113 protein-coding genes and 5 pseudogenes are annotated in these 115343 nt (G+C 38.0%); 77 read left to right on the top strand and 41 right to left on the bottom strand.

The genetic code is table 11. The features are described 5' to 3' along the window. The first annotated feature begins 302 nt into the window (after positions 1-302). The 5 genes from ACQKMR_RS02005 to ACQKMR_RS02025 all read left to right on the top strand — a co-directional run bounded on the left by ACQKMR_RS02005 (position 303) and on the right by ACQKMR_RS02025 (position 4218). Positions 303-638: a (2Fe-2S) ferredoxin domain-containing protein gene (locus tag ACQKMR_RS02005; RefSeq protein WP_427695788.1), complete on the top strand. Its 336-nt coding sequence runs from the start codon at positions 303-305 to the stop codon at positions 636-638. Between the two features lie 664 nt (positions 639-1302). Then, positions 1303-2127, top strand: a complete 825-nt coding sequence (locus ACQKMR_RS02010; RefSeq protein ID WP_427695789.1) for an ABC transporter ATP-binding protein — start codon at positions 1303-1305, stop codon at positions 2125-2127. Beyond that, positions 2120-2818 carry a (2Fe-2S)-binding protein gene (locus ACQKMR_RS02015; protein WP_427695790.1) on the top strand — a complete coding sequence of 233 codons (699 nt, stop codon included), beginning with the start codon at positions 2120-2122 and terminating at the stop codon, positions 2816-2818. The genes ACQKMR_RS02010 and ACQKMR_RS02015 overlap by 8 nt, the downstream gene beginning before the upstream one ends. A gap of 177 nt (positions 2819-2995) precedes the next feature. Further along, a complete protein-coding gene (gene yhaM / locus ACQKMR_RS02020) occupies positions 2996-3934 on the top strand; it encodes a 3'-5' exoribonuclease YhaM (RefSeq protein WP_427695791.1) in 939 nt (312 codons plus the stop codon). Between the two features lie 101 nt (positions 3935-4035). Beyond that, positions 4036-4218, top strand: a complete 183-nt coding sequence (locus ACQKMR_RS02025) for a sporulation YhaL family protein (RefSeq protein WP_370662518.1) — start codon at positions 4036-4038, stop codon at positions 4216-4218. 148 nt (positions 4219-4366) lie between these two features. Here the strand turns inward: ACQKMR_RS02025 and ACQKMR_RS02030 are convergent. Both ACQKMR_RS02030 and ACQKMR_RS02035 read right to left on the bottom strand, forming a co-directional pair. Further along, positions 4367-5327: pseudogene (locus tag ACQKMR_RS02030) on the bottom strand (transposase). Positions 5328-5434: 107 nt separating this feature from the next. Further along, the gene (locus ACQKMR_RS02035) at positions 5435-6298 is read right to left on the bottom strand and encodes a peptidylprolyl isomerase (protein ID WP_427695792.1); all 864 of its coding nucleotides are present in this window, start codon (positions 6296-6298) and stop codon (positions 5435-5437) included. Between the two features lie 200 nt (positions 6299-6498). Between ACQKMR_RS02035 and ACQKMR_RS02040 the strand changes: the two genes are divergently transcribed. Together ACQKMR_RS02040 and ACQKMR_RS02045 are read left to right on the top strand one after the other, a co-directional pair. Then, on the top strand, positions 6499-6582 hold the full coding sequence (locus tag ACQKMR_RS02040; RefSeq protein WP_427696081.1) for a YjcZ family sporulation protein: 84 nt from the start codon (positions 6499-6501) through the stop codon (positions 6580-6582). A gap of 165 nt (positions 6583-6747) precedes the next feature. Continuing rightward, complete coding sequence (locus tag ACQKMR_RS02045) at positions 6748-6831, top strand: YjcZ family sporulation protein (protein ID WP_061462016.1); 84 nt, start codon at positions 6748-6750, stop codon at positions 6829-6831. A 113-nt stretch (positions 6832-6944) separates the two neighbouring features. Here ACQKMR_RS02045 and ACQKMR_RS02050 read toward each other — a convergent pair whose 3' ends face one another. Together ACQKMR_RS02050 and ACQKMR_RS02055 are read right to left on the bottom strand one after the other, a co-directional pair. Beyond that, on the bottom strand, positions 6945-7127 hold the full coding sequence (locus ACQKMR_RS02050; RefSeq protein ID WP_034314696.1) for a hypothetical protein: 183 nt from the start codon (positions 7125-7127) through the stop codon (positions 6945-6947). Between the two features lie 112 nt (positions 7128-7239). Continuing rightward, positions 7240-7824: a DUF3267 domain-containing protein gene (locus ACQKMR_RS02055; protein ID WP_427695793.1), complete on the bottom strand. Its 585-nt coding sequence runs from the start codon at positions 7822-7824 to the stop codon at positions 7240-7242. Positions 7825-8010: 186 nt separating this feature from the next. Here ACQKMR_RS02055 and ACQKMR_RS02060 point away from each other — a divergent pair, with 186 nt between their 5' ends. Beyond that, a complete protein-coding gene (locus ACQKMR_RS02060; protein ID WP_427695794.1) occupies positions 8011-8337 on the top strand; it encodes a DUF1878 family protein in 327 nt (108 codons plus the stop codon). A gap of 2 nt (positions 8338-8339) precedes the next feature. Here the strand turns inward: ACQKMR_RS02060 and ACQKMR_RS02065 are convergent, their stop codons facing one another. From ACQKMR_RS02065 to ACQKMR_RS02085, 5 genes are all read right to left on the bottom strand, one after another. Further along, positions 8340-8918: an HTH-type transcriptional regulator Hpr gene (locus ACQKMR_RS02065; RefSeq protein ID WP_427695795.1), complete on the bottom strand. Its 579-nt coding sequence runs from the start codon at positions 8916-8918 to the stop codon at positions 8340-8342. A gap of 190 nt (positions 8919-9108) precedes the next feature. After that, on the bottom strand, positions 9109-9471 hold the full coding sequence (locus ACQKMR_RS02070; RefSeq protein ID WP_427695796.1) for a YtxH domain-containing protein: 363 nt from the start codon (positions 9469-9471) through the stop codon (positions 9109-9111). Positions 9472-10078: 607 nt separating this feature from the next. Next, positions 10079-10597 carry a tryptophan transporter gene (locus ACQKMR_RS02075; RefSeq protein WP_098174919.1) on the bottom strand — a complete coding sequence of 173 codons (519 nt, stop codon included), beginning with the start codon at positions 10595-10597 and terminating at the stop codon, positions 10079-10081. 131 nt (positions 10598-10728) lie between these two features. After that, the gene (serC, locus tag ACQKMR_RS02080; protein WP_427695797.1) at positions 10729-11832 is read right to left on the bottom strand and encodes a 3-phosphoserine/phosphohydroxythreonine transaminase; all 1104 of its coding nucleotides are present in this window, start codon (positions 11830-11832) and stop codon (positions 10729-10731) included. A 293-nt stretch (positions 11833-12125) separates the two neighbouring features. Then, a complete protein-coding gene (locus tag ACQKMR_RS02085; protein ID WP_427695798.1) occupies positions 12126-12548 on the bottom strand; it encodes an HIT family protein in 423 nt (140 codons plus the stop codon). A 654-nt stretch (positions 12549-13202) separates the two neighbouring features. Between ACQKMR_RS02085 and ACQKMR_RS02090 the strand changes: the two genes are divergently transcribed. The 3 genes from ACQKMR_RS02090 to ACQKMR_RS02100 all read left to right on the top strand — a co-directional run bounded on the left by ACQKMR_RS02090 (position 13203) and on the right by ACQKMR_RS02100 (position 16275). Further along, positions 13203-13946: an ABC transporter ATP-binding protein gene (locus tag ACQKMR_RS02090; RefSeq protein ID WP_427696082.1), complete on the top strand. Its 744-nt coding sequence runs from the start codon at positions 13203-13205 to the stop codon at positions 13944-13946. Next, positions 13939-15147, top strand: a complete 1209-nt coding sequence (locus ACQKMR_RS02095; RefSeq protein WP_427695799.1) for an ABC transporter permease — start codon at positions 13939-13941, stop codon at positions 15145-15147. Before ACQKMR_RS02090 ends, ACQKMR_RS02095 begins: the two co-directional genes overlap by 8 nt. A 423-nt stretch (positions 15148-15570) precedes the next feature. Then, on the top strand, positions 15571-16275 hold the full coding sequence (locus ACQKMR_RS02100; RefSeq protein WP_427695800.1) for an EcsC family protein: 705 nt from the start codon (positions 15571-15573) through the stop codon (positions 16273-16275). Positions 16276-16321: 46 nt separating this feature from the next. Here ACQKMR_RS02100 and ACQKMR_RS02105 read toward each other — a convergent pair whose 3' ends face one another. Next, complete coding sequence (locus tag ACQKMR_RS02105) at positions 16322-17515, bottom strand: M20 family metallopeptidase (protein ID WP_427695801.1); 1194 nt, start codon at positions 17513-17515, stop codon at positions 16322-16324. Between the two features lie 92 nt (positions 17516-17607). On the opposite strand from ACQKMR_RS02105, the gene ACQKMR_RS02110 reads away from it, so the two are divergent. Beyond that, entirely contained in the window at positions 17608-17901 is a 294-nt protein-coding gene (locus tag ACQKMR_RS02110) for a hypothetical protein (RefSeq protein ID WP_427695802.1), read from the top strand. Between the two features lie 477 nt (positions 17902-18378). Here ACQKMR_RS02110 and ACQKMR_RS02115 read toward each other — a convergent pair whose 3' ends face one another. Next, positions 18379-18894, bottom strand: a complete 516-nt coding sequence (locus tag ACQKMR_RS02115) for an antibiotic biosynthesis monooxygenase family protein (protein ID WP_427695803.1) — start codon at positions 18892-18894, stop codon at positions 18379-18381. 295 nt (positions 18895-19189) lie between these two features. On the opposite strand from ACQKMR_RS02115, the gene hemE reads away from it, so the two are divergent. From hemE to ACQKMR_RS02135, 4 genes are all read left to right on the top strand, one after another. After that, positions 19190-20233 (top strand): uroporphyrinogen decarboxylase, encoded by a 1044-nt coding sequence (hemE, locus tag ACQKMR_RS02120; RefSeq protein WP_427695804.1) that lies wholly within the window; start codon positions 19190-19192, stop codon positions 20231-20233. A gap of 78 nt (positions 20234-20311) precedes the next feature. Continuing rightward, positions 20312-21247 carry a ferrochelatase gene (gene hemH / locus ACQKMR_RS02125; protein WP_427695805.1) on the top strand — a complete coding sequence of 312 codons (936 nt, stop codon included), beginning with the start codon at positions 20312-20314 and terminating at the stop codon, positions 21245-21247. Between the two features lie 17 nt (positions 21248-21264). Continuing rightward, a complete protein-coding gene (locus ACQKMR_RS02130) occupies positions 21265-21504 on the top strand; it encodes an NAD(P)-binding protein (protein ID WP_427695806.1) in 240 nt (79 codons plus the stop codon). A gap of 211 nt (positions 21505-21715) precedes the next feature. Beyond that, positions 21716-22291: a TetR/AcrR family transcriptional regulator gene (locus tag ACQKMR_RS02135; protein ID WP_427695807.1), complete on the top strand. Its 576-nt coding sequence runs from the start codon at positions 21716-21718 to the stop codon at positions 22289-22291. 182 nt (positions 22292-22473) lie between these two features. Here ACQKMR_RS02135 and yhfH read toward each other — a convergent pair whose 3' ends face one another. Next, entirely contained in the window at positions 22474-22602 is a 129-nt protein-coding gene (yhfH, locus tag ACQKMR_RS02140; protein WP_427695808.1) for a protein YhfH, read from the bottom strand. A 172-nt stretch (positions 22603-22774) separates the two neighbouring features. Between yhfH and ACQKMR_RS02145 the strand changes: the two genes are divergently transcribed. The 4 genes from ACQKMR_RS02145 to ACQKMR_RS02160 all read left to right on the top strand — a co-directional run bounded on the left by ACQKMR_RS02145 (position 22775) and on the right by ACQKMR_RS02160 (position 26974). Next, positions 22775-23509, top strand: coding sequence for an MBL fold metallo-hydrolase (locus ACQKMR_RS02145; RefSeq protein WP_427695809.1), 735 nt, complete (start codon positions 22775-22777; stop codon positions 23507-23509). Positions 23510-23554: 45 nt separating this feature from the next. Beyond that, complete coding sequence (locus ACQKMR_RS02150) at positions 23555-24544, top strand: lipoate--protein ligase (protein ID WP_427695810.1); 990 nt, start codon at positions 23555-23557, stop codon at positions 24542-24544. A gap of 180 nt (positions 24545-24724) precedes the next feature. After that, positions 24725-26269 (top strand): fatty acid--CoA ligase family protein, encoded by a 1545-nt coding sequence (locus ACQKMR_RS02155; RefSeq protein ID WP_427695811.1) that lies wholly within the window; start codon positions 24725-24727, stop codon positions 26267-26269. Between the two features lie 177 nt (positions 26270-26446). Continuing rightward, the gene (locus ACQKMR_RS02160) at positions 26447-26974 is read left to right on the top strand and encodes an HD domain-containing protein (RefSeq protein ID WP_427695812.1); all 528 of its coding nucleotides are present in this window, start codon (positions 26447-26449) and stop codon (positions 26972-26974) included. A gap of 168 nt (positions 26975-27142) precedes the next feature. On the opposite strand, the gene ACQKMR_RS02165 is transcribed toward ACQKMR_RS02160, so the two are convergent. Then, positions 27143-27730, bottom strand: a complete 588-nt coding sequence (locus ACQKMR_RS02165; RefSeq protein ID WP_427695813.1) for an SCO family protein — start codon at positions 27728-27730, stop codon at positions 27143-27145. Positions 27731-27935: 205 nt separating this feature from the next. Between ACQKMR_RS02165 and ACQKMR_RS02170 the strand changes: the two genes are divergently transcribed. Together ACQKMR_RS02170 and ACQKMR_RS02175 are read left to right on the top strand one after the other, a co-directional pair. Continuing rightward, on the top strand, positions 27936-29201 hold the full coding sequence (locus tag ACQKMR_RS02170; RefSeq protein ID WP_427695814.1) for a M48 family metallopeptidase: 1266 nt from the start codon (positions 27936-27938) through the stop codon (positions 29199-29201). Between the two features lie 154 nt (positions 29202-29355). Next, positions 29356-30165: a YitT family protein gene (locus ACQKMR_RS02175; protein WP_427695815.1), complete on the top strand. Its 810-nt coding sequence runs from the start codon at positions 29356-29358 to the stop codon at positions 30163-30165. A 72-nt stretch (positions 30166-30237) separates the two neighbouring features. Here the strand turns inward: ACQKMR_RS02175 and ACQKMR_RS02180 are convergent, their stop codons facing one another. Next, a complete protein-coding gene (locus ACQKMR_RS02180; protein WP_427695816.1) occupies positions 30238-30474 on the bottom strand; it encodes an IDEAL domain-containing protein in 237 nt (78 codons plus the stop codon). 349 nt (positions 30475-30823) lie between these two features. Between ACQKMR_RS02180 and ACQKMR_RS02185 the strand changes: the two genes are divergently transcribed. Next, the gene (locus tag ACQKMR_RS02185; RefSeq protein WP_427695817.1) at positions 30824-31387 is read left to right on the top strand and encodes a competence protein ComK; all 564 of its coding nucleotides are present in this window, start codon (positions 30824-30826) and stop codon (positions 31385-31387) included. Between the two features lie 465 nt (positions 31388-31852). Here ACQKMR_RS02185 and ACQKMR_RS02190 read toward each other — a convergent pair whose 3' ends face one another. After that, on the bottom strand, positions 31853-32089 hold the full coding sequence (locus ACQKMR_RS02190; protein ID WP_427695818.1) for a hypothetical protein: 237 nt from the start codon (positions 32087-32089) through the stop codon (positions 31853-31855). Positions 32090-32173: 84 nt separating this feature from the next. Between ACQKMR_RS02190 and ACQKMR_RS02195 the strand changes: the two genes are divergently transcribed. Both ACQKMR_RS02195 and ACQKMR_RS02200 read left to right on the top strand, forming a co-directional pair. Then, entirely contained in the window at positions 32174-33004 is an 831-nt protein-coding gene (locus ACQKMR_RS02195; RefSeq protein WP_427695819.1) for a hypothetical protein, read from the top strand. 458 nt (positions 33005-33462) lie between these two features. Next, a pseudogene (locus tag ACQKMR_RS02200) lies at positions 33463-33825 on the top strand (competence protein ComK); the annotation flags it as partial. A gap of 176 nt (positions 33826-34001) precedes the next feature. On the opposite strand, the gene ACQKMR_RS02205 reads toward ACQKMR_RS02200, so the two are convergent. Beyond that, a complete protein-coding gene (locus ACQKMR_RS02205; protein WP_427695820.1) occupies positions 34002-34220 on the bottom strand; it encodes a DUF3006 domain-containing protein in 219 nt (72 codons plus the stop codon). Then, positions 34221-35061: pseudogene (locus ACQKMR_RS02210) on the bottom strand (ComEC/Rec2 family competence protein). Between the two features lie 263 nt (positions 35062-35324). Here ACQKMR_RS02210 and ACQKMR_RS02215 point away from each other — a divergent pair. After that, positions 35325-35660, top strand: a complete 336-nt coding sequence (locus tag ACQKMR_RS02215) for a hypothetical protein (protein WP_427695821.1) — start codon at positions 35325-35327, stop codon at positions 35658-35660. 948 nt (positions 35661-36608) lie between these two features. Here the strand turns inward: ACQKMR_RS02215 and ACQKMR_RS02220 are convergent. Next, a complete protein-coding gene (locus tag ACQKMR_RS02220; RefSeq protein ID WP_427695822.1) occupies positions 36609-36983 on the bottom strand; it encodes a hypothetical protein in 375 nt (124 codons plus the stop codon). Between the two features lie 291 nt (positions 36984-37274). Between ACQKMR_RS02220 and ACQKMR_RS02225 the strand changes: the two genes are divergently transcribed. From ACQKMR_RS02225 to trpB, 5 genes are all read left to right on the top strand, one after another. After that, positions 37275-37889 carry a TVP38/TMEM64 family protein gene (locus ACQKMR_RS02225; protein ID WP_427695823.1) on the top strand — a complete coding sequence of 205 codons (615 nt, stop codon included), beginning with the start codon at positions 37275-37277 and terminating at the stop codon, positions 37887-37889. Between the two features lie 35 nt (positions 37890-37924). Next, a complete protein-coding gene (gene lepB / locus ACQKMR_RS02230; protein WP_427695824.1) occupies positions 37925-38488 on the top strand; it encodes a signal peptidase I in 564 nt (187 codons plus the stop codon). Positions 38489-38678: 190 nt separating this feature from the next. Beyond that, positions 38679-42170, top strand: a complete 3492-nt coding sequence (gene addB, locus ACQKMR_RS02235; RefSeq protein WP_427695825.1) for a helicase-exonuclease AddAB subunit AddB — start codon at positions 38679-38681, stop codon at positions 42168-42170. Beyond that, positions 42167-45892 (top strand): helicase-exonuclease AddAB subunit AddA, encoded by a 3726-nt coding sequence (addA, locus tag ACQKMR_RS02240; protein WP_427695826.1) that lies wholly within the window; start codon positions 42167-42169, stop codon positions 45890-45892. The genes addB and addA overlap by 4 nt, the downstream gene beginning before the upstream one ends. Before the next feature lie 258 nt (positions 45893-46150). Continuing rightward, complete coding sequence (gene trpB, locus ACQKMR_RS02245) at positions 46151-47314, top strand: tryptophan synthase subunit beta (protein ID WP_427695827.1); 1164 nt, start codon at positions 46151-46153, stop codon at positions 47312-47314. 43 nt (positions 47315-47357) lie between these two features. Here trpB and ACQKMR_RS02250 read toward each other — a convergent pair whose 3' ends face one another. From ACQKMR_RS02250 to ACQKMR_RS02275, 6 genes are all read right to left on the bottom strand, one after another. After that, positions 47358-47576: a spore germination protein gene (locus ACQKMR_RS02250; RefSeq protein WP_427695828.1), complete on the bottom strand. Its 219-nt coding sequence runs from the start codon at positions 47574-47576 to the stop codon at positions 47358-47360. A gap of 21 nt (positions 47577-47597) precedes the next feature. Further along, complete coding sequence (locus tag ACQKMR_RS02255) at positions 47598-48008, bottom strand: spore germination protein GerPE (RefSeq protein WP_427695829.1); 411 nt, start codon at positions 48006-48008, stop codon at positions 47598-47600. A 6-nt stretch (positions 48009-48014) separates the two neighbouring features. After that, the gene (locus ACQKMR_RS02260) at positions 48015-48191 is read right to left on the bottom strand and encodes a spore gernimation protein GerPD (protein ID WP_427695830.1); all 177 of its coding nucleotides are present in this window, start codon (positions 48189-48191) and stop codon (positions 48015-48017) included. Beyond that, complete coding sequence (gene gerPC, locus ACQKMR_RS02265; RefSeq protein WP_427695831.1) at positions 48181-48792, bottom strand: spore germination protein GerPC; 612 nt, start codon at positions 48790-48792, stop codon at positions 48181-48183. The genes ACQKMR_RS02260 and gerPC overlap by 11 nt, the downstream gene beginning before the upstream one ends. Before the next feature lie 93 nt (positions 48793-48885). Then, positions 48886-49080: a spore germination protein GerPB gene (locus ACQKMR_RS02270; protein WP_427695832.1), complete on the bottom strand. Its 195-nt coding sequence runs from the start codon at positions 49078-49080 to the stop codon at positions 48886-48888. A gap of 27 nt (positions 49081-49107) precedes the next feature. Beyond that, a complete protein-coding gene (locus tag ACQKMR_RS02275) occupies positions 49108-49329 on the bottom strand; it encodes a spore germination protein (protein ID WP_427695833.1) in 222 nt (73 codons plus the stop codon). A 223-nt stretch (positions 49330-49552) separates the two neighbouring features. Here ACQKMR_RS02275 and ACQKMR_RS02280 point away from each other — a divergent pair, with 223 nt between their 5' ends. The 4 genes from ACQKMR_RS02280 (at position 49553) to ACQKMR_RS02295 (ending at position 54311) form a co-directional block, all read left to right on the top strand. Beyond that, a complete protein-coding gene (locus ACQKMR_RS02280; protein WP_427695834.1) occupies positions 49553-51145 on the top strand; it encodes a long-chain-fatty-acid--CoA ligase in 1593 nt (530 codons plus the stop codon). Positions 51146-51284: 139 nt separating this feature from the next. After that, positions 51285-52559: an MFS transporter gene (locus ACQKMR_RS02285; RefSeq protein WP_427695835.1), complete on the top strand. Its 1275-nt coding sequence runs from the start codon at positions 51285-51287 to the stop codon at positions 52557-52559. Positions 52560-52631: 72 nt separating this feature from the next. Further along, a complete protein-coding gene (locus ACQKMR_RS02290) occupies positions 52632-53873 on the top strand; it encodes a DUF418 domain-containing protein (RefSeq protein ID WP_427695836.1) in 1242 nt (413 codons plus the stop codon). Positions 53874-53969: 96 nt separating this feature from the next. Further along, positions 53970-54311, top strand: coding sequence for a YisL family protein (locus ACQKMR_RS02295; RefSeq protein ID WP_427695837.1), 342 nt, complete (start codon positions 53970-53972; stop codon positions 54309-54311). A gap of 84 nt (positions 54312-54395) precedes the next feature. On the opposite strand, the gene ACQKMR_RS02300 is transcribed toward ACQKMR_RS02295, so the two are convergent. After that, positions 54396-54962 carry a DUF2777 domain-containing protein gene (locus tag ACQKMR_RS02300; RefSeq protein WP_427695838.1) on the bottom strand — a complete coding sequence of 189 codons (567 nt, stop codon included), beginning with the start codon at positions 54960-54962 and terminating at the stop codon, positions 54396-54398. 318 nt (positions 54963-55280) lie between these two features. Between ACQKMR_RS02300 and asnB the strand changes: the two genes are divergently transcribed. Further along, positions 55281-57128, top strand: a complete 1848-nt coding sequence (gene asnB / locus ACQKMR_RS02305; RefSeq protein WP_427695839.1) for an asparagine synthase (glutamine-hydrolyzing) — start codon at positions 55281-55283, stop codon at positions 57126-57128. A 43-nt stretch (positions 57129-57171) separates the two neighbouring features. Here asnB and ACQKMR_RS02310 read toward each other — a convergent pair whose 3' ends face one another. Continuing rightward, positions 57172-58923, bottom strand: a complete 1752-nt coding sequence (locus ACQKMR_RS02310; protein WP_427695840.1) for a glycoside hydrolase family 13 protein — start codon at positions 58921-58923, stop codon at positions 57172-57174. Positions 58924-59322: 399 nt separating this feature from the next. Between ACQKMR_RS02310 and ACQKMR_RS02315 the strand changes: the two genes are divergently transcribed. The 4 genes from ACQKMR_RS02315 to ACQKMR_RS02330 all read left to right on the top strand — a co-directional run bounded on the left by ACQKMR_RS02315 (position 59323) and on the right by ACQKMR_RS02330 (position 65362). After that, the gene (locus tag ACQKMR_RS02315) at positions 59323-60567 is read left to right on the top strand and encodes an extracellular solute-binding protein (RefSeq protein ID WP_427695841.1); all 1245 of its coding nucleotides are present in this window, start codon (positions 59323-59325) and stop codon (positions 60565-60567) included. A gap of 150 nt (positions 60568-60717) precedes the next feature. Next, positions 60718-62253 (top strand): alpha-amylase family glycosyl hydrolase, encoded by a 1536-nt coding sequence (locus ACQKMR_RS02320; RefSeq protein WP_427695842.1) that lies wholly within the window; start codon positions 60718-60720, stop codon positions 62251-62253. A 79-nt stretch (positions 62254-62332) separates the two neighbouring features. Further along, positions 62333-63982, top strand: coding sequence for a glycoside hydrolase family 13 protein (locus tag ACQKMR_RS02325; protein ID WP_427695843.1), 1650 nt, complete (start codon positions 62333-62335; stop codon positions 63980-63982). A 336-nt stretch (positions 63983-64318) separates the two neighbouring features. Further along, on the top strand, positions 64319-65362 hold the full coding sequence (locus tag ACQKMR_RS02330; protein WP_427695844.1) for a LacI family DNA-binding transcriptional regulator: 1044 nt from the start codon (positions 64319-64321) through the stop codon (positions 65360-65362). A gap of 36 nt (positions 65363-65398) precedes the next feature. Here ACQKMR_RS02330 and ACQKMR_RS02335 read toward each other — a convergent pair whose 3' ends face one another. Together ACQKMR_RS02335 and ACQKMR_RS02340 are read right to left on the bottom strand one after the other, a co-directional pair. Next, entirely contained in the window at positions 65399-66187 is a 789-nt protein-coding gene (locus ACQKMR_RS02335) for an MBL fold metallo-hydrolase (RefSeq protein WP_427695845.1), read from the bottom strand. A gap of 117 nt (positions 66188-66304) precedes the next feature. Then, positions 66305-67174, bottom strand: coding sequence for an SDR family oxidoreductase (locus ACQKMR_RS02340; RefSeq protein WP_427695846.1), 870 nt, complete (start codon positions 67172-67174; stop codon positions 66305-66307). Between the two features lie 222 nt (positions 67175-67396). Here ACQKMR_RS02340 and ACQKMR_RS02345 point away from each other — a divergent pair, with 222 nt between their 5' ends. The 5 genes and pseudogenes from ACQKMR_RS02345 to ACQKMR_RS02365 form a co-directional block, all read left to right on the top strand. Then, a complete protein-coding gene (locus ACQKMR_RS02345) occupies positions 67397-67624 on the top strand; it encodes a hypothetical protein (RefSeq protein WP_427695847.1) in 228 nt (75 codons plus the stop codon). A gap of 101 nt (positions 67625-67725) precedes the next feature. Then, complete coding sequence (locus ACQKMR_RS02350) at positions 67726-68652, top strand: alpha/beta hydrolase family protein (RefSeq protein WP_427695848.1); 927 nt, start codon at positions 67726-67728, stop codon at positions 68650-68652. Between the two features lie 55 nt (positions 68653-68707). Beyond that, positions 68708-69028, top strand: coding sequence for a YbjQ family protein (locus tag ACQKMR_RS02355; RefSeq protein ID WP_427695849.1), 321 nt, complete (start codon positions 68708-68710; stop codon positions 69026-69028). Further along, complete coding sequence (locus ACQKMR_RS02360) at positions 69029-69256, top strand: hypothetical protein (RefSeq protein ID WP_427695850.1); 228 nt, start codon at positions 69029-69031, stop codon at positions 69254-69256. A gap of 303 nt (positions 69257-69559) precedes the next feature. Beyond that, positions 69560-69919 (top strand): annotated as a pseudogene (locus ACQKMR_RS02365) (transposase); the annotation flags it as partial. A 403-nt stretch (positions 69920-70322) separates the two neighbouring features. On the opposite strand, the gene ACQKMR_RS02370 reads toward ACQKMR_RS02365, so the two are convergent. From ACQKMR_RS02370 to ACQKMR_RS02380, 3 genes are all read right to left on the bottom strand, one after another. Then, positions 70323-70814, bottom strand: coding sequence for a YajQ family cyclic di-GMP-binding protein (locus ACQKMR_RS02370; RefSeq protein WP_427695851.1), 492 nt, complete (start codon positions 70812-70814; stop codon positions 70323-70325). A gap of 122 nt (positions 70815-70936) precedes the next feature. Continuing rightward, complete coding sequence (locus ACQKMR_RS02375; RefSeq protein WP_427695852.1) at positions 70937-71068, bottom strand: DUF3941 domain-containing protein; 132 nt, start codon at positions 71066-71068, stop codon at positions 70937-70939. A 68-nt stretch (positions 71069-71136) separates the two neighbouring features. Beyond that, entirely contained in the window at positions 71137-72003 is an 867-nt protein-coding gene (locus tag ACQKMR_RS02380) for a DegV family protein (RefSeq protein ID WP_427695853.1), read from the bottom strand. Positions 72004-72156: 153 nt separating this feature from the next. Here ACQKMR_RS02380 and ACQKMR_RS02385 point away from each other — a divergent pair, with 153 nt between their 5' ends. Together ACQKMR_RS02385 and ACQKMR_RS02390 are read left to right on the top strand one after the other, a co-directional pair. Further along, on the top strand, positions 72157-72999 hold the full coding sequence (locus ACQKMR_RS02385; RefSeq protein ID WP_427695854.1) for a YitT family protein: 843 nt from the start codon (positions 72157-72159) through the stop codon (positions 72997-72999). Between the two features lie 141 nt (positions 73000-73140). Beyond that, entirely contained in the window at positions 73141-73389 is a 249-nt protein-coding gene (locus ACQKMR_RS02390; RefSeq protein WP_427695855.1) for a KGG domain-containing protein, read from the top strand. A gap of 40 nt (positions 73390-73429) precedes the next feature. Here ACQKMR_RS02390 and ACQKMR_RS02395 read toward each other — a convergent pair whose 3' ends face one another. The 3 genes from ACQKMR_RS02395 to ACQKMR_RS02405 all read right to left on the bottom strand — a co-directional run bounded on the left by ACQKMR_RS02395 (position 73430) and on the right by ACQKMR_RS02405 (position 74704). After that, positions 73430-73621 (bottom strand): DUF3813 domain-containing protein, encoded by a 192-nt coding sequence (locus tag ACQKMR_RS02395; RefSeq protein ID WP_427695856.1) that lies wholly within the window; start codon positions 73619-73621, stop codon positions 73430-73432. After that, complete coding sequence (locus ACQKMR_RS02400; protein ID WP_427695857.1) at positions 73621-73773, bottom strand: hypothetical protein; 153 nt, start codon at positions 73771-73773, stop codon at positions 73621-73623. The genes ACQKMR_RS02395 and ACQKMR_RS02400 overlap by 1 nt, the downstream gene beginning before the upstream one ends. A 103-nt stretch (positions 73774-73876) precedes the next feature. Continuing rightward, the gene (locus ACQKMR_RS02405) at positions 73877-74704 is read right to left on the bottom strand and encodes a Cof-type HAD-IIB family hydrolase (protein ID WP_427695858.1); all 828 of its coding nucleotides are present in this window, start codon (positions 74702-74704) and stop codon (positions 73877-73879) included. Between the two features lie 257 nt (positions 74705-74961). Between ACQKMR_RS02405 and ACQKMR_RS02410 the strand changes: the two genes are divergently transcribed. The 3 genes from ACQKMR_RS02410 (at position 74962) to moaA (ending at position 77318) form a co-directional block, all read left to right on the top strand. After that, positions 74962-75750, top strand: a complete 789-nt coding sequence (locus ACQKMR_RS02410; RefSeq protein ID WP_427695859.1) for a prolyl oligopeptidase family serine peptidase — start codon at positions 74962-74964, stop codon at positions 75748-75750. 137 nt (positions 75751-75887) lie between these two features. Further along, positions 75888-76196, top strand: coding sequence for a metal-sulfur cluster assembly factor (locus tag ACQKMR_RS02415; RefSeq protein WP_427695860.1), 309 nt, complete (start codon positions 75888-75890; stop codon positions 76194-76196). A gap of 108 nt (positions 76197-76304) precedes the next feature. Then, positions 76305-77318 carry a GTP 3',8-cyclase MoaA gene (gene moaA / locus ACQKMR_RS02420; protein ID WP_427695861.1) on the top strand — a complete coding sequence of 338 codons (1014 nt, stop codon included), beginning with the start codon at positions 76305-76307 and terminating at the stop codon, positions 77316-77318. A gap of 379 nt (positions 77319-77697) precedes the next feature. Here moaA and ACQKMR_RS02425 read toward each other — a convergent pair whose 3' ends face one another. Then, positions 77698-78387: a Crp/Fnr family transcriptional regulator gene (locus ACQKMR_RS02425; protein ID WP_427695862.1), complete on the bottom strand. Its 690-nt coding sequence runs from the start codon at positions 78385-78387 to the stop codon at positions 77698-77700. A 236-nt stretch (positions 78388-78623) separates the two neighbouring features. Between ACQKMR_RS02425 and argC the strand changes: the two genes are divergently transcribed. The 8 genes from argC (at position 78624) to ACQKMR_RS02465 (ending at position 88407) form a co-directional block, all read left to right on the top strand. Then, positions 78624-79658, top strand: coding sequence for an N-acetyl-gamma-glutamyl-phosphate reductase (gene argC / locus ACQKMR_RS02430; RefSeq protein ID WP_427695863.1), 1035 nt, complete (start codon positions 78624-78626; stop codon positions 79656-79658). 18 nt (positions 79659-79676) lie between these two features. Next, positions 79677-80909 carry a bifunctional ornithine acetyltransferase/N-acetylglutamate synthase gene (gene argJ, locus ACQKMR_RS02435; protein WP_427695864.1) on the top strand — a complete coding sequence of 411 codons (1233 nt, stop codon included), beginning with the start codon at positions 79677-79679 and terminating at the stop codon, positions 80907-80909. A gap of 15 nt (positions 80910-80924) precedes the next feature. Next, complete coding sequence (gene argB / locus ACQKMR_RS02440) at positions 80925-81695, top strand: acetylglutamate kinase (RefSeq protein ID WP_427695865.1); 771 nt, start codon at positions 80925-80927, stop codon at positions 81693-81695. After that, entirely contained in the window at positions 81695-82846 is a 1152-nt protein-coding gene (locus ACQKMR_RS02445; protein WP_427695866.1) for an acetylornithine transaminase, read from the top strand. The genes argB and ACQKMR_RS02445 overlap by 1 nt, the downstream gene beginning before the upstream one ends. Before the next feature lie 81 nt (positions 82847-82927). Continuing rightward, positions 82928-84010, top strand: coding sequence for a carbamoyl phosphate synthase small subunit (locus ACQKMR_RS02450; protein ID WP_427695867.1), 1083 nt, complete (start codon positions 82928-82930; stop codon positions 84008-84010). Continuing rightward, positions 84003-87122 carry a carbamoyl phosphate synthase large subunit gene (locus ACQKMR_RS02455; protein WP_427695868.1) on the top strand — a complete coding sequence of 1040 codons (3120 nt, stop codon included), beginning with the start codon at positions 84003-84005 and terminating at the stop codon, positions 87120-87122. The genes ACQKMR_RS02450 and ACQKMR_RS02455 overlap by 8 nt, the downstream gene beginning before the upstream one ends. After that, positions 87119-88078, top strand: coding sequence for an ornithine carbamoyltransferase (argF, locus tag ACQKMR_RS02460; RefSeq protein WP_427695869.1), 960 nt, complete (start codon positions 87119-87121; stop codon positions 88076-88078). The genes ACQKMR_RS02455 and argF overlap by 4 nt, the downstream gene beginning before the upstream one ends. Positions 88079-88227: 149 nt before the next feature. After that, the gene (locus ACQKMR_RS02465) at positions 88228-88407 is read left to right on the top strand and encodes a YjzC family protein (protein WP_053344981.1); all 180 of its coding nucleotides are present in this window, start codon (positions 88228-88230) and stop codon (positions 88405-88407) included. A gap of 70 nt (positions 88408-88477) precedes the next feature. On the opposite strand, the gene ACQKMR_RS02470 is transcribed toward ACQKMR_RS02465, so the two are convergent. Then, positions 88478-89236, bottom strand: coding sequence for an IclR family transcriptional regulator (locus ACQKMR_RS02470; RefSeq protein ID WP_427695870.1), 759 nt, complete (start codon positions 89234-89236; stop codon positions 88478-88480). A 457-nt stretch (positions 89237-89693) separates the two neighbouring features. On the opposite strand from ACQKMR_RS02470, the gene ACQKMR_RS02475 reads away from it, so the two are divergent. From ACQKMR_RS02475 to clpB, 5 genes are all read left to right on the top strand, one after another. Beyond that, positions 89694-90641 (top strand): fumarylacetoacetate hydrolase family protein, encoded by a 948-nt coding sequence (locus tag ACQKMR_RS02475; RefSeq protein ID WP_427695871.1) that lies wholly within the window; start codon positions 89694-89696, stop codon positions 90639-90641. A gap of 2 nt (positions 90642-90643) precedes the next feature. Further along, the gene (locus tag ACQKMR_RS02480) at positions 90644-91135 is read left to right on the top strand and encodes a DinB family protein (RefSeq protein ID WP_427695872.1); all 492 of its coding nucleotides are present in this window, start codon (positions 90644-90646) and stop codon (positions 91133-91135) included. Between the two features lie 31 nt (positions 91136-91166). Next, positions 91167-92279, top strand: a complete 1113-nt coding sequence (locus tag ACQKMR_RS02485; protein WP_427695873.1) for a cupin domain-containing protein — start codon at positions 91167-91169, stop codon at positions 92277-92279. A 131-nt stretch (positions 92280-92410) separates the two neighbouring features. Continuing rightward, positions 92411-93610: an FAD-dependent monooxygenase gene (locus ACQKMR_RS02490; protein WP_427695874.1), complete on the top strand. Its 1200-nt coding sequence runs from the start codon at positions 92411-92413 to the stop codon at positions 93608-93610. A 241-nt stretch (positions 93611-93851) separates the two neighbouring features. Continuing rightward, a complete protein-coding gene (gene clpB, locus ACQKMR_RS02495) occupies positions 93852-96440 on the top strand; it encodes an ATP-dependent chaperone ClpB (protein ID WP_427695875.1) in 2589 nt (862 codons plus the stop codon). An 81-nt stretch (positions 96441-96521) separates the two neighbouring features. Here clpB and ACQKMR_RS02500 read toward each other — a convergent pair whose 3' ends face one another. Next, entirely contained in the window at positions 96522-96713 is a 192-nt protein-coding gene (locus ACQKMR_RS02500; RefSeq protein WP_053344988.1) for a YjzD family protein, read from the bottom strand. Between the two features lie 311 nt (positions 96714-97024). On the opposite strand from ACQKMR_RS02500, the gene ACQKMR_RS02505 reads away from it, so the two are divergent. From ACQKMR_RS02505 to ACQKMR_RS02515, 3 genes are all read left to right on the top strand, one after another. Then, the gene (locus ACQKMR_RS02505) at positions 97025-97753 is read left to right on the top strand and encodes a hydrolase (RefSeq protein WP_427695876.1); all 729 of its coding nucleotides are present in this window, start codon (positions 97025-97027) and stop codon (positions 97751-97753) included. A 102-nt stretch (positions 97754-97855) separates the two neighbouring features. Next, the gene (locus tag ACQKMR_RS02510) at positions 97856-98686 is read left to right on the top strand and encodes a hypothetical protein (RefSeq protein WP_427695877.1); all 831 of its coding nucleotides are present in this window, start codon (positions 97856-97858) and stop codon (positions 98684-98686) included. Positions 98687-99022: 336 nt separating this feature from the next. Further along, positions 99023-99205 carry a ComZ family protein gene (locus ACQKMR_RS02515; RefSeq protein ID WP_427695878.1) on the top strand — a complete coding sequence of 61 codons (183 nt, stop codon included), beginning with the start codon at positions 99023-99025 and terminating at the stop codon, positions 99203-99205. Between the two features lie 48 nt (positions 99206-99253). Here the strand turns inward: ACQKMR_RS02515 and ACQKMR_RS02520 are convergent, their stop codons facing one another. Beyond that, positions 99254-99475 carry a hypothetical protein gene (locus tag ACQKMR_RS02520; RefSeq protein WP_427695879.1) on the bottom strand — a complete coding sequence of 74 codons (222 nt, stop codon included), beginning with the start codon at positions 99473-99475 and terminating at the stop codon, positions 99254-99256. Between the two features lie 196 nt (positions 99476-99671). Between ACQKMR_RS02520 and ACQKMR_RS02525 the strand changes: the two genes are divergently transcribed. The 4 genes from ACQKMR_RS02525 to ACQKMR_RS02540 all read left to right on the top strand — a co-directional run bounded on the left by ACQKMR_RS02525 (position 99672) and on the right by ACQKMR_RS02540 (position 103719). After that, the gene (locus ACQKMR_RS02525) at positions 99672-100607 is read left to right on the top strand and encodes a beta-ketoacyl-ACP synthase III (RefSeq protein WP_427695880.1); all 936 of its coding nucleotides are present in this window, start codon (positions 99672-99674) and stop codon (positions 100605-100607) included. 55 nt (positions 100608-100662) lie between these two features. Further along, positions 100663-101901: a beta-ketoacyl-ACP synthase II gene (gene fabF, locus ACQKMR_RS02530; protein WP_427695881.1), complete on the top strand. Its 1239-nt coding sequence runs from the start codon at positions 100663-100665 to the stop codon at positions 101899-101901. Positions 101902-102083: 182 nt separating this feature from the next. After that, complete coding sequence (locus ACQKMR_RS02535; RefSeq protein ID WP_427695882.1) at positions 102084-102854, top strand: DUF2268 domain-containing protein; 771 nt, start codon at positions 102084-102086, stop codon at positions 102852-102854. A gap of 109 nt (positions 102855-102963) precedes the next feature. Next, positions 102964-103719 carry a YjbA family protein gene (locus ACQKMR_RS02540; RefSeq protein ID WP_053344996.1) on the top strand — a complete coding sequence of 252 codons (756 nt, stop codon included), beginning with the start codon at positions 102964-102966 and terminating at the stop codon, positions 103717-103719. A gap of 120 nt (positions 103720-103839) precedes the next feature. Here ACQKMR_RS02540 and ACQKMR_RS02545 read toward each other — a convergent pair. Both ACQKMR_RS02545 and trpS read right to left on the bottom strand, forming a co-directional pair. Beyond that, positions 103840-104055 (bottom strand): annotated as a pseudogene (locus ACQKMR_RS02545) (transposase); the annotation flags it as partial. A 312-nt stretch (positions 104056-104367) separates the two neighbouring features. Next, positions 104368-105354 (bottom strand): tryptophan--tRNA ligase, encoded by a 987-nt coding sequence (gene trpS / locus ACQKMR_RS02550; RefSeq protein WP_427695883.1) that lies wholly within the window; start codon positions 105352-105354, stop codon positions 104368-104370. Between the two features lie 603 nt (positions 105355-105957). Between trpS and ACQKMR_RS02555 the strand changes: the two genes are divergently transcribed. Next, positions 105958-107136, top strand: a complete 1179-nt coding sequence (locus ACQKMR_RS02555; RefSeq protein ID WP_427695884.1) for a putative glycoside hydrolase — start codon at positions 105958-105960, stop codon at positions 107134-107136. Between the two features lie 61 nt (positions 107137-107197). Here ACQKMR_RS02555 and ACQKMR_RS02560 read toward each other — a convergent pair whose 3' ends face one another. After that, complete coding sequence (locus tag ACQKMR_RS02560; protein WP_427695885.1) at positions 107198-107386, bottom strand: hypothetical protein; 189 nt, start codon at positions 107384-107386, stop codon at positions 107198-107200. A gap of 96 nt (positions 107387-107482) precedes the next feature. On the opposite strand from ACQKMR_RS02560, the gene ACQKMR_RS02565 reads away from it, so the two are divergent. The 6 genes from ACQKMR_RS02565 (at position 107483) to pepF (ending at position 115260) form a co-directional block, all read left to right on the top strand. Continuing rightward, complete coding sequence (locus ACQKMR_RS02565) at positions 107483-108064, top strand: GNAT family N-acetyltransferase (protein ID WP_427695886.1); 582 nt, start codon at positions 107483-107485, stop codon at positions 108062-108064. 743 nt (positions 108065-108807) lie between these two features. Next, positions 108808-109203, top strand: a complete 396-nt coding sequence (gene spxA / locus ACQKMR_RS02570) for a transcriptional regulator SpxA (RefSeq protein ID WP_034314502.1) — start codon at positions 108808-108810, stop codon at positions 109201-109203. A 453-nt stretch (positions 109204-109656) separates the two neighbouring features. Next, entirely contained in the window at positions 109657-110325 is a 669-nt protein-coding gene (gene mecA, locus ACQKMR_RS02575) for an adaptor protein MecA (protein ID WP_427695887.1), read from the top strand. Positions 110326-110447: 122 nt separating this feature from the next. Next, a complete protein-coding gene (gene cls / locus ACQKMR_RS02580) occupies positions 110448-111959 on the top strand; it encodes a cardiolipin synthase (protein WP_427695888.1) in 1512 nt (503 codons plus the stop codon). 83 nt (positions 111960-112042) lie between these two features. Then, complete coding sequence (locus tag ACQKMR_RS02585; protein ID WP_427695889.1) at positions 112043-113251, top strand: competence protein CoiA; 1209 nt, start codon at positions 112043-112045, stop codon at positions 113249-113251. Positions 113252-113442: 191 nt separating this feature from the next. Further along, positions 113443-115260, top strand: coding sequence for an oligoendopeptidase F (pepF, locus tag ACQKMR_RS02590; RefSeq protein WP_427695890.1), 1818 nt, complete (start codon positions 113443-113445; stop codon positions 115258-115260). The last annotated feature ends 83 nt before the right edge of the window (positions 115261-115343 follow it).

Genomic DNA, 115343 nt, shown 5'->3' on the forward strand with positions numbered 1-115343 from the left:
GAAGGTAAAATTAAAAGACCTGAGTCCGATAGAATACCGAACTCAGGTCTTAGAAGCTGCTTAAACTATATGTCTAACTTTATTGGGTCAGATCACTTTAGGCCATGTTGTTATTTTGGATGATAAGGGTGAGAAATTTGTTCATGTGCACCCTACATCAGAAGAAAAGACACAATTTGAAACAAAATTTGATAGGCTTGGGATCTACAAAGTGTGGGGAGAATTTAAATTTGATGGTAAAGTCAATAGCTATCCATTTGTTATAGAGGTCAAATAAAAAGGAAAAACAAAGGGGGGTTTTTATGAACTTAGATGGGATTAGCAAACATCTATTAATTTGCAACGGGAAAACATGCACAAAAAATGGAGCAGAAGAAGTAACAGAGACCATTAGGGGAGAATTGAAAAGCTTAGATCTGCAAAAGGAGATTCACACAACAAAAACATTATGTAATGGCCAATGCAAGCATGGTCCGATCGCTGTTCTATATCCACAAGGAACCTGGTATAAAGAAATGAATAAAACAAAAAGTGAAGAGCTTATTCGTCAATTGAAAGAAGAAAGAAGTGTTAATTTAGGCTCTGAACTTTACTACCATGATGGGAAAACATTTAAAAACCACGAAAGTGAACTGTAACATCTTATTTTTATATCGAAAAAGGCGTTTCTGTATAACAGGGCGCTTTTCTACTGTAATAAGTGTCAAGTGACAATTGCAACAAAGTCAAATCTATGGATATATTTTGAAGCTGTTGAATAACAATAAAAGTGTTACATTTACAAAGTAATTTAAAAACGCCAGTCATGTTCCCCCATTAATGGGCGCAATTGTTGAATACTGAGGGAACCGGGATTTTTAATACGGGAAAATCCATAACGTTGTAAATTTCAATTTCCTGACACTAGAGCAAGTTTTGATCCTCAAAACTTGCCCTTCTGTTTACTCATTTATTAAGTTATTAACCATTTAATTATCATACTTCTTTATATATCAATAGCTAAGCTTTTTTACGCAAAATAAATCCCAAAATCACGCAAAATAAAATTAAAATTGATATGTAATTTCAGAAAATTACCTTAGTCTGAAATAATAAACTCAGGTCTTTTTATTTTAGATGGGAGGATATTAATGTTTACTAAGGATTCTTCATATATTTAATCGAAGGATAACTTTAGTAAACGAATAATTATTTTTGTATTCATATATAGGACAGAAACTATGTTTTTATCTTTTTTAAAATTGACATTGATAATCATTTTCATTAAACTGTTATTATTAGACTAATAAGGGGAGTATTTTAATGCGACCAGCTATTAACACACAGTCTTTATCGCTAGGTTATGGTGAAAAATTAATTATAAATGAAATGAATATAGAAATACCTCATGGGGAAATCACCGTATTCATAGGTGCAAATGGATGTGGGAAATCAACGCTTCTTCGTTCGGTTGCCCGTTTGTTAAAGCCTCAATCTGGTTCAGTTTTACTTGAGGGAAAAGCTATTTCTTCCATGTCATCGAAGGATGTAGCTAGGAAGATGGCGATTCTTCCACAATCGCCTATTGCCCCTGAAGGACTTACAGTCTATCAACTTGTTAAACAAGGAAGATATCCGTATCAAAGCTGGTTGAAGCAGTGGAGCTCTTTGGATGAGGAAAAAGTTCAAAAGGCAATTGAAGCAACGAACCTAACAGAATTGAAGGATCGGGCGGTCGATGAATTATCAGGGGGTCAGAAGCAAAGGGCCTGGATAGCGATGACCCTAGCACAGGATACGGACATCATATTATTGGATGAACCGACTACATATCTTGATATGGCACATCAAATCGACATTTTGGACTTATTATTCGATTTGAATGAGTCAGAGAACCGAACAATTGTGATGGTGCTTCATGATTTGAATCTGGCTTGCCGCTATGCGGATAATCTAGTGGCTCTTAAAGATGGTGCGATATTTGATCAAGGACGGCCAGAGGACATCATCACTCCTGAAATGGTTCATCAAGTATTCGGAATGAAGTGTAAAATTTCGTTTGATCCGATTTTTGGCAGCCCAATGTGTATCCCGTTTGGAAAAGGGCGTTATGCCCAAAGTCAAGTAAAAGCGCTGGCCAATGCATAGCCTTTCTTCTTCAATAGAAAAAGAGCTGCAAACGTATCGGATTTCCTTCAAAGATGAAGCTCAAGTTTCCAAGACGTTTGATCATATTTATGGGCTGATTCAGTATGCACAAGACCGGACTGGAGCGGAGACGACAAGAGTAGCAGCTTCAATGTGGTTCAGACGTTATGCCTTTTTTGTTACGGCACAATTGTACATGATCAGCAAGCATCGGCTCACTTGGAATGGTACACTTCAGGACATTGGTGTCTTGGATAATCCCGAAGATAAAAATTGGCTGCCGAACTTTTGGCTGAAAAAAAACAGTTGGAGAGATGTTTCGGAAAAGGATAGCCCTTTAGCACTCAAGTCCATATTAAGCAGATTTGGTGCTGAAGCTATTCTTCCACTTTCTAAAACTACTAAAATATCGAAACTTGTACTATGGGAGAACATTTGGGGCTATACGGTATGGATGTATGCCGAGTTACTAAAACAGCCAGACATAAAAGCACGAGTTGAAGCGGACATTGAAAGGCTGCTTGAAGATGAGATATGGATGAATATAGAAAGGCATTCACCATTTAAACGATTCATTGGAGAAAAAACCATTCCTGAGTCCATGAATCCTTATAAACGAGTGACCTGCTGTTTATATTACCAGATTGACGGTCAGGAAAAATGCGCATACTGTCCGAATAAGAACTGTTGAATAGATAATCATAAGAAAGCCAGGCTTTGACTTCAAGCCTGGTTTTCTTATGGGGTGAAAAGTTTCATTTGTCCAGTCTTTTTCTTTCGGATTGTCCATCACTTATTATAGAAACTAAACGCACTACCCGGGTTGATATGTTATAATGTTGATATTTAATTGAACGGAGGCAGTCGCATGGGAAATGGGATTATTCACTATGGAATTGGTGAAGTAGTAGATATATATATGTATATTAAAACGAGTACAAAGGCGGTTGCGAGTAATGGAAAGCCGTTTTTGACACTAATTTTGTCTGATAAAACTGGGGAGATTGAGGCTAAGTTATGGGATGTCTCCGAGACTGATGAGAAAACATACAGTGCAGAAGCTACGGTGAAAGTGCAGGGGGAAGTCCAGAATTATCGAGGACGAAGCCAATTGAAAATCCGTAATCTTAGACTTACTGCGGAAGCTGATGGCATCTCAAAAGCGGATTTGATTCAAACGGCACCTTTAAGCCAGGATGAAATGATGGAAACGATTACTCAATTCATTTTCGAAATGAGGAACCCAAATATCCAAAGGGTGACTCGGCACCTTATCAAAAAATATCAGAATGAATTCTTGACGTTTCCTGCTGCTACTAAGAACCACCATGAGTATATGTCGGGACTCGCATATCACGTTGTGTCGATGCTGGGATTAGCTAAAGCCATTTCATCCCTATATCCTTCTCTCGATAAGGATCTTCTTTATGCAGGGGTCATTCTACATGACCTTGGAAAGGTACATGAACTATCTGGTCCTGTGTCGACTGTATATACGGTTGAAGGTAACCTTCTAGGCCATATCACCATCATGGTAAATGAAGTCGGTAAAGCTGCAGAGGAATTAGGGATTGATGCAGAAGAAATCATGATCCTCAAGCATTTAATATTAAGTCACCATGGTAAAGCTGAATGGGGCAGTCCTAAACCACCAATGGTAAGGGAAGCAGAAGTACTTCATTATATAGATAACATGGATGCCAAAATAAATATGATGGACCGGGCATTAGAAAAAGTGAAACCGGGTGAATTTACGGAAAGAGTCTTCGCACTTGATAATCGTTCATTCTATAAACCAACATTTTAATGAAATATGTTTCTTTCTCAATCGAGAAAGAAGCATATTTTTTTTGTTTGTGCATATTCTCTAGTAAATGACTAGGAGTCTTATTTGGGAGGGAAAAGGACATGCCAATATGGATCTGGTTTGTGTTTATTGGAATTATCGTTAGTGCAGTCATGGCAATTTGGACAGCTAGGCAAGAACGCCTTATAGATGATGCTTGGATTGAGAAGGAAGGTCAGAAGTATATTGAACGGATGGAAGAGGAAAGAGAGAGGCGTAAAAAGGATATAAACCAGGGAGCCTAGTCTGAAATAAAAAAGCGACAGGACAAAGTCCTGTCGCTTCAGTTTGTAGACAAAAGGGGTTCGGAATTAAAACATTCCGAACCCCTTTTGAAATTTCCTTTGAATTTTGCTCAATATTAAGGAATTAGGTCTCTACGAGCCCACTATGTTAGGCCATCTTTGGACCTTGCCATGTCCAATTGGCCATCTTCTTTAAATTCATGGCAGCGAAAGTGAGCATCGCCTGCATCGACAATTTTTTAAGTCCCCTTAAAGTAGTCCAACGCATGCCATGCTTTTCCTTTGCATCTGCGAAAACACGCTCAATCGTTTCTTTACGTTTCGCATAGATAGGTTTTACATCTTGATGATGACGCAGATGATCTGCTTCTTTCATATAATCTTGCCAAATATGACGTGTCACTACTTTTTGAGGGTCTTTACTTTCGGTACACTTTGATAAAAATGGACATGCCACACAAATGTGTTTTGGTGATTTGTACTCGCGATAGCCCTCTGTATTCGTTGTTGAGTACTTTAAAATGGCAAAGGTGACAATCAAAATGTTCATCGTAAATATAGTCATGTTTGCGAAAGAATCCTTCTTTTGTTCGAGGACGTGTATACGGTAAAGCGGGTGTTATTTTATTACCAAATAGATAGCTTGTAATCACCGGTATTTTATAAGCTGCATCTGCGGCAACAGCTTCTGGTTTCCCAACTTTTCAATTACTTGTCCAACAAGTGGCTCTAAGATGTGACTATCATGCGTATTTCCAGGTGTTACAATTGTCCCCAGTACAAAACCGTTGCGGTTGGCAGCCGCATGAAATGAATAGGCAAACTGTTTTGTTCGTTCATCTTTGACATAGTAGCCACTCTCACGGTCAGTTGTACTTTGTTTAATTTCTTTCTTCCTTATTAAGTTTATCTAATGTCAGTTTAACTAAAATAACTGGATCAATACTTGGGCGTCCCACCTCTGAATACATATCTTTCACCAAGTCATATATGAATGAGAAGTCAATGGCGGCCTCAATTTTTCGAACCAAATGGTTCGCTGACACCAGTTGATCTAGAGTAATCATTTCAAGTTGATCTCGCTGAATAGAATCATGTTTAGAAAGCATCCTCATCACCTCAAGTTTTAATTCTTCCATTTTAAAACAAAAAAAACTGTAGGCAAACTCGATTTTCATCGAGTTTGTCTACAGTCCTGTCGCTTTTACTATTCAAATTACTTTTCTTTAGTAGTGGCTCCAGATGTAATAGCATCTTTTAAATCTTTATCATTAATCTTTACATCTGCTTTTTTAACTTCTGAATCCAAAATATCTTGAACCTTAGTTTGGTCAATTTGTTTGACCTTCAAATCATATTCAAGATCTTTTTTCATATCTTTGTATGATTTTTTTTCTTTTGTATCAAGCAGTTGAATAATGTGGTAGCCATAATCAGATTTAATTGGTTTGCTGATTTCGTCTTTCTTCATCTTGTATGCTGCCTCTTCAAATGCAGGAACCATTTCACCTTGACCGAACCAGCCTAGCTCTCCACCTTTATCTTTTGTGCCTGCGTCAGTAGAATACTCTTTTGCAAGTTTAGCAAAGTCTTCGCCTTTGTCCAATTTGGCTTTAACTTCGTCTGCTGTTTTTTTGTCTTCTACAAGGATATGCCTAGCTTTGATTTGTGGTTTATAGTCTTCATAAGCTTTTTTTACGTCAGCTTCTTTCACGGTAATATCCGCAATGGCTGCTTTCTCTTGAAGCATGCCGATTTTAAGTGCACGTTTAAGATCATCTTCGCTCTTATATCCGGAAGAGGCTAGAGCTGTTTCGAAATTCTCACCCATTTGTTTTTTAAGCTCATCCGTTTTAGCTTTAACTTCTTTATCTGTTACCGTATATTTTTCAGAAAGAACTTTTTCATAAACAAGTTCTTGAAGAACTGTATCACCGTAACGGTCCTTCATGACATTGTAAAACTCTTCTTTAGATATATCTCCTGCTTTAGTTTCTACGACTGCTTCCTTGTCGCTGTTACATGCTGTAAGTCCGATCAGTCCTGCTGTAACAGCAATCGATAATGCCCATTTCTTCATTAAAAAACAACTCCTAGTTTTAAGTTTCTTGTTTGCTCTTCTTCGTATTTCCACAAAATTAACTATAACATATTCTGGTTACTTTACAAAAAATAATATATTGATGTATGAATAAGAATTTTACGAAAATTGGGTAAATGCCTAACCGGATCATAAACCTTAACATATGATAAATCGAGGACAACAAAGGGGGCAGAATAATGGGTAATGGATTTAGCGGAGGTTTCACTTTGTTAGTTGTGTTATTCATTTTATTAATAATTGTAGGGGCAGCCTTTTGCTAATTATACGCAAAATTAATTATGGATGGATAATGCCCACTCCTTTTGCAATGGAATTGAATAGGATAGGGTAGCCGCTCAACAGGAAATCAATAAAATGCTGATCAAACTAATGAAATAAGAGTGTGCATAATTGCTATTACTTAAGAATGGAAAGGAGGAAGATCAATGTCTGGAGGAATAGGTGGAGGCTTTGCTCTAATTGTCGTTCTTTTCATCCTGTTAATCATAATTGGAGCTTCTTGGTTATAAATTCATAAACTAAAAGGCGAAGCTGCTTACTTCGCCCTTTTTCTTTATGTGGATAAAGCCCCGGGTATCATCAATGTATGTAACAAATGATAATCAACATTTGTTGCTCATCTCTACGTATACAAAATTTCAATATAGGAGGATAATAACATAATAGTAATTAATACATTAATGGTCCTGAATACTTTAGGCTGCCGGTCTTCAGCAATTTCCTTTTGAATACATAAAGAGTTTGTCATTCTATTAATATTATAAAGGATCAGTATAGCAAAAATAATAAACCAGAACGAGATCAAAACCTAAAATCCCTCCTTACAAAACATCATGTATAAATACGATACCAAATTATAATGAAAAAAGATACCTAAAAATCTCGTCAGTCATCTTTATGAATAAAAAGACAATCCATTACTTTTGGATAAGGATGTCGTATCCTTCTCCATGTTCTTCAATAAAGGAATGTCCTGGGGAACCAACTAGATTTTTTATATAAATGAAATCCGATACACATATTCCGGTGTGCAGGGAAAATAAAATAGTGAAATAATGGATGTAATGTGGAAAACTAAGGGCACAGCCAATTAATATGACAGACATAATTAAAAAGGGCAGCACTAGCGTCAAGAGATATAGTTGCTTTCGAATCGGATAATACACATTTATTTTACATGTGAGCACGAGTCTCCACTTCAAAGACCAGGATGTTTTCACTTTTTTACATAGTAATCGTAGAGGTAAATAGTGTAATAGTTTGTGAACAGGATATAATAAGAGAAATAGGCTAAAAAATACCATTATTTGATCGTCATACAAAACGACATGAGTTGAAAAGACACTTAATAAGGTATAGATCATAACAAAAGACATCAATATAGTAAAAACTGAAAATATAATTAAACGGCAACTCCCATATTGTTTTGTTACGTCTATTGTTTTCCACGAATTCATTTTGAAATCAGCCCTCCATAGACCGTTGAATTTACTTACATACATTACGATGAATGAGTTAAAAAAGCAATAGAATTTTTGGATTTAGTTTGAAGATAAAAGATAGTGCAGAATTGAAGATGGCTACAATAAGATAAGACTGAATTCTAATTGTAGAATAATGTGGATTTTGGGCGGAATAATGGTTTGGAGTTTTATGCTAAATAATGATTGATTGGGGATTAATAATGTATGAGAAATATAAATGAAGAAATAGAAATACTCCGTTTTCATCAGCAACTATTATTAAACCTTATACGTAATCCGGAGGCACAGTTAGACTTTCTTTTTGTGGAAAAAAATTTCACGAAGAGGGAAGCGGAAGAGTTGCTGGAGACATGTGATATATTGAGCAAACGCTTTGAAATTGAAAAAGCGGAAGGGTACTTGAACTTTCGACCGCTTTTTAGTCAATTTGAAAAAAGGTTAAATCCTAAAATAACCATAAAAGAATGCATTAACGCATGCCTCTCACAAGGTTTATATGTATCATTCATGAAGGAAATGAATAGTGTGTGAGATTAAACTGGCTCAGTTTCTTTCTCTATCTTTTTTTTTGTGATTTTGCCTTCAACGTCAGTAAACTCCTGATCAATGTTATCGAATGACCGTTCAAAGATTTGCATGAAATCTTCCCCGTATATGTTACGGATGACAGCCATCATTTCAATCATATCCGGAAACTTACCATAAAGTTCACGAAGTGGAAGTGCACCTGAGAAAGCTGAGTTTTTACTTGGGTCATATGACTCCATTAATTCAAGTAGAACCTTTTCACCTTCTGGAGTTATCTCAATATACGTATTTCTTTTGTCATTCTCTTTCTTGGAGAATGTTAAAAATCCACGTTCCTCTAATTTTTTTGAAAAGTTAAATGCTGTTGAAACATGCATGACCCCAAATTTTGCAACGTCTGAAATGGAAGAGCCATTAAGATGATAAGCAATCCAAAGAATATGGTGCTCATTGATGTTTAAATCATAGGGCTTAATCCATTGCTGCCAATCTTTTTCAATCGATTTCCATAATGCTTTGCTTAATTGTGCAATTCGTTGACTAAAAATCATTGCTTCTTTCATAGAATAATTTTTATTCTGCATATTATGGGCTCACCTACTTATCAGATTCTGTATATTTATTATGACAATAAAATAAAAATTAATAAAGATAATATTTGCAAAATTTTTAGAAAATTTAAGGTTTTTTAATAGATTCTCCATTTTTCTCTAAAAATCTATGTAAAATATTGGGAAAAATGGAGAATTAGCCTTATATGATGGTGTTTACCTTTTAGTTTTTAGGAGAAGGAATTACTGTTTCTAATTCTTTCAGAGAATCTTCAATTTCTTGAACATTCTTCAATAATTCCGTTTTATTTGGTTCAATTTCCTGCTTCCAGTTCTCAATTACCACCTGAACATCTGAAATGAAAGTTTTCACCGTTTCTTTGCTGATTTGTGTAGCTTCCATTGTTTCATCTTTAATATTTAGCAATTTTACCTTTAACTCATCAATGGTTGCCTTAATTTCTTCCGTGTTTGTTTTGATGCGAGTCCGTAAGTCTTTACCAGAACTTGGTGCAGAAAGTAAGGTTGCTGCTCCCGCTACAACTGTTCCAGTTAAAAAGCCAATTAGTAATGATTTTGCCTTCATTAGGATCACCTCATTTTATAATATTGATTTCGCTTTACATGGTCTAAATCCCTGCTGAAAAAAACATCAATTGGAAATTATGTTATATAGGGATATAAATACTATTGATAACAAAATACCATAATTTTCATCCTTATGGAAGAGTATCTACCATTTTATCTTTATATCACAAAAATATTTTTTTGAACTTAGATAGTAAATATATAATATTTAAAAATAACTTGAAGCTTAATCTATAAATGCTTCATAGAATGGAAAGAACAGCATATAAATAGTAAAAACTAGCTGTCGGATCATTGATGGCATTGGTGGGTAATAATGAAATTTATATTTTTATTAGGCCTAATATGCCTGTGCGGAATGGGGTTTTTTCTAAAAAAGGCAAAAAATCCTGGTATCTATCCTCCTAAGAGGGTGCATCAAAATAGAGCGTTTGCTTTGGGGCTACCTGGGGTCTTTCTGCTTTTTATTTGGTTTATGTGGGTATTGATTCATTAAGCCTCAGAGGATTTGTTTTAATGTCAGAGATACGTCTAGATGCAGATTCATAAGGAGAAAAAAAGCACCGGTCATTCCGGTGCTTTTTTAAGTATGATGATCCTGCTGTTTAAGCATGAGCGGGTATATTTGATTTTTTTACAATGCCGTTCACAATTGGATAAATGATAACCATCGCAACTGTATTTAGCAGTACGGCTGGAAGAACAACAGCTCCGAATAGTGCAACGAAAGGTCCTGGTAGGGAGACGATATAATAAGCCGAACCAAGGAAGGCAGCGCCGGAAATAATTGTTCCTACGGCAGTCAATATACTTACGGTGACAACGGATGTTGAAAACTTCTTAAGACTGATGAATAAAAGATAAAACAGAAAGGCTGTTACCAACTTGTCTATGATATTTGGAATTTGTCCTCCGGGGAATGTTGTTGTCATGGCAGAAATAGCTCCAGCAGCCAAGGCGACAATGAATACATTCTTTTTCTCGGGAAACAGTGCAATCGCCAAAAACATCATCAACAGCATCATGTCCGGTTTCATTCCTAGGAAGAATCCTGGAACAATAAAATGCAAAGCAGCCCCAATCCCAATTAAAAGGGAAATTGACACAAGAGTTTTCGTTTTCATTTACTCATCTCTCCTATTCTCATCTCAACTAAAAATCTTTTCTTCAACAATGCACTACTGCCTGTTGCAAGAAGTTTAAAATAGTATATCATAAGACCTATTTTTTTAGAAGTCTAAAATTAGCATAGAAACTAGAGGACTTGTGCTTCTGTTGCTTTATAGGATTCTTGAAACTTTTTCATGAAGTCAGCAAGATCTTGGCAATGGGAAAGCGGTACTGCATTATAAATGGATGCTCTGCAGCCTCCAATAGATCGATGACCGTTTAGTCCAACAAATCCGGCTTGCTTCACGTCTTTCAGGAATTGTTTTTCAGCTTCTTCAGTCGGAAGTGTGAACGTTACATTCATATGTGAACGGCTGTCGGGTAGGGCATGGCCTTTGTAAAAACCATTGCTGTTGTCGATAGCATCGTAAATGACTTTTGCCTTTTCTCCATTTACTTCGGCAATCTTCTCTACACCGCCCTGTTCTTTGGCCCAATCCAACACAAGTGACAATAAGTAAATCGCTAATGTCGGCGGTGTGTTATATAATGATTTATTTTTTGAATGAATAGAATAATTCAGCATGGATGGGATTTTTTCATTATCAGTTATTAAATCTTTACGGATGATAACGACGGTAATTCCAGAAGGTCCTAGATTTTTTTGCGCACCAGCATAAATTATGCCGAATTTACTTACATCAATTTTTTTGCTAAGGATATCACTTGACATATCAGCGACTAGTGGAACGCTACCTGTTTCAGGGAAGTTTTTCCACTGCGTTCCGTAAATCGTATTATTACTTGTAATATGAAGATATGCCGCATCTTCATTCAATTTGATATCCTCAAGTTTAGGAATGAACGTGTATTTATCATCTTTAGATGAAGCAACGACTGCTGTTTTACCAACTTTTTTGGCTTCCTTTAAAGCTTTTTCCGACCAAGAACCTGTTAGTACATAATCTGCGCGTTGTCCATCATTCAAAATGTTCATAGGAATCATAGAGAATTGTAGACTGGCTCCCCCTTGCAGAAGAAGAACCTCATAATTTTCAGGAATTTCCATAAGATCTTTTAAAGATTGAATGGCATGGTTATGAATTTTTTCAAATTCAGCACTTCGATGGCTTAATTCCATGACAGACATACCAGAATCCTCAATATTCAACCATTCGTTTTGAGCTCTTTGTAAAACCTCTAAGGGAAGGGCGGCTGGCCCAGCGTTAAAATTGCGTGCACGTTTCAATTTTCTTCCTCCTATACAGCTATGTGTTAAAGTATTTTAGTCTATTTATATCCTACCAGAAAACTAAATTCAATAGGAGGAAAATTTAGAATTTTAAGTGGATAATCAATTTGAAATAGGAAGTAATAGAAGAGGAGGAAATAAATAGGTCCTTCACTGTGAGTGAGGACCTATTTAGGGTGTTTAATTTGTCACGTATAACTGTACTATTTAGAGAAAATATTGAACGTAAGTTGTAATCTTCTAATCATTAGTTGGGAGTAGACAATAACCCTTTACAGGTAGCGTAAAATTCACTTAATATGCTGTGCAATAGAGTCGGCTATTTGTTTCAGGTCATCTGGTGTATAGTCACACGTATGCGTTTTCCAAACTGCCCCAAAGCCGTCATTTTCTCCATGTCGTGGAATTAAGTGCAAATGAAAATGGAAGACAGACTGTCCGGCTGCTTCCCCGTTATTATTTAATAGATTCAGGCCGACAGGTTGAAATTCTTGTTTCATCGCACGGGCAATTTCCGGAACGACTTCAAATAGATTTTTGGCGATTTCCGGTGTTAACTCGTAAAGGTTTTCCTTATGTACTTTAGGAATCACTAAAGTATGGCCTTTTGTTACTTGACTGATATCAAGAAAAGCTAACACATGTTCATTTTCAAAAACTTTCGTACTTGGAATTTCGCCATCGATTATTTTGCAGAAAATGCAATCACTCATTAAAAGCGCCCCTTTAAAAATTAATGTATTTGGTTAATCGTACCATAGCTTGATTCTCTGAGAAAAGAAAAAACCATAAAAACAGGATGCAACGGAAAGTTGCACCCTGTTTGTTGAAAAAGGGGGTTTTGCTTCATTTCGCATTAGCATAAACTCTCTGCGACAAACACCTCATCTACAGTAAAGTAAAATACGGTTATCTGATTAGAGATTTTCCATTCAAAGCAACCATCTCCTATATCTTTAAAGTTTCATCAACTTTCAAAGCATAATTGATAATGATTGAATGATTTTTCTGCTTTTACGTGCAAGCGAACCATCTCCTTGCTCGATACGATATTTTATGAAGCTTCTGGTTTAATTCAGTTTATACGTCTTTAACTGACACCTCATTTACAATATGATGTGAATCAATTGTAATAAAACATTTGGGTATTTCAGTGTAATACGTCTTTAACTGACACCTCATTTACAATATGATATGAATCACACGTAATGACTAACCCCTTCTTCCTTAATTATGATGACCAATAAGCAGAAAAAATATAATTGGTTATTTGTGGAAATTTAATTCCAGGAACACTCGACTATATAAAAGCGGAAGAATTTGATAAAATGGAAATAAGAACCTCTATTATAGAAAGGATCGTTTATATGTCCTTATTGGAAATTAAGCAACTAATCGGGGGATACACAAAAAAGCCCGTATTAAAAGGAATAAGTTTTGACATTAAACCCAATGAGTTAGTTGGATTAATCGGGCTTAACGGGGCTGGGAAAAGTACAACAATTAAACATATTATCGGACTCATGGAACCGAAAGGCGGAAGTGTCTCGATTCATGGAAAAACACTTGCGCAGGATCCTGATACATATCGAAAACAATTCACATACGTACCAGAAACGCCTATCTTATATGATGAGCTGACACTTGAGGAGCATTTAAAGTTGACGGCTATGGCGCATGGCTTGGAGGAAGCGATATATAAAGAAAGGATGGATGTCCTATTAAAGGAATTCCATATGGAAAAGAGGCTGAAATGGTTTCCGGCTCACTTTTCAAAAGGGATGAAACAAAAGGTCATGATCATGTGTGCCTTTTTAGTACAGCCATCTTTATATATTGTTGACGAACCTTTTGTAGGGCTTGATCCGCTAGGGATTCAATCTTTGCTTGATTTAATGAGGAAAATGAAAGAGAGTGGAGCTGGGATCTTAATGTCCACTCATATTCTGGCAACGGCCGAGCGATATTGCGATTCTTTCATCATTTTGCATAATGGAGAAATTCGGGCAAAAGGTAATCTAGAGCAACTTCGCGAACAATTTTCCATGCCGGGGGCAACACTTGACGATTTGTATATCCAATTAACGAAAGAAGAAATTGGTCATGAATAGTCAAAATCTCTGGAAGGAAAGATATTTAGGCTACATCATGGAAATGCAAAAATATATGCGCTATATTTTTAACGGACATCTTGTCTTCGTAATGGTATTGGTATTTGGTGGTTTGGCTTATTATTACAGTGACTGGGTGAGAACATTAGACAGTAACTTCCCGGCTGAATTAATTATGGCCTTTGTTCTAGCAATCATTGTAACCAGAAGCCCGATAAATACATTTTTAAAAGAACCGGATACAGTGTTTTTGCTTCCGCTTGAAACTAAATTGAAAAGCTATTTTAAAAATTCCCTGTTATTAAGTTGGGTTATGCAAGGCTTTATCCTGCTGATTGTCTTAACTGCATTTATACCAATGTATGCGAAGGTTACGGGTGCAAGTGGTGCAGACTTTGGGATCATTCTTGTTGTTTTGTTGCTTATGAAATATTTAAATTTAATTATGCGTTGGCACGTGTTGAAATATCAGGATTTATCAGTGAGTCATTGGGACTCATATATCCGTTTTTTACTTAATGGAGTGCTGCTCTATTTTGTTTGCTCAAAAGCAAATATCCTATTTGTACTTATAACCATTATATTATTGGTAGGGCTGTATAGGTATTATCGTAGTGCAACTAGGGGCTTTGTATTGAAGTGGGAGCGACTTGTTGACCTTGAAAACAAACGAATGACTTCCTTTTACAAAATCGCGAATATGTTTACCGATGTTCCTCATTTGAAAGGGAAGGTTGCAAGAAGGAAATGGATGGACTGGCTGTTGGACTTCATACCGTATGGTAAGAAATCAACGTATAATTATCTTTATGCCCGAACATTACTGCGTTCCAATGATTATGTTGGACTTTGCCTGCGATTAATGGTAATTGGCTCAGTTGTTTTAGTTGTTTTTACAAATATATTGGCACATTTACTTGTCACTTTTCTATTCTTGTTTATGACAGCTCTCCAGCTCCTGCCGGTTTGGAAGGTACACGAATGGAAAGTGTGGGTGTCACTATATCCATTGCCAGCAAAAATGAGAGAAGTCGCAGTAATAAAGCTTATTTCTTATTTCCTATTATTTGAGGACCTTGTCTTCAGCATAGTCCTGCTTATAAAAGGGGAATGGATGTCTGCTTTAGCTGTTCTGGTGATGGGGCTTGTTTTCCTATTGGGCTTTAAAAATTATGCAACAAAGAAAATTAAAAACTTTTAAGTATGGAGCTGATTTTTCAAAAAGGAAAATCAGCTTTATCTTTAAAATGATGGAAAAACCGATGAGGTTATTGATATTTCTTTGTATTGCGTATTTTTTTATTATATGCAGTTATTGAAACCGCATTTAATACAGAACGTTATAAGGTTCGGTAGAAATTTAGTTTATTGTATTTTCAAAGATCAGCTGATATGGACAAAACTATCAACCCAGCACATTTAATGTGCTTTGAAGATTTTGTTATAGAAACTTGGTCGAATTTTTTCTTCCATAATCGTGGCGGAATAGTTAGAGAAGTACAACATAAAATTACTCTGAACGAGTGCTTAAGTAAGGTTACTTCCAAAAGGACCGGTAACGGTCCTTTTAATTTTTACTAAAAGCCATATCAGGGGTATATACATAAATAGTGGGGGTGGGGAAATGAATGCATACGAACAAACAGCACTATCTGAACTCATTTCATGGAAAAAGAAAATCGCTAAGAAATCGGGGATGCTTGAGCGCATGTCCAAAAAGGCTCAAATAAAAGTGAATAGTTATATTCCAAACCGAGTGCATAAAGTAATTGCGGATAGCATAAAAAGCATGGTAGATGCCGTATTATCAGGGTCTAAATATATGTCAAAAGAAAAAAATGTGATACTGCTATCCTTACAACAAAAGGAGGAATGGGTTGCGGAAACTATAGCGACCTATCGAAAAACAGCTGTTATTGAAGGTGTGGGAACCGGAGCAGCCGGCCTTTTAATCGGGATGGCTGATTTTCCTCTACTGTTAAGCATTAAGATGAAGTTATTATTTGAAATATCACGTTTGTATGGCTTTGACCCAAACAAGTATGATGAACGCCTTTTTATTCTTCATATCTTTCAGCTAGCTTTTTCAAGTGAGGAAAAAAAGATGGAAACATTACGGTTTATAGAAGAATGGGATTCAGAGAATGTGCACGAAATCAACTGGCAGGATTTTCAACAGGAATATCGCGATCACATAGATGTAATCAAAATGTTTCAGCTGGTTCCAGGGTTTGGGGCAGCTGTCGGGGCGTATGCTAACCATCATTTGCTTGAACACCTTGGCGAGACAGCAGTTAATTGTTACCGAGTTAGACTTCTAACTAAGTAAAGGGACGGGGAAAACCCGTCCCTTATTCTATATTCGTTATAAATATTCATTCACCCTGAGTGGATGGATATTTATTATGATAGGTAACTGCTGCAGTGCCTAATGTCTTTGCGGCAATGAGCATTGCTTTTTCATCGATGTCAAACAAAGGATGGTGATGAGGATAGGTATGGACATTTTTCGGTTTGGCTCCTGTAAAGAAGAATGTACCTCTCACTTTTTGTAAATAATAAGAAAAATCTTCTCCTGTCATATCTGGGTCAATTTCCTCTGTAACTAGAACTTCCTTGACCGATTTGGTGCATTCGATAAGAAATTTTGTTTCCTCATCATGGGGGATAACAGCTGGATAACCTTGAAAATATTGATAATCATAGGTGCAATCGGCAGCTAGACAAGTCCCTTTGACAACCCGCTCTATTTCTTCGCTTATAAATGAACGGAGGTCTTCCTTGAAAGTGCGGACAGTCCCAACTATTTTAGCTTTATCTGCAATGACGTTAAAGGCATTATCAGCCACGAAGGAACCAATGGTGATAACTGCAGAATCTAATGGGTTAAGACGCCGACTTACGATTTGTTGTAATGCGACCACTAGCTGTGAACCGACAACAATCGCATCACGGGTTTTGTGTGGTTGGGCTCCGTGTCCTCCTTGCCCCTGAATCTGAATTTCAAAACGGTCAGCAGCAGCCATTAGTGGCCCAAAAGTATATTGAACCGTTCCTGTCGGTGCCGTTGCCCATAAATGGGTGCCGAAAATTACATCCACCCCATCCAGACAGCCAGCATCAATCATCGGCTTAGCGCCCCCTGGAGCATATTCTTCCGCATGTTGATGAATAAAAATATACTGACCTTCGAGCTCATCTTTCAATTCATGAAGGTTTTTTGCAAGGACTAGGAGAGTCGCGGTATGGCCATCGTGACCGCATGCATGCATGACCCCTGGCACGGTAGACCTATAGGATACTTCTTTTTCATCCTGAATAGGTAAGGCATCGAAATCTGCGCGCAATGCCACTGTTTTACCAGGTTTACTGCCGGTAATCTTTGCAACTATGCCATTACCTCCGACATTTGATTGGCAGTCGATTCCGAGATTTTGATAATAATCAGAGATAAAGGCTGCAGTTTTGGTTTCTTGAAAAGAAAGCTCTGGATGTTGATGAAGATATCGCCTAATGGAAACCATTTCTTCATAAGACCCTTCTAAAAGAGCATGTAATTGATGTATCATTATGCACCTCCTAAGGATTGTTAATTGTAAATAGTATATCATAATCTGAATAATCAAAAGTATTATAATACCACTCCGAGGAGAGGTATATCATGATTAGTTGTGCAAGGATTACCGTGATTTTGCCTTGCATGATCATATTTATTTTTTTGATGAATGAAGTTCAAAATGGGAAGGTTCTAGCATTTGGTGAATTTATTTCAGACCGTTTATCCGTGGTGGAGAATTCATATTTCTTTACGTTTTTCAAATTGATTACATATTTCGGCACTTCGATATTTATTAGTTTTGGAAGTTTACTTTTTATCCTTAATTTATGGATGACAAAGAAGGTTATTTGGCTAGAGCCGTTTTCTCGATTGGAGTGGCTGGAGAGGACTTGTTAAAGAAAAGGAATAAAAAATCTTATTCAATGAGAACGACCGGAAAATCATTTCCCTGGAAATAAAGAAGAAATTTGTCGTATTTCATAGGAATTTAAACACTAACACTCAAAGCCGAATGTCAGTTATTATTTTGGAAGACCGCAAGTAGCTAATCTAAAATAAACAATTCGGATTTGAAAGATACTAAAAGTCCATCCTCTTAAGGATGGACTTTTAAGACTGTAGGCAAAAGAGGTTCTATCTAAATTTTTAACAAAGTTGATTGGAGCGGAAGGTGCGAGACTCCTGCGGGAAAAGCGTGTCTAGGGGAGACCCCGCAGGCGCAAGCCGAGGAGGCTCCCGGACCGCCCGCGGAAAGCGAGTGCCCTACGTTCCAATCAACGTTCAAATTGTACAAGCCATAGGCAAACCCGATTTTTATCGAGTTTGTCTACAGTCTGATGGACTTTTGCTTTTGATGTGCTGTAACAAGAATATCTATTCTTCAGAATCCTCCATCAAAGTATATTGCGTCACATACGCCTCACCCGAGAACATCTTCTGGCTGGAATTCGTTACAGGTGGTTTGGAATCACCGTTATGCGCCTTTTGGAAAGAACTGGATTTTTTCCAATTCAAAAAGTCCACTTGCTTTTCCCATATGGTTAAGATGACATAAGTCTCTGAATTGGTTGGTCGTAGGACACGAAGGGCGACAAATCCAGGTTCTTTTTCAATGAAGCCGGCTCTGTTTTTAAAACGGTGTTCAAATACAGGACGTCCTTCTTCACTGACAGGGATATTGTTCATAACTACATATCCATGATTTTGAAGGTCACCCTTTCCATCTACTACTTCAAATTTGCGTGGTGAGCTAAAGATTGTTTTCCCCGGTGTTTCATGCAAAAGTACGGCAGTTTCAGAATTTTGCATAAGTAATATTTTTTCATTTGGGTGCTTATCTTTTTTGATTTTTAAAAAATCGTATGTTCCTGATGTAATGAATACATTCATATAAATCCCCTCCAAATACTAATAGTAGGTGTATACCCATTTTACCCAATCCATAGTGTTTTTACCATTTCCAATCAAATATAAAACTTCATGTGCAACTCAAATAGTTTTGAAAATTATCTGCGAAAATCCTAAAAACGTCGATTTTCTGACAAATAATTAGCTTGGCTATACTTCTATAATAGAAAAAGCTATAGTTTAAGGAGATTCAATTTGAAAATCAACTTCCATCTGATATTCTATGTAAGTAATGAATAAATAAAATAGAACGTGACTGCTTGAAAGGTGGATATTAATGTCTAAGGAAATTACGAATGATACATTTTTAAAAGCTGCGAGAGGTGAGAAAACGAATCATGTACCTGTTTGGTATATGCGTCAAGCGGGCCGTTCACAGCCGGAATACCGTAAATTGAAAGAAAAGTACTCCCTTTTTGAAATTACTCATCAGCCGGAATTATGCGCCTTTGTGACAAGATTGCCTGTGGAACAATATGATGTTGATGCGGCGATTTTATATAAAGATATTATGACACCGCTACCAGCCATTGGGGTGGACGTAGATATTAAGTCAGGAATCGGTCCGGTCATATCTAATCCAATTCAATCGGTGAAAGATGTTGAAAAATTAGGAGAATTAAATCCTGAGGAAGACATCCCATACGTATTGGACACCATCAAATTATTAACGACAGAGCAACTGACTGTACCTTTAATTGGTTTTTCAGGAGCTCCATTTACGATTGCTTCATATATGATTGAGGGCGGTCCTTCGAAAAACTACAATAAGACGAAAGCTTTTATGTATTCTGAGCCGGTAGCTTGGTTTGCTTTGATGGACAAGTTAGCAGATATGATTATCATCTATGTAAAGGCACAAATTAAAGCGGGTGTTAAAGCCATTCAAATCTTTGATTCATGGGTTGGGGCGTTAAATGTTGAAGATTACCGGGTGTTCATCAAGCCAATCATGAATCGCATTTTTGCCTCCTTACGTGAAGAAAATGTTCCTCTAATTATGTTTGGTGTAGGTGCAAGCCATTTGGCATTGGAGTGGAATGATCTGCCGATTGATGTGGTGGGATTGGATTGGAGACTTCCTATCGCAGAAGCAAGAAAGATGGGGATACAGAAAACAGTTCAAGGTAACCTTGATCCTGCCCTCCTATTATCATCATGGGATGTCATAGAAGAGAGGACGAAACAAATCCTTGACCAAGGTATGCAGCAGGATGGCTACATCTTCAATCTTGGACATGGGGTGTTCCCGTCCGTGAATCCTGAAACATTGAAGAAATTGACCGCTTTCATTCATGAATACTCATCAAATAAGAAGTAAACCTGAGCGAACCGTTTGCTAAAAAAACTTTGTGGATGCAAAATAAAAGAACGGAATTTTTTAAAGAGGTGTAAATGCATGTCAAGAAAAAAAATGGGCCTTTTAGTCATGGCTTATGGTACTCCATACACAGAAGAGGATATTGAAAGATATTATACACATATTCGTCATGGAAGAAGACCTAGTGAAGAATTGATTGCCGATCTTAAAGGCAGATATGAAGCGATTGGTGGTTTGTCTCCCCTTGCGAAAATTACAGCAGGACAAGCAGAAGCGCTTGAAAAACAATTAAATTCAATTCAGGACGAAATTGAATTTAAGGCATACTTAGGGCTTAAACATATCGAACCATTTGTTGAAGATGCTGTTAAACAAATGCATGATGATGGTATCACGGAAGCTGTCAGTATCGTATTGGCACCGCATTTTTCAACTTTCAGTGTGAAGTCTTACAATGGACGTGCGCAGGATGAAGCAGCTAAATTGGGTGGTCTTAACATTACTTCTGTTGAAAGCTGGTATGATGAGCCAAAATTCATTCAATATTGGGTGGACCAACTAAAAGATACAATTGGAAAAATGACTTCGGAAGAACGCGATAATTATGCTTTGGTTGTTTCTGCACATAGTCTTCCGGAAAAGATTTTACAATTAGGAGATCCATATCCAAAGCAACTTGAAGAAACGGCGAATCTAATCGCTGGAGGCGCAGGGGTTACCAATTATGCAGTAGGCTGGCAAAGTGCCGGACAAACGCCTGAACCGTGGTTAGGACCGGATGTACAGGATTTAACTAGAGATCTCTATAAAGCAAAAGGGTATAAGGCTTTCATTTATATTCCTGTTGGTTTTGTATCCGAGCATCTTGAAGTTCTTTATGATAATGATTATGAATGTAAAGTTGTTACAGAAGAAATTGGAGCCGGTTACTACCGACCTGATATGCCAAATGTAAAACCTGCATTTATCGACGCCTTGTCTACAATTATTTTAAACAAATTACATGAGAAATAATTATTAAAAAGAGGGCGATGAATGGTGAATCATACAATGAAAAACGATCTGCCATAATCGGGGGAGGATTAACTGGTCTTGCAGCTGCTTATTATCTACAACGAAAACTGAAGCAGGAAGACTTCCCTTACGAAGTACTTTTAATTGCAACTGCTGGCCCTTGCTTAGGTGGGAAAGTGCATGTATTTCTTGCAGGTAGTTCATATGACGGATTCAGTTTGCCGGACTGCATTGACCAATCTGTTGTGGATAAGTAGTTAAGTTTATAAAACAAAATAATATCTCCATTGCTAATAAGGTGGCTATCCAGTAACGAGGATAGCCACTGTTTCTATATGCGTTTAAGTGGAATACTGTGTATGTTCTGTAAGTTTGTAAAACAATTAATTGAAAATACAGAAAGACTTTGGTAGAATATTATTGAACTTATTGACTGTTCTGTTCGTTTGGTCGGAATGGAGGTGGGAAATGTCTGTTGATCGTAAAAAATTAATTTTAGAAGCCGCGACCAAGTCTTTTTCCCTTTTTGGATACAAGGCAACTACAATGGATCAAGTAGCTAAAATTGCCAATGTTGGAAAAGGAACCATTTATACCTTTTATAAAAATAAAGAAGAGCTTTTTAAAGAAATTGTTCAGCGAATGATCGAGGAAATGAAATATGAGGCTGAGCAATCCCTGGATGATCAATTCTCCTTTTTTGAAAATCTTCATCGAGCTGTTTATCGTCTTTTGGAATTTAGACAGGAACATCAATTATCTTTAAAACTTCTTCAAGAAGAACGGGAAATTGGCACTCCGGCCGTTCAGGAAATGGTTAATGAAATGGAAGAAGCTATTGTTTCCTATATTAAAGAAAAACTTAAATCAGCAATTGATAAAGGCTATATTCAGCCTTGTGATCCAGAAATAACGGCATTCCTTATGTTAAAAATGTACCTTGCCCTTATTTTCGATTGGGAGAGGAATCATGACCCATTAGGAAAAGAAGAAATTGCTGAGCTATTCAAAATATATTTATTTAAAGGATTATCTGTTACATGATAATTCTATTTTTTTGCATATTTGACCTGAAACAGCGCATTTAAATCGAAGAAAATATAAAAAGACGATCCAATTAATTGGTATCGTCTTTTTATATTTGGGGATAGGTCCAGCTGCGAAACTGGAACTTTATATGGGATCAACCTGCTAATTGGGAAGCGGATGGTGAATCAAATAAACTACTACTTTACAGAAAGGCAATGATCACAGTGGTTTCCATAACATTCGTGCTGTTCTTCAATCTTTTTTCCGCATTCCGAGCATTGTTTAGGAGGCAGGTTTTTAAAGAACTCAACGCTACTTTGAATCATGAACATCATCTCCTGATTTTTTTTAAAATTTCTTTTCTATAGAATTTATTGTATTATAACAGAATCGTTGTGTCAATGTATGTTTTATAACATAAGTAAAAAGGGTGAAAAGAGGGGAAGAATAGTTTATATTAATGGGGAAGTCATTGAGAGAAAAAAGGAGTGCCTAAACATGAAAATCACCGTAATTGGCTGTTGGGGTGGATATCCAGCTAAAAATGAGGCAAGTTCTGGCTATTTGCTTGAATATGAAGATTTTCGCATTCTGCTTGATTGCGGTAGTGGTGTTCTATCACAGCTACAAAATCATATGAAGCCGGAGGAACTCGGTGCGGTAGTATTATCCCACTATCATCCGGATCACGTAGCGGATGTTGGTGTCCTGCAACACGCTGCATTAATTCAGCAAATACTGGGCAGCGAAAAAAGGACTATTCCGATTTATGGTCATGATTTAGATGCAGTCGAATTTGAAAAGTTAACCTATAAAGATGTAACAAAGGGGATTGCCTACTCTGCTGATGAACCTTTAAGCATCGGTCCATGCAAATTTACTTTTATGAAAACAAAACATCCAGTCCCATGCTTTGCAATGAGAATAGAAGCTGAAAATCATTCGATTGTCTACACAGGGGACAGTTCTTATATGGATGAGCTGGCTGATTTCGCCAAGGATGCAAATGTTTTATTATGTGAAAGCAACTTTTACAGCGATATGGATGGCTCAAAGGCTGGGCATATGACAGCTAGGGAAGCGGGCATACTTGCAGATAAGGCAGACGTCCAGCTTTTACTGTTAACCCATCTACCGCATTATGGTGATCTGAATCAACTGAAAAAAGAAGCATCCGAGGTATTCAAACGGGAAATCGCAGTAGCGAAAAGCAATCTCGAATTTCAACTATAAATGAATCATTAGGGGTATGAATGAAGTCGACAAGGGGGAACGGCTGTGCTTTTTATTGATAACAAAGGAATCACAGATCCACAGATTAATCTTGCTATTGAAGAATATGCACTCAAAAACTTAAATATAGATGAAACCTATCTTTTATTCTATATTAATGGTCCTTCCATCATCATAGGGAGAAATCAAAATACGATTGAAGAAATTAATGCCGATTATGTTGAAAATAATGGTATTACTGTTGTCAGGCGTCTTTCCGGGGGTGGAGCGGTTTATCATGATTTAGGAAATCTCAATTTCAGTTTCATTACGAAAGATGATGGGGATAGCTTCCATAATTTTAAGAAATTCACTCAACCTGTGGTTGAAACGCTTGAAAAACTAGGGATTCATGCTGAATTAAGTGGACGTAATGATATCCTTGCTGAAGGAAAGAAAATCTCCGGCAACGCGATGTTTTCAACGAAGGGCAGGATGTTCAGTCATGGGACATTGTTGTTTAAATCAGAAATGGACCATATTGTTTCCGCTTTAAAAGTGAAAAAAGATAAAATTGAGTCAAAAGGGATTAAATCGATAAGAAGCCGTGTCGGTAATATCGCTGATTTTCTAAAAGAACCGATGACTGTTGAAGAATTCCGTTCTTTCCTTTTGAAAAATATTTTTAAAGATAGTGGAGAAGTTACGGAGTATGTTTTAACAGAGGAAGATTGGGAGAAGATTCACAAAATCTCAGAGGAAAGGTATCAAAATTGGGAGTGGAACTACGGAAAATCGCCTAAATTCAACTTGCAAAACTCACATAGGTTCCCAGCTGGTTCGGTTGATATCCGTCTTGAAGTGAATAGGGGAATCATTGAGAACTGTAAAATTTACGGTGACTTCTTTGGAGTTGGCGAAGTTATTGACATAGAACAAAGGCTTACTGGAACTCGTTATGAAAAAGAATCTATCAGCTCGATATTAGAAGAAATAGATGTTCGACATTATTTTGGCAATGTAACAAAAGATGAGATATTAGCTTTAATATATTAATTTTGAATTAGCCGTCCGAGCCTATTAGGACGGCTTTTGTGTCTAATAATGACATTAATTGCTTGAATTTGGATAAAAATGTTGCTGTAATCATTTACTTTTAATATAATAAAACTGTATTTAGTTTGAGTTAAAAATGAATGACTATTCATTCATGCTTTCTACAGGGGAGGGAGAACGATGAATTTATCTGATCAGCTTCATCAAACGGCTTTAAGAAAGGCCGATAAGCCAGCTTATTATTTTATGGATCAATCCACTTCATATGGAGAATTGGATGAAGCCGTAACAAAGTTTGCAGATGAACTACATAAGCTTGGTGTTTTAACAGGTGATAATGTTGCGTTGGTTTTAGGCAATTCTCCGCATTTCATTATTTCGTTGTATGGGGCTTTACGAGCAGGGGCGACCGTTATACCTGTAAATCCAATTTACACACCTGATGAAATTGGATACATCCTGAATAACGGTGATGTAAAGGTCGTTGTAGCTTTAGATAAGCTTTTACCCTTATTAGAGAAAATGAATCCCATTCTTTCAAATGTTGAGCAATATGTAATTTGTGAAACGCAACCGCCTAATGGAGATATAAGTAAACTGAATATCTACCCTAAAATGAAATCGTTTACAGAGATGTTGAAAAAGGGGGATGTCCATTTTATAGGACCGGGACTGGATCCTGAAGATACGGCAATCATTCTATATACTTCTGGGACCACTGGAAAACCAAAAGGGGCCATGCTCTCGCATACAAATATTTACTCCAATGCACATGATGTTGGCGAATATTTAAAAATCACGGAAAATGACCGTGTTGTTACGACACTGCCAATGTTTCATGTTTTCAGTTTAACAGTCGTTGTGAATGCTCCATTGTTAAGCGGAGGTACACTTTTAATTGTCCCGCAATTCAGTCCAAAGGAAATATTCAGGCTAATCAAAAAATATGATGCGACTGTTTTTGCTGGCGTACCAACAATGTATAATTTCCTTTTCCAATATCCAGATGGTAAAGAAGAAGATTTGAATTCGTTGCGAATATGTATTTCAGGTGGGTCTGCCATGCCGGTTTCACTGCTGGAATCTTTTGAGCAGAAATTCAATATTATTGTTTCAGAAGGATACGGCTTGTCTGAAGCATCACCTGTCACATGCTTTAATCCTTTGGATCGTCCAAGGAAGGCCGGATCAATCGGAACATCAATCCTTCATGTTGAAAACAAAGTCGTAAATGAGCTTGATGAAGAAGTGCCTGTCAATGGAGTGGGCGAGTTGATTGTCAGAGGTCCGAATGTAATGAAAGGGTATTACAAAATGCCTGAAGAGTCGGCGGCTGTTTTAAAAAACGGCTGGCTATATACTGGTGACTTAGCCCGGATGGATGAAGAAGGCTACTTTTTTATTGTAGATCGTAAAAAGGAATTAATCATTGTTGGTGGTTATAATGTTTATCCGCGTGAAGTCGAAGAGGTTTTATATGCCCATCCTGAAGTGGTTGAAGCGGCGGCGATAGGCGTGCCAGATCCTAATCAAGGTGAAGTCGTTCAATGCTTCGTGGTGAAAAAAAATAATGCGTTGACCGAGGAAGAATTACTTGCTTATTGTTTAGAACATTTAGCTAAATATAAGGTCCCAGCAAAAATTGAGTTCTTAGATGAACTTCCAAAAAATACGACAGGAAAAATTTTACGTCGCTCCTTGAAAACTCATGTAACTCAAAACTAAATATGGTTTGTAGCTAAGGAGATTATTGCCTATCACATGCAATAGTCTCCTTTTTGTACAAGCAAAGTGTATCGCGATGCATAATGTATATAGAGTGGGAGCTTCAGGTCTTGATTCTTGTTTCAAAAAGAGTTATGATTGTCATTAAAAATTTCACTACATGTAAGGAGGGGTAAGATGAGAGATGTAGAGCTTTTAGATATTTTTACACATCCTATTGCTCAAAAATACTTGAACCGATCAGGCCTTGCACACGCGATTGCCGTTGCCTATCATGCGTTTCACCTAGCAAACGAATATAACGTAGATCCTGATATTGCAGCCAAAGCTGGTCTTTTGCATGATATGGGTCATTTCACCTGGTACCGCAATGGGAAATGGGATTATGATTTGTACAAACAAAATGATATCCATCCTATTAAAGGTGCAGAAAGAGCGCATAAACTGTTAATTCGGCTTGGAGAAAATCCGATTAAAGCCAAGACTATTTCCCTCGCCATTTTATTTCACACCGATTCATTTTTACCTTCAAATGATATTATTCGAACACCGCTTCAGCAGGTCGTCAAATGGGCCGACGAAAAAGATGAAGAAGAAGGTGGAAAACACCATTATCGCAAAATTGATTTCCTGCGTGCAAAGGAAAGCATCATCCAACTAGATAAACTCATTGATGAGGAACAAAGAAAAAGGCTATCATCCTGAAAATATACGGTGATAGCTTTACAGGATTTCTATATGGAGTAAATATTGAAAGCACATTGGTGTGCTTTTTTAAGAAGTTCTATTCTTGAAATATATATATATGTTTTGTTATTGCAGTTTCAATTAGTATGAAAGGGTTACTACTCAAGTAGAATCCTTTTTGCACCATTAATCGACTTCTTTCATAATAGCTTTATACACTGCCTCTTTATCGAAATCATATTCACCCATTCCAAAAACTTTGACGACACGATTTTCAACATCGAGCAAATAGGTTGCGGTAGTATGGACAAATTCACCGGTTCCTGAATCTCGAAAAAGAAAATCAAATTGGTCAGTGAGCCTTTTGGTATCTTCAGGTGAACCTCGTAATATCTCCCAGCCATCCGTTTTATTTACTTCAAATGTATTTGCATACGCATCTATTTTTTCAGCTGAATCCTTTTCCGGATTAAAAGTGATAGTTAAAAACTCCACTTTATTTCCAAAAATATTTTTCTTAACTAGTTGATCTCGAATATTTTGCATTTGAAATGTGGTATTCGGACATAAATCTGGACAATCAATATACATAAACTCCAATAGTCGGACTTTAGGTTCTAATTTAGAGAAGCTATATGTTTCACCTTTTTGTGTTTTCATCACTATTTCATCTGGAAAATACATTTTTGACTGACGGTATTCTGTAAAATAAAAGATACCTGATCCAATGCCCATCACTAATAAAATTGTAAAAATAATATAAATTTTTTTCATCTTTGTTTGTCACCCCAAGTCTTTATAATTATCTATCTTCACTATACAGGACTGAATTTTAAACGAAGGAATGAAAACGGGCGAAATGATGAAGATTATTTGAACATTTATTGACATTAAATGATATGGAGACGGAAATACGGTTCTAACCTGTCCATTTTGGATTAAACTATAAGAGGTAGGTTTGATTTAAAGGAGGGTCGTAATGGTTAGGAAATGGGCAGGAAGAGCGGTTCTTTTATATATCCTTTTTGTAGCAGTGATGTATTGGTATATTTTCTATGGGGCAGATACCTCTATTCCCCAAGCATTACGTGGTACTGCAGCAGATCCTGCAACATTTCTGAATGCAAGGGAACTAAAACTTAGCGAGGAGTATTCAGGGTTGCGGAATTTTCTTTTTTTCGTTTCCACTCCATATGAATGGCTAATGTATTTTTTTGTTTTATTATTTGGGTTTTCAAAAGCATTTGAAAAATCGGCTTTGGGGACCTCTAAATGGAAAGTGATCCAAACAGGCATTTATTTATTTTGGCTTTCGGTGGTCTCTTATCTAGCGCTGTTTCCAATCAGTTTCATTGGTTACAGGATGAGTAAAAATTACCATATCAGTACCCAGAGTTTCTCTTCGTGGATGAAGGATGAAGTCATCGATTTCTGGGTGAACTTTGGGATGATGTTCATCATCGTTTCCGTTTTATATTGGTTAATGAAGAAAAGTGTGAAGAAGTGGTGGCTCTACGCTTGGCTGTTGTCGATTCCATTTTCATTGTTCCTGATGTTTTTTCAGCCTGTATTGATTGATCCTCTGTATAATGAATTTTATCCACTGAAAAATAAAGAATTAGAAACGGAAATATTGGCACTTGCCGCACAGGCCGAAATTCCGGCTGATCATGTATATGAAGTGAATATGGCAGAAAAGACAAATGCTTTGAACGCATATGTAACCGGTATAGGTTCGAACTCCAGAATTGTTCTTTGGGATACGATCTTGAACAAACTAGAGGAAGATGAAATACTTTTTATCATGGCACATGAAATGGCTCATTATGTTGAAAAGCATATATATATTGGTATAGCAGGTTATTTAGGAATGACTTTAGTTGGTTTGTGGCTGACATCGAAAATCATGAATTACTTTATTAGACGTTGGGGCCACATGTTAAAAGTACATTCGGTTGACAGCATCTCTTCACTTCCATTATTTCTCTTAATTACGACTGTATTGCTGTTTGCCTCCAGTCCGCTGTCCAATTATGTTTCCAGATATCAAGAAACAAGGGCTGACCGTTATGCTATTGAAATGACTGGTGATAAAGAATCGGCAATCACCACGTTCCAGGAACTCACGAGGGCGGGGTTGAGTCAGGTAAATCCCCCATTACTAGTTAAATGGCTGCGTTATTCCCATCCAACGATGCTTGAGCGGATTTCTACTGTTGAAAATGATGATACAAAGGACGATTGAAAGCCAGCTGAAAATCAGCTGGCTTTTTTACTTACCTTATTTAGGGGAAAGTGGAAGTCTGTATGTTGTTTTCAGAAAAAACTTTTAATTTATAAATCTTAGGTTCTCTAATATAATAAATTAAATTCCCAGTTGGTTTATAAGGAGATCAGTTATGTATAATGTACTTTTCATCATTATAGGCTCAGTGCTTGTTGCATTAGCCTACAATCTATTTTTGATTCCTCATTTAATTTTGAGCAGCGGACTTAGTGGGCTTGCGATTATGTTAGGAATCATTACCCCAGTTAACACAGGGATATTGAATTTCCTGTTAAATCTGCCCCTGTTGATTCTGGGATATATAAAATTAGGAAGACGTTTTATCACATATACGATATTATCAGTTGTCGTAATATCTGTCAGTTTGTATATCATTCCGATTCATGGAGTGTCCACAGAACCAATTTTGTCTTCTTTATTTGGAGGAATCATTTCGGGGGTTGGTATCGGTATCATCTTCCGTGCTTCAGGATCTTCCGGCGGATTTGATATCATTGCAATGCTTTTGGCTAAGAAGAGCGACTTTCCACTTGGTTCATTACTATCGGTGATGAATGCAGTTGTCGTGGTTATCTCAGGGTTCATCTTTGGATGGGATGCCGCATTATATACACTGATTTCTATATATGCAGCAGGAAAAGTGATTGATACGATTCATTCAAATCACATTAAACTAACATTAATGATTGTTACGAAACAGAGTGACGAAATGAAAGAGAAGCTTCTTACCAACTTATACCGGGGAATTACTGTCATGGATGGTGAAGGTGCATACTCCGGAGAAAAGAGTAAAGTAATGATGACCGTCATTACTCGTTATCAATTAACCGATGTAAAAGCGATGATAAAAGAAGTGGATCCGAATGCTTTTGTAAATATAACTGAAACAGCCGAGGTCATGGGGATGTTTCATAAAGAATGATAAAGAAATAGAAAAGCCTCCCGACATTTGGGGAGGCTTTTTGATTATTTAGCTATCTTTAATCAAACATTTTTAATTTCCAAACTGTTTTAGCAAAATGTTCATTTCAGAACTTAGTTTTAGGAATAAAGGTTTGTCTCTCGTATCCAACGCTTCATCAATTTGTTTCGCAAGGATATTCTTTTTGGTATTAAGGACGGATTCTAGAATAATCATATCAATTAACATTTCCTGAACTACAGCATCGTTTTTCATTTCGCTCATTGATAAGGACTTCACTGACTCTGAATAAGATTTTTCATTTTTCAAAGTAACCACCCCTGACCCTTTTTATTAGTATATGGATTTAAGTGGATAAAATCAACTGAAAATTTAAAATACTTGGATATTAAAAGGGAATGTGTCGTTTCGATGACGAAATGACCACGTTTATAAAGAATTTTTAATTTTTTGTGAACTTGCTTATAACCTATGCTAATTATGCTATTATAGTGAGGAATTTAACACTTATTAACTAGCTGTCCACGTCTAAGGTATTTGGGAGGGGGCAAGGTAATAGATTTGATTGAAATCTTAGCTGTTTTCTAAGTAGTGGTAAAATAATAACTAAATGCTGAAAGTTACACTTTTAAAGCAGTGAGGAAGAGGTGGATGTGAGTTGAAGGAAAGTTGTCAGGGAATCATTGAAGAATATGAAATCACCCCCTATACACTAATGGTTATGCCAATCAATTATGGAAGTAAAATATACGCCCAAATCGTTGAATTGGAGGACGAGTTCATTTCCCCATTCAAACCTTTGGAAATTGTCAAGAAAAGCTGTGAGTACTTTGGATCGAGTTATGAAGGCCGAAAGGATGGAACGAAACAGCTTACAAATATCACTCATAAAGCGCCGATTGCGATTGATCCAACTAGTTCAATTTTCTTCTTTCCGACTACATCTCCCTTACGTCCTCAATGCATCTGGTTATCTCATGAGCATGTGGTATCCTATGATCGCTTAGATTCCAAACATACAAAGGTTACATTCCGGAATAAACAAACCATCGATATAGAAGTATCATGCAGTTCTTTTGAAAACCAGCTGCATCGGACATCTTTTTTAAAAACTAAACTAATCCAAAGGATTGAGGAAACAAAGAGAAAATCTTTCTATTTGTTCACCGATGCAAATGGGGGAAAAGCTTCAGAGATGATGTCAAAGTATAATCCACGCTAGAGCAGAAAGGGTAGTGTATTTGATAAAGGTTCCATGAATGTATATCTTAATGGTATGTCAAGGATTCATACTTTCATACGATCATACATATCAGAAGATAAAATAAAAAATGCTTGCTCTAGCAAAAGGGATTATTACAAAACTAAAGCCCTTCTCATTTGAGAAGGGCTCCAGAATTAATCTTCAAATAACTCATCCATTAAATCGTCAATTTCTTTTCTTAATTTTTCAGTGCCTTCTTTGGAAATGGTTATGTTATCACCATAGATAATCAGCATATCCCTTACATTCTTAAATCGGATTTTCTAAAAAGATTGAACAAATCAATGAAATTAAAATATCTTTCTATAAAATGAAAGAGCAATGCCGATATGGCGTTGCCCTTTCATATTCCCTCTTCAAATAATATTATTCCCGTTGGCACTTCTATAAAAATAACTAATTAATCATTCTGTAAAAGAAGATTTATCCTTCTTTTGTTTTTTTTACAGCTTCACTCTCAGCCCAGACAAGGTAGAATACACCTAGAATAAAAAATATTACACTTAAAATACCAACTCCCGGCGACATTTTAGTAGCTGTTTCGTTTATGTCACCTATACTATTAAATGCTATGGCATATAGAGATGAAAATAAGTACCTAATAGAAAATAGAAAAGCTCCAGTTGTTAAAAATATAGTTCCAGTTAATCTTTTTGACATATGAATTCCTCACTTTTTTTAATGTATTTACATTTTATGGTCGTTAGTCCATAATTTACCATTATAGTAGAGAAGAGGGATTTCTTGAAGAAAAATAATTTAACTGTTATTTGCATTGTGTTAAGTTTATTTATTACCAGTACCTTTGCGTTTGTTAAAACGGTTTCAGCCGAAGACCAACTGTTAGATGAAGAGGGGAATTTTATTGATAGTGTTACTAACAGTGTAACTGGTGAGGAAATATCTGTAAATGATTATAAAGAAATATTAAATCAAATTGAACATGACGAATTTCCATCAATGGATGTCGGTTATATTAGGACTTTAGCTACTGATGAACAGGTAGTAGTTATAGATGATGATAACATTAATGAGAACATTACTATTCCAGCAATCAATTCATCTGGTGGACCTGCACCAAATTTACTTCCTGATCCGTCAGGTACGAAAGCGGTTTCCAATTATACAAAGTTTGTCCGTGAATCTAAGTCTTCTTATTATGGGACTTCAAAGAGGAGTTCTAAATATTTGGCTAATTGTGGGTCTGCTTCTGCTACAAAATCTGCTAGTGCTTCAAGAACTGAGAATTGGTCAGCTAATATAGGCCTTACAGGTAAAGAAATTGCCTCAATTAAACCAAATTTAGGATTTACGTATAATAGAACTGCAACTTATACTGATACTAATACTATTGGTGTTAAAAAAGGACATATTGGTTGGTTTGAATTTACGCCTCGAAAAAATAAAGCAGTAGGGAAACTTAGATATTATAACGATGGATTTTTTTACAAACAAAAAAATTTAACATTTAGGGACCCTATTAAAGATGCAAAAACAAAAGAGCTTGACGGTGTTGATGCAGCCAAATCGCGGGCAATGACGGCTTCTGAAAAGAAAAAGTTTTGTGGTAAATAACATATTAATGTAAGGACTTTTCTGCATGGCGGAAGGGTCTTTTTTTTGGAATTTTGACCGGAGAATATAGAAGAGATTGCACTTATCCTATAGGTGGTTTACTTATTTGGTGGAATGGTAGCAGAGATTGTACTATTAAATAACATTCAAACTTGTGCATTACATTGGAATAATTATCCATGATTCTAATAAGCCAAGACAATAATTAAAAAGGAACTAATAATAATTAAGTCTAAAATTATAATATTCTTTGTTATTTCACTATTCTTTCGTTAGATATGGAGGGTAGAGATTGTGATTAATGAGTTATTTTCAGGGGGTAAAGAAATTATTAGTAGGTCTGAAAGTTCAGCTTGTGCTTTACTTTAAGTGATATAGTTCCTTTTTAACATTTATTGATTGAAATAGGGGAGCTATTTAATTTTATGTACTCCCATATCCTCTAAGGCCGAAAGGATGGAACGAAACAGCTTATAAATATCACTCATAAAGCGCCGATTGCGATTGATCCAACTAGTTCAATTTTCTTCTTTCCGACTACATCTCCCTTACGTCCTCAATGCATCTGGTTATCTCATGAGCATGTGGTATCCTATGATCGCTTAGATTCCAAACATACAAAGGTTACATTCCGGAATAAACAAACCATCGATATAGAAGTATCATGCAGTTCTTTTGAAAACCAGCTGCATCGGACATCTTTTTTAAAAACTAAACTAATCCAAAGGATTGAGGAAACAAAGAGAAAATCTTTCTATTTGTTCACCGATGCAAATGGGGGAAAAGCTTCAGAGATGATGTCAAAGTATAATCCACGCTAGAGCAGAAAGGGTAGTGTATTTGATAAAGGTTCCATGAATGTATATCTTAATGGTATGTCAAGGATTCATACTTTCATACGATCATACATATCAGAAGATAAAATAAAAAATGCTTGCTCTAGCAAAAGGGATTATTGCACAACTAAAGCCCTTCTCATTTGAGAAGGGCTCCAGAATTAATCTTCAAATAACTCATCCATTAAATCGTCAATTTCTTTTCTTAATTTTTTAGTGCCTTCTTTGGAAATGGTTATGTTATCACCATCTATAATCAGCATATCTCCTACTTTTGCTCCCTTAGGAAGAGAACTTTTAGGAAAATCCTTCATATCTCCACCATCAATTTCAACGACCGCAATCTTTCCTTCGAAGCGATCAATAATTCCTTGTACCATTTATTTCACCGTCTTTACAGTAATTTTCTGACCTGTAGAAGTAAAAATAATGTTACCTAATTTATCTGTACGATATGTTTTAGCTTTCACCGAATTTAATCGGTTTACTACTGTAGAAGTAGGGTGCCCATATCCATTTTTCCCTACACTGATCACTGCGTATTTCGGTTTTGTTTTCTTAATAAAAGCAGAGCTTGATGATGTTTTTGCGCCATGATGGCCAACTTTAAGCACATCCACACTAGGAACTAGCTTTTTAGCCAGCATATCTTTTTCAGACTTCTCTTCAGCGTCACCAGTAAACAAGAATGTCTTTTTGTCGTGTTTAAGTAAAAGAACAGCACTCCAGTTATTTAAATCAGACTTAGCATAGTCTTTAACAGGTGCAATGAATTTTAATGAAGTATTCTTTGCCTTCGTTGTAATTTCTACGCCAGTCGTCGCTTTTTTTATTGTAAGTTTCTTCTTCTTAACAGCCGTTAAAAAGTCTTTGTATGCTTGCGTAGTGTGAGAAACTTTAGGTGCATACACAGATTTTACATTAAGCGATTTAATCACATAAGCTAATCCACCCACATGATCAGCGTCTGGATGAGTTGAAACTACGGCATTAAGAGTTTTCACATTCTGTTTTTTTTAGGTAGGCAACAATCTCGTCGCCCTTGCCTTTACCGCCACCATCGATTAAAACGTTTTCATTACCGGTTTGAATAAGGATGGAATCTCCTTGTCCAACGTTGATAAAGTGTACCTTCACATTTGATGCTGCCTCAGTTGTTTTGATCCCTGTAAATAAAGATAAAACAAGAACAGCTACTAGTAGAATATTAAGTTTTTTCATTTTTTCGCCTCCAAGTATAAATTTATCATGAGAAATGAGGGAAATGGGGATTTTGACATAATTTTTTTGGAACAAGCACTTCATTACATAATAAGAAAAGGAATTGTAAGTATCGAAATTTAGCAACTTAACAAAAAAATAGTTAAATATTCCTAGGTATATATGATTGATTGTTTGATGAATCCCCTTCCTTTCCTGAATAAATATAGAAACTCTTCTAAGTTTGGGATTTTGTCACAGACCCTGGGGAAACCATTGAAGGTGTGGTCAATTCGATCATTCACCCTATTAAAACCTATAAGTATATTTCAAAGTCCATTTCGGATTCATATGAACGGGATATGGTAAATGGTGATGCCTCTTCTCGGGCACACTGGGTTTCTTATGCGCTTGGAACAGTCGTCACATCAGTAGTAGGAACAAAAGGGGCAGGAGCCGTAACGAAGACTGGGGTAGTGACTACAAAAGCAGCTGCAGTTAAAGGTGTTTCGAAGGCAAAAGAATTAGCCTCTATCCCTAACCTATGCCATACAATCCTAAAAACCAACTGTTGTTGGCAGGGGAAGTACCTTATAATACGGTTAATAGTGCTGGGTTAAAGGAACAGCTAATTTCAATGGCGAAAGTGGAGTCAGAAATTAGTAGTAAGGGTATTGCTAATCAAGGTAGTAATTTAAAAAAGACTGTAGGCAAAAGATGTTCTATCTAAATTTTATAACAAAGTTGATTGGAGCGGAAGGTGCGAGACTCCTGCGGGAAAAGCGCGTCTAAGGGAGACCCCCGCAGGAGCAAGCCGAGGAGGCTCCCGGACCGCCCGCGGAAAGCAAGTGCCCTACGTTCCAATCAACGTTCAAATTGTACAAGCCATAAAAAAACTGTAGACAAACTCGATTTTCATCGAGTTTGTCTACAGTCTGAAACCATGCAAATAAAACATTTGCATGGTTTTTCATTAAGAAATAAGGGGATTGGAGAAACTTTTCACGATCAAACAAAGGGGTATAAGTTTGTAAGTGATTCACTTCATAATATAATAGATAACCTATTTATTCCAACTGTTATATTCAATGTTTCACAAAGTGTTCACAAAGGTTTTTTATACATAATGATAGTGGTTATAAGAGATTCCATTAATTTTCCGTGTTATTCATCTTCCCATTATATAAAAGGCCTGTAATAATGCCCAGTTAAATATAAGGACATGGATAACATATTCATTTATTCAAATGTAGGCATATAACAATCTTTGCAAAAATGTCGAGCTAACCCTAAAATGATAATATTGGAAAAAGATATATTAAATGATGGATGTCGTAACAAGAGAATTAGAAGTAACAAATCAGTTAAACGTAAGAGGCTTTTTAGGAGTGAGGTTAAAAGATTTGAAAGGGAAGGTATTCGGAACTCTTTGTGTAATGTATTGAGAGGAAAAGGTGTTCGATATTAACTATCTGGAATCCGTGGCAGACATTTCTTAAAGGCAGTGAAAGAAATCATCTATCATTCCCTTTATGTTTTAGGAGGACGTCTGAATTAAGCTAAATCCGCTAAATTTTCTTGGGACGATGACTTCTTTCTAAAAAGTAATTACACAATAAGTCTTCGGTTTTGTTGCGAAGGCGGGGATTGAAATAATTATGATGTTCCTCGTATCCTTTATATAAAAAACAATACATCGTAAAGGATTCATCGCGTTTAATTTCACTTACCTTAATATTCTCCTTGCGCAAATAGCGCCGCACCTCGGCAAGCTCTTCCTGAACGGCTTTTAAAACATGTTCCACTAGTTCTGAATAGGGCCTTTTTAATTTAAACGGACTTATTTCGATGACCTTGAGATCCCGGTTTAAGACTGTAATCACCATAGGAAGGTAGATGGCTTTTTCAATCATATTTCGGTCATCCTCTGGAATGCGGGTCATCATGACCGCTCCTTTCTAAAAAAGCACGTTTTCATATAATATGTATGCTTTATCTAAATAAGAACATATGTTCTTTAATCCATCTTAATGGATTATCAGTTGATATGCAAGCGGTTTGTTGGAATGATGAAATTTTTGTTAATAAGATTATGTTTTCCTGAGATAGGGAAAGTATGATTATATATGGTTAATAATTCTTGCAATTTCAGAGGAAAGTGATATATCTAAAATAGAACAGCTTTTTAATAAGTTTATGCTGCTTTAATAGTCGGCATGTCGAGGGAGATAATTATGGACTTGGATACTATACGTGAGTGGTTTACACTTGATAATATATCGGCACTGATTCAGCAATATCGCTCATTCGGTCCAATCCCGGGAATTTTGCTACCGATGCTGGAAGCTTTTTTGCCCTTTTTACCCTTATTTGTGTTTGTACTCGCTAATGCAACGGCTTTTGGTCTCTGGTTTGGTTTTTTATTTTCTTGGATTGGGGCGGTAGCGGGAGCTTTTCTGATCTTTTTAGTTATTAGAAGATATGGTCAAATGAGGTTTTTTCGCTTTTTGCAGAAACATAAACAGGTGCAAAGGCTAATGGTTTGGGTGGAGAATCATGGATTCGGGCCTCTGTTTATACTGCTCTGTTTCCCTTTTACACCATCGGCTATTGTGAACATAGTGGCGGGGCTTTCAAAGGTCAGCCCGTTGCAATATGGACTAGCTGTTATAGGTGGGAAAGCAGTGATGATATTTACGATTAGCTTCGTAGGTTATGATCTTGTATCCCTTATTCATAAGCCTGTGCGTACAATCATCATAGGCATTGTCATCTTTATCCTATGGTATGTAGGAAAAAGACTAGAAGTCCGGCTAAATAAAAGCATGAAGAGAGAAGAAGGGAAATAAGTATTAGAATATAAATGCGGTAGGGGTTGAAATAGATGGGAAAAACAAATAGAAATTCTTTATCCGACTGGGTAAAAGCAGCCATGATTGCTTTTGTTATTTACATCTTAATCCGTACATTTTTCTTTTCAAGCTATGATGTTGAAGGGGAGTCGATGCAGCCGACACTTGAAGAAGGTAACAAACTTGTTGTGAATAAAATTAATTATCATATCAGGGATATCAACCGATTTGACATCATTGTTTTTCATGCGAATTCACAAGAAGATTATGTTAAACGAGTTATAGGGATTGCAGGTGACCGCATTCGTTACAAGGATGATTGGCTTTATGTTAATGGTAAGAAAGTGAATGAGCCTTATCTTGAGAAGTTTAAGGAGGGATTCCCGGGGCAAAACTTTACGGGTGATTTTACGTTAAAAGAAATCACTGATATGACGACTGTCCCAGAAGGCAAGTTGTTTGTCATGGGGGATAATCGTCTTGAAAGTGCGGACAGCCGCCACTTTGGTTACATACCAGTTGAAAATGTGGTTGGTAAAGTTGATGTACGATATTGGCCAATCAAAGAATTTAATTTTCAGTTTAAAGGTAAATGATTGCGGAAGCCCGAAATTATTGAGGGCTTTTTCTTTTGGTTAAAACACGAACGTACGATTGGTATTTTTAATAAGGAAACGGTAAAATAATAGAAAACAAATCGTAACTGGAAACAGAAACCTTGTCTAAAAGACGGCAGTATTTCTGGTATGATAGGTATAGATATTATGTTGTATAAGGGGGAAAAAGATGTCACTCCGTTTTTTACTAGGAAGATCGGGTGCAGGGAAAACTTCGAATATTTTGGACGAAATTCGCTCCAGATTGGAAAAGGACCCCGAAGGCAATCCAATCATTTACCTCGTTCCTGATCAGATGACGTTTCTATCGGAATATAAATTAATTAAAACGCCAGGCCTCGCCGGAATGATACGGACACAGGTATTCAGTTTTAGTAGGCTAGCTTGGCGCGTTCTGCAGGAAACTGGCGGAATGAGCCGGCTTCATCTGGACAGCGTTGGCGTTAATATGTTGATACGAAAGATTATGGATGATAAAAAAGAGGATTTGAAAATGTTTCGCCGATCTGCTGATAAGCAGGGATTCATTGCTCAAATGGAACAAATACTGGCTGAGTTCAAGCAATATTGCATTCAACCGGATGACATTCAAAACTATTTGACCAAAACATCACCGGGCGGCAATGGAATTCAGGATAAACTGCATGACCTTGAACTGGTCTATCAGGCTTTTGAGGATGAAATGATTGGAAAATATTTAGATTCTGAAGACTATTTTACTTTACTTATAGAAAAAATGTCAGAGTCTTCATATATAAAAGACGCTGATATTTACATCGATGGTTTTTACAGCTTGACACCACAGGAATTATTGATTGTAGAAGAAATGATGAAGCTGTGCAAGAGTGTAACAATTGCGTTGACATCAGATCAGCCATACAGACAATATGGGCCTGATGACCTGCAGCTTTTCAGGCAAACAGGGAATCTGTATCATCAGCTTTATCAAGCGGGATTAAGGACTGGAATTCCAATTGCAGAAGATCGCATCCTAAACGGTACAGCAAGGTTTGGTGGAAGTCCGGGGCTGAATCATCTGGAAACCTATTTTGCTCATCGTCCTGCGCGAATGTTTGAGAAGTCCTCTGAAGTAACGATTGCTCAGGCAGTTAACCGCAGGGCTGAAATTGAAGGGGTCGCCCGGAACATCTTAACACTTGTTAGACAAAAACAGCACCGCTTTCGTGATATTGCGATTTTAGTTCGTAATGGAGCAGCATACGAAGATATTTTACAAACCGTTTTTCGGGATTATCAAATTCCACTGTTCGTGGATTCTAAACGAACTATGCTCAATCATCCTCTGATTGAACTGATTCGATCGACATTGGAGATCATAAATGGCTATTGGCGTTATGAACCTGTATTTCGGGCAATCAAAACGGAGCTACTATTCCCGCTTCAAAAAAGCCACGATCGAATGCGTGAGCAGGTAGATAAGCTTGAAAATTATGTGCTTGCTCGTGGGATTAAAGGAGGTAAGTGGACTTCTAAAGATCGATGGACCTACCGCCGCTTCCGTGGACTGGAGCTCGAAGACCGGGCCCAAACGGATAAGGAAATGAAGCTTGAGCAGGAACTGAATGAGCTGAAGCAATTATTTACTGAGCCCATTTTGAAACTCTCAAAACGAGTGAAAAAGTCCCAAAATGGTAGAGAAATATGCGAAGCCCTTTATCTATATCTTGAAGAATTACATGTACCGGAAAAATTGGAAAAGCTAAAGCTGGAGGCCGAAGAAGCAGGAGATTTGGTTTCAGCTAGAGAGCATGAACAATCGTGGAACGCCGTCGTCGATCTGCTAGATCAATTCGTCGAGCTGTTAAGCGAAGAAGAGCTTTCTATGAAACAGTTTGCCGTAATCATTGAAGCAGGTCTGGAGTCCCTTGAATTTTCTTTAGTACCGCCGGCAATTGACCAAGTGCTTGTCGCTAATCTCGATCTATCTCGTCTTGATGATGTGAAGACAGCTTTTGTCATTGGTCTAAATGATGGGGTCTTGCCAGGAAAAGCTGTATCTGATGGAGTATTTTCCGATAGTGATCGCGAAACGCTTTTGGCAAGTGGACTTGATGTTGCCCCAAGTTCGAAGGTTCGCCTCTTGGATGAGGAGTTTACAGCGTATAAAGCATTTACTACACCGGCTGAAGCGCTCTATTTATCGTATCCGCTTGCCGATGAGGAAGGAAAAGCTCTCTTACCCTCTTCTTATTTAAAGAGGGTAAGGGACGTCCTGCCGCATGTTACCGATTCTTTTTATATGAACGACCCATCCGACCTGTCTGCTGAGGAGCAGGTGAAGTATGCCGCGAACTATGATGTGGCCCTGTCTTATCTGGCTGCCCAATTGCAGTTGAAAAAACGAAACTACCCCATCCATTCACTCTGGTGGGATGTATACAATACTATTATTGAAGATGAAATGGTTGGTCCAGAAGCAGCTAAGGTATTATCGAGTCTTTTTTACCAAAATAAAACGAAGAAATTATCTGAAGAAACAAGTAAGCAATTATATGGTGAAAGCATTCTTACAAGTGTATCGCGGATGGAAATGTTTAATAGCTGCCCGTTTTCCCATTACGCTGCTCATGGTTTGAAATTAAGGGAAAGGCAGATTTTCCGTCTGGATGCACCGGATATTGGTGAAATGTTCCATGGAGCGTTAAAAATGATTTCGGATTATTTAAAGGAAAATGATATTCCTTGGTCTTCATTGACAAAAGAGCAATGCTTGGAATTGGCTAGAAACGCAGTGGAAAGGCTTGCTCCAAAGCTTCAAAATCAGATTTTGTTAAGTACGAACCGGCATCATTATTTGCGAAGGAAATTGGAGCATGTAATTGGGCGGGCATCAATCGTCTTAAGTGAACATGCCAAGGTGAGCGGATTTGCTCCAATAGGATTGGAACTTGGCTTCGGGAAAAATGGAGAGTTGCCACCGCTCACATTCACATTGAAAAATGGCACGGAAATGGAATTAATTGGGCGGATTGATCGTGTTGATAAAGCGGAAGAAGGTGAGGGTGTCTATTTGCGTGTGCTCGATTATAAATCGAGTGAAAAGGAGCTGAACATGAGTGAAGTGTACTATGGACTTGCTCTGCAAATGCTGACATATCTCGATATTGTCGTTACCCACTCCCATTCACTTATCGGCAAAGAAGCGATTCCAGCCGGTGTTTTGTATTTTCATGTTCATAATCCGGTTGTTAAATCGAAGGGTATGCTCAGTTTGGATAAAATTGAGGAAGAAATCTATAAAAGCTTTAAAATGAATGGAATTGTATTAGATCATACAAATGTTATTCAGATGATGGATACATCGCTTGATATAGAGACTTCCAGTAAATCTGACATTATTCCAGCTGGATTTAAAAAGGATGGATCGCTTTTGGCAGCATCCAAAGTTGCGAGTAGGGAAGAGTTTTCACTTCTGAATCATCACGTACGCCAGGTCTATCAGGAGGCTGGTGATCGAATGGTCGATGGTGACGTAGATATCACACCATATAAATTAAAAGAAAAAACCCCATGTACCTTCTGTTCGTTTAAATCAGTATGTCAATTCGATCAGTCTTTGGAGGAGAATCAATTTAGGAATTTAGCACAGAAGAAACAAAATGATGTTCTGGATTTATTAAGAGGGGAGGGTGAAAGATGAGTAAAACAATAATTCCTGAGCTTCCGGGTGACGTTACTTGGACGGAAGATCAATGGAAGGCGATTTGGGCAAAAAATCAGGACATACTGGTTGCAGCGGCGGCAGGTTCAGGAAAAACTGCGGTGCTAGTCAATCGGATAATTCAAAAGGTTGTTTCAGAAGATGACCCGATTGATGTTGATGAACTCCTTGTTGTGACATTCACGAATGCTTCGGCTGCCGAGATGCGTCACAGGGTCAGCGAGGCATTAGAAAAAGCGATTAATGAAAATCCCCATTCACAGCATCTGCGTAAGCAGTTGAGCTTGATTAATCGAGCTTCGATCTCCACGCTTCACTCCTTTTGTTTAGAGGTGATTAGGAAGTATTATTATCTGACGGAAATCGACCCAGGCTTTCGAATTGCGGATTCTACAGAGGCACAGCTACTACGTGATGAAGTAATGGAAGTGCTTTTCGAAGAGCAGTATGGTCAGAGTGATAATGAAGAGTTCTTTAATTTGGTTGATGCTTTTACAAGTGATCGAAACGACGATGCACTTCAGAATATAGTCCGATCTCTCTATGATTTTTCGCGATCGAATCCAGATCCAAATCAATGGCTTAATAGTGCCGCTGCCATGTATGACCTTGCTGATGATGCAGGAATAGACGATCTTTCATTTATCGAGTCCTTGAAATTCGATATTGGCTTGCAGTTGGATACAGCCAAGGATTTATTGGAGCGCTCCCTCGAACTGACAAAGGTACCAGGGGGGCCAGCACCAAGGGCAGAGAACTATTTAGCTGACCTTGCTCTTGTAGCCAAATTATCGGGAGTTAAAGATCACTCTTGGAATGCTCTTTATGAAGAAATCCAAAATGTGAAGTTTGGAACGGCAAAACGCTGCACGGGAGCAGACTTTATCAAAGATATTGCTGATGAGGCTACCAAATATCGTGATAAGGCAAAGAAAATTATTAAATCGTTGCAGGAAGAGTTATTTTCTCGTAAGCCCGAAAGTTATCTACGTGATATAAGAGAACTGAAGGGATATGTTGATACCCTTGTTATGCTCGTTAAACAGTTTGACGAAAGATTCTTCGCCGCAAAAGCGGAAAAAAACTTGGTCGATTTCGCTGATTTGGAGCATTATTGTCTTCAAATCTTGACAGAGGAAACCGTAGATGGTGAACGAAAGCCATCAGCGGCCGCTATTGAATATCGGAACCAGTTTAAAGAGGTACTTGTCGATGAATATCAGGATACGAATCTAGTTCAGGAAACAATTTTAAAACTGGTGACGGCAGATGGAGAATACAGTGGGAATCTGTTTATGGTGGGCGATGTCAAACAGTCGATATACCGCTTTAGGCTTGCTGAACCGAATCTTTTCCTTGGAAAGTACACACGATTTACCCATGAAGGGAACGAATCAGGACTGAGGATCGATTTAAATCGGAATTTCCGGAGCCGTAAGGAAGTTCTCGATGGAACGAACTTCTTGTTTCAACAGCTGATGGGGATTACCGTCGGTGAGATTGATTATGATGAGGACGCCCAGTTGAAAAAAGGAGCGCCGTATCCCGAAGACAAACCAAGCCCTATTGAACTCCATTTAATTGATGGAGCAGAATCCCATTCAGATACAGAAGAGTTGGAAATCGGATTTGAGGCCGAGGAACTGGAAAAGGCGCAACTCGAAGCAAGAATGATGGCCAAGCTCATTAAAAAGACTATAAACGAAAAGCATCAGATATATGATATGAAAACCAAACAGTACCGTTCTGCGACTTATCGTGATATGGTCATTCTCCTTCGTTCTATGCCTTGGGCACCGCAAATTATGGAAGAATTTAAGAAGCAGGGTATTCCGGTCTATGCCAACTTGTCATCGGGATATTTTGAGGCGACCGAAGTAGCAATCATGATTTCCTTATTAAAAGTGATTGATAATCCCCAGCAGGATATTCCTTTGGCTTCTGTTCTGCGTTCGCCTATCGTCGGGATGGATGAAGAAGAAATGTCGCAGGTCCGTTTATTCCATACAGGTAGCTATTATGAAGCATTAGCTGATTTTTACAGAAAGAGTGACTCAGATGAACATCCCGGGCTTTATGAAAAAGCTTCATCATTTTATAAAAAGCTAGTAAAGTGGCGAAAGCTTGCTAGGCAGGAGGCGTTGTCCGACTTAATCTGGTTGCTATATCGTGAAACTCAGTTCTATGATTTTGCAGGAGGAATGCCGGGTGGCAAACAGCGTCAGGCCAATTTAAGGGCACTGTACGATAGGGCAAGGCAATATGAAGCGAGTTCATTCCGTGGCCTGTTTCGATTTCTGCGTTTCATTGATAGAATGCAGGAACGTGGAGATGATTTAGGGGCAGCTAGGGCTTTAGGTGAGCAGGAAGATGTAGTCCGCCTGATGACGATTCACTCCTCAAAGGGTCTAGAGTTTCCGATTGTGTTTATTGCCGGACTTTCTAAACAATTCAATATGATGGATTTACGAAAGCCTTATTTACTGGATAAGGATTATGGTTTTGCGGCTAAGTATGTGAATTCTGAATTGAGGATAACGTATCCATCCCTTCCACAGTTGGCTTTTAAGAAGAAGAAGCAACTTGAATTAATTGCCGAGGAGATGCGTGTCCTCTATGTTGCGCTTACAAGGGCTAAGGAAAAGCTGTATTTAATTGCCAGCATCAGTGATGCAGAAAAAACGCAGCAAAATTGGGCAAGTAATGCGACACACGGTGATTGGTTATTAAAGGACTATGTACGAGCCGGTGCAAAAAGCTATCTTGATTGGATTGGTCCATCCCTTGTCCGTCATCGAGACTTTCAGGGGGTAGCTGGTCTTGGCTGGGAAATGGAGTCGCACCCATCAAATTGGTCCATCTCTGTCATTCCTAGTGAAGAGCTGGCTGTTGTGGATGATGAGGAGGCACTCGCACAAGAGCAATTACTAGAGCATGTCCAGAAGTCAGAGAAGGTCGAAATGGTTTCCGAGTTTTCTCAGGATATCAAAGAACAACTTAAATGGAAGTATCCAGAACACGAGGCTTCCGTGCATCGTTCCAAGCAGTCCGTTTCTGAACTAAAACGACAATATGAACTGAAGGATGAACAAAGTTCTACAGAGTTATTGCGTAAATTTAAGCGGCCAATTACTAAGCGTCCGACTTTTATGCAAGAAAAGTCACTAACTCCTGCTGAAAGAGGAACAATTACCCATTTAGTCATGCAGCATATCGACTTATCAAACGAGATTACCATTCAATCGATTCAGCAATTGATAGTTGACTTGATTCAACGTGAGTTGTTGACCGACGAACAGAAAGAAGCAGTGAATCCTGATACGATTGTTGATTTCTTTGACAGTGATATTGGTCAAAGAATGCAGAAGGCTAAGAGTATTCGCCGTGAAGTGCCATTTACAATGTCATTGCCGGCTAAGGAGGCTTACAGTGATTGGGAAACTGGAGAAGAGGAAATCCTGATTCAGGGTGTTATTGATTGTATTTTTGAGGATGAACAAGGGCTTGTGCTGCTTGATTATAAAACTGATACAATAACCGGTCGGTTTGCTAGTGGGTATGAAGGGGCAAAAGAGATTCTTTCCGATCGATACCGGATGCAGCTCCAGCTTTATACAAGGGCTGTCGAAGGAATATTAAATAAAAAAGTAACGAGCCGTTATTTATTTTTCTTTGATGGAGCACATTTATTGGAAGTATAAAAGAGAAGTGCCTATAACCCTGTCAAATAGACATTGATAAAAAGAATAGATTAAGCTATGGTCTTTTCTCGGTATTCAATCGGGGAAAGGCCGTTTTTTTTTTGAAAATGCCATATAAAAATCCCCACATAGGTAGACAGTAGGTGATAATACTGAGGCACTCTTTTTAATTAAACAATAAACAGAATAGTTTGAAAGATTGCGCAAGGTTGCTATATACTAATTATAAAATACCTTTTTAAAGGAGAAGAGTTGAATATGACGAGTAAGATGGAAAGTAGAGGATACTTTGGTGAGTTCGGAGGAAGCTTTGTACCGGAAGAACTTCAACAAGTTATGGATATTTTAGAAGCAGAATTCTTGAAATATAAAGATGATCCGGAATTTAAAGAGGAGTTTCAATACTATCTAAAAGAATATGTAGGACGTGAAAATCCTTTAACCTATGCACAAAATTTAACGAAAAAGATGGGTGGAGCCAAAATTTATTTAAAGCGTGAAGACCTAAACCATACGGGTGCTCACAAAATCAATAATGCAATTGGCCAAATCCTGCTGGCTAAACGGATGGGTGCTAAACGCATCATCGCAGAAACAGGCGCAGGGCAGCACGGTGTAGCGACTGCGACAGCTTGTGCGATGTTTGGTTTAGAGTGTGTTATCTATATGGGCAAGCTAGATACAGAGAGACAGGCGCTGAATGTCTTTCGGATGGAATTGTTGGGTGCCAAGGTTGTTGCAGTTGAAAAAGGACAGGGACGATTAAAGGATGCTGTTGATGAGGCGTTAAATGACTTGGTCCAAAACTACGAAAATACTTTTTATTTGCTTGGTTCAGCTGTGGGGCCACACCCTTATCCATCTATCGTTAAGCATTTTCAGGCAATCATAAGTGAAGAATCAAAACGCCAGATTCTTGAAAAAGAAGGCAAGCTACCTACTGCCATTATTGCCTGTGCTGGAGGTGGAAGTAATGCCATCGGTGCTTTTACTCACTATATCGATGAAGAAAATGTCCGTTTAGTTGGTGTCGAACCGGCTGAAGCCCCAAGTATTTCCCATGGTGTGCCCGCAGTGTTGCATGGATTTAAAAGTTTGACGTTATTGGATGAAAAGGGAGACCCGCAGCCAACTTTTTCGATTGCTGCAGGTTTGGATTATCCAAGTGTGGGTCCAGAGCATAGTTTCTTGAAGGAAAGTGGCCGAGCAGAGTATGTAACGATAAAAGGTGATGAGGCTCTTGAGGCCTTTCAAATTTTATCGAAAACAGAAGGGGTCATTCCAGCTCTTGAAAGCTCTCATGCTGTGGCGCATGCGTTGGTTTTAGCAAAAGAGCTATCAAAGGATGACGTAATTATTGTTAATTTATCAGGACGCGGTGATAAAGATGTTGAGCAAGTATTTAAGATGTTAGAAAAATAATGTCATTGAAAAAGCCTCCTGGTAACAGGAGGCTTCAGTTAATTCAATTATTCCCTGCGATGGGTTGATCGACTCCATTGATATCAAGGACATTGCTTCCGTTCAAACCATTGGCTGATAAGACTAATACACCTATATTCGCTGAGCCGGAGCCGGCGACTGTCTTGTGGGAGGCTTTCGGTGAAATGACGGCTGCATCTCCGAATAACAGGTTTCCTTCCGCGACATTGAATATTTGGACTGGACCTACAATGGCTGGCATATGAATTTCTCCTTTTTTTCATTATGAATTTTCTTCTAATGTATCTCCGGTTGCTGTACTTTCTTTTTTCCCCGGAACCTTGCGAATGTGTTTCACTCTTGATTCCATGCGTATATGACCGACATTTCCCACACCGACAACAGCTGAGGTAGATATCCCAATGATGTGGACATTGCCAACACGGATAAAGGGATTAGGGTTTGAAAATTGTGGCAGAATAGGTTCATCAATTCTTGGAATATAGAAAGGCTTCTTAAAGATGCTGTAATCGCTGAATTGAAATTCTTGTGGCTGGAAATTATCGCTTTTCTCCTGAATTGCCAATGCTAGTGAACTTCCGTCAATATAGGAACAGTCTCCGATTTGCATGGTTGAGCTGAAAAAGAGCGTCTTTGATGTTAATGACTTTACTTTCGAGATTCTTGAAAACATATTTTTCTATCCTTTTGGAGCAATAACGAATGGTGTGACGATTAGCGATTCCGGGGGTGTATCGAATGCGGAAGATAGCTGGATGGTTTGAACGTCCCCGATGAGAAATAAAGCAGAGCTTGCTACCCCGGTAATTTTAACATCACCGACACAAAGCTGGTGATTGGTTACATTAAACTCCATTTGGATTTCCTCCTGTCTCGGCTTGTGAGTTGGTAATGAATTGAATCAAAGCTGCCTGAATATCGGACTTTACTTTTTCTCTGATTTTTTCTTTAATGTTATCTCGTTGTTGAGGTGCGCGTTCTGGATACGTAAGATTATCAAAATACATGTTGATGCGTTGATGTAACTGTCGCTCCACATCCTGTCTCATGAAGTCATGATAGGAAGGTTCAAGTGATATTCTCAACTGCCCTTCCGTATCACTGATCATATTTTCTAAGTCTGAAAGAATCTCGTTGTAGATTTCCTGTACGACAATCTCCCGGCCAGGAAATAGATAAGGTGCAGGTGGGACCGTTTGGTTATTTACAGCAAACTCATCAATGTTATTTAAATCATTAGGGTTTAATCCAATATTCAGCGTTCCATCTAAAGATTCGACCTTTAATTGATCAAATTTATATTCAATTTTATCCACATGGATAGGCGGTTTTTGTTTTAGTCCGGTAATTTCATCCGTCAGGCGTTTGATTTCGTGTTCAAGTTTCATAATCCGCTTATCCTGGGCTTCAAGAAAACGCTGCATTTGTATGGAATACGAATATAAATCATGATTCACGATTCAACACCTCAACTTTACCTGATATAATTTTCATATATGACAGTATATGAAAATTGATAGATGTAGGTGAATGCCTAAGAATTTGGAGGTCTAAGCGAAAGGAACGAAGGTGGTGGTGGTCTCAGGCTCAATCGCAGGAGCGGGTGCGGTGAATCCACCAGTATTTGCTAATGTAGAGTATGGCTTAATCACTCCGGCACTTCCTATTTGAAAAACAGATGAATTGGCTATGCTTTCAATTTTAATCATATTGATTTGAATCGTTTGGTTGATATTAAAGATCATGGTGACCTCCTTTCTCAAATAATACGGCTAGACATTTAATACCAATGGCTGATCAACAGCATCAGAATCATACGTATTTGTATTACTGTGGGCATTATAAAGTGAAATGGAATCTCCTGTGTTAAAAGATCCAGCACCTGCAAATGTTTTTGAAGTGGAATATGGACTTATCTTAAAGACGTCGCCAATGTGGACAACTCCACTGCTACCGACGTTGATAGCTTGAACAAATCCTACGATAGCCGGCATTGAAAAATCACCCTTTTTTTTTATTCTGTTTTTTTCCAAGTGCATAGGCAGTAATCACAGATGGAAGTTTCAATGTATTGTATGTTGTTTCTTTATCGATGTGATTCATCTGCCTACCAACATCTTGTTATAGAACAATGATAAATGTCATTGGATAATATGATACAGATATGGTAATATAATACTAAATTCACAATTTTCAAATAAAATAAGAGGTGATGAGATGAACGTACCTTTAGTATTATCGCATTTTTTGGATCGAGCAGCCTTACTTTATGGCGATAAGAAAGCCATTATTGGAGATGATAAGGTCTTAACGTACCTGCAGTTAAATGGCCGCGTTAACCAGCTTTCTAACGGGTTAAGAAACCTTGGTGTTAAAAAGGGCGATAAAGTAGCTTATTTGGCACCGAATTCGATTGAAATGCTTGAAGGCTTTTATGGGGTATTTCAACTTGGAGCCGTAATTGTTCCTTTGAATATTCGGTTAACTCCTGCAGATTATGTATTCATTTTGAATCATAGTGAGTCCAAGGTGCTTTTCGTAGACCAGGATTTGTACCATCTTATTTCATCTGTTAAGGACCAACTTGAATCAGTGGAACATATTATTGTGCACTATAAAGAGGAAGAAATAAATGAAACCGATTACAACAAATGGCTGGAGCATTTTGATAAAGAGAGCTTCAATCGAGAGCAGGTTGATGAAAATGATGTTTCGAGTCTCCTTTATACAAGCGGTACCACTGGTAACCCTAAAGGGGTCATGCTTACTCACCGCAATAACTATTTGCATGCGCTAGGTGCGATGCATCATATCAGAGTCAGTGATCGCGATACATATTTGCACGTTCTGCCAATGTTCCACGTGAATGGCTGGGGTGCTCCTTTTTATTATACGGCTAATGGTGCCACTCAAGTTTGTTTGAGAAAAACCACCCCTGAATTGATATTTAATGCGCTTGAAAAACATAAGGTTTCCATCATGCATATGGCACCAACAGTTCTTAATTCATTGTTTCAATATTATGAACAGAATGTGCCTACAATAGAACAGGATATCCGAATAGTTGTTGCGGGTTCTGCTCCGCCGCCTGCATTTGTCACAAGGGTAGAAAAAGAGCTAGGGTGGGAATTTATCCAAATATACGGAATGACTGAATCAACCCCGATTAGTTTGATTTCATTGATTCGTTCTGAATTCGACGACCTTTCTGAAAAAGAAAAATACAAAATGAAAGCGAAAGCTGGTTATCCTATCATAGGCAGTGAAGTAAAGGTTGTTCATGATAGTGGTGAGGAAGTAGCCCATGATGGCGTGGATATAGGGGAGCTCATTGTCCGCAGTCACGGGGTAATGTTAGGTTATTGGAAAAATGAAGAAGCGGCCATGCAGACGCTGAAAAATGGCTGGTTGCATACAGGAGATATGGCGACAATTGATAAGGATGGGAATGTTGATATTGTCGACCGTAAGAAGGATATAATTATAAGCGGAGGAGAAAACATCTCTTCCATTGAAGTGGAAGGAATACTATACGAACACCCGTATATTCTTGAAGCGGCAGTCATAGCCGTTCCTCATGAAAAATGGGGAGAGACGCCGCATGCTTTTATTGTGCTAAAACCGGATGTGGAATTGACCGAAGCGGATATCAAGACCTATACACGAGAAAAATTAGCTCACTTCAAGTCAGTCACTAGTGTAACATTCGTTAAGGAACTGCCAAAAACAGCATCCGGAAAAATACAAAAAATCCATCTACGTAATGATTATTGGGAAGCTAAAGGAAAAACAGGTAGATTCGTCAATTAATGTTCGTAAACGCTGCTCAGTGATGGGTAGCGTTTTTTCATGTTCGCTCATGAATTTGTTCAATGAAAAAGCTTCCTGTTGAACAATATAGTGTTAATATTATAAAATATTTCAAATTATTGAGAATGTGGGTGTGGGCATGAATCGTTTTCATTATAGCTGGATTGTTTTAATCATTACATTCTTCTCCATTATCGTAGCGGGAATCGTTAGGTCATCATCAGGGGTATTCATCGTACCATTTGAAAATGAGTTCGGATGGGATCGTTCCGTCATTTCATTAGCCTTTGCGATAAGTCTTTTTCTATATGGATTATCAGGTCCATTCATGGCCGCTTTAATTGAAGTGCTTGGTTTAAAGAAAATGATGGTGTTTGCCATGTCAACATTATTGGCAGGGATTGTTCTCACATCTTTCATGGAGCATGAGTGGCAACTAATTCTAATTTGGGGGATTATTATTGGATTAGGGTCAGGACTATTTTTAACGGTATTGAGTCCGTATGTGGCGAATCGTTGGTTCGAGAAGAGAAGGGGTCTAGCGGTAGGGATATTAACCGCAAGTACGGCTACAGGTCAGCTGATTTTACTGCCTGTTTTAGCCATTATTATAGATAATTATTCTTGGAGATGGGCGATTGGCTTAATTTTGGTCCTTAGTTTAATCATGCTAGCAATCATCCTATTATTTATGAAAAACACCCCGAAGGAAGTTGGCATTCTTCCATATGGACTAGAGGAGGAATCCCAAGAGTCTAACGTAGTTCAAAAGAAAAACCCTATTGTTATGGCTTTTCAGTCGTTAATTGAGGCAGTGAGAGTAAGGGAATTCTGGTTATTGGCAGGAAGCTTTTTTATATGTGGACTTTCAACGAGCGGGTTGATAGGAACGCATTTCATTTCTTACTGTATTAGTTTTGGATTACCTGTTGTTACGGCTGCGTCTCTGCTTTCTTTTATGGGGATATTTGATTTAATTGGTACGACTGTATCTGGTTGGTTATCTGATCGATTCGATAATCGTTGGTTGTTGTTTTGGTATTACGGTCTAAGGGGGGCTTCACTCGTATTACTACCTTTTGCACTACATGAAGGCTCAATCATCCTACTGATTATCTTCTCTGTGTTTTACGGGTTGGATTGGATAGCCACTGTACCTCCAACCATTAGCATCTCAAGACAAGTCTTTGGGATAGAGAAAAGTGGAATTGTATACGGTTGGATATTCGCGTCCCATCAGGCAGGTGCAGCAGCAGCGGCGTATGGCGGGGGACTTATCTTTAAAATATTCAACTCCTATACATGGGCATTTTTCCTTGCAGGAATCTTTTGCGTATTGGGTAGCTTGTTTGTCATACTAATAAAAAAACAAAAATCGGATTTATTGGTTAAAGATGATGCAATGAGGCTATAAAATATTCGGATACGCTCCATTTCTTATTTTGTCCTTGTACCTTTTTGCAACAAGGACTGGAGCTAAATCTTAGTGAAAGAGGGTGAAACTGTGAAGGACACGATGATTCCATTGCAGGAAAGTAAACGGATTGTCAGCATTGATATTTTACGAGGATTAGCCATTTTGGGGATCTTTTTAGTGAATATGCCTTCTTTTCATTCTCCGCTCTTGTATATAGATGGTGTTGAACAATGGACTGAAGGTTGGGACAGGATTTTGTACAGATTCAGTGATATTGTTGCGCAGGCCAGTTTCTATCCGCTATTTGCGTTTCTATTCGGTTTCGGGGCAAACATACTAGCAGTACGGAGTGAGGAAAAGGGTGTCTCATTTCCTTTTCTATTTATGAAAAGGCTTTGTTTTCTATTAGTACTGGGGTGCATTCATGCTTTTTTTATCTGGCATGGGGACATACTTATTAATTACGCGATTTTTGGTTTTGTATTTTTACTTTTTTATAAGATGCGGGGAAAGAATTTGATTATGCTGGGGTCGTTTTTTTATGTCATCCCTTTTGCGATATTGGGCTCGCTTTTTCTTATTATAGGAATTTTTGATAGGGAAGAGATGGCGATTACGACTGATTTGACGATGATGAAACAGTCTCTTGAAATTTATCAATCTGGTACATTTACGGAAATAATGAGTCAAAGGGCACTAGATTGGTATATGGTGAATAACCCATTTAATGCTATTATCCCCTTTTTATCGATTTTTCCGTTCTTTTTAATTGGAGCTGGTGTAGCAAAGAAAGGCTGGCTACAAAATCCAATGCGGTATAAACGACAATTGAAAGCAATATCGATCGTAAGCTTGCTATTAGGATTGTTGATTAAGGTTTTGCCATATGTGACGGTATACCATTTTGGCACGATATTTGTTCAGGATTATTTTGGTGGACCGTTACTGACGATGTTTTATATCACTGCCATCACGCTGCTGGCTGAAAAAACTGGGGCTTATCGCCTGCTCCACCCGCTTTCGTATGTCGGAAGAATGTCGATGAGTAATTACTTATTTCAATCGATTGTATGTACCTTCATTTTTTATTCATACGGATTTGGTTTATATGGGACAGTCTCGTACACGACGGGTTTTCTCTTACTTCTTGGTGTGTTTTCCGTTCAAATTCTTCTCAGCCTTTTGTGGATGAAAATATATAGATACGGACCGATTGAATATGTATGGCGTTTTGTTACATATGGTAAAAAACCAATTATGAGTCGGAGAGGTTTTAAGAAGGTGAAAAAAAATGGAAGTGGTGTTCATTAAATCGTCGAATTTACCTAATTAGAGGGACTCTTACTTTTGTTTTTTTGTAAAAGCCTATGATATGATGAAATGGATATTGAAAGAGGGGGCAAAAAAATGACTCATATACACATAACAGCTTGGGTTATCGGAATCATTCTTTTCTTTGTAACATATTCGATGCTTAAAAGCGAAAATCCGAAAGCAAAAATGTTACATATGATTACGCGTTTATTTTATATTTTGATTTTCCTTACAGGCGGTATGCTGATTACAGATTTTGGTTTTTACGCAGTGAAAATGATTGTCGGAATCATCGTTATTGCCTCGATGGAAATGGTGTTGGTCCGTACGAAAAAAGGAAAAGGCACGAGTGCAATGTGGATATTGTTCATCGTTGCGTTTATATTCGTCCTTTATTTAGGGTTCTCCCTACCACAAGGCTTTGACTTCTTTTAATGCATAATGAAAACGGGTAAATGAGGAAAACTCATTTACCCGTTTTTTTATACTCGAAACTGGTGTTAAGTGTAGTAATATTTTTTATTGTGAATTCACTTTTTCTATGATAATCCTTTTTCCTGTGTTCAGGGTGAATTCAAAGCGATCGTGATCCTTTTTACCATAGGAAAAATGGTGCTGAACGAGACAAATTTGGGCCTCATTATCAAAGGTGAAGAAGTTTACCCCAGACTGGTTAGAGATTGCCCTTAAAAAAGTGAGCTGATTATAGCTATATATACAATCATAAATAGAAAAATCAAGTGAATTTAAGGTCGTTACAAATTGAAAAAAAGAGTCGTCATTTAATTCTTCCAATAATCTTTCAAAAGAGTAAAGCAGTTTTTTGCGAATCCGGATTGGTTCATTTTCTTTTAAGAAGGTTATTTCTCGATGAAGCAGGATTTTCCCCTCTTCTTCTACCACTCCTTGCTGCCAACGCCCCCCTCTGTACACTTCGATGATACTGTCAATGTGGTCTTCAATGGAACAAGCCTCATCGGTTTCATCATCAAAAAAAATCCATTGTTGATTGATATTTTCCACTGTTCCTTCGGTAAAAGCTCTCGTTTGTCTGTTCATTAACTTAGCTCGTTGTTGCTGACTCATACATATACCTCCAATAGTGGAATCCTCACCTACTTTTTAGTCAAAATCCAATGAAAATATAACTGTATATTTTAAAATATTATGGACAAATAACCAACTTTCCGTCTTCGCATAGGCTATGTTTAAACAGTGGATGCTTTGCTCAACAATTCATTATCTACATGAACGTTGAGGGTAGGGGAGTCCCACGGAATCATGCTAATAAATACTTAAGATTTCTTTGCAATTGGTGTTCAAATTCAGAAATATAGGGACGGTAAATCTCTTTTTACAGAAGCAATATTTTTTATATAGACCGGATAGAAAGGATGAAGTGTGATGTGTGGGATTACAGGCTGGGTGCATTTTCAAAAAGATTTACGGACAGAAACAAAAACACTTGAAAACATGACAAAAACGTTGGCAAAGCGGGGCCCAGATGAGGAAAATGTTTGGAGCGAAGCCCATGTTGCCTTTGGTCATAAACGGTTGACGGTTGTCGATGCGGAAGGCGGAAAACAGCCGATGACGAAAGAACACGAAAACGGCATATATACGCTTTGTTATAACGGAGAGCTATATAACACCGAAGATATTCGAAAACAGCTATTATTAAAAGGATATTCCTTTAAAGGTCATTCTGATACAGAAGTTTTACTAACTTCTTATATAGAATGGAAAGAAAATTGTGTCGATTTGTTTAATGGGATTTTTGCGTTTGCGATTTGGGATGAAAAAGAACAGAAATTATTCATTGGAAGAGATCGGATGGGCGTAAAGCCATTCTTTTATGCGGAAAGAGACGGTGGATTCATTTTTGGTTCGGAATTAAAAGCAATCCTTGCCCATCCTGACGTCAAAACGGAGATTGACCGAGAAGGCTTATCTGAAGTGTTTGGCGTTGGTCCTTCCCGAAAGCCAGGATCAGGTGTGTTTCATAATATCCAGGAGTTAAGACCTGCCCATGCGCTTACCTTATCTAGAAAAGGGCTCCGAATTTGGAGGTATTGGAATGTGCAAAGTGAAGAACACCGAGATACCATCGATGAGACGGCTGATAAGGTCCGCTTTCTTGTTGAGGATGCAGTGACGCGACAACTTGTATCTGATGTTCCACTATGTACCTTCTTGTCAGGAGGGCTGGACTCAAGCGCTATTACGGCTATTGCTGCAAATGCCTATCAAAATGAAGGTAAAGGTCCGCTTCATACGTATTCTATTGATTATGAAGATAATGAACGATATTTTAAGGCTAATGACTTCCAGCCTAACTCTGATGGGCACTGGATTAAAAAGATGTCGGATACCTTTAATACGGTGCACCATTCATCGATTATTACTCAAGAACAGCTAACAGATTATCTAACCGAAGCGGTTCATGTACGTGACCTCCCCGGCATGGCAGATGTCGATTCTTCTTTGCTTTGGTTTTGTAAGGAAATTAAGCAGGATTTTGTCGTGGGCTTATCTGGGGAGTGCGCGGACGAAATTTTCGGTGGCTATCCATGGTTTCATCGTGAAGATGATTTGAATCGTGCTGGGTTTCCATGGATGAGATCGACCGGGGAGCGGGTATCTTTATTGAAAGCGGGATGGCGTGAGAAATTAAAGTTGGAAGAATATGCGCAAGAAGCCTATTTAGCAACTGTTGCTGAAACACCTAGATTGGAAGGAGAAAGTGGTGAAGCGGCAAAGCGCAGGGAGCTTTTCTATGTGAATTTATTATGGTTTATGACGACACTTCTTGATCGGAAGGATCGAATGAGTATGGGAGCCAGCCTGGAGGTTCGCGTGCCGTTTGCCGATCATCGCCTTGTGGAATATGCATGGAACATTCCTTGGGAAATGAAAATGGCTGGAAATCGTGAAAAGGGGATACTGCGAAAAGCATTGGAAGGGTTGTTACCGGATGAGGTTTTGTACCGTAAAAAAAGTCCATATCCTAAAACCCATAACCCGATATATACGGACCGTGTTCAAGGGTGGCTGAAAGACTTACTAATGGACAAAGGTTCGGTCCTACATGAGTTTTTCGATAAACAGAAGCTATCCGATATTGTAGATTCTAAAGGTGCTGCCTTTAAGGTACCGTGGTTCGGGCAATTGATGTCTGGCCCTCAGTTACTGGCCCATTTGGCGCAAACTCATGTGTGGTTCAAGGAATATGATATTCAGATTATTGAATGAAAAAACGGGGCAGGATGATAATCTTTGCCCCGTTTCTCTTTCCTCAGTGATTAAATGCGAGAATTTTATATTGATAGCCATCCATTTTAAATTGACTATCCTTCGTTGTTTCTTTTGTCCTTAAATCTGTAAGTGAACGGCCTTCCAAATCAAAAGGAAGCGTAAATGTTTGCTGGACATCCGTAGGATTAATTAGTATCACGACAGAACGAGCATCGTTGTACTTTTGATAGGCAACTATATTTTCGTTTCTGGTTGTATCAAGGAATTTAAACTTTCCATCATTTGCAAGTAATCGTTCCTCTTTTCGTAACAGAATTAAAGCTTTAATTTCATTAAAAAGCTCCCTATTCTGTTTTTCTTCTTCCCAAACCATACATTTGCGACAACCTGGATCTTGGCCTCCGGTTAAGCCAATTTCATCTCCATAATATATACAGGGACTGCCATTGAAAGTCAGTAAGATAGTGTGGATGAGCTTGGCTCGAGCTACATCTTCCCCACAATCCGTGAAAATCCTAGGTGTATCATGACTACCGAGAAGATTGAACATCACGTCAAAAACATTAGTGGGATAACTTTGATAGACAGTTGTCATTTCCTCGATAAACTGGCGCGCATGAATGGTTTGCGAAGCGACCAGGCGGAAAACATGGTTAGTAAATGGGTAATTCATGACGGCATCAAACTGATCACCGCGTAGCCACGGCATGGAGTCGTGCCAAATTTCACCGAGAATATAAAGATCAGGCTTGATATCTTTCACCGTTCTTCGGAATTCACGCCAGAATGGTTGATCAACTTCATTGGCTACATCGAGTCTCCAGCCGTCTATATCGAATTCCTCAATCCAATAAGTTGAGACTTCGAGCAGATATTTTTTTACGTCAGGATTGGCTGTATTCAATTTTGGCATCGATTCAAAAAAACCGAATGTTTCATAATTAGGTCTTTCCCCTCCCTTTAGAGGAAAACTGTGAGGATGAAACCAATCCTTATATTCCGAGTTCTCACCTTTTTCAAGGAGATCCTGAAAAGGTGGAAAGTAGTATCCACTATGGTTAAAAACGGCATCCAGCATGACACGGATATTCCGTTTATGGCATTCCTCGACTAGTGTTTTCAAAGTCTCCTTTGTTCCGAATTGCGGATCAATTTCCCGATAATCAATCGTATCGTATTTATGGTTAGAGTATGCTAGGAAGATAGGCGTAAAATAGATTCCATTAATGCCAAGCTCCTCTAAATAATCAAGGTGTTCAATGATTCCTTCGAAGTCTCCACCAAAAAAATTATCTACGGTCGGGTCTTCACTGCCCCAAGGTTTTGCACCTTCAGGATCGTTGTTAGGGTTTCCGTTCGCAAAGCGTTCGGGGAATATTTGATACCAAACAGTATCTTTGACCCATTCTGGTGCCCCAAATACTTCATTTTGATGAAGATAGGGGATAGCGAAATAGCTCCCGGGGTCATTTGGAGGTTCATTAAAGAATCCCTTTTCCGTGTAAACGACTTCTTCATCTCCGGAGAGAACTTTAAATCCATACCGAATCCTTCGATAAGGAGGCTTCACATAAATATGCCAATAATCATAATGGCTATCGCTGCCGGAAAGACTCATTGGTTTTTCTTCATGCTGCCATTGTCCTTTATCCGAAATATATGGGTCTCCAAAAATAAGTCCGGCGTATGAGATATCCTGTTTTTTTGTACGAAGTCGGATATGAAGAGTTTCAGCGTTGGTGGTATAAGCGTAATTGTCATTAGCTCTATGATGGATGGATGAACGTTCCATAGAAAACCACTCCAATTCTTAAAAGAGTATTTGAGGAAATTAATTTTGGGAACAGGGAATTTTAGGCTGTTATGAGGTTTTCTATATGTAGTCAAAATTAGCCACGTATTTTAAGCAGTATTAACTGCTATTTTTCCAATATGGTTATATACCCAATTAATAGAAAAAAGCACCTATTAATTAAAAAATAACAAAAAGTACTCATCACTACAAGAAAATAAATAGATATAGGAAAATGTTGTAAAAGTCGAAGCCTTTCATATAATGATAACAGTAGGATTTGGTGCCGCTTTCATTTTTAAAAAACTTTATTCGATTGGATGGGCTGGCAAACTGCGGTGTAAACAATCTGGTGCTTTTGGACATGATAGAATAAACATTTTAAAAAGGAGAATGAAAGTGAAGAAGTTGATTTTTCATTTATTCATGTCCATGTTCTTGATTGTTATTGGAAGTGCTTGTGAATCCAGTTCAGAATTGGAAAGTAAAATAGTAAAAGAAAATAAAAAAATCGAAAAAGAAGACACGAATGAAGCGAAACCTGAAAAATTGATCGTTTGGGAGGAAAAAGGTAAAGCAAATGGTCTAAAGCCGGCGATTGAAGCATTTGAAAAGAAATACGGTATCAAGGTTGAGTATAAAGAACTAGAAATGGCTAATGAGATGTATGACCAACTTCGTCGCAATGGGCCAATCGGGAAAGCTCCAGATGTAGTGACTTTTTCGCATGAAAAGGTCGGGCAGATTGTGAAAGAAGGTCTGATTCAGGAAGTGAAGGTGAATAAAGATGTACTAAACACCTTTATTGAATCCTCAATCCGAGCAGAAATGTATCAAGGAAAGGTTTTTGGACTTCCAAAGTCCGCTGTAACCTCTGTTTTAATTTACAACAAAAAATTAATGGCTAACGTTCCTGAAACGATGGATGATTTATATAAAAAGGCAAAGGAATTGAGAAAAGGAAAAGTATATGGTTTCTATGCTGAATGGAATGACTTTTATGATGCGTATGGAATAATGGCCGGGATGGGCGGTTATGTATTTAAAGAAAAAGATGGGAATCTAGATCCTACGAAAATTGGATTAAATAATAAAAGTGCTGTAAAGGGTGCTAGGTATATTCAAAAATGGTATAAAGCAGATATGATCCCAAAAGGGGATGTAGCAGCGATAGAGAAGTTGTTTATAGAAGGGGAATTGGCTTCTTTCATAAGTATAGGTAGTACCCTTCCTGATAGGAAGGATACAGGGGTGGCGCCATTGCCTGTATTGCCAAATGGCCAGCCGTTGAAAACGTTCATGGATATCAAAGGCTGGCATGTAACAGCCTTCACAAAATATCCTTACTGGTCTACAAAGTTAGTAGAATTTTTGACAAAAGATAAATATGCAATGCTCCGCTATGAAAAAACAGGCGAAATACCTCCTGTAAAATCAATCATGCACAATGAAGCAATCAATGAAAATGAAAGAGCACAAGCCTTAAGCATACAATTACAATATGCCGAACCTGTGCCGAATATACCGGAAATGAATGAAGTATGGGGGCCGATGAATTCTGCCTTGAAAGAGATAGCTTCTGTAAAGTCAAAGCCGAAAAAGGCCTTAGATGGAGCAGTAAAGACGATAAAAAAACAATATTAATTGCGAATTTACTTTTTCCAATTCGACAACGTTCATTTGCATCTCCATTTTGTCCCTTTAGTGTAAAGATTTAAATAATTTGGATTTGACGTTAAGGGGGCAAAAGGCTAATCTTAAAGGCGTAAAGAGATAGCTAGGAGGAGAGCGGATATGAGAAAAAGAGTGTTATCACTCGCTTTAATTCCGTTGCTTCTTTTTTACGCCATTCCAGTAGGAGCAGCTGAAAAAGAACAACGAACATGGAAGGACGAAATAGTATATTCATTAATGATCGACCGATTTTTCGATAGTAATACAAAAAATAATGGGGATGCGGATGTAAATAATCCTTCTGCTTTTAATGGTGGAGATTTTGAAGGTGTTACGAAGAAACTAAATTATTTAAAGGATATGGGATATACCGCTATCATCCTATCGCCGATTTTTGCTAATGAAGAAAATGGCTATCATGGGGATTGGGTGAACGATTTTTATAAAACAGATGAACACTACGGTACGATTAAAGAATTTAAAAAACTTGTGAATGAGGCTCATAACCGTGATATCAAAGTAATTATTGACTTTCAGGCCAATAATGTGGGACCTAATCATTCTTGGTTAAATGATCCTGATAAACAAGACTGGTTCCATGAAGAAAAAGAGATTTCTAATGATAGTAATCAGGAAGATTTGGAAACAGCCTGGATTGATGGCCTTCCGGATTTGAATCAGGATAACAAGGAAACGCGAGATTATTTGCTTGATGCTGCCAAATGGTGGATTAAGGAAACTGATATTGATGGGTACCGTCTGAACAAAGTCCAGTACGTAGCAAAAGGTTTCTGGAAGGATTTTGTCGAAACAGTCAAGTCTGAAAAATCAAATTTCTATACAATTGGCGATGTTCAAGGTGATGCCGAATTGATATCAAGCTATAAGAAAACGGGTATCGATGCTTTTATGGCTTATCCACAAAATGCTGAGTTAAAGAAGACATTTGCTGCGCCCGATAAAGATTTAAACCCGTTGTTCGATGCATTTGTGAGAAGTGAAGATGTAAGTGAGAGCAAAGGTTCGCAAGCCTTGTTTATGGATACTCAGAACATGCCTCGTTTTACGAAGGATGCAGCCGACCATAATGAAAACCCCGGAACACGGTGGAAAATGGCGTTATCATATCTTTATACGATGCCAGGAGTACCAATCGTATTTTATGGATCGGAAATTGCCTTAAACGGCGATAAGGCCCCTGACAATCATAAATTGATGAATTTCAAGACGGAACAGGAATTAGTGGATTATATAACGAAGCTTTCTGAACTTAGAGGCATGTATCCTGCTTTGACAAAAGGGGATATGGAGCTTTTATATGAAAAGGGTGGAACATCGGTATTCAAGCGGGTCTATGGTGATGAAACAATAGTTGTCGCCATGAATAATACGACTGAAACTCAATCGATAATCCTCACTGATAAGGAACTTGAAAAGAATAAAGAGTTGAGAGGTATGCTGAATGGGGATCTGGTCCGTAGTAAGGACAACAGCTACTCAATCGTAATCGACAGGGAGACGACAGAAGTCTACACACTATCACCTAAGTCGATTATAAATATTCCTTACCTGTTTGTTATAGGATTGGTTCTTGTTATTTTTGGTATATTTATTGCTTTGGTTATTAAACGTTCAAAACGAAACCAGCCAAAATAATCATATACCTCTCGATTTTTGGTAGCTGCAAAACATTGTCCCCTTGGCTTTGTGGAAAACAGAATCGGGAGGTTACAACATGAATAAGACCTGGTGGAAAGAAGCGGTTTGTTATCAAGTCTATCCCCGTAGCTTTATGGATAGTAATGGTGATGGAGTGGGAGATTTAAGGGGCTTAATTTCAAAGCTAGATTATCTGCAGGAACTGGGAATCGATGTTATTTGGATTTGTCCATTTTATAAGTCACCCAATGCAGATAACGGCTATGATATTAGTGATTATCAGGCAGTTTCTGAAGAGTTTGGTTCGAATGAAGACATTGAACTTCTGTTGAAAGAGGTCCACCAACGTGGCATGAAAGTGATACTTGATCTTGTTTTGAACCATACAAGTGACGAACACCCATGGTTCGTGGAGTCACGTTCCTCGAGAAATAATCCGAAACGAGATTGGTATGTTTGGAGGGATGGCCAAGACGGTCGGGAACCGAATAATTGGGAAAGTATTTTTTCCGGAAGTGCTTGGAAATTCGATGAATTAACCAATCAATTCTATTTACACCTATTTGCTGAAAAGCAGCCAGACTTAAACTGGAAAAACACAGATGTACGACAGGCTCTGTATAAAATGGTTAATTGGTGGCTTGATAAAGGTATTGATGGCTTTCGAATTGATGCAATCACACATATTCATAAACGCGATGGCCTACCGGATATGCCTAATCCGTATTGGCATCAGTATGTACCTGCCTTTGAAATGCATACCAATCAGGAAGGGATTCTGGATTATCTGCAGGAATTAAAAGATGAGACCTTTTCTAAGTATGATATCATGACGGTCGGTGAGGCCAATGGTGTCAGGATTGAGCAGGCGGAAGAGTGGGTCGGAGAAGTGAATGGAAAGTTCAATATGATTTTTCAATTCGAACACCTTGGACTTTGGAATCGTGGACAGAATCAGAATGTTGACGTTAATGGTTTAAAACGTACCATGACCAAATGGCAAAAAGGGCTGCAAAACAAAGGATGGAATGCTTTGTTTTTTGAAAATCACGACCAACCAAGAAGTGTATCGACATGGGGAAATGATCATCAATATTGGTTGGAGAGTGCGAAAATGCTTGGAGCCCTATACTTCTTCATGCAAGGGACTCCGTTTATTTATCAAGGTCAGGAAATAGGTATGACGAATGTCCAATTTGATTCGATTGATGATTATGATGATGTCGGAATGAAAAATTTTTACCGGATTGAGACCTCCAAAGGTCGTTCACATGATGAAATCATGCACATCATATGGCATAGCGGCCGTGATAATTCTAGAACACCGATGCAATGGAACGATAAGAAAAATGGTGGGTTTACGGATGGCACACCGTGGATGAAGGTCAACTCCAATTATCGGGCCATTAACGTAGAACAGCAGAAGAATAATGCATCTTCAATTTATCATTTTTACAAAAAGATGATTGAACTTCGAAAAAAACATCCGGTTTTTGTTTACGGAGAATATGAATTATTATGGGAAGACCATCCTGAACTTTATATTTATACAAGAAATATGAATGGTGATTCAGCCAAGATTGTATGCAACTTTAGCACAAATCATCACCAAATTGATCTATCTTACTGGGGGAAAATGGAACTTTTGTTAGCGAATTATGAAGATTGTCCGGAAGAATCAATGGTTAATTTACGACCATATGAAACTAGAATTTATCGTTATTAGCCTTTAATACCTTTCTGGAGTTTAATGGAAATAAGCTATAAACCCAGTATTGTTAGTCGTCTGACTTCTATCTTCTCCAAAAGACACTTGCTATTTTTTAGAAGCTGATCTTAAATCAGCTTCTTTTTAATTATTAATAAGACGAATAAACAAAAAAGTATGTATTTTCTGAAAGATATTGAAAACAGTTAAAAAAGTATGGATATAACTATCGAATTGAGTGTATTATAGATACATGCAAATGTATAATTATAAAAATATTAGAAAAGTGTTTATTGGTTTTCACCTTTTTTTGAATGAAGTCAATAAAGGCTAAAGAGGGGAGAGGGGAAACGCATGGCCGTCACGATAAAAGATGTGGCACAACTGGCGAATGTTGCTCCTTCAACAGTTTCTCGAGTGATTGCAAATAATCCTCGGATAAGTGAAAAAACAAAGGTACGAGTTCGTAAGGCAATGGAAAAGTTAGGATATCATCCAAACTTCATTGCACGTAGTCTTGCTAATCAATCAACAAGGATTATTGGATTGGTGTTACCAAGTTCGTCAAACGTTTTTTATCAAAATCCATTTTTCCCGGCTATCCTTCAGGGTCTTAGTGAAGGGGCTCAGGAAGAGCATTACTCTCTGTTACTAAGCACAGGGAAAACAGAGGAGGAAGTCTACGAAGGGGTCGTGAATATGGTTCAAGGGGGAATGGTGGACGGAATTATCCTTATGTATTCAAGGATGAATGATCACATTCTAACCTATTTACAAGCAAGAGCTTTTCCGTTTGTTATCATTGGGAAACCCTATGATTTTATTGAGGAGATAACGTATGTTGATAACGATAATGTCTTGGCAGCCGAACAGGCAACAGACTATCTCATTCAATTAGGCCATGAAAGGATTGGATTCATTGGGGGAGATGTAACCTTTGTGATGACTCTCAATCGTTTATTAGGATATGAACGTGCATTGAAAAGGGCTGGTATCGTTCCAAGAAGGGAATATACTATACATGAGGACTTTTTACATGAAGGTGGACTAGCAGCGGCAAAAAGATTACTATCGATTGACGAGCCGCCAACAGCTCTGGTCGTCAGTGATGATTTAATGGCACTAGGAGTCGTCCATTCTCTTCGACAGATGGGAGTTCGGACTCCTGAGGAAATGTCAATTGTCAGCTTTAATAATGTTCTTTTCTCTGAGCTATCACTACCTGCCTTAACTTCAGTAGATATTAACATTTTCGATTTAGGATATCAGGCCGCTAAAAGCATCATTCAAAAATTACAGAATGGTGATACTCCGGCAGGGTCCATAATTCCCCATCATTTTGTGGAAAGACATTCTTGCAGACCAATAAAGCAAGAAGCAATGGCTATGACTTATTAAACGAAAAGAGCATTGTGTAAAAGCGATGCTCTTTTATTAAAATTGTACGCTGAAGCTTTTGAATGTATGTACACCAGTTCCATGTTTGGCTAGTTTATTCTCTCTAAGATATTGAACAGCTTCCAGGACTTCATTAAGAATCTTTGGTTCGAGACCGAGTTGGTTATGTCCTCCATAGATTTTGGTAACTCCTTTGATCTTGGCGATTTTTTCCAATGAATTAACAAGGTCTATGGGGTCTGTTGAGGGATAAAAGGCGTAAATTGGAGTCTCAGAATAAAGTAAATCACCGGTAAATAAATATCCTGTTTTATAATCTAAAATTGAGATGTGTCCCGGGGAATGCCCCGGTGTGTGAAAAATACCTAAGATTCGGTTTCCTATATCGATAGTATCCCCATCTGAAAGGAGCTTATCAGGATTCCCTTGGTATGGCTTGTATGTAAAAGGATCAAATAATTCTGGGGTGGGTATGGTGATATCGCGAGACATATCTTTTCTTATTTGTTTCAATGACAATCCTTTTATACCGTTAATCAGCCAGTCGGCATCATCATTATGAACATAAATAATATCAAAATCACCGTGACTCCCAATATGATCTGCATGCACATGTGTCGTCAGGACGATAATAGGAAGATCTGTTAACTGGTCCGTTATCCGTTTAATCGTATCTATGCCTAACCCTGTATCAATTAAGGCAGCCTGGTTCTCTCCCAACAGTAAAAAGGAATGTACCTTCTCCCAATGGCCATATTCACTGATCGCAAACGTTTTCGAGTCTAATTCTTGAACGGTAAACCATGGATCCACAATGTTCGTCAAGAAAATCACTCCTCACTTAGACCTAGATTTCTATATGTTCAGTCAGAATCCTTCTTAAATAATGAAAAAAACAGTGGATTTCTTTTGCAAAAACCACTGCTTTTGAAGTTTATTTCATTATCCATTTACAACGGAACCACCGTTTACATGGATAACTTGTCCGCTGACATAGGATGAATCATCGCTTGCCAGATATACGTAGGCAGGTGCTAATTCTTCTGGCTGGCCTGCGCGGCCCATAGGGGTATTTTGACCGAATTTGGCAACATCTTCTTCTCCAAAAGAGGCAGGAATTAGTGGTGTCCAGATTGGACCTGGAGCAACACCATTAACTCTGATTCCATCTTTTGAAATAGAATTCGAAAGTGCTCTTGTGAATGCTAAAATCGCGCCTTTAGTTGATGAGTAATCGATTAATTTTGGATTACCTTGGTAGGCTGTAATAGAGGTTGTATTAATGATGCTGCTTCCTTTTTTGAGATGTTTCAATGCAGCCTTTGTCAAATGAAACATCGAGAAGATATTAGTACTGAACGTTTTTTCTAATTGTTCAGCTGAAATATCAAGGATGCTTGTCTGCACGTGTTGTTCTCCTGCGTTGTTGACTAGAATATCCAAACCGCCGAACTCATGGACAGTTTTATTGACGACGTCCTGACAAAAGGCTTCATCGCCAATATCTCCGGAAATGAGTAAACATTTCTGTCCCTCTTTTTCGACCAATTCTTTTGTCGTTTTAGCATCTTGATGTTCATCTAAGTATGCAATTGCAACATTAGCCCCTTCTTTTGCAAAATAGATAGCGACGGATTTACCTATTCCGCTATCTCCGCCAGTTATGATTGCGGTTTTCCCTTTTAATTTGTCGCTTCCTTTATATTCTGATTTAACCGACGCGGGGTTCGGATTCATTTTTGTTTCCACGCCAGGCTGATGCTGTTGATGCTGCGGTGGAAATCCTTGTTTATTTTGGTTTTGACTAGTCATTAAAACCCCTCCTGTTTAATTATTTACACTATTTTTATTCCTTGCTTGAAATACGAAAACATGGTAAAAATAACCAATGGAATAAATCTTGCGTAAATCCTTCATTTCTTTAACTTAAAACGATAAATTAAATCATTTATTATATAAGACCTGTAAAAAGCCTAGAAGAAATGCAAAATGTCTAAGTAAAAAGTATATGGGATTCTTCGGATATATGGGAACATGAATAGCATTTCCATATTCCCTGAAGGAGATGCATTCGGAAAAGGACTGAAGAGAGTCCTAAAAAAACATAAAAAAGACCCACCCATAGTGGGTGTGGTATTATCCCCTACAGGTAGACAAGAAAAAAGAGAGCTTGATAAAATGTTCTTAACAGTCTATCTGGGAGGGGATTTTTCTATGGCAAAAAAAAGGGATAAACCTTTCAAACCTATACAGAAGAATTAACAATGTATCTTTAGGAATGTAGGTATTTTGTATTTATTAAAAAAGGGAATATATGTAGCAAAAATAATTATTATTGTTTAGTATTTGATGGAGGTAACAGAATGACAAATGAAAAAATTGTAATAGGTGTTGGAACAAAGTACCCACTTAATGGAATGTTGACCATTCCTGATGAAACTAATGGATTGCTTCCTGCGGTTGTTTTGGTTCACGGCTCTGGTCCAAGTAATATGGATGAAAAAATCGGAAATAATTATCCTTTTAAAGACCTAGCTGAAGCCTTGGCGGAAAGAGGAATTGCAGTGCTACGATATGACAAGAGAACATTCGTATACGGCAAAGAAATGAGAAACGATACTGGATTATCAGTTAAAGAAGAAACAATTGAAGATGCTATCCTAGCAGCTAACTTTTTACGAAAGGATTCACATATTGATGGAAACAAAATATTTATTATAGGTCATAGTATGGGAGGTATGTTGGCTCCAAGAATTGATGCAGAAGGTGGAAACTTCGCTGGAATCATAATTATGGCTGGGTCGCCCCGCAAATTAGAAGAAATTATAATGAACCAAAATAACGATGTTTTAAATTCATTGAATATGTTTTTGAAAATGATTGCTAGAAAACAAATAGCAGCATTATCATCCAAATTCAACAACATCTATAATCTAAGTGACGAAGAAGCAAAATCAACCAAAGTTTTGGGGAAATATGTTAGGGCTTACTACTTAAAAGAAATGGGTGAACATCCATCTACCAATTATCTCAAAGCATTGGATAAACCAGTATTAATTTTGCAAGGAGATAAAGATTTCCAAGTATCAGTAGAAAAAGATTTTGATGGTTACAAAAAATTATTGGGTGATACACGAAATGTAACATTTAAACTTTATCCAAACTTAAATCATTTGTTTATGCCCTCTGTTTATGGAGAAATACTAAAAGCAAAAAAAGAGTATAAGGTTGCACAACGAATAGATAAGCAAGTTATTAAAGATGTTTCCGAATGGATTCTTTCAGTTTAGGAAATATCAAGTGAAGTTTTAAAATACCAAAGTAAATAAGCTGGAGGCGATTAATGTGTTGGTAGTTACCACAGAAAAAATTGAAGGTTACAAAATTGTTGAAGTAAAAGGACCTGTATTTGGTCTAATTGTAAGAAGCAGAGGCATCGGCGGTGATATTATGGCAGGGTTAAAATCCCTAGTAGGCGGAGAAATTAAACAATATACAGCTATGCTTGAAGATTCGAGAAAAGAAGCTTTGGACCGTATGATTAAAAATGCTAATCAAATGGGTGCAAATGCAATTGTAATGATGAGATTTGATTCTGGAGAAATTGGCAAAAATATGAGTGAAATTGTGGCATATGGAACTGCTGTTGTTGTGGAGACAATATAAATGAAATTCGTCATAGGCCTTTATGTCTTAGAAGTAATAATAATTATCATATGCATATTGCTTGGATATTTTATCTATGACAAACGGTTTAATCGTAATCACGGTGCAAAAGTCCCTGATGGTTTTCAATTGACAGAAGAAATAAATATCGACCCTGTAACTGGCGAAAAAACAAGAGTGTATTATAATCCTGATTCAGGTGAACGCTTTTATAAAAAAGATAAATAATTGCAAATGCAAGGAAATTTAAATATCGAAAAAACCACGTTTTTTGTAAAAATCGAGTTTGCCTACAGTTTTTTTGGCTTGTACAATTTAAACGTTGATTGGAACGTAGGGCACTCGCTTTCCGCGGGCGGTCCGGGAGCCTCCTCGGCTTGCGCCTGCGGGGTCTCCCCTAGACGCGCTTTTCCCGCAGGAGTCTCGCACCTTCCGCTCCAATCAACTTTGTTATAAAATTTAGATAGAACTTCTTTTGCCTACAGTCTTTTTTGTTTTAAAATGGAAGTATTAAAACTTGAGGTGATGAGGATGCTTTCTAAACATGATTCTATTCAGCGAGATCAACTTGAAATGATTACTTTAGATCAACTGGTGCAAGCGAACCATTTGGTTCGAAAAATTGAGGCCGCCATTGACTTCTCTTTCATTTATGACTTGGTGAAGGATATGTATTCAGAGGTAGGACGCCCAAGTATTGATCCAGTTATTTTAGTTAAACTGACATTCATTCAATATACCTTCGGTATTCGCTCGATGCGAAAGACCATTGAAGAGATAGATACGAACATGGCCTATCGTTGGTTCTTAGGTTACGGCTTTCATGATAAAGTACCTCACTTCTCTACCTTTGGAAAAAACTACGAGCGTCGCTTTAAAGATACAGACCTGTTAGTGACACGTCACATTTGGCAAGAATACGTGGAAGAAGCAGATTATCTTCGCCATCACGAAGATTTTAAAGAAGATGGCCACCTGGACTTGGCGAGGGCCAGAAATGGCCTAAATAATGACCTTGGAGAGGTCAACTATTCTCTATGCTGCTTCAAATCCAACAAAAAATCAAAAAGGTTTCGGAATGAGACCATTCCGAAACCTTATTGTCTACACTCTGAACCACGTTTTTTGTAAAAATCGTGGTTTTTATTTTGCTAAAGGGAGAACCATGTGGTACACCTTTATTGCACCAAATCCATATGCTTATCCCTTGTTGAAAAAGTTGCGATTTTGCGTATCTTTTTACCAGTTTGTCCCCATAAAGAGAACCCGTTACATAGTGGGTGAGCCTCACATATTAGCGGTAATTTAAAAATTGTACATCAATGGATAGGTCAGCGCCTCGGATGGCAGAGATAATACCTTGCAGGTCATCCCTGTTTTTTCCGGTTACACGGATTTGGTCATCTTGAATTTGACTTTTCACTTTAAGACCGCTGTTTTTAATGATGGTATTGATTTTTTTCGCTTGTTCCTTATCGATGCCTTGAATGAGCTTAGCCCGTTGGCGAATAGTACCACCAGTAGCGCCCTCTAATTTTCCGTAGTCCAGGTTCTTAATAGGTACGTCTCGTTTAATGAGCTTACTAATGAGAACATCCTTTAATTGATCGAGTTTATACTCATCGTCAGATACTAAAACTAAGTCCTCTTTATCAATGGTGATGCTACTTATGCTTCCTTTAAAATCATAACGGGTCTGAATTTCTTTCATTGCCATAGTAACTGCGTTTGTTACTTCTGAAAAGTCTACTTTGGATACAATATCGAATGAATTTTCCTTTGCCATCACTTACCTCCAGCAGGGTTTATTTCCTTTATTATAGAGAAAGTAGGATAGGAAGACAACCATATAGGCTGTATATGTAAATCGGCAACTGCATATAAAAAAAGCGGGGGACAGCCCCCGCCTCACTTATGGTCCGTTTTCTTCGAATAAGAGTGCTTTCCTGCTTCGAGGTTTTCCTGATAAGCGATATTTTTTTCAGTATTTATAGCTTGGTTATCTTTTGGTCTTTTATTGTTATCAATTGTTTTTGACATAATAAAACTCCCTTTCATAATCATGATCAATATATATTGTTCACAATTATGAAAGGGAGTATGTATGTTTATGATTTCGCAGGGGTATCGTTTAAGAAGAAGAGAGCAATTGTACCAGGACCCGCATGTGCACCAATAACGGAACCAATTGAATGAATCATAAACTTGGTTGTTCCAAATTCATGTTGTATAGCTTCCTTCCACTCCAATGCGGTTTCTACATCGTCACCATGACTGATAGCTATCGTTTGGGTTGTCAAACTTTTGCCTCGTTCATGCATTAATTCGATAACTCGTTTAATCAATTTCTTTTTACCGCGTATCTTTTCGAGTGGAACTAGCTTTCCTTCTTCAACATGTAATAACGGTTTAATGTTTAATAATCCGCCAACAAGGGCAGATGTTTTGGATATACGTCCGCCACGAGCTAAGTATTCAAGGTTATCTACTGTGAATAGATGTTCCATATGCTGAATGCGGAATTCGATGTCAGCTAAAATCTCTTCTTTAGACGCACCGCTTGCAGCTAATTCGGCTGCTTTTTTAACAATTAACCCGACTCCCATTGACGCACATTTCGTATTAACGATTTCCATGTCCAGGTCAGGGTATTCTTCTTTTACCTGATTATGAATCATCACAGCTGTTTGATAAGTTCCTGATAACTCAGAGGAAAATGCAATATAGATGCCTTGTTTTTTCTCCTTAGCAAACTGTGTGAAAAGTTCTATAAAGTATTCCGGAGAAGCTTGCGATGTTTTTGGAGCTTTTCCTTCAATCATCGCCTGATAGACTTCATGAGAATTAATGGTAAGTAGGTCTTCATAATTTTCCCCATCAAGATGAACTTGTAAAGGGATTAATGATACATTGTTTTCCTTATAGAAAGACAATGGCAAATCACATGCACTATCTGCAAGAATTGTGATAGCCATAATACACCTGCTTTCTTTTTACAAATTTTAGTAAATGACTGTTTACTCTTTTTAGTGTAGCACGTAACGGCAAAATTTCAATCTCTTCATAAATAGAATAAATAATTAAGGGTAAAAAGATAATAGGATAAGGGTGAAATGGAGGTTTTTAGGATGTATAAAAGTGAAATAAAGAAAATTCTCATAGTAATAGTTGGTGCATTATTGAATTCCATCGCGATGAACTTTTTCTTAATCCCGGCTAACGTATATGCGAGTGGCTTTACTGGGGTGGCACAGCTCCTATCAAGGATTATAGGATCTTTTGCACCTTTTAATATATCGACAGGGATTCTATTACTTTTATTAAATATCCCAGTAACCATACTTGCTTGGAGAAAAGTTGGAAAGTCCTTTACCTTTTATAGCTTTCTCAGTGTTATCTTAATGTCTCTTTTCATGGAAATCATTCCAATTACCCGCTGGTCACCGGACATATTATTGAATGCGGTGTTTGGCGGAGTTATAGCTGCAGTAGGAGTTGGGATTACCTTGAAGTTCGGGGCATCAACAGGCGGGATGGATATTATCGCGATGCTTCTTTCACGGAAGAAAGATAAGCCTGTTGGTACTTATTTATTTCTGTTAAATGGAGTGATTATTGTAACGGCAGGTGCTGTTTATGGGCCGGAAAAAGCATTATATACACTTGTTACGCTTTACACATCAACCCGTGTGGTGGACGCGATACATACACGTCATGAAAAGCTTACAGCGATGATTATTACAAAGAAAAGCGAAGAACTTAAACAGGCAATTCATGCTAAGTTAGTTCGAGGTATTACAAGGTTACCGGCAAAAGGAGCGTTTACAAACGAGAGTAAGGAAATGCTGTTGATAGTCATTACAAGATATGAACTGTATGATCTGGAAGGGATCATTAAAGAAGTTGATCCACATGCTTTTACCAATATCATAGAAACTTCTGGAATTGTTGGTACCTTTCGGAGAGAATGAGAATATTAACAAAAAGTTAGGGTCATTACACTTCTATGACAAATGGAGTTATGGCGGAGTTTTACGTTTATTTCCAGTACAAATCGGCTAATTCTAATAATGTAGCGCCAATATAAAATCTCTTAATAAGGAGTGATAGTAATGACTAACAACGAAAAAATGAGTAGAGAAGAAGCAGGACGTAAAGGTGGGAAAGCCACTTCGAAAAATCACGATAAGGATTTCTACCAGGAGATTGGACAAAAAGGCGGCGCAGCTACATCGGACAACCATGATAAAGAATTCTATCAAGAGATTGGACAAAAGGGAGGAGAGGCCACATCCGATTCTCATGGAAAAGATTTTTATAAAATAATCGGTAAAAAAGGTGGAAAAGCAAATAACGATTAATAAAGTAAGTAAAAGCCTCCAGGATTCTGGAGGCTTTTACTTATTTTGAGTGGTTTTCCAGTTCTTCTTGAAGTTCTCGCAATTGTTCTTTTTCGACATTATTCGTATTGGCAAAAGCCGATGAAAGAGCATTTTTAGCGATTTCCTCAGTTTTTTGCTGGTCACCATCATGCTCAGAGTGGAGAGCTTCTTCTACAAATTCTCTAGCTTTCTGGAATAATTTGTTTCCCATTAGAAGCCACCATAACTTTGTTCAGACATAATTCTCAATCTGTCTTTTTCAGCTTCTGCAAACGTGGTGTGATAAGGGATTCTTGCGGCATGCTTGGCAACACTATCTTTGCCTTGCTGTACAAATCGTTTAGATTTACTGCTTTTACCCATTCTTATCTCCTCCGATTCTGAGCGTTTGACAACATAACAGGAAGCTGTTGTCCATATTAGTTTGGCTTCAAAAAGAGATTTTATAAAGGAAAAAAATGGCGGATTAGGATTTGGATTTGGATTTTAAGTTGAATTTTTCCTCAAGAAATACTGCTATGCCATCTTCTTCATTTGTCAGAGTCATCGTATTTGCAACCGTTTTTACAGGGGAAATAGCATTGCCCATTGCGACTCCAGTTCCAGCGTAATCAAGCATTTCCAAGTCATTATCTTCATCTCCGAAAGCGATAATTCTATCTCTTGGGATGTCTAGATAGTTGGAAACACGTTGCAGACCAACAGCCTTACTTAATCCGCTCTTAATAATTTCGATGATGTGAAATGGTTCTGCCCAGCGGCGATGATCAACTAATTCGGCATGAACATCAGATAAATGCTGGCGGATCTGGCCGACATACTGACTATCAGTATGAATGAGCATCGATGTGGGTGAATCCTCAAGGAAATTACGTAAGTCACCAGTCTTCATTATCGGATTTCCTACATTGAACATATCCATCAACTTTTCATCATGATAATGGACATATACATCATCACGAACTTCAGCAATTATGTTGTGATATTCAAATTGATCACAAGCTTCTACAATATCTTTCGCAACACTTATATCCAGTGGTGAATGGTATACCCCCCAGCTTGTCTGTAATGGGTGATGCACGAAAGCACCATTGAAATTAACGATTGGTGTAGTCAATCCCAATTCCCTGTAATAAAGTTCACTTGAGCGAAACGGACGCCCGGTAGCGATCATAACCTCGTGCCCATCTTCTTTTAGTTTTAGTATTGTTTGTTTAGTCCTAGGAGAAATTGTTTTATTATCAGTAAGTAAAGTACCATCAAGATCCAATACGATTAAATGTTTCTCAGTCATGTACACACCTTCTGTTCTTTTTGTTTTCATTATATGCGAATATTGTTAAGACTATTTTAATGTAATTGTAAATCTTTTTCATTCTTTATGCATTCCTGTATGATAGTACAATATGAAGGATTATAATAATTAAAGCTTAGTATATGACTAGGAATCAGCAAAGTAACATCCAAAGATTATTTGAGAAAGCTTCTAAAGCTTCTATAATGAAAAAACCGACAAAGTATTTAAATCTCGAACTATTTGGAGGGAATAACTTGATAATAATTGAAAAAGAACAGATTGGACATATTCCTGTTTTACACTTAAGTGAGCAGGCGGCTTTCAATCAAGAACTGCCGCTTATTATTTTTATACATGGTTTTCAAAGTGCAAAAGAACACAATCTTCATTATGCTTATTTAATGGCTGAAAAGGGTTTTCGTGTGCTTCTTCCTGATGTAATTTATCATGGGGAGAGGGAAGTTGGGTATAGTGATTCGCAATTGATGCCCCGTTTTTGGGAAATGGTTTTACAGACCATCAAGGATTTAGCTTTGATCAAGGATGATTTATTAGCCAGAAAATTAATTGACTCTAAAAGAATTGGTGTAGCGGGTACCTCAATGGGAGGTATTGTGACCAACGGAGCTCTGGCGGCCTATGATTGGATTACAGTTGGCGTAAGCTTAATGGGGAATCCATCATATGTAGCGTATGCGGAGCTCCAAATAGCGGAGATTAAGAAAAGGAAAGATAATTTCCCAATCACAGATGAGGAAGTAAATAAAGTGCTTGAACAGCTCAAACCATTTGACTTAAGCCTCAATCAAGACAAGCTTTCAAACCGACCGCTTCTGTTTTGGCATGGTGCTAAAGATCCTGTTGTACCATATCAACATGCATATCGCTTTTATGAAGGAGTAAAAGCGGGGTATAATGAAGCACATGAGAAAATTGATTTTATCCTCGATCAGAAGGCTGGACATAAGGTAAGTAGAGAAGGTGTGCTTCGGACTGCGGAATGGTTCGAGAAGCATTTACGACCAGCTGTGCAAAAAGCTTAAGCAAGCATGCGAAATCTGGTATGATTCAATTAAGGACATAGTGTAAAGTCTGAATCGGACATTTATTGCAACAACCGACTATAAACCGATTATTATAAATCGGGGAGTATTATTTATTCATAAAAGGAGTGATTGAAGTGGATCAAGATACAAAAGACATAATTTTTGGAGCTTTGGAGCAGGTCATTGACCCGGAGCTTGGAATAGATATCGTGAATTTAGGCTTGGTGTATGATGTGGATATGGATGATGCCGGACTAACGACAGTAACGATGACATTGACTGCTATGGGTTGTCCGCTTGCTGGAACGATTGTCGATCAAGTGAAACTAGTACTGGAAGATATTCCAGAGGTTAAAGAAACAGACGTGAAGATTGTATGGAGTCCGCCATGGTCTAAGGATCGGATGTCCAGATATGCCAAAATCGCGTTAGGAATTAAATAATTAACAGGTAAAAAAATAAAGCCAGTCAAAAAACAGTGAGCCCATTGATATGGAGCTACTTTTTTATTGGTCTGGCTTTTTCTAATACTTTGGGTTAGGGGTGGTAAATTGAACCGTCATATAAAGGATGCATTAGACAGGCCATTAAGGGATTTAAGAATTTCTGTCATTGATCGTTGCAACTTCCGCTGTCAGTATTGTATGCCGGCTGAAATTTTCCATGAAAATTTTCAGTTCCTTCCTAAAAGTGAGCTTTTAACTTATGAAGAAATTGTAAGGATTTCTAAAATATTTGCAAGCTTAGGAGTTAAAAAATTAAGATTAACAGGCGGGGAACCGTTGCTGCGAAAAAGTCTTTCTACGCTCATTTCCGAACTTGTTTCAATTGAAGGAATTGAAGATATTGGATTGACTACGAATGGTGTGTTTTTGAAAAAACACGCGGCAGATTTAAAGGCAGCTGGATTACAGAGGGTAAATATCAGTCTAGACAGCCTCGATGATGAGCTTTTTAAGCAGATGAACGGTAGAAATATCGGGACAAAGCCTGTTATGGAGGGAATAACTGCTGCAAAAGAGGCAGGGCTTGGCGTTAAGGTAAATATGGTTGTTAAAAAAGAAACCAATGAATCTCAAATCCTGCCGATGGCCCGTTTTTGCAAAGAAGAGGGTATTCAATTACGTTATATAGAATTCATGGATGTTGGGCATACAAATGGCTGGCAGTTGAAAAACGTCATAACGAAAAAAGAATTGCTCGAGATGCTGCAGGCTGAATTCGAACTGGAGCCGGTGGAAGAAGATTATTTTGGTGAAGTCGCGAAGCGTTTCCGCTATAAGGGGACGACTACCGAAGTAGGTTTCATCACTTCCGTCTCTGAGTCTTTTTGTTCAAACTGCACACGTGCTCGTCTTTCTGCTAATGGCAGTTTATATACATGCCTATTTAATGGAAAAGGGCATGACTTGAAGTCATTGCTTCGTTCAGAGATGTCAGATGAAGAATTGACTGACTTTATCATTTCACTTTGGAACCATAGAGACGACCGCTATTCAGATGAGCGAGCTGCCGGAACGGTAAACAAACAGGAAAAAATAGAAATGTCATTTATTGGCGGCTAACTTTCATAGAGCTCAGAAGAACAATGATTTATTTAACTATGTGAAATTATTGTGATTGAAGAGTCTCAATGAAGTGTGTAAACCTAAAGATAACGGGATGGCAACTATGCTATCCCGTTATTTCTTATGTATAGTTTAAAAGCCATGGATCTGGCCTAATTCGAAGTGATTTAGCTGAATTGTATTTTTATACTGAATTTATACATTTTCACAATGCTATATCATAATAACTATCCATTTTTATTAAAGTGAAAATAATTCAAATGACCCAGAAAAGCAAGAGATGAGTAAGGCTTTAAAATGAATCTAATCCATTACATATATTTAAGGTACAGGCCGGTACATTATGTATTCTCTGCTATTTATGGAGGGCGGGGGGCTATTCGATAGTACAGATTTCTATTGGGCAATTTTCACAGTCTATTTCTTGCTTTAAATACTCAAGGTTAAGAATCTTAATGCGTCCTTTTTTAATAGAAATTACATTGTTTTTTCTTAATTGAGAGAGCATTCGATTGACTACTTCACGGGATGTGCCGCAAAAATTGGCAAGCTCTTGGTTTGTAAAGGGAAGATTGATGGCTATACCGCCTTCAACTTCAGTACCATAGCTATTTGATAAGCGAATGAGAGTGGAATAAAAGGCGCCTTTCTTACCGTGCAGGAGCATATCGCGGAATTTAGCCTGATTTTTACGATTTTGAGCGGATAACCATGTCATCATTTCAACTGCAAGATGACTATCCGACGCGATTTTCTCTTCTAATAATTCTTTAGAAATAACCGCTACAGCACCATCTTCTAACATTTTTGCATTCATCATATATTTAGGGTTCTGAGAAAAAAGGACAGTTTCTCCGACTAGGTCATTCTCTGAACAAATACGCATTGTCAATTCTCGACCGTCTGGAACAACCTTACTCACTTCAACTTTGCCTTTTAAAATATAATACAAATCACTAGTAAGGGTGTTTTCCTGAAAAAGGAAGCATCCTTTTTCTATACGTTTAACTTGATGTCTTTTATCAAAAAATGCATGCATTCGATTAGATAACGCAAATTCGTTCATTTTTTTAATACAACCACCTTTCAGATACCGTTATAACTCAGTTACTCTTTTGATTTAAACGGAAAAAACACTAGTAGTCAACAACTTTGGATAAATTTAGAAGCTTTTCCGGTGAAACTTGTTTATTAAATTTAAGTTTAGAATTTTATAAAAATACATTTGATTTTATTTTTATTCAGTCTTATAATAGTAGAATCAAAGAATGACAGGGACTAAAAATCTAGGAGATGGTTTTTGTGAACGTATCAATAGTAGGCGCAACAGGGTATGGAGGAATGGAATTGATAAGATTCCTAAATAATCATCCTCATTTAAAAATAAAATCATTGCATACGTCATCCCAATTTGGTCGAAGTTTATATGAAGAAAATGCACATTTAATGCATATGAAAGATAAATTAGAAGAAATTGACCCGGAAGCAATTGCAAAAAAATCTGATATTGTTTTTCTTGCTACTCCTTCGGGTGTTTCCTCGCAATTAATTTCGGAATTTTCAGACCTTAATATTAAAGTAATCGATTTGTCAGGGGATCTCAGGCTTCAAACTCCAGGTGAATATGAATACTGGTATAAAAAAACAGCGGCCCCTCAGCATATTATTGAAAAAGCTGTATACGGATTGGCTGAATGGAATGCCGAAGAAATTAGACAATCAACTATTATTGCGAATCCGGGGTGTTACCCAACTGCTTCATTACTTGGTCTTGCTCCTTTATTCACTGAAGGATGGGCTACAGCCACAGATGTCATTATTGATGCTAAATCCGGGGTATCCGGAGCAGGGAAATCACTTTCATCCGTTACACATTACAGTGAAATGAATGAAAACTTTAAAATATATAAAGTGAATCAGCATCAACACATTCCTGAAATCGAACAACAGCTTGGAAGGTGGTCATCAGATTTACAACCTATAACATTTAATACCCATCTTGTTCCTATGACTAGGGGCATCATGGCTACGATGTATATCAAGGTAAACCGACAAACATCTACAGCTGAACTATGGGACTTGTACAAAACTGTTTATGAGGATCGTCCATTTGTCCGGGTACAGCAGCTTGAGCGCTTCCCGTCTACGAAACAAGTGTATGGCTCGAACTTTTGTGATATAGGCGTCGCATATGATGAAAGAACAGGTAAGGTAACGATTGTTTCAGTTATTGATAATTTAGTAAAGGGTGCTGCAGGGCAGGCCATTCAAAATGCAAATATATTAATGGGGCTAGAGGAAACAGCAGGACTATGGAACAGCCCACTATATCCGTAAAATTTTTGGAGGTAAAAAATGAATACACTACAGCCAGTTGAAGAAATCAAACAAATTCAAGAAGGAAACATCTTAATGCCTAAAGGGTTCAAAGCATCAGGCGTTCATGCAGGGTTGCGCTACTCAAAAAAGGACATTGGCATTATTTATACAGAATCTGCAGCATCATCCGCAGCTGTTTATACACAAAATGTAGTTCAAGCGGCTCCAATCAATGTAACGAAGAATAGCATAGCAGTTACTGGAAAGCTTCATGGCATCGTAGTTAATAGTGCATGTGCGAATGCTTGTACTGGAGAGCAAGGGTTAAAGGATGCTATTGAAATGAGAAAGCTTGCTGCCCAAAAGTTCGGCTTGGAAGATCATTCATTTGCAGTTGCTTCAACTGGAGTTATAGGCGAATTTATGGAAATGGATAAAATTAAAAACGGCATAGATTTATTGGAGCTAGCAGATACAGCTGAAGCGGCTGAAGACTTTGGTACCGCTATTTTAACAACGGATATAGTAACTAAAAGTTGCGGTTATGAAACAGTCATTGATGGGAAACTCGTGAAAATGGGTGGAGCGGCGAAAGGGTCAGGGATGATTCATCCGAACATGGCTACAATGCTCGGTTTCATTACAACAGATGCTGTCATTGAACCGAATGATTTACAGGAAGCATTATCTTCCATAACGAATGATACATTTAATCAAATAACTGTTGACGGTGATTGTTCGACGAATGACATGGTGCTAGTCCTAGCAAATGGAGCAGCAAGAAATGAACCTTTGACAAACACGCACCCAGAATGGTCTGTATTTTTGGAATTATTAAAACAGACCTCTGAAAATTTAGCTAAACAAATTGCGAAAGACGGAGAAGGCGCGACAAAATTAATTGAAGTGAATGTCCATGGCATGAATTCAAAACAAGATTCACAGATGATGGCGAAAACGATTGTTGGTTCAAATTTAGTGAAAACGGCAGCTTTTGGAGCAGATGCAAACTGGGGTCGTATTATTGCTGCAATGGGTCGAAGTGGAGTAGGGTTCCAACCGGAACAAACAACGATTTCATTTGGTGAAATCATTGTACTGAAAGATGGCGAGCCTATACAGTTTTCTGAGGAAGATGCAAAAGCATACTTGGAAAATGAAAGTATTATCATTAATGTTTATTTGAAAGATGGTAATGAATCAGGAACGGCATGGGGCTGTGATTTAACCTATGATTATGTAAAAATAAACGGAAGTTATCGATCATAAGGGGTGTTGAAAAGAATGAACATATTAGTCATAAAGTGCGGCGGCAGTATTATTAACGAGTTATCAGAGTCGTTTTTTACAAGTGTTAAAGAGTTACAAAGCCGCGGTTACCAGATTGTCTTTGTTCATGGAGGCGGCCCTGATATCAATTCGATGCTCGAAAAATATAAAATTGAACCGGTTTTTGAAAATGGTTTAAGAAAAACGACCACTGAAGTATTGGAAGTTGTGGAACTGATGCTTGCAGGCAAATCTAATCGATGTCTCGTCCATAAATTGGAGGCACATGGGATTAAGGCTGTCGGTCTAAATGGTTCGGACGGCGGAATCCTGACAGGTGAGTATATTGATGAAAAGAAGTTAGGGGCTGTTGGTGAGATTCATCAAGTTGATACGGAATTACTTGGACTTCTATTTGAAAAAGGCTATTGCCCGGTATTGACACCGATTTCGACTACAGAAGATGGAAATAAGTTAAATGTGAATGCGGATATGGCTGCAGGTTCTGTAGCAAAGGCACTCTCTGCTGAAATGTGCTTATTTGTGACAGACGTAAAAGGGGTCTTAAAGAATCAGCAGATTATCGAAAAACTGACTGAAAAAGAGACACAGGCTTTAATTATAAATGGCAGTATCTATGGCGGTATGATTCCGAAAGTTAACACAGCATTGTCGGTGTTGAATAAAGGAGTTGAGGAAGTGATGATTGTAAGCGGCAAGGATCACTTCTATGAAAACGGGCAATTTATCGGTACGAAATTTCTACAGGAAGAAGGGGTATTTTAATGAGTTCTTTATTTCCTACATATGCAAGGTGGAACATTGAACCGGAAACTGCGAATGGAATGAAACTTATAAGTACAACAGGTAAGGAGTATCTTGATTTTACATCGGGAATTGGAGTTTTAAATCTTGGCCATAGTAATGAAAAGGTGAAAACGGCTGTTACAGAGCAGCTTAATAAATTCTGGCATGTATCGAATATGTTTCAAAGTTCTTTACAGGAACGGACAGCAAAAATGCTAGCAGATGCCTCTGGATTAGATCAAGTTTTCTTTGCCAACAGCGGAGCTGAAGCAAATGAGGCAGCTATCAAACTTGCTCGTAAAGCTACTGGGAAAAGTAAAATTGTCACATGTCTGCAGTCATTCCACGGCCGTACATTTGCAACGATGGCAGCAACGGGACAGGAAAAAATCAAAATTGGTTTCGGGCCGATGCTAGCTTCGTTTGAATATGTGCCATTCAATGACAACGATGCTTTAGAAACTGCAGTAGATGAGGATACGGCAGCGGTAATGATCGAAATAGTTCAAGGAGAGGGCGGCATTCATGTTGTTCAGCAATCGTATTTAGACGCGATTCAAGCTCAATGTAAAAAATACGGAGCACTTCTTATTATTGATGAAATTCAAACGGGAATTGGCCGTACAGGCAAACCGTTTGCTTTCCAGCATTTTAATATCCAACCAGATATTATTACTTCGGCTAAGGGGCTAGGAAATGGTCTACCTATCGGGGCGATGATTGGAAAAGAAATGTTGTCGGAATTCTTTAGTACTGGTAGCCATGGATCCACTTTTGGCGGTAATCCGGTGAGCGTTGCAGCAGCAGAAGCTGTTTTAAAAGAAATTTTCCAATCGGGATTCTTAAAAGAAGTAGTGGGAAAAGCTGAATACCTTGTATGTGAATTGATAAAGGCACTAAAGGATTCAGAAGAAGTCAAAGAAATTCGTGGACTTGGGATGATGGTTGGGATCGAATGCAAACAAGATGTTCAGTCGTTTTTAATGGAGCTTCAAGAAGATGGCCTACTCGTATTAAGTGCAGGACCTAAAGTTCTTCGTTTACTTCCACCTCTGACAGCGTCTAAATCAGAGATTGATAATGCAATTAAGAAAATTAAAAAAGCATTAGCAATAAAGCAAATAATCTAAATTTAATGAATTTTCATAGAATAAAATGAATAATTATGCTATTATATATATAAATATACATCTTCTACAGAGGTGAAGAACATGAAAAACTATCTACATTTAGAGAATGGTTCCGTCTTTGAAGGGGAATTGCTGACTAAATCAATTGAAAAAGCAATCACTGGAGAGATTGTCTTTTTTACAGGTATGACCGGATATCAAGAAGTATTGACAGATCCATCATATAAGGACCAAATTGTCATTTTCACATATCCTTTAATTGGGAATTATGGAATTAATGAAAATGATTTTGAAAGTAAGAAGCCGCATGTTGCCGGTGTTATTGTATATGAAGGAAATATGAGCCATTCTCATTATCAAGCCAAATATTCCCTTGGTGAATATTTAGACAAATGGAACATCCCTCTATTGAGTCATGTGGATACGCGAGCGGTAGTTAAAAATATACGACAAGAAGGCTCCATGCAGGCAGCCATAACAGCAGAAACTTCATTCACAGTCGAATCCAGTCTGAATGATCTAGAAGCGCATGTAGCCGCAGTTTCCACTAAAGAGATTGAAAGCTTCGGGAAAGGTTCCAAACACGTTGTAATGATGGATTTTGGTTATAAAAAATCCATATTAAATTCATTGATTGAGCAGGGATGCCGAGTTTCGGTCGTTCCATTTGATACTAAATTCGAACATATCAAGGACTTGAATCCGGATGGTATTTTGCTTTCAAATGGGCCTGGGGATCCAAAACAGCTTGAATATCTATTGGGTAATATTAGGGAAATCATTACGAATTTTCCTACAATGGGCATCTGCCTAGGTCATCAATTAACGGCCCTTGCTTTTGGGGGAAATACAAAAAAAATGCTGTTTGGACATCGCGGTGCGAATCAGCCCGTGGTCGATTTGAAAACGAAAAAGGTGTATATGAGTTCTCAAAATCATAGCTATGAAGTAGATGAGCCAAGCTTACAGGGAACATCGCTTCAAGTTCGCTTCCGGAATGTGAATGATAGTACCGTTGAGGGACTTATGCATAAAGATTTGCCGATATTTACGACTCAATACCATCCTGAAGCGAATCCAGGACCGATAGAAAGCTCACTGTTGTTTAACGACTTTTTACAAATGATAAATGAATATAGCGGGAGAGAAAAAGCTTATGCCTAAGGACAACACGATACAGACTATTTTAGTAATTGGTTCAGGGCCGATTGTAATAGGGCAGGCTGCTGAATTCGATTATGCAGGTACACAAGCGTGCCTCGCTTTAAAAGAGGAAGGATATAAGGTCATCCTAGTTAACAACAATCCGGCAACGATTATGACGGATGATATGAACGCGGATGCTGTCTATTTCGAACCCTTAACAGTAGATGTACTGGAAAAAATCATTGCTAAAGAAAAGCCGGATGGCCTTCTTGCTACATTAGGCGGGCAAACAGGATTGAATCTTGCTTATCAATTGGAAGATGCAGGAGTGCTTGAAAAATATAATGTCAAACTATTAGGAACACCAATAGACTCTATCAAAAAAGGGGAAGATCGTGAACTGTTTCGTGAACTAATGTTTGAAATTGATGAGCCTGTTCCTGACAGTACAATTGTCCATACTTTAGAAGAGGCTCAAGCTTTCGCCGATAAAATTGGTTTCCCCATTATCGTTCGTCCTGCCTATACACTTGGCGGCACTGGCGGCGGTATTGCTGAGAGCATGGAGACATTCAAGGAACTTGTACGGGGCGGACTTCAAGAAAGCCCGATTACACAGTGCTTGATTGAAAGAAGCATAGCAGGGTATAAAGAAGTCGAATATGAGGTTATGCGCGATGGAAACAATACATGCATTACCATCTGTAATATGGAAAATATAGATCCTGTCGGTATTCATACAGGTGATTCCATTGTTGTGGCTCCATCTCAGACCTTATCTGATGATGAGTTTCAAATGTTACGTGCTGCCTCTATAAAAATTATCTCTGCTTTAGGTATCATTGGCGGCTGTAACATTCAATTTGCACTCGATCCGAATAGCAAACAATACTATTTAATAGAGGTAAATCCACGTGTTAGTCGTTCATCGGCACTAGCATCCAAAGCAACCGGTTATCCGATTGCGCGCATCGCTGCAAAACTTGCTATCGGTTATCATTTATCTGAACTTATCAATCCTGTAACGAAGAGTACTTATTCGAGCTTCGAACCTGCTCTTGATTATGTAGCAGTAAAATTCCCACGGTGGCCATTCGATAAATTCACGACTGCACACCGCAAATTAGGAACTCAGATGAAGGCGACAGGCGAAGTTATGGCATTACACCGTAGCTTTGAAGGTGGCGTCCAAAAAGCTGTCGATTCATTAGAATTAAAAACGAATGGACTGCAACTTTTATCATTAAAAGATAAAACTGTTCCAGAGCTTTGGGAAAAGCTCGCTGAAAAATCTGACGAACGCATTTTTGTCATTTTTGAAATGCTTCGTAAAGGTGTGACAGTTGAAGAAATCCATGAAGCAACCATCATTGATTATTTCTTCCTTCAATCCTTTGCTTCGCTAATCGAGAAAGAAACTGATATCACTTCTAAGACAATCGATTCGGTTACCAAAGAAGAACTGCAGCTCTATAAAGAAAAGGGCTTCTCTGACCGTTATCTTGCATCAGTGTGGAAAGTAAGTGAAATCGAAGTGAGAGCACACCGTAAATCACTAGGCATTACCGCCGTTTACAAAACAGTTGATACATGTGCAGCTGAATTCGAATCACATACGAATTATCATTATTCGACATATTTTGGAGAGAACGAACAGAAAAAAACAGATAAAAAGAAAGTATTGATGATTGGCAGTGGCCCAATTCGAATTGGACAGGGAATTGAATTCGATTACTGTTCCGTTCATGGTGTTTATGCACTTCAGGATGAAAATGTTGAAACGATCATGATCAATAATAATCCAGAAACGGTAAGTACGGATTTCGCAACAGCAGATCGTCTTTATTTCGAGCCATTAACCTTGGAATATGTACTGAATGTTATAGAAGCGGAAGATATTGAGGATGTAATTGTCCAATTTGGCGGACAGACCGCCATAAATCTGGCGAAGGACCTGGAAGATTACGGAATCAATTTGTTGGGTACCTCATTTGATACGCTTGACCAACTAGAAGATCGCGATCGCTTTTATCAGCTTCTGCAAAAGCTGGAGATTCCACATGTACCGGGTTCGATTGCCAATAGTGCAGAGCAATTAATTGAGTGTGCTGAGGCAATTGGCTTTCCAGTTCTATTACGCCCATCCTATGTAATTGGTGGTCAGGGGATGGAAATTATCCGGTCGAAGGAAAGCTTATGGAATAGAATTGAAAAAGGTACGGCACTTGTATTTCCAGTATTAATCGATTCTTATATTCCAGGTAAAGAAGCGGAAATCGATTTGATTGCGGATGGCAAAGAGATTTATATTCCAATCGTTGCTGAACATGTAGAAAAAGCAGGCGTCCATTCGGGAGATAGCATGGCATTACTGCCAGCTCAATCCTTATCAGAGGATATCAAAGATAAAATGACTATTTATGCACAAAAGCTAGTAGTAGAGCTTGATTATAAAGGTCTTATGAACATCCAATTTGTGATTGAAGGCAGTGACGTATACGTTTTGGAAGTAAATCCGCGTGCTAGCCGGACAATTCCAATCATCAGTAAAGTTACTAATGTTTCTTTAGTGCAGATTGCGACAAAAATATTGCTTGGGAAATACTCATTGTCGAATGTGTTCGAAAAAACCGGGTTAATAGAAGAAATTCCGTATTCAGTCGTCAAATATCCAGTATTCTCAACATTTGCTCTAAGCGGCCTTGATTCAAAAGTAGGGCCGGAAATGAAATCAACAGGTGAAGGCATCGCTATCGGAGAAACGATAACAGAAGCATTAACAAAAGTATTTCATGCTCAAAAGGTTAAACATACCTCAGGTGTGTATCAATCTGAATCAGTCCAATTAAGTGAAGAATTGCTTGTACTTATCAATGAAGCTGGTTTGACATTGATGGATTCCGATTTTGAAAAATGGCTTAATGAAGGAAATGCAGCTGTTGTTTTAGCTTATGGAACTTCAGAAGAAGATAAGAAGTTAAGATTATTGGCAGCAAAATATCGACTTCTGGCATTTACAGAAGAAGAGACCTTTAAAGCCTATCTACAATCGTTAGAAAATGCTGATTCAGGCGTTACCTCGCTGCAGGAATGGCTTGTATCATATTCGAAAGGAGTGTCACACGTATGAGTTCACTAACCGTACCGACACAAGCGAAGATTTTAAACGGGAAAGATTTTTTGACCATGAAGGAGTCTACACCCACGGCCATTGCAGATCTGTTAAAGCTAGCGCAGACCATTAAAGCCAAATTACAAGCGGGAGAGGAATATACGCCTTTAAAAGGGAAAACGCTGGGGATGATTTTTGAAAAATCGTCCACCCGTACTCGCGTTTCTTTTGAAGTGGGTATGATGCAGCTTGGCGGGCACGCTTTGTTCTTAAGCGGTAATGATTTGCAAATAGGACGTGGAGAATCTATTTCCGATACAGCCAAAGTCCTTTCCGAATATATTGATGGCATCATGATTCGTACCTTCGAGCATGAAAAAATCCTGGAATTGTCTGAAAATGCTACTATTCCAGTCATCAATGGGCTAACAGATCTTGCCCATCCTTGCCAGGTGATGGCGGATTTCTTAACAATTATAGAGTTAAAGGGGCAATTAAAAGGCTTGAAAATGAGCTACATCGGTGATGGTAACAATGTGGCACATTCATTGATGGTTGGCTGTGCAAAAATGGGTATGGATTTTTCTATTGGATGCCCAGATAGCTATAAACCTGATGTAAATGTCGTCGCCTATGCCCAAAAAGTGGCAGAGGAAAATGGATGTGAAATTGTTGTTACAAGTTCAGCAATTGAAGCTATTAAGGACGCAGATATCGTCTATTCTGATGTATGGACCTCTATGGGACAGGAAATCGAAAATAGTATCCGTTTAGAGGCGTTTAAGGATTATCAAATCAATAGTGAACTTGTAAAGCATGCAAAGGATAATTATTTATTCATGCATTGCTTGCCTGCACACAGAGAAGAAGAGGTAACCGCGGAAGTCATCGATGGACCGAATTCCGTCGTTTTTCACCAAGCTGGAAATCGTCTTCATGCTCAAAAGGCTGTTCTTGTGGATTTAATGTCTTAAAAAAAGCGTCTACTCTATGAGTAGACACTTTTTTTACCATTATGATTTATTCCTCATGGACTAATTTCCTGTTTGCCCTGAATTTTTCAGACATGAAAGAAGTTAACCCGGTAATAATAAAAGGGAAAGCATGTAAAGGGGTGAAATCTATGGGGCAAAATCGTCAATTTAAGCCAGGTCAGAAGGCACCTAATAATGGGGCTTACGTAGAAATCGGTGAAACGGGTAGCACGGTATTAAATCCGAAAAAGGTAAAGCTGGAAGCAGGAGATACTTTTCCTGAAACTTCAAATCATAACAGGATATGGACCTATCAGCGAAAGCCATAATAAAATAAAAAGCAGGAAAAGGGAAAATTGACCTCCTTTTCCTGCTTTTTTTTATGGGAAATAACCTATCCTATTCTTCAGAATAACCGAAAATATTAGAGATTTCTAAAAAACTCTTTCTTAAATATTGGCTTAAGGGATCTTCATAATGATCCGGTATACTTTCAGTGAAGCCAACAGCAGTAATCGCTCCTAATAATTCAGCATTATAATTAAAAATGGGAATGGACATGGAAGAAACAGAAGGTACTAAAGGCTCTTTTGCAAAAGCGATTTTGTATTTCTGTATCGCTTGATATTCCTTAGTTCCTCTAAGGAAGGCAGCGGAAACATTATTATCTTTTTCTATCCAGTCTGCCGTGATGGAAGAATCCTGGAATACAGTGAATACTTTGCCGGAAGAAGAAGATGGGGGAAGACGCGTGCCTATCTGGGCCCCAATATTTAAGTTTTGATTGGAATTCCATATTTTTGCTGTGATTGGTCCATCGTATGTCCAAACGGAAAATAACACCGTGCAGGAGGTATGATGGCTGATTTCCTGTAAATAAGGAGTAATTCGGCTTGTGACGTCCTCATTCCCTATGGCCGCCATGCCATATTGAATCAGTTTGCTCCCGAGGGAATACATACCAGTTGTCTTATCGCGATATAGTAACTCGAGTTGGGTCAAAGTATTTAAATACTTATAAAGGTTACTTTTAGTTATTTCTGTAGATTCTTGAATATCAGAGAATCTTAAAGGGTTTCTTTGTGAAGCGAGTAAATCAATAATGCTCATCCCGATTTGCAAGGATTGAATCGTTGAACCAGATTTTACGATTTCCATATGACAATCTCCCTAATCTGTTTTAATTTAGGTCTAGTATATCAGAGTCTGTAAAGTTTAAATGAAAATAAATAAAAAGTATGCTTTATGACGTCCGCATAAACACATCTGTATAATACACTTCTATTTTTTGGTAAATCTAGTCATATATGTATTTTTTGAATTGGCTATATATATTCTGAAAGCTTCATAATGATGTTGATAATATCATTTTCACAAAAATCTTTGCAATACTCCCTTGACAATTTTCCGAAAATTAAGTTATTATGTACATAAATAGTGAACTAAGTTATCTATAAGTGAAGAAATGTAAAGTTGATGCGAGGTATAGTTACCATTTTTCCTCTAGTTTGTGGAAGGACATTCTTTTTATAAACAATGCTTTGCAAAGATAGGTGCATCAATAAAACTAAACGACAGCTTTTAAAAAATAATGATAAATAAAGGAGAATGAAAAATGAAATTAGTAACTTTTAGCCGTGAAGGATTTACACGTATTGGCGCAATTTATCCAAATAAAGAGATAGTAGACCTAAACTATGCTTATCAAGCACTTCTTGAAAGTGGAGGGAAACTTCGCAGTGAACAAATCGCTGAAGCCTATGTACCTTCAACTATGGAAGCATTTCTACAGGGTGGGAATGAAAGCCTTTTCATCGCAAGGAAAGCTGCGGATTATGCATTGAATAATCGCGATTCATTTAAACATACTTTGGTACATGTTGTTGAAAACGTAAAGCTTGAGGCACCTGTCCAAAAGCCAGGGAAAATTATTTGTGTAGGACATAACTATCGTGAACACATTGCAGAAATGGGGCGTGAACTGCCTCCATTCCCGGTCGTGTTCGCCAAATTCGCTAATGCAGTAATTGGACCTCAAGATGATATTCCGTTTTTCCCCATTTCAGAACAACTAGATTATGAAGCAGAATTTGCTTTTGTAGTGGGCCAACGGGCACGCAATGTTTCTCAAGATGATGCACTTGATTATGTAGCAGGTTATACAATTGCGAATGACGTTACGTATCGTGATATTCAACGACGTACACTTGAATGGCTTCAAGGGAAAACAGTCGAAGGCAGTGCACCAATGGGGCCTTGGCTAGTTACAACAGATGAGTTAGCTGATCCTTCTGGATTAAATGTCCGCTTAACTGTAAATGGTGAAGAACGCCAAAAAACGAATACATCTAACTTCGTATTCGATGTGAAATATTTAGTTGAATTTTTATCGAACTTAATGACTCTTGAACCAGGTGACATCGTCCTTACGGGAACCCCTGGTGGAGTAGGAGTAGCCCGCGATCCACAAGTGTTCTTAAAAGATGGCGACGTTGTCAAAATCGAAATCGACAAAATCGGTTATCTTGAAAACCGTGTGAAACGTGCTGGGGAGGGAAAATAAGAATGGCTTATCAGTCAATCGGAACATCGATCCAATCGTTTCAACAATCAATCGATCACATTCTTGAGACAACAGCTAACCTTTCAGAGAAAACAATCCGTTGCAACCCGACAGAGGGAGAGTGGTCAATCATGCAGATCCTTTCTCATATAGCAGAAGCCATTCCTTACTGGCTAGGTGAAGTGGAAACGGTAGTAGCCACTCCGGGCTCAAAATGGGGACGTGGATTGCAAGATCCAGCTCGACTAGCAGCGGTTACTGATACTGAAAAACTATCAGTTGATGAAGTTTTAAAACAAGTGGATGAACTGAAATATAAGGTTGAGAGCGGCCTCGGGAAATTAGATGAAGAAACACTATCTAAAGAATCTCCGCACCGGAACTTTGCCAAATTCGGCAACAAACCTGTTTCATATATCGTAGACCATTTCATCGATGACCATGTTTCAGGGCACTATGACCAAATTAAGCGAAATCTTTCTAAAATTAACTGATAAAAAATCAAAAAAGAAAGTAGGGAGTAATGTGGCTGAAAAATCAGATTATATGAACAGTTCAATTGTAAAAGATTTTACAAGGGATATTCAGCAGTACAATCTTGGCCCCCTATGGGAAGCTATACCCGCTCTAATGGATCATGAACCTAAACCACATGCCCATGCTTATTTGTGGAAAGAAGAGCTTCTGACAAAAAAGTTGATGGAAGCAGCTGAAATCTTCACACCTGATCGCGGCGGTGAGCGTAGAGCCATTTACTTTCAGAACCCTGGCCTAACTTATCGTCAGCCTTGGGGCTGGGCTTCAACAACCCAAACGCTTTATGCAGCGGTTCAACTATTGTTGCCAGGTGAAGTAGCTCCTTCCCATCGTCACTCTCAAAGTGCTCTTCGGTTTATTACGAATGGTGAAGGTGCCTACACAATTGTTCAAGGAGAAAGAATCTTCATGGAAGAAGGAGATTTCTTGATCACACCTAAAAATCTTTGGCATGGACATGGTCATGTTGGTGATAAACCGATGATTTGGATGGATGCTCTTGATATCCCTACTATCTATTCAATTGGCGGTACTTTCTTTGAACCGTATCCAGACCGTATTGAAACGCCGAAACGTCCGGATAATTTTTCGGAGCTTCGTTATCAAGGAGGAATGGTTCGTCCGGTATCTGATCGTTATTCACAAGTAGCTCCACTTGCAAACTACAAGTGGAAAGAAACGAAAGCAGCGATTGAAGGGTTAATGAACTTTGAACCAGATCCGTATGAAGGCTTTGCAGTTGAATATATCAACCCATCTAATGGACAAACGGCTAATCCGACGATGGGAGCTTGGATGCAGAAACTTCCAAAAGGTTTCCATTCTAAAGCACATCGCCATACTCATTCAACAATCTATCAAGTGCATGAGGGTTCCGGCTATACGGTTATTAATGGAGTACGGTTTGATTGGTCTAAGGGTGACTACTTTGTAGTTCCAAACTGGGCTTGGCATGAGCACGTTGCAGAAGTGGATTCTTACTTATTCTCGGTAAACGATCTTCCAATAATGGAGCGATTTGATTTAGAACAACAACAGGCACTTGATACAAACAATGGTTTTCAAAAAGTTGAGAGTGAATTCAAGGCTGTTTTAGTATAAGAAAAATCAGGTTGGTGCTTTCAGCCTGATTGTCATAAATATTATGAGAATGCATGTTGAATGAAAACGCTTACTGTGTTAATGGTCTACAACTTGGGCTTATGACAACTTATTTTAGGGGGAATTGAATAATGAACACAGAAAAAAAGCCATTCATTGTCATCGGTGGAGGAATAGGCGGGTTGGCAACAGCTCTAGGAATTGCGGAAACAAAACAGTATGTAAAAGTCTTAGAGCAAGCTCCTGAATTTGGTGAAATTGGAGCTGGAATTCAGCTTGCTGCGAATGCAACCAATGTTTTACAACGTTTAGGTGTTATGGATAAAATCAATGAAATTGCAGTTTTTCCAAAAAGATTAGTTTTGATGGATGCTTTTTCGGGCAAAGAGCTTTCCGCTTTAGATTTAGGTGACGTATATAAAGAAAGATATGGAGCCCCGTATGTTGTGTTACATCGCTCCGATTTGCATCGAGTGCTAGCTGAAGAATGTGAAAGTAGCCCATATATCGAACTTGTAACGAACCAAACAATTATTGAAACGGTAGAAAATGAAGGTCAAGTTATTGTTACTTCTGCTAATGGAGATCAACATTTAGGAACGGCTGTTATTGGTGCGGATGGTTTATGGTCTAATGCCCGTAAATTATTCGTGGAGGATCAACCAGTATGCTCTCAATATGTTGCCTACAGAGGTGCGCTTCCAATGGAAGAGGTAACGAGTCACGGAGATTTAGATGATGTATATATGTGGATTGGACCGAATCTTCATCTTGTTCAATATCCGGTTAGAAGAGGAGAGCTTTACAATCAGGTAGTTGTTTTCAAAAGTTCTCAATATACCGAAGAAAATGAAAAAACAGATCAATGGGGTACCCCGGAAGAAATGGACCGTGTCTTTGCTGGAACTTGTGAGCTTGTTCAAAATGCGATTGCATTCATTCAACGTCAACGTCGCTGGCCGATGTATGACCGTTTGCCAATTAATAACTGGACAAAAGGCAGGGTCACACTTACAGGAGATGCTGCACATCCAATGCTTCAATACTTGGCTCAAGGAGCTTGCCAAGCTTTAGAAGATGCATCTTATTTGACTGATATGCTTCAAAAGCATGGGGATAATGTTGAGCAGGCATTTTTGGAATACCAAGAAGAACGTATTCCACGTACAGCGAAAGTTCAAACAAGTGCAAGAATGTGGGGAGAAATTATCCACAATACTACAGATGCAGGCATTTTGCTTCGTGATACGATTCTATTAAATCGCTCTGATAAGGATTTCAGCTTTGTTGATGACTTCCACGGTTACAATAAAACATTTGTAAAAGCATAATAATCTTAAAATTTGGTTCCTACCAAAAAGTTATGGTTAGGGTGTTTTTAAATCAAAAATAGACTTTTGCCTTTCTTCCAAATGAAGAAAGGTTTTTACTGTTTTTCCCTTAATAATCTCTGTATTTTTTATAACATTACTTTACAAGGGAAAAATAAAAAGTATAATAAAATCATAAAGGTCAAAAATGGTCAAAGTCGTGAGAATTCGTTCATGTAATAGATGAATGGGAGGTTTTAAGATGGATATTAATAAAATGACAGAGAGAACCCAACAGGCGTTCATTGGCGGGCAGGAGCTGGCCAAAGATAGAGGGAATCCTGAGCTGACGGAGCTTCACTTATTAAAAACCTTAATGGAACAGGATGAAAGTTTATTAATTAGAATTTTATCTGATTCGGATAAAACGGTCAGTGGTTTTGAAATAGAGCTTAATAAGGAACTGAATAAATTGCCGGAAGTGAGCGGGAGTGTTGCCCAGGTATACATGTCATCTTCCCTACAGCAACTTTTGACGGTTGCCGAAAAAGAAATGCAAGTATGGGAGGATGAATATTTATCTGTCGAACACATCTTGCTAGCGTTGTTAAAGGAAAAAAAACCGAATATAAACAGGCTGTTTTCAACTTATGGAATAGATTATGATAAAGCGAAACAAGTGATACACAATATAAGGGGGAATCAACGAGTGACTAGTCAAAATCCAGAAAGCACATATGAAGTCCTAAAAAAATACGGCAGAGATCTCGTTGCTGAAGTTAAATCCGGAAAGGTTGATCCGGTCATCGGACGTGATACGGAAATTCGTAATGTCATTCGGATTCTATCACGAAAGACGAAAAATAACCCTGTATTGATTGGGGAACCTGGGGTAGGTAAAACAGCCATTGTCGAAGGATTGGCGCAAAGGATTGTCCGGAAGGATGTCCCGGAAGGACTCAAGGACAAAACAGTTTTTTCACTTGATATGAGTGCTCTAGTTGCCGGAGCCAAATTCCGTGGTGAATTTGAGGAACGTTTAAAAGCTGTACTGAATGAAATTAAAAAGAGTGATGGTAAAATTCTTTTATTCATTGACGAATTGCATACAATTGTAGGAGCAGGCAGAACGGATGGCGCACTTGATGCAGGGAATATGTTAAAGCCGATGCTTGCGCGTGGTGAGCTACACTGTATCGGTGCAACAACCCTGGATGAATATCGTCAGTATATTGAAAAGGATCCTGCTCTAGAACGCCGTTTCCAGCAAGTTCTCGTTCCCGAACCAGATGTGGAAGATACCATTTCAATTTTGCGCGGGTTAAAGGAAAGGTTTGAAATTCACCATGGCGTCAGGATTCATGATCGGGCGATTGTTGCTGCCTCTGTCCTTTCCAACCGTTATATAACGGAGCGATTTTTACCAGATAAAGCGATTGACCTAGTGGATGAAGCTTGTGCAATGATCAGAATGGAAATTGATTCAATGCCTTCAGAGCTAGATGAAATCACAAGAAAGGTTATGCAGCTTGAAATTGAAGAAGCAGCCTTGAAGAATGAAGAGGATCCTCAAAGTAAAGCAAGGCTAGACGTGCTCCAAAAAGAACTTTCAGAACTTCAGGATCAAGCAAATAGCATGAAAGCAAAGTGGCAAATGGAGAAATCTGCGCTTCAAAAAGTGCAGGACCAACGTGAAGAGCTCGAGAAGCTTCGCCATGAACTGGAACAGGCAGAGAATGACTATGACCTCAATAGGGCTGCTGAACTACGGCATGGAAGGATTCCACAGCTTCAAAAAGAATTGGATGCTATGGAAGATGAATTGGAAAAGGAAAAGCAGGAATCACGATTGCTTCGCCAAGAAGTAACGGAAGAGGAAATCGCATCGATTGTAGCAAGATGGACGGGTATCCCGGTAAGCAAGCTAGTAGAAAGTGAAAGAGAGAAGCTGCTTCGCCTTTCGGAAATTCTTCACGAACGTGTAATAGGACAAGGAGAAGCGGTTGAACTTGTATCAGATGCTGTTTTACGGGCAAGGGCAGGAATTAAGGATCCAAACAGACCGATTGGCTCGTTTATTTTCTTAGGACCTACAGGAGTGGGGAAAACTGAACTGGTCAAAGCGTTGGCGGAAACGTTATTCGATAGTGATGAACATATGATTCGAATCGATATGTCGGAATACATGGAGAAACATTCTGTTTCCCGGCTAGTCGGTGCACCTCCTGGATATGTTGGTTTTGAGGAAGGCGGGCAACTAACCGAAGCTATTAGAAGAAACCCATACTCAGTCGTGTTACTAGATGAAATTGAAAAGGCACATCCGGAGGTCTTCAATATTTTGCTGCAAATGTTGGATGACGGACGTATAACGGACTCCCAAGGTAGAACGATTAACTGTAAAAATACGGTTATTATCATGACATCCAACATTGGCTCCCATTTCTTGTTACAGTCCAACCGTAGTGATGGAGCCATTGAAGAAGAAATAAAGGATCAAGTGTTCAAAGAATTAAGAGGACATTTCCGTCCTGAATTTTTGAATCGAGTAGATGACATTGTGTTATTCAAACCGCTTACTCAGCATGAAATCGTTGGAATTGTAGAGAAAATGGTTCAGCAATTACAAGTGCGGTTAACTGAACAAAATATAAACCTCCAGGTCACCGAAGCGGCTAAGGAATTCATTGCCGAACAAGGGTATGATCCGGTATATGGGGCAAGGCCGCTTAAGAGATTTATTCAAAAGCATTTGGAAACAAAAATCGCTCGCCGAATTATAGCGGGGACAGTTGGAAACAAAGAAGGAATCACGATTGATTATGATCATAACGAATTAGTACTAATCTAAAATTTATGAAATGTAGTTTAATCAAAAGCAAAGAACGGTATAACAAAAAGGACATCCCCAAAGGATGTCCTCTTTTGCTTCTTAATGTTGATGAGAGTCTTTTGTTGGCCCAGCAGGCATAACAGCAGGGATAATACATATTAGAATAGCCGCAGCGATTCCTAAAATTGTTCCCTGTGCAGCATCGTATGAAACTCCGATCATGGAAGAAACAACATATACAGTCATATGCACTAATAAGAATGTCCAAAAAATTGTCCAAGCATAACGCATCGAATTTCACCTCATTCCACTACATTCATTTTTATCTTACCATAATTAATATACAGTTAAAACGGCTTTTTCATAATAACCATTAAATAATTAAATACAGTATAACAAAGGTAATCTTTTCTGACAGATGGGTTGGGAATGAAAAGTAGTCTTTAGTAAGAAGAAAAACGATATTATTTCGAGAATCTCACAAAATTTATTCCATTTTGATTAATTTATGAAAAGAAGATAGGCGTCTCCCCTGACCTTTTCAATATTTCCACATAAATTAAGTAGTAGTTAGAGGAATATTCCTTAAAGGAGTTTAAAAGATGGAACTGGAACAGCGAACTTTTCAAATTGATGACCAATGGAGTATCGTCTATTATCCGGAGCAGCCCAGTGGTTTTTCCGTAATGGTAATCGGAGACCGTAGTCATTTTGTCGAAAAAGACAGCAGCTTTTGGCTCCAGCATCCTGGCAGGTTACGAATATTGGAGTATTTAAAAGAATGCGGATACACACTATTTTCATCCAATTTCCACGGAGCCAGCTGGGGTAGTCCAAAGGCTCTTGATCTTTCCCTTAAACTATATATTCTCTTCATGAAAAAGGAAATTGTCAATCAAAGGTTTCATGTGTTGGCAGAAGGGACAGGCGCACTTCTCGCATTAAGGCTAATGAATGAACTAGGAAGTAAAATACGTTCCGTCATTCTTATTGATCCGGTTTTTTCATTGAAAGCACAACTGGAAAAAGAAAAGGAAAATAAGTTTTTTTATAAAAAGTGGTTGACTGAGGTTTCGGCTGCTTATGAGATGAACCCAGCCGAATGTGAACAGCTTATTCTGGAGTCTGAAGATCCGTTAATTGAGGAGAACATCCCTGTGAAAGTAATTCAGGTTTTTGGAAGCTTGCGTAAAGAACAAGCCTCCCTTTATCGAAAAATTCAACTGGCTAGAAAAGCTGACTTGCAACTAACTTATTTATTGCCTGAAAAACGATATAAAATCCCTTATCAAATTCAGAAGTTTTTTAATGAGAATGAAGAGTCTTTATAAGAGTGGATATATTTTTACAATAGTTTGCATACGATACAGCATCTAAAAAAACTTGACGTGCCGGATGAAGCGAGCTTGATGGCATACGAGGAGGCTGTATTTATGCAAACATTCATTGTCATTGGCGCTTATCAATTTGTAGGTTTCTATGTCACCCAATATTTATTGAATCAAGGCGAAGAGGTAATCGGAATTGATTGGACGGATTCTCAAGCAAGTCAGTATATTATAGAAGAAAAGGAACTTGAAATTGGTCGAAGTGCTAATTATTTATATTTTCCGATAAATAAACTTAGATTATTAGATATTTCCCAGCAGGACACTGTTTTTATTTCTTGTTACGATATTAGAAAAGGTAAAATAGGTAGAATCAATCTTCTTGTAGAAGATATCGTTTTTTTTCTTGAGAAATGCAAAAAAAATGGCTTAGATAAAACACCAAATATTGTGATTCTCATGCCTGTTGAAGACGATGTGCAGGATTTTCAGTCTCTAATATCCTCAATCGAAGGAATGGATTCTGTTAAGATCATTTTTTTACCAACGATTTATGGACCCTGGCAACCCGAAAGCATGAGCTTTGAAGCCGGAATCAACCAACTTGAACAATCAGCTATCAAAGCTACGCTTGCTCGGGAATATACCGAGGATGCGCTCTTTATTACTGATTTTGTGAACGCTTTAGAAAGGATTACTACCTCATCTGATAGAAACATCCAGCTGTGCAGCAGTATAAATGATCACTGGAATAAATGTGCTAAGTTTATTTTTGGAGAAAGTATGGATTACTTATTTATTCAACCAGCAACGAAGATAATTAAAGGGACGGTATATGAGGTTCAAAGTAAAACGGGTCCAGAAGAAGGTGTTTCCTTACAAAGGAAACATAATAAACGATTAAATTTACTTAAAAAGTGGAGAATGCATGATTAATGAGAGCCTTGTGTTAAACTCTAGAAGCACTGGTAATAGGGGTGCGAGTATTTCAAGAAACTAAAAACATGAATATCAAATCCCATTTTGGGTAAATGTATATGACAAGGCAGGTACAGTAGAGACATCAATTCTAGGAAAGGTCCATAACCTGTTAATTTGGCCTGTATCATATATGCCTCGTACTTTAATGAATGGAATAAAACTATCAGGAAATTCATTTTTTATTGCCTGTGGCTTTACGAAAGGGCTACGGGGAATTATGATAATAATGAGATATTCTTTAGGTATAAAATGATATCTGGTAAATTATCAAGTAGATAAGGGGGCAAAAAAATGAGTTCAGATAAAACACTTGAATTTATGGGAATCGCTATGAAATACTTCCCAGAGGCTAAAGCAAAGCTGGAGGCAAGCGGAATTCCTTTCTCAATGGAGATGGCAGAGCCGTTCATGGATCTGTTTAAAAAGGTTATGCAAGAAGCATATGAACTTGGCAAACAAGATGCCCAACGTTAATTAAGGTTAGGCTGTCCAGTGATGCGGACAGCCATCATTTTTTTTCAGTTAATCTTTTTTTAAGAACTTGGTAATCAATGGGTTCATTTTCTGAATGGTTGGTTTGTATTGGTCGTATAATCCCATTAATGTTTCTACGTTAACCATCAATTGCAAGTAGTCAACTTCTGATTCCTCCTTTTGGGGTTCAGGCTCCTCTTTTCTACCAAACATCAAATCCGAAAAATGATCACCTTTTGTACTTCGATTGTTACGATTGAAAATGTCCATAATAATTTCCTCCTTCTTTCTATAATGTATGTCTATAAAACACCTTGGCGTAGGCCCTTGTCCGAATCAAGAAAGAGATTCTTTTATACTTTCAAACTGTTAGCTCTTGCAAGGAAGAGTTTTTTTATATAAAATTAGTACCAGGTAATAATAGATGATGATAATAACTTATTAAAATATATAAGGGGATGGCAAAATGAACGCTGGAATATTAGGGCTTGGCCGATACTTACCCGATAAAATCGTTACAAATGCGGATTTAGAGAAAATCATGGACACTTCTGACGAGTGGATTCGGACTAGAACAGGTATTGAGCAAAGAAGAATAGCCGATGATAATACGAATACTTCAGATATGGCTTATGGAGCGGCAAAAGCTGCATTGATAAATGCAGACATTTCAGCGGACGAGATAGATTTAATTCTTGTAGCTACCGTGACACCTGATCAGTCGTTTCCTTCTATTGCTTGTATGATTCAGGAAAAATTAGGAGCAAATAAAGCGGCTGCTATGGATGTTAGTGCTGCATGCGCTGGCTTTATGTATGCGATGATTTCAGCACAGCAATTTATTCAGACAGGTGCTTATAAGCATGTGTTAATTGTTGGCGTTGAAAAGCTTTCAAAAATAACAAATTGGGAAGACCGCAATACTGCTGTCCTATTCGGGGACGGAGCCGGTGCTGCTGTCCTTGGTCCTGTTGCAGATGGGAAAGGGATTCTTTCCTTCGAATTAGGAGCAGATGGAACTGGTGGTAAGCATTTATTACAGGAAGGAGATTTTATTTCCATGAACGGACGTGAAGTGTTTAAGTTTGCAGTCCGTCAGATGGGAGAATCTAGCCTGAATGTACTTGATAAAGCAGGATTGACAAAAGAAGATGTGGATTTACTTGTCCCTCATCAAGCCAACATTCGAATTATGGAAGCTTCGAGGGAACGTTTGGGTCTGCCAGTTGAAAAAATGACAAAAACCGTTCATAAATATGGAAATACCTCTTCAGCATCGATCCCGATTGCTCTTGTAGAAGAAATGGAAGCGGGCAGGATTAAGGAAAATGACCTAATCGTCATGGTCGGTTTTGGTGGAGGACTCACTTGGGGAGCAATTGCTATTAGGTGGGGGAAATAAAAATAGAGAACAAAAATAATCGTACGAGCTTTAAAAAAGGAAGGAGCCATTTCTAATGACTAATCGCCGTGTTGTTGTAACAGGTATTGGAGCAATCTCTCCAGTTGGTAATGATGCAGAAACTGGATGGAAGAATATAATTGAGGGGAACTCAGGGGTAGGGCCATTAACACGCTTGAATGCTGAGGATTTTCCTGTAAAAGTGGCTGCAGAAATAAAGGACTTCGATATTGAGACATATATCAATCGTAAAGAAGCGCGTAAGATGGACCGTTTTACGCACTATGCTATTGCTGCATCAGTTATGGCATTAAATGATAGTAAGCTAGAAATAACAGATGAAAATGCGACACGTGTTGGTGTTTGGATCGGTTCAGGTATTGGTGGACTAGAGACGCTTGAAACACAACATGAAAACTTTTTAAACAGAGGCTATAAACGGGTGAGTCCATTTTTCGTTCCTATGATGATTCCGGATATGGCTGCTGGCCAGGTTTCTATCTTACTAGGTGCTAAGGGAATCAATTCTTGTACGGTAACTGCTTGTGCAACAGGAACAAATTCAATTGGTGACGCGTTTAAAGCAATCCAACGGGGCGATGCCGATGTAATGATCACAGGTGGTGCCGAAGCGCCGATCACGAAAATGTCGGTGGCAGGCTTCTGTGCAAATACAGCTTTATCGACAAATCCTGATCCAAAAACGGCAAGCCGTCCTTTTGATGCAAATCGCGATGGGTTTGTTATCGGAGAAGGATCTGGGGTTATTATTCTTGAAGATTTAGAACATGCATTAAACCGTGGAGCTAAGATTTATGCTGAAATAGCTGGATATGGCTCGACTGGAGATGCTTTCCATATTACGGCTCCAGCACCTGGTGGGGAAGGCGGAGCAAGAGCAATGAAAATTGCGATTGAAGATGCAGGTTTGAATCCTGAAGACATCCAATATGTAAACGCCCACGGAACAAGTACGCCTTACAATGATAAATATGAAACGATGGCAGTCAAAGAAGTCTTTGGTGACCATGCTTATAAGCTTGCATTAAGCTCTACAAAGTCAATGACAGGACATATGTTAGGGGCAGCAGGTGGAGTCGAAGCAATTTTCACAATTCAAGCAATCAGAGACAGCATTTTGCCACCGACTATTAATATTGAAACACCCGATTCTGAGTGTGATTTGGACTATGTGCCAAATCAAGCAAGGAAAAGTGAAATTAATGCAGCCATCAGCAATTCACTTGGGTTTGGCGGCCATAACGCAACAATTCTTTTCAAAAAATATCAATAATTAATGTTAAGAGCAAATCCTTTGAGGTTTGCTCTTTTTTTGTTGTAATCATCCCATGGGCCGAACTGGTGACCTTCTTTGATAGAAAGCTTTGTTTCATTTTAAAACATGTGGAGGGAAATAATATGTGTCACCCGTGATTAAGAATCATACGATAGTTAAAAGAGGCGGGGGTGTATGGGATGGGTGTTATTTCAACAAATGAGTGGTTGAAAGAGGACTTCGATCGACCGGTTCAGATGATGGGCAGACTGAAAGATAAATTCAACAACAATATTAATGCAGATATGATTTATCGCCACTTACAAAAGCACGGCATGTATTCTCCAAATCAAAAAACGAAAAATACATGGGGAAACTTAAACGAAAATAATGTTTGGGAAAAAACACAAAGCCTATTTACTTCTTATAAGAAGTTATGGGAAGGGCCAGACGTTCCCATTTATATTTTTCCTCTTATGTCTTCAGGGATGTGGAAACAATCTGTTGAAACGAAATCAGGATTGGCATTTAAAGATAAATTGTTTCTTTTTTATAACAATGGTATAGCGGAAAAGGAAATGGAGGCCCTATTGATTCATGAATATCATCATGTTTGCCGATTACACCATTTGAAAAAAGAACAGAAGGATTATACACTTCTCGATACGATGATTATGGAAGGGCTCGCTGAAAGAACAGTCTGTAAATATTTAGGAGCGAAATATATAGCGAAATGGACTAAGTTATATCAGGAAGAAAAACTCCGGGGATTTTGGAGTAAGTATTTAGAAGCAAAACATACCATAAAGCGTACAGACCCGCTTCATGATGTTCTTCTTCTGGGGATGAAGGGATATCCGTATATGCTAGGATACTGTACAGGATACCATCTGGCGAAGAATGCTGAAAAACTCTCTGTAAAAAAATCATTCATTATCCAATCTGAAGAATTTTTAACAGAAAAGACCTAATTTATACGTTCTATTTTTTCTTAATCTGTTTTCTAGAATAGGAATAAAATGTCTGGTTCCTGCCTATACTGATTGACAAACAGAAATTTGTTTAAGTGAGGGATGAATGATGTTATATCTTCATGATGTATGGGTTAATTGGTTTGAAGGAGAAGAAAACGGCTATAATATTTGTCATTTTCATGAATGGAGGAAGGATGATGGGATCGAACTGTTAGATCAAGTTCCTCTGTTGAAAGTTTCAGCAACACTCTTCCACTACATAGAAAATGACTTATCAGAATTACCTAAGCCATTGCTTAGCGATGTCTATCAAAAAGCGTATGCAAGGAAAAACCATGAACGAATTCAGCTTGACTATTGTTTTATCGTTACCGATGGAAATGGAATTCTAGCTGTAGATACAATAGGCTATCATATTCCAATTCGGAAAAGCAGAATAATTCCTCGGCAAGAACAAATTGTTTATGACATGATAGAAAACCATGATGAGATGGATTACACCTTTACTGAAAAACCTACATCTGAGAAAGAATATCATATTTTATCGCCGTCACCCTTATTTATGAATGGATTGACAAGAAAAGAAAGACAGCTAAAGCAGCTTCTATTCATGGCCATGGACCAATTATTTACGGCGAAAAACACTGCTGAAATCCGTTATTGGTATACAGAATGGGCTCCAGAAAAATATGAGAGCATTCAAGAAATGGATTTTCAAATCGCTTGGCTTGAGTTATATGAGGAAATGAAGGAAGGCTGGTCAGAGAAACATCTTCAACTATGCGAAAACTTAGTAAAGGGGCAGCCATTTTTTGAAAAGCTTTGGCAAGTAGAGACAGGAGATAGTCCATCGATATTATAGGATCGTCTTTTCAGTTTATAGACAAAAGGGGTTCGGAATGTTTTAATTCCGGCCCCCTTTTGAAATTCCCTTTGAATTTTGCTCAAGATTAAGAGATTGGGCCTCTACGAGCCCACTATATTAAGCCATTCTTGGACCTTGCCATGTCCAAATGGCCATCCTCTTTAAATTCATGGCAGCGAAAGTAAGCATCGCCTGCATCGACATTTTTTTAAGTCCCCTTAAAGTGGTCCAACGCATACCATGCTTTTCTTTTGCATCTGCGAATACGCGCACTATTGTTTCTTTACGTTTAGCATATATAGGTTTTACATCCTTGTGATGACGCAGATCGTCATCACCTCAAGTTTTAATACTCCTATTTTAAAACAAAAAAGACTGTAGGCAAAAGCGGTTATATCTAATTGTTAAAACAAAGTTGATTGGAACGGAAGGTGCGAGACTCCTGCGGGAAAAGCGCGTCCAAGGGAGACCCCACAGGCGCAAAGGCGCCGAGGAGGCTCCCGGACCGCCCGCGGAAAGCGAGTTCCCTACGTTCCAATCAACGTTCGGATTTTTAAAACCCTCAAAAAAACTGTAGACAAACTCGATTTTCATCGAGTTTGTCTACAGTCTGAAAAGACGATCCGATTAGGATCGTCTTTTCTTTTATCTTTTTCTTCCAAGTCCCATGCCGTTATACATTTTTCTGATCATTTTATTCGCTTCAATGTTCGCTTTTTCTGCACCACGGTCAAGAATTTCATCCAATTCAGGAGAATCAATTAATTTGTAATAGCGCTCTTGGATTGGTAAGATTTCTCCAAGTACCACTTCAGCTAAATCACTCTTAAAGTCGCCGTAACCCTTTCCTTCGTACATCACTTCAATTTCGGAGTAGGTTTTTCCACTGAAAATGGAGTAAATCGACATTAAGTTGGAAACCCCGGCTTTGTTTTCCTTATCGTAACGGACAATACCCTCGGAATCGGTAACCGCGCTCTTGATGTTTTTTTCAATTTGCTTTGGATCATCCAATAGGGCAATCGTAGCCTTTTTGTTAGGATCAGATTTACTCATTTTCTTAGAAGGCTCTTGAAGCGACATTATTCGTGCTCCTGCCGTCGGAAGGCTGATTTCTGGAATCTTGAAAATTTCGTTGTACTTATTATTGAATCGTTCAGCTAAATCACGTGTTAATTCAAGATGCTGTCTTTGATCTTCGCCGACAGGAACAACATCTGTACTGTAAAGAAGAATATCGGCAGCCATCAGCGGAGGATAGGTCAGCAGTGCTGAAGAAACCCCTTCTTTACCGGCTGATTTGTCTTTAAATTGAGTCATACGCTCAAGTTCGCCAATATAAGATATACTTTGTAATATCCAGCCTGCTTGAGCATGCGCAGGTACCTCTGATTGAATAAAGATTGTATTCTTTTCCGGGTCGAGGCCAATAGCCAAATATAAAGCGGCTAATGTTTTAATGTTTTTTCTTAATTTTAGACGATCTTGTGGAACTGTAATTGCATGCTGGTCAACGATACAAAAGAAACAATCATATTCATTTTGTAGGTTAACAAATTGTTTCATTGCTCCGATATAATTCCCTAAAGTAACGGAACCGGATGGCTGAATGCCGGAGAAAATCCTTTTCAACTGCTAGTCACTCCTCTAAATACGTTTATTAAGTAAATGGATATTCGCTCTTCATTATTGTAAGGATAAATAGAAAATGAATCCACTTTTTTTGAAAGTAACTGGCGCCTTATTTATGATTAGGAAAGCGCTCATTTATATCTCGTGGAGGGGCCGTTTTGAAGTGATCACTTCTTGTATCGACGTCATTCCAGAAATACGAATTGTCCACTATAACTGTATTTTAGCATTTATTCATATTAAATGTATAATCGAAACGGCATAAAGACTATTATCGAGCCCATGAAAGGAATTATTATTTCCTTCTATCACCATTCTGAATTATTTAAGATGATTTCAAGAATGTAGTTCGTTTTTTATTTTTCAATGTGTAGACGATTTTAGGGAAGGATAAAAGGGAATACGTTGTGAACAGAATTATCGTGTATGATAACGTAATTCAAAGGTACTCATAGATTTTATTGCCTTTTTTGAGACTAGAACCCAAAGTTTTTTACTAATTACTGAGATATAGGTGTAAAGTTCAATCGTTGTGGTATAAAGAAAGGGGTCTGTTGTATTTGTAAAATAAAATTGATGACTGATGGCGAATGAGGTGGAGATATGAAACCAATGACTAAATGGTTGATGACAGGGGTGTGTATATTCCTGATTCAACAGCCAGTTCATGCAGAAAGTATGAACGAGACTAGATATGTAGCACTTGAAAGTAAAGAATTGCCTGAGAGGGCACCGCGTTTTGTATTTGATTCGGGTTTGAAGTTTGACTATCCGGATGCTGTGCGCGGAATTTATGTGACTGGACCTGCAGCAGGCGGCAACAAATTCAACGAACTTATTAAATATGTAGATGAAACCGATTTGAATGCGATGGTCATTGATATTAAGGATGACTGGGGAAACGTTACGTATAAGCCAGAAGATCCTGATTCTCCTTATGCTGGGATTGGTAAAGACCAAATAAAGAATCCTAAGAAAATGCTGGAGAAAATGGAGGATAAACAGATTTATCCGATTGCCAGGGTAGTCGTGTTTAAAGATACCCTTCTCGCAAAAAAGAAGCCGGAATGGTCATATTTAGATGGAAAAAAGGTATGGGAAAATGGTCGTGGAGAATCTTTCGTTAACCCATTCATGAAAGAGGTATGGGATTATAATGTTGGAATAGCTATTGAAGCGGCAAAGATGGGATTCAAAGAAATTCAGTTCGACTACGTCCGTTTTCCGGAAGGGTTTGAAAAAAAAGAAGACGAATTGAAATATAATATGGGTGAATATGATGAAGCGAAAATAAGTCATACTGCAAAAAGAGTACAGGCAGTAACGGATTTCGTCAGTTATGCCAAGAAACAACTAGAACCGTACGGAGTAGAGGTGTCAGTCGATATTTTTGGCTATGCTGCTACGTTACCGGAAGCTCCAGGAATTGGCCAAAATTTCACCAAAATATCTGAAAATGTTGATGTTATTTCCTCGATGATATATCCAAGTCATTGGACATCTTATTTCGGTATCGAAAAACCTGATTTGGAGCCTTATGAACTCGTTAAGGAATATGCAAAACTGGAGAATAGGAAGCTTAAAGAACTGGAAGCACCACCGACTTCTAGACCTTGGCTTCAAGATTTTACAGCTTCTTATTTAGGGGATGGAAATTATCAAAAATATGGTAAGGAAGAAGTGGAAGCCCAAATTAAAGCTTTGAATGACAATGGAATTGATGAATATTTATTATGGAATGCAGCCAATCGGTATACAAAAGGGGTAGATTATACGCCATAAAAAGTAAAAAAATGGATGACCGTTAGAGGAATGGCTTTCGGTCATCCAATTTCTGTAGGAATTACCGTTTCTTATTTCCACCAACTTGATTCCATCCTGACTGAATTCGTTTTGATTGATCGAAAATAAGAGAGTGACGTTTACCGCCAAACCATTTTTCACCGATCCCATTCGTCACTACACCATTCACGGCTGTAATGCCAATTACGCAAACCGCTACCAAAATCAGGTCTGTAAAGTAACTAATCATCCTAACCCTCCTAATATTTTCAAGTTCTTTAAGTTCTATTGTAGTGGATAAGAAAAATTGTGGAAAGTAAAAAGTAGTAATAGAGGAGATTAAATTATGAATTGGTATGAAAAGTTAAATCAGTATTTTCCAATTGAAGAAATGAAGTCAAAAGAACATATAGAAATTCTTTTAAGGGATAAGCATGAAATTTACAAAAAAGATGAAGGGCCTGACCATGTTTTATTATATGTGGAAGGGGATGAGTTTATTTTCATTGATTACCTATTTGTTTCCAAGAATTCAAGGGGGCAGGGGTTAGGAAGAAAACTGATTCAAAAATTGCAAAAAAGGCAAAAAACCATATTACTTGAAGTCGAGCCTGTGCAAGAACATGATGATGACACATTGAAGCGACTTCGGTTTTATAAAAGGGAAGGGTTCCAGCATGCTTCTTCTATATCCTATAGCAGAAAATCGCTTGCTACCAAGGAGAATACACCGATGGAAATCTTATATTGGCCATCTGATTCTTCTGTAGAAGAAGAAGACGTATTTAATTTCATGAAAGAAATTTACTCTGAAATTCATACCTATAAGGACAATCACCTCTATGGAAAGTCTTATCAAAATGTAGATGATGTACTGACTATAAGTATGGGGCATGAAATGGATATATTTGAAGAGATGGAAGCATGAATAAAAAGAGCCGGTATATTGAAGTGAACCCAAAAAGTTAGACACTATAATTAGGCAGCCTTGAGGGCATGAACCCGGTAATCTACCGGTCCAAGTACTCTAAAACTGCATGTAATTTTTCGTCTATCGTATATTTAGTCAAAAAACTGCACCCCAATTGTTAGATGTTGTCTAACAATTGGGGTGCAGTTCATATTACCGGCTCTTTTCTTATGTATTTTTAGGTGGGCTACCGAATAAGAATTAACTTCTTGAATATTAACTAATCTCATCCCATTCTGATTCTTTTGATTTACCTTTTTTTTATGTTTATCGTTATATATGCTAAAAGAATGGTTTTTTAAAAGAAAGCAGGAATTTGTTCTTCATTAAAGAAAATATATTAAAATGAACTTGTTTATTAACAAGGAATGGGGGTAAATAAAAGTAACGAACTAATTAAAAAAATATGAGGGTTAAATTGAGAGTTAAATGAGAATGGTAGCTAGGTATTTTCAATTAGAAAAAGTGGATATAATGTATTACATAAAAAAATGAATTAGCTATAGTACAGGCTAAACAAGAAGTTTTAAAGGATTTTTTCAATTTTGAAAAAGGGTGTTCATTTTAAATAAATTAGTGTATAATTAACATTATGAAATACTTATTTAAAATTATTTCAAATTAGAGTGGTACTTATGAATACTAATAGTAGATTTCCCCTCATAGATCACCGATTCTATACTTAGGGAGTGTGAGTAAACATGGTAACATTATATACATCGCCTAGTTGTACTTCATGCAGAAAAGCAAAAGCATGGTTAGAGGAACACGAAATTGGATATAAAGAGAGAAACATTTTTTCAGAACCGCTTACGATTGATGAGATTAAAGAGATTCTGCGTATGACTGAAGATGGTACGGATGAAATTATCTCAACAAGATCAAAAACTTTCCAAAAATTAAACGTAAATTTGGAGAGCCTGCCTCTTCAAGAATTATATAAATTGATTAAGGAAAACCCAGGACTATTAAGACGTCCAATTATCCTTGATGAGAAAAGGCTTCAAGTTGGATATAACGAAGATGAGATTAGACGCTTTTTACCACGTAAAGTTCGTACGTTCCAGTTACGAGAAGCACAACGTATGGTCAATTAAAAAGGTTTTCAAGCTCTGCCGAGAATTGTGCAGAGCTTTTTCTTTATACATAACTGATTTCCCTCTTAAAATTCACCTTTTTGATATTCGCATTCGATTTGGCTACAGCTGGTCACCTTTTAAGATAAAAGAAGAATGCAACTCACGTTGTTGTATATATAATAGAGCATAATCTTTAGCATTAACTAAAATTAAAGGAAGTTCTGTGATAGTTGCATGCGGATGAATTTTTTTATAGAATGAATGGAATATTAGGCAAACAATTGTTTTTTAGATAAGTAATGTTTTTTATTTCCCTTCTTCAAGGTTTTGTCATAAAATGATGTAAAATAGTCTGTTTTTAATGACTAACATGATTTACAGTATTCACTTACGGGTAAAGAGCTTTTAAGAGCAATTTTCGCTTGGGGGTTATTATCCCTTCAAAATGAGAAAGGAAGGGAGAGGGGAATCATGGAAATCGAACGCATTAATGACGATACAGTTAAATTTTATATTTCCTATATAGATATTGAGGAAAGAGGCTTTGATCGCGAAGAGATTTGGTACAGTCGTGAAAGAAGTGAGGAGCTTTTTTGGGAAATGATGGATGAAGTGCATCAAGAAGAGGAATTCATGATTGAAGGACCTTTATGGATTCAGGTTCAAGCTCTTGAAAAAGGCTTGGAAGTTTTGGTCACAAAAGCCCAACTTGCCAAAGATGGTCAGAAACTCGAGCTGCCTCTTTCAGATGATAAATTAAAGGATTTGAATGTATCAGACAAGATGGATACGCTTCTTGACCAACATTTTCATGATAAGGATGAAGAAAGCGGTATTACCTTTGAAGATGGAATGATTGAGTTCATCACAATATTCGAGGACTTTGAAGATGTCATTTCTTTAAGCAAGCGTCATGGCTTGGATAACTGGATAACGAAACTTTATGTTTATCAAAATAAATATTACCTCTATATCGAATTTTCAGAGGCCGAAATTGACGAGGAAGAAATTGATAATATTTTAAGTCTTTTATTGGAATACAGTCAGGAGTCACCGATAACGGTGCACATGTTAGAAGAGTACGGTAAAATAGTGATAGAAAATGATGTATTCGCAACGGTTGATAAATATTTCGTATAACTAATAACTGTGGAGCCGATTTCAGTAGAAATCGGTTTTTTCGCCCTAGAATGAATGTTTTTACCTTAGACAGGAAGGTCTTATTAGAGTGTGCCTGTGTTTTTTAATTGGAGGTAGTCTAGGTGAAGAATAAAGTCGGCATTAGTCTGCTTATTCTCTTGTTGGGTAGCACGTGGTATTTTCTATTAAAGGAGGTCAATGAAGGGCTCTTTAGTTATTTTAGTCTGATATTGACTCTTTTCTTGGTGATTATTGGATTTATCATCTTCCTCGAAAATCGGGATCCCGCCCGTACCATAACGTGGCTAGTAGTATTTGGTGCTTTCCCAATTATCGGTTTCATGTTTTATTTTTTGTTTGGACGTAATTTCCGGAAAGAACGGATATTTCATAAGAAATATTTTTTAGATAAGCAAAGTTTCGTAAAAATAGACAGCGAAGCACAACTTTATAATCGGAAAATTAAGGAGATGGGGGAGCACCCCCAGAAGTTATTTTCTCTTGCGCAAAGGCTTGGGAATAGTCCCATCTCATTTACAACTGAAACTCGAATCTTAACAAATGGAGAGGAAACATTTTCTAATATCATCAAGGAATTAAAAAAAGCCAAACATCATATTCATTTAGAATATTATATAGTTAGGGATGACCATATTGGTGGTGTGCTTAAGGATGTATTGATTCAAAAAGTAAGAGAAGGGGTAAAGGTTCGTTTTTTATATGATGCTGTTGGCTCTTGGAAGTTAGCCAGATCCTATATTTATGAGTTGAAGAATGTAGGGGTAGAAATGGTTGCCTTTGGCCCGCTGCGTCTCCCTCTACTGAATAATAAATTCAATTTTCGTAATCATCGGAAAATAATTGTGATAGATGGGTCTATCGGTTTTATGGGGGGCCTCAATATTGGTGATGAATATCTGGGACGTAATCCGAATTTTGGATTTTGGCGTGATACTCACCTTATGGTGAAGGGCGAAGCAGTAAGGACGTTACAGCTCATTTTTTTACAGGACTGGTATTACAGTACCGACCACAGCTTTTTATCGGACGAATACCTCCAAACGGGCCTGCCGCTTCATCATGAACATGGTGGTGTACAAATGATTGCAGGTGGTCCGGATAGTGAATGGACAATCATTAAGAGCATTTTCTTTAAGATGATTACTTCTGCAGAAGAGTCTGTATGGATTGCATCTCCTTACTTCGTTCCTGATGACGATATTTTTCAGGCATTAAAGGTGGCCGCTTTGAGTGGTTTGGATGTCAGGCTGCTCGTTCCGAAAAAACCTGATAAGCGTATTGTTTTTCATGCTTCCAGAACGTACTTTCCAGAATTGCTTGCGGCTGGAGTCCGAATTTTTCAATATAATGAAGGGTTCATGCATAGTAAAATTGTCATCGTTGATCATCAACTAGCTTCAATTGGGACAACAAATATGGATATGAGGAGTTTTCACTTGAATTTTGAAGTCAATGCCTTTCTCTACCGGACGGAAAGTACAGAACACCTGGTAAATGACTTTTTGGAAGATATAAAGGTTTCACAAGAGGTGAATATGGATGAATTCACCAAACGGAATATTGGGTTAAAATTACTTGAGTCCACTTGCAGATTACTTTCACCACTTCTTTAATGCCGATCAGGCATTTTTTTTGCTTAAATTTAAAAGGAATCCTATGCGATAAAAGCGAATGATATAAATTGAGGAGGTGATGTATGCTAACTGCGATAAAAAAGGACGGGACTTGGATTGCCCTCCCTGAAAAAATGACAGAAAGTTTGCTTACGGAATTGAGAATGTCAACAGATTATTACTGTCCATGCTGCAAAGCAGAAATGACAATCAAGGCCGGAATGATTAAAATCCCCCATTTTGCCCACAAAAATAATTCTTCATGTCGTGCATCGTCGGAACCGGAATCCGCTTATCATTTAATGGGAAAAAGAAAATTGTTTCATTGGTTTGAATCACACCACTATCAAGCTGATTTAGAAGCCTACCTTCCTGAAATAAGGAAAAGGGCAGATATCTTAGTAACGATTGGTGGTACACGCTATGCAGTTGAATTCCAATGCTCGGTTATTTCAGAAACTGAATTCATAGAACGAACAATTTCCTATCAAAGTGTCGGTATCAAGCCAATTTGGATCCTAGCAGCTAAACATTTGAAAAGAAGGAATCTACATGAATTCAGTTTATCAGACTTTCAATGGTTGTTTGTTACTGGCAGTTACCATCACCCGTTTCTTTGGATGTATTGTCCAGAAACGAATCAATTATCAGCATTAAAAAACCTCACTCCTTTTTCCCCAAGAAACGTGTTTGCTGAATTAACTACTGCTTCATTAGTAATACTCCGCCCTAGTCAGATAGCGCCTCGAACCTGCTTCAGCTTTCCTTTTCTACCTGCTTGGAGAAGTAAACGAAAAAACTGGTGCCTTCACCGTGTGAAAACTGCACGGAGAAGTGATTCATTTTTCCAGGGACTCTATTCACATAATATTTCGCCTGCAACGATTCCAGTTGAAATTGGGGTACCGGTTAGAGGGATGCTATTGATTGAAACACCGCCGATTGAATGGCAAGCTTGGCTTTATATGGACGTGTTTCAAAAGAAAAAGCCGGGGGAAAAGATAATTATGAATGATGTTATCTATTTTTTTAAGAAGCGTGCAAAAAATGGGGGAATAAAGTTCAGATCATTGCCTTTGCTTAAGGAAATACGCATAGAGTATCCTATTAGGCAATATATTCAGCTGTTAGAGCAAATGGGTTTTATATCAGAGTTGGAAAAAGGGGTTTTTAAAGTTGTGAAGCAATTCTCTCTTCCGTCGAATGGTGATGAAAGTCAAGTGATGGAAAAAAATTTCTATAATGAACATAAGTTGATGATAGAAAAGGGGAATATCCATTATAATAAGTGATACCATCGCAATTTATCTTGAATTCAGATGAAAGGGCAGGATTATTTTTGTTAATGGAGAAATAGTAAGAAGAAGGATTTTTATACTTTAAGAAAGCATGATCGTTGTATAAAGTAAATACGACGTTCAATCCGGTTTCAGGAAAGGGTTAACTAACTGGAAAGTTTTCTATAGAATGGAGAGGAATTATTATGACACAGGAAACAAAAGTAAATACATTGCCCTCAAGAAGTGAAATTGCAGCTGAAGATACTTGGAGGCTGGAAGATATCTTCGCGACTGAAGAAGACTGGGAAGCTGCCTTCAAAGCTGTAAAAGAAGACCTTAAGAAAGCGGATGCGCACAAAGGAACATTAGGGGAAAGTGCTGAAAAGTTATTTGGAGCCCTGCAATTTCAAGATGAGGTATTTGAGAAGCTAGGGAAAGTTTACTCTTATTCACATATGCGCAATGATCAAGATACAACCAATCCTTTTTATCAAGGAATGGAAGACCGTGCAAAGGCTTTATACGCCCAGGCAGCCGCCGCATTTTCTTATATGGTTCCTGAACTATTGAGTATTGACGAAAGCAAAGTGGCTGGTTTTTTAGAAGAAAAAGAAGAATTGAATTTATATAAACATTCATTGGAGGAAATTAGTCTTCAGAGGCCTCATATCTTGTCTGCTGAGCAAGAAGCTTTATTGGCACAAGCATCGGAAGTACTCGATGCATCAGGTAATACATTTGGCATGCTTAACAATGCAGATTTGAAATTCCCGACCATCAAGGATGAAGAGGGAAATGAAGTGGAAATAACTCACGGAAGATATATCCGTTTCCTTGAAAGTGAAGATCGTCGTGTACGTGAGGATGCATTTAAAGGGGTATATAGTAAGTATGGAGAGTTCCGTAATACATTTGCTTCAACCCTGTCAGGTGAAGTGAAGAATCATAACTTCAATGCGACAGTTCGAAAATATGATTCGGCACGTCAAGCTGCTTTAAGTAACAACAATATTCCGGAGACAGTATACGATAATCTCGTTAAAACGGTCAATGACAATTTGCCGTTATTGCACCGTTATCTAGAATTACGTAAAAAAGTACTCGAATTAGATGAACTTCATATGTATGATTTATTCACTCCGCTTGTAAAAGAAGTGAAAATGGAAGTGACATATGAGGAAGCGAAAGATTATGTCCTTAAGGGTCTTGCTCCACTTGGGGAAGACTATTTAAATGTTTTAAAAGAAGGATTTGAAAATCGTTGGGTTGATGTGCATGAGAACAAAGGGAAACGAAGCGGTGCCTATTCCTCTGGTACATACGGGACGAATCCTTATATTTTAATGAACTGGCAGAATAACGTGAATAACTTATTCACGCTCGTTCATGAGTTTGGGCATTCGGTCCATAGCTTTTATACACGTAAATATCAGCCATACCCATACGGAAATTACTCTATTTTTGTAGCAGAAGTCGCATCGACATGTAACGAAAATCTATTGAATGATTATTTATTAAATACAATCGAGGATGAAAAGAAACGCATCTATTTATTAAATCATTATTTAGAAGGCTTCCGTGGTACGCTGTTCCGCCAAACGATGTTTGCTGAGTTTGAACATACCATTCATTTGAAAGCTCAAAATGGAGAAGCATTAACAGCAGATATGCTGACGAAGGAATATTATGAACTTAACAAGAAATACTTTGGAGAGAATGTAGCAATTGATGAAGAAATAGGTCTCGAATGGGCTCGAATTCCACACTTCTACTATAATTATTACGTATATCAATATGCGACTGGTATTAGTGCAGCTACAGCCTTAAGCAAGCAAATTCTCGAAGAAGGAGAACCAGCTGTCAAAAGGTATTTGGAGTTCTTAAAATCAGGAAGTTCTGATTATCCAATTGAAGTTCTCAAAAAGGCTGGCGTCGATATGACAAAAGCAGAGCCAGTTCAAGAAGCCATGAATGTATTTGAAGAAAAATTAAATGAGTTGGAAGAACTTTTGGCTAAATAAGTATTGAAAAGGACCCGTATCTATGCGGGTCCTTTTCAGCTTACGTTATAAACCTCTAAAACGATTTCTTTGATTTAAACTGT

Origin of the sequence: Peribacillus sp. NPDC096540, assembly GCF_050278525.1 — a bacterium.
Taxonomy (GTDB): domain Bacteria; phylum Bacillota; class Bacilli; order Bacillales; family DSM-1321; genus Peribacillus.

Excerpts from the sequence above, each read along its gene's own strand:
- ACQKMR_RS02005 (WP_427695788.1), top strand. The coding sequence starts at position 303 with ATGAACTTAGATGGGATTAGCAAACATCTATTAATTTGCAACGGGAAA.
- ACQKMR_RS02010 (WP_427695789.1), top strand. The coding sequence starts at position 1,303 with ATGCGACCAGCTATTAACACACAGTCTTTATCGCTAGGTTATGGTGAA.
- ACQKMR_RS02015 (WP_427695790.1), top strand. The coding sequence starts at position 2,120 with ATGCATAGCCTTTCTTCTTCAATAGAAAAAGAGCTGCAAACGTATCGG.
- yhaM (WP_427695791.1), top strand. The coding sequence starts at position 2,996 with ATGGGAAATGGGATTATTCACTATGGAATTGGTGAAGTAGTAGATATA.
- ACQKMR_RS02025 (WP_370662518.1), top strand. The coding sequence starts at position 4,036 with ATGCCAATATGGATCTGGTTTGTGTTTATTGGAATTATCGTTAGTGCA.
- ACQKMR_RS02035 (WP_427695792.1), bottom strand. The coding sequence starts at position 6,298 with ATGAAGAAATGGGCATTATCGATTGCTGTTACAGCAGGACTGATCGGA.
- ACQKMR_RS02040 (WP_427696081.1), top strand. The coding sequence starts at position 6,499 with ATGGGTAATGGATTTAGCGGAGGTTTCACTTTGTTAGTTGTGTTATTC.
- ACQKMR_RS02045 (WP_061462016.1), top strand. The coding sequence starts at position 6,748 with ATGTCTGGAGGAATAGGTGGAGGCTTTGCTCTAATTGTCGTTCTTTTC.
- ACQKMR_RS02055 (WP_427695793.1), bottom strand. The coding sequence starts at position 7,824 with ATGTATGTAAGTAAATTCAACGGTCTATGGAGGGCTGATTTCAAAATG.
- ACQKMR_RS02060 (WP_427695794.1), top strand. The coding sequence starts at position 8,011 with ATGAGAAATATAAATGAAGAAATAGAAATACTCCGTTTTCATCAGCAA.
- ACQKMR_RS02065 (WP_427695795.1), bottom strand. The coding sequence starts at position 8,918 with ATGCAGAATAAAAATTATTCTATGAAAGAAGCAATGATTTTTAGTCAA.
- ACQKMR_RS02070 (WP_427695796.1), bottom strand. The coding sequence starts at position 9,471 with ATGAAGGCAAAATCATTACTAATTGGCTTTTTAACTGGAACAGTTGTA.
- ACQKMR_RS02075 (WP_098174919.1), bottom strand. The coding sequence starts at position 10,597 with ATGAAAACGAAAACTCTTGTGTCAATTTCCCTTTTAATTGGGATTGGG.
- ACQKMR_RS02085 (WP_427695798.1), bottom strand. The coding sequence starts at position 12,548 with ATGAGTGATTGCATTTTCTGCAAAATAATCGATGGCGAAATTCCAAGT.
- ACQKMR_RS02090 (WP_427696082.1), top strand. The coding sequence starts at position 13,203 with ATGTCCTTATTGGAAATTAAGCAACTAATCGGGGGATACACAAAAAAG.
- ACQKMR_RS02095 (WP_427695799.1), top strand. The coding sequence starts at position 13,939 with ATGAATAGTCAAAATCTCTGGAAGGAAAGATATTTAGGCTACATCATG.
- ACQKMR_RS02100 (WP_427695800.1), top strand. The coding sequence starts at position 15,571 with ATGAATGCATACGAACAAACAGCACTATCTGAACTCATTTCATGGAAA.
- ACQKMR_RS02105 (WP_427695801.1), bottom strand. The coding sequence starts at position 17,515 with ATGATACATCAATTACATGCTCTTTTAGAAGGGTCTTATGAAGAAATG.
- ACQKMR_RS02110 (WP_427695802.1), top strand. The coding sequence starts at position 17,608 with ATGATTAGTTGTGCAAGGATTACCGTGATTTTGCCTTGCATGATCATA.
- ACQKMR_RS02115 (WP_427695803.1), bottom strand. The coding sequence starts at position 18,894 with ATGAATGTATTCATTACATCAGGAACATACGATTTTTTAAAAATCAAA.
- hemE (WP_427695804.1), top strand. The coding sequence starts at position 19,190 with ATGTCTAAGGAAATTACGAATGATACATTTTTAAAAGCTGCGAGAGGT.
- hemH (WP_427695805.1), top strand. The coding sequence starts at position 20,312 with ATGTCAAGAAAAAAAATGGGCCTTTTAGTCATGGCTTATGGTACTCCA.
- ACQKMR_RS02130 (WP_427695806.1), top strand. The coding sequence starts at position 21,265 with ATGAATGGTGAATCATACAATGAAAAACGATCTGCCATAATCGGGGGA.
- ACQKMR_RS02135 (WP_427695807.1), top strand. The coding sequence starts at position 21,716 with ATGTCTGTTGATCGTAAAAAATTAATTTTAGAAGCCGCGACCAAGTCT.
- yhfH (WP_427695808.1), bottom strand. The coding sequence starts at position 22,602 with ATGATTCAAAGTAGCGTTGAGTTCTTTAAAAACCTGCCTCCTAAACAA.
- ACQKMR_RS02145 (WP_427695809.1), top strand. The coding sequence starts at position 22,775 with ATGAAAATCACCGTAATTGGCTGTTGGGGTGGATATCCAGCTAAAAAT.
- ACQKMR_RS02155 (WP_427695811.1), top strand. The coding sequence starts at position 24,725 with ATGAATTTATCTGATCAGCTTCATCAAACGGCTTTAAGAAAGGCCGAT.
- ACQKMR_RS02160 (WP_427695812.1), top strand. The coding sequence starts at position 26,447 with ATGAGAGATGTAGAGCTTTTAGATATTTTTACACATCCTATTGCTCAA.
- ACQKMR_RS02165 (WP_427695813.1), bottom strand. The coding sequence starts at position 27,730 with ATGAAAAAAATTTATATTATTTTTACAATTTTATTAGTGATGGGCATT.
- ACQKMR_RS02170 (WP_427695814.1), top strand. The coding sequence starts at position 27,936 with ATGGTTAGGAAATGGGCAGGAAGAGCGGTTCTTTTATATATCCTTTTT.
- ACQKMR_RS02175 (WP_427695815.1), top strand. The coding sequence starts at position 29,356 with ATGTATAATGTACTTTTCATCATTATAGGCTCAGTGCTTGTTGCATTA.
- ACQKMR_RS02190 (WP_427695818.1), bottom strand. The coding sequence starts at position 32,089 with ATGTCAAAAAGATTAACTGGAACTATATTTTTAACAACTGGAGCTTTT.
- ACQKMR_RS02205 (WP_427695820.1), bottom strand. The coding sequence starts at position 34,220 with ATGGTACAAGGAATTATTGATCGCTTCGAAGGAAAGATTGCGGTCGTT.
- ACQKMR_RS02220 (WP_427695822.1), bottom strand. The coding sequence starts at position 36,983 with ATGACCCGCATTCCAGAGGATGACCGAAATATGATTGAAAAAGCCATC.
- ACQKMR_RS02225 (WP_427695823.1), top strand. The coding sequence starts at position 37,275 with ATGGACTTGGATACTATACGTGAGTGGTTTACACTTGATAATATATCG.
- lepB (WP_427695824.1), top strand. The coding sequence starts at position 37,925 with ATGGGAAAAACAAATAGAAATTCTTTATCCGACTGGGTAAAAGCAGCC.
- addB (WP_427695825.1), top strand. The coding sequence starts at position 38,679 with ATGTCACTCCGTTTTTTACTAGGAAGATCGGGTGCAGGGAAAACTTCG.
- addA (WP_427695826.1), top strand. The coding sequence starts at position 42,167 with ATGAGTAAAACAATAATTCCTGAGCTTCCGGGTGACGTTACTTGGACG.
- trpB (WP_427695827.1), top strand. The coding sequence starts at position 46,151 with ATGACGAGTAAGATGGAAAGTAGAGGATACTTTGGTGAGTTCGGAGGA.
- ACQKMR_RS02250 (WP_427695828.1), bottom strand. The coding sequence starts at position 47,576 with ATGCCAGCCATTGTAGGTCCAGTCCAAATATTCAATGTCGCGGAAGGA.
- ACQKMR_RS02255 (WP_427695829.1), bottom strand. The coding sequence starts at position 48,008 with ATGTTTTCAAGAATCTCGAAAGTAAAGTCATTAACATCAAAGACGCTC.
- ACQKMR_RS02260 (WP_427695830.1), bottom strand. The coding sequence starts at position 48,191 with ATGGAGTTTAATGTAACCAATCACCAGCTTTGTGTCGGTGATGTTAAA.
- ACQKMR_RS02270 (WP_427695832.1), bottom strand. The coding sequence starts at position 49,080 with ATGATCTTTAATATCAACCAAACGATTCAAATCAATATGATTAAAATT.
- ACQKMR_RS02275 (WP_427695833.1), bottom strand. The coding sequence starts at position 49,329 with ATGCCGGCTATCGTAGGATTTGTTCAAGCTATCAACGTCGGTAGCAGT.
- ACQKMR_RS02280 (WP_427695834.1), top strand. The coding sequence starts at position 49,553 with ATGAACGTACCTTTAGTATTATCGCATTTTTTGGATCGAGCAGCCTTA.
- ACQKMR_RS02285 (WP_427695835.1), top strand. The coding sequence starts at position 51,285 with ATGAATCGTTTTCATTATAGCTGGATTGTTTTAATCATTACATTCTTC.
- ACQKMR_RS02295 (WP_427695837.1), top strand. The coding sequence starts at position 53,970 with ATGACTCATATACACATAACAGCTTGGGTTATCGGAATCATTCTTTTC.
- ACQKMR_RS02300 (WP_427695838.1), bottom strand. The coding sequence starts at position 54,962 with ATGAGTCAGCAACAACGAGCTAAGTTAATGAACAGACAAACGAGAGCT.
- asnB (WP_427695839.1), top strand. The coding sequence starts at position 55,281 with ATGTGTGGGATTACAGGCTGGGTGCATTTTCAAAAAGATTTACGGACA.
- ACQKMR_RS02310 (WP_427695840.1), bottom strand. The coding sequence starts at position 58,923 with ATGGAACGTTCATCCATCCATCATAGAGCTAATGACAATTACGCTTAT.
- ACQKMR_RS02320 (WP_427695842.1), top strand. The coding sequence starts at position 60,718 with ATGAGAAAAAGAGTGTTATCACTCGCTTTAATTCCGTTGCTTCTTTTT.
- ACQKMR_RS02325 (WP_427695843.1), top strand. The coding sequence starts at position 62,333 with ATGAATAAGACCTGGTGGAAAGAAGCGGTTTGTTATCAAGTCTATCCC.
- ACQKMR_RS02330 (WP_427695844.1), top strand. The coding sequence starts at position 64,319 with ATGGCCGTCACGATAAAAGATGTGGCACAACTGGCGAATGTTGCTCCT.
- ACQKMR_RS02340 (WP_427695846.1), bottom strand. The coding sequence starts at position 67,174 with ATGACTAGTCAAAACCAAAATAAACAAGGATTTCCACCGCAGCATCAA.
- ACQKMR_RS02345 (WP_427695847.1), top strand. The coding sequence starts at position 67,397 with ATGAATAGCATTTCCATATTCCCTGAAGGAGATGCATTCGGAAAAGGA.
- ACQKMR_RS02350 (WP_427695848.1), top strand. The coding sequence starts at position 67,726 with ATGACAAATGAAAAAATTGTAATAGGTGTTGGAACAAAGTACCCACTT.
- ACQKMR_RS02360 (WP_427695850.1), top strand. The coding sequence starts at position 69,029 with ATGAAATTCGTCATAGGCCTTTATGTCTTAGAAGTAATAATAATTATC.
- ACQKMR_RS02370 (WP_427695851.1), bottom strand. The coding sequence starts at position 70,814 with ATGGCAAAGGAAAATTCATTCGATATTGTATCCAAAGTAGACTTTTCA.
- ACQKMR_RS02375 (WP_427695852.1), bottom strand. The coding sequence starts at position 71,068 with ATGTCAAAAACAATTGATAACAATAAAAGACCAAAAGATAACCAAGCT.
- ACQKMR_RS02380 (WP_427695853.1), bottom strand. The coding sequence starts at position 72,003 with ATGGCTATCACAATTCTTGCAGATAGTGCATGTGATTTGCCATTGTCT.
- ACQKMR_RS02385 (WP_427695854.1), top strand. The coding sequence starts at position 72,157 with ATGTATAAAAGTGAAATAAAGAAAATTCTCATAGTAATAGTTGGTGCA.
- ACQKMR_RS02390 (WP_427695855.1), top strand. The coding sequence starts at position 73,141 with ATGACTAACAACGAAAAAATGAGTAGAGAAGAAGCAGGACGTAAAGGT.
- ACQKMR_RS02395 (WP_427695856.1), bottom strand. The coding sequence starts at position 73,621 with ATGGGAAACAAATTATTCCAGAAAGCTAGAGAATTTGTAGAAGAAGCT.
- ACQKMR_RS02400 (WP_427695857.1), bottom strand. The coding sequence starts at position 73,773 with ATGGGTAAAAGCAGTAAATCTAAACGATTTGTACAGCAAGGCAAAGAT.
- ACQKMR_RS02405 (WP_427695858.1), bottom strand. The coding sequence starts at position 74,704 with ATGACTGAGAAACATTTAATCGTATTGGATCTTGATGGTACTTTACTT.
- ACQKMR_RS02425 (WP_427695862.1), bottom strand. The coding sequence starts at position 78,387 with ATGAACGAATTTGCGTTATCTAATCGAATGCATGCATTTTTTGATAAA.
- argJ (WP_427695864.1), top strand. The coding sequence starts at position 79,677 with ATGAATACACTACAGCCAGTTGAAGAAATCAAACAAATTCAAGAAGGA.
- argB (WP_427695865.1), top strand. The coding sequence starts at position 80,925 with ATGAACATATTAGTCATAAAGTGCGGCGGCAGTATTATTAACGAGTTA.
- ACQKMR_RS02445 (WP_427695866.1), top strand. The coding sequence starts at position 81,695 with ATGAGTTCTTTATTTCCTACATATGCAAGGTGGAACATTGAACCGGAA.
- ACQKMR_RS02450 (WP_427695867.1), top strand. The coding sequence starts at position 82,928 with ATGAAAAACTATCTACATTTAGAGAATGGTTCCGTCTTTGAAGGGGAA.
- ACQKMR_RS02455 (WP_427695868.1), top strand. The coding sequence starts at position 84,003 with ATGCCTAAGGACAACACGATACAGACTATTTTAGTAATTGGTTCAGGG.
- argF (WP_427695869.1), top strand. The coding sequence starts at position 87,119 with ATGAGTTCACTAACCGTACCGACACAAGCGAAGATTTTAAACGGGAAA.
- ACQKMR_RS02465 (WP_053344981.1), top strand. The coding sequence starts at position 88,228 with ATGGGGCAAAATCGTCAATTTAAGCCAGGTCAGAAGGCACCTAATAAT.
- ACQKMR_RS02470 (WP_427695870.1), bottom strand. The coding sequence starts at position 89,236 with ATGGAAATCGTAAAATCTGGTTCAACGATTCAATCCTTGCAAATCGGG.
- ACQKMR_RS02475 (WP_427695871.1), top strand. The coding sequence starts at position 89,694 with ATGAAATTAGTAACTTTTAGCCGTGAAGGATTTACACGTATTGGCGCA.
- ACQKMR_RS02480 (WP_427695872.1), top strand. The coding sequence starts at position 90,644 with ATGGCTTATCAGTCAATCGGAACATCGATCCAATCGTTTCAACAATCA.
- ACQKMR_RS02490 (WP_427695874.1), top strand. The coding sequence starts at position 92,411 with ATGAACACAGAAAAAAAGCCATTCATTGTCATCGGTGGAGGAATAGGC.
- clpB (WP_427695875.1), top strand. The coding sequence starts at position 93,852 with ATGGATATTAATAAAATGACAGAGAGAACCCAACAGGCGTTCATTGGC.
- ACQKMR_RS02500 (WP_053344988.1), bottom strand. The coding sequence starts at position 96,713 with ATGCGTTATGCTTGGACAATTTTTTGGACATTCTTATTAGTGCATATG.
- ACQKMR_RS02505 (WP_427695876.1), top strand. The coding sequence starts at position 97,025 with ATGGAACTGGAACAGCGAACTTTTCAAATTGATGACCAATGGAGTATC.
- ACQKMR_RS02510 (WP_427695877.1), top strand. The coding sequence starts at position 97,856 with ATGCAAACATTCATTGTCATTGGCGCTTATCAATTTGTAGGTTTCTAT.
- ACQKMR_RS02515 (WP_427695878.1), top strand. The coding sequence starts at position 99,023 with ATGAGTTCAGATAAAACACTTGAATTTATGGGAATCGCTATGAAATAC.
- ACQKMR_RS02520 (WP_427695879.1), bottom strand. The coding sequence starts at position 99,475 with ATGGACATTTTCAATCGTAACAATCGAAGTACAAAAGGTGATCATTTT.
- ACQKMR_RS02525 (WP_427695880.1), top strand. The coding sequence starts at position 99,672 with ATGAACGCTGGAATATTAGGGCTTGGCCGATACTTACCCGATAAAATC.
- fabF (WP_427695881.1), top strand. The coding sequence starts at position 100,663 with ATGACTAATCGCCGTGTTGTTGTAACAGGTATTGGAGCAATCTCTCCA.
- ACQKMR_RS02535 (WP_427695882.1), top strand. The coding sequence starts at position 102,084 with ATGGGTGTTATTTCAACAAATGAGTGGTTGAAAGAGGACTTCGATCGA.
- ACQKMR_RS02540 (WP_053344996.1), top strand. The coding sequence starts at position 102,964 with ATGTTATATCTTCATGATGTATGGGTTAATTGGTTTGAAGGAGAAGAA.
- ACQKMR_RS02555 (WP_427695884.1), top strand. The coding sequence starts at position 105,958 with ATGAAACCAATGACTAAATGGTTGATGACAGGGGTGTGTATATTCCTG.
- ACQKMR_RS02560 (WP_427695885.1), bottom strand. The coding sequence starts at position 107,386 with ATGATTAGTTACTTTACAGACCTGATTTTGGTAGCGGTTTGCGTAATT.
- ACQKMR_RS02565 (WP_427695886.1), top strand. The coding sequence starts at position 107,483 with ATGAATTGGTATGAAAAGTTAAATCAGTATTTTCCAATTGAAGAAATG.
- spxA (WP_034314502.1), top strand. The coding sequence starts at position 108,808 with ATGGTAACATTATATACATCGCCTAGTTGTACTTCATGCAGAAAAGCA.
- mecA (WP_427695887.1), top strand. The coding sequence starts at position 109,657 with ATGGAAATCGAACGCATTAATGACGATACAGTTAAATTTTATATTTCC.
- ACQKMR_RS02585 (WP_427695889.1), top strand. The coding sequence starts at position 112,043 with ATGCTAACTGCGATAAAAAAGGACGGGACTTGGATTGCCCTCCCTGAA.
- pepF (WP_427695890.1), top strand. The coding sequence starts at position 113,443 with ATGACACAGGAAACAAAAGTAAATACATTGCCCTCAAGAAGTGAAATT.